The organism is Psychrobacter sp. CMS30, assembly GCF_904846565.1.
Taxonomy (GTDB): domain Bacteria; phylum Pseudomonadota; class Gammaproteobacteria; order Pseudomonadales; family Moraxellaceae; genus Psychrobacter; species Psychrobacter maritimus.
Map to the genome: position 1 here is coordinate 57,672 of NZ_CAJHBF010000004.1, position 115,343 is coordinate 173,014.

Here is a 115,343-nt window from a genome sequence, read left to right on the forward strand (position 1 = left end):
TTCTAAAGGCTGTTTTTCATAGCACATGTACTTTTGAGCATTACTCGTTTAAACCTTACTCGTTAACAAATGCAATCTTACTTAGCCCCGCTTGACTGGCAGCCGCCAATACTTGCGCCACGGTATCATACTTACCTTCTTTATCAGCACGCAGCTGGATAGACGGATCCTTACCGCTCGCCGACTGCGCTTGCAGACGCGCTGCTAACGCTTCCATACTGATTGGCTCATCATCCCAAAATAGACCCGCATCTTTATCAATGCTAATTTGAATGGCTTCTGGCGGCGCTTGGTTTAGCTCAGCACTGGTCTTTGGTAAATCTAAGGGTACGGTTGGGTTTAGCACCGTCGCCGTCAATAAAAAGATAATCATCAATACCAGCATGATATCGATAAGCGGAATAAGGTTCATCTCATTCATGCTTTGAACGTCATCATCACCCAATTGAAATGCCATAATTATTCTCAATATTGTTAATTAGGAATCTTTGCCGCTAGTGCTTCCAACTGATTTTCGCGTTGCTTTTTTTAAACTGCTTTAGCTTAGCGCTTTATTGTTAAACAATCATGACAGCTGCGATGGCGCTGACTTACGATAAGGTTCAGATGACTGAACGGCTTTTTGCTCAGAGCTCATACTTTTGGTTGATGGTGTTTGATTGGCGCTAGACGTACTGTATGCTGTTGATTGCTGAACTGATGGTTGCTGAGAAGCCGCAATGTCGGCAGATTGCGCCAATAAATCATGCGCTCTATCATTGGCATGGTACATCACGCGGCGATTGATACGCACTGCAAGGTTATAAAACACCACCGCTGGAATGGCAACAGCGATACCCAAACCCGTCATAATAAGGGCTTCACCGACTGGCCCTGCTACTTGCCCTAGTCCCGCTTGCCCACTGACGCCAATATTATGCAGCGCATGAAAAATACCCCACACCGTGCCAAACAATCCGATAAATGGCGCAATGGCTGCCGTCGTACCAAGGATAGGCAGTCCGCGCTCACTGGCAAAACGGTAGCGACCGATATGCTTAAGTAAGGTCTGCTCAATCACCAAACGCCGTGTCGCGCCATCCGTATCAATCAAACGTGCCTGCTTGCTATGAATCTGCGCACTCAAATCATCGGCGACACTAGCGGCCAGTTTGCGACTTTGCAGTATGCGAATGATACCGGTCACCCAAGAGACGATAGATAAGGCAAGGAGCAAGAAAAATAAGGTTCTGGTCACCATATCGCTATATTGCCAGTAGGTCGTAAAGTCCATATCAGACTCCTTAAAGTGGGATGTCATTACTTGTTATTTTATAATTATCGATAACAGTTGGCGGCAATAATGTGTGCCACTTAGATACCGCGATGGCTGTTTTTTGGATCTCTATGGAACCGCATAAGCGATAGGCAAGGTCACATTACCAACCACTGGCACACCGTTTTTGCTAAAGGGTTTAAATTTACCGGAGCGTACCTGACGCTGCGCCTCTTTATCGACCAGTGAATTTCCTGATGATTGGGCAATTCGCACGCTATCGATACCGCCTTGTTTATTGACCCTTAGTATTAATATCACATTGAGCGTATCGCCTGAACGGGCTCGCTTAGCGGCACGCTCAGGGAAGCTAAAGTTTGGCGCTGATGCCCAATTGGCATTGCTGGCGGTAAAATTGACAGGCTCATTACTGGCCGCCGCAGCTTTGGCGTCAGCATCTGCTTTTGCTCGAGCAGCGGTCTCTGCTTCTCTTTCAGCCTTTGCCTGTGCTGCTTTTTGAGCGGCCTCTTTTGCAGTCTTTGCATCTGCAGCAGCTTGTGCCTCGCGGGCAGCTTTGGCGTCTGCAACTGCCCTAACGTGAGCGTCTTGAGCGGCTTTTTCCGCTTGTGCCGCTATTATCTTACGTTGCTCATCGGCCATCGATGTATCTATTTTAGGGGATTCTTTTTTAATAACGTCAGGCCTTTTGTTTTCTACTTTAGCAACAGGTTCAATATCAGCCGTTTTGCTCTTTATCTCTGTTGGCTTTGCTGTCACCACTTTAGCCTTCGGTTCTGCTATTGGTTTTTGTTGCGGCTGCGATTTAGGCGGTTCTATTCGCTCAGGCTTTACTTTTGGCTGAGGCTTTTGCTGAGCGGCTGGTTGCCCCGCTTCTACCTCAAGCTCGGTATTTGGAGCAGGCAATGAGACGAACTCTATCTCGATAGGCGGCGTTTCTTTTACTGGCTCAACTTTAGGCTCAGACGGTTTTATCGTCACCAAAGCAACGGCCGTGAGCACATGTAATCCCACCACAACGATAATAGCGATAAGTATGGCTCTCAGTGGTGGCGCGTCTAAATCCGTTGAACTCATAACACCCAAACATTTAACCGTCATAGAATGGCGTCGATAATAATGCAAACGATAATTATTATCAATAGTAAATTTCCAATATCTTTAGTCTAATCTCTCATATTCTAGAAAATTCGGGTCAGCAAAACCCAATCTAAATAATCACTGACACCTGATGACGTAAGCATTTTATAAGATTAGGATAGTAAAAATTGTCAACGTTAATAAAAACCATTATCATTGTTATTGATAATAAGTCTCAATTACTTTATCATGATGGCTGTTTTATGATACTTATATAAGCAATTTATAGAAGCAACTTATCATAAAAAACCAATTATAAAGCAACGATAGAAAACAGCCTTGATAAGTTACCCTTATAAGTTGATTCATTATTTAGCAGTTTTTATTTAAAATTTTTACTATAAGACTGCCCAACCCTTTGATAAACCGAGTTATTTATGCCTACTACTTTATGCTCAAACCACAACGCTAACCCACTTTTTAAGCGTCCTTTATTAGCTGCCATGATGACAGCGCTGATTGCCAGCATTGGCATGGCGGGTTGTAGTTCGCCTGAATCCAATGACTCTGAGCCAGCAGATGCCAAGACTGAGAACCAAACGGCTGACAAATCCTCGAACGTTGCCAATAATGACAATGTTTCTGTGGCGACTATTGCCGTCGATACGACAAAAGGTAAGGTCGCCTTGGCAATGAATCCGTCACCATTGGTCGTCTATGACATGACCTTGATGCAAGATTTAGCCGCGCTTGATGTGGCGGTCGATGGTATGCCAAGTGGTCTACATTTAGACAATTTACACTCAAAAACTCAGCCTGAACCAAAAGCCGTCGGTACGGTATTTGAGCCAGACCTTGAAGCCTTGAACGCTATGCAGCCACAAGCTATCTTGGTCGGCTCACGGATGGCAGAAAAATATGATGCGCTCTCTAGCATCGCGCCAACGCTTGATATGACCATTGATACGGCAAATATTTATGAGTCGAGCAAGCAACGCCTGCATGATTTGGGTGCATTGTTTGGTAAAAGTGCTCAGGCAGCGAAACTACAAGGCAATATTGATGGTCTTATCGCTAACACTAAAACCCTAACCAAAGATAAAGGCAAAGGCTTAGTGGTGATGGTGAATGGCAATAAGCTGTCAGCCTATGGTGATAAATCACGCTATGGTTTTATTCATACGGTATTAGATATTCCGATGGCTGATGAGCAAATTGCCGACGCACGTCACGGTCAGCCAGTATCTTTTGAGTATCTACAAAAAACCAATCCAGACTGGCTATTCGTTGTCGATCGCAGTGCGGCAATTGGTGAAGACGGCGCTGGTGCAAAAGCGGTATTGGACAATCCATTGGTCGCCCAAACCAATGCATGGAGTAAAGGACAAGTGGTTTACCTCAGCCCAGACTCTTACCTAGCATTTGGTGGCTACTATCAATGGATGCAGGACTTGACCACGATTAAAGATGCTTTTGCGAGCGCAAAATAAACGCAATTACTGTTCGAGCAACCGTTACTGATTGCATATTTAATCATTCATTTCTAAGCCAGTAGACGTTATGTCGTTATTTTCCAATCGCGCTCATGCCAGTGTCAAAGCCAGTCCTGCTTTGCCAGCTGCACCATCAAGTTGGCAAAAAAAGAACCGCAGTGACTTGAGTCCTAACCATCAACGTGCCGCCATACCACCGTGGTTAATCAACACGGGTAGCCTCATTATAATGGGGTTTTTGGTGCTGCTAAGTCTATCAATTGGAGTGGCGGATTTTTCGTGGTCAGGTATCTTGCACAGCATTATCAATCATAGCGCCAACTCAGATAGCTCACTGCTATTGGTCAGCCGTATACCGCGTACCATTGCCATTATTTTGACGGGCATCGCTATGGCAGTTGCTGGGATGATTATTCAAGTGGTGCTTAAAAACCGCTTCGTTGAGCCATCGATGGTTGGGGCGACTCAAAGTGCGGCATTGGGATTATTGGTCGTCAGCTTACTGTTTCCTGCGAGTGCGCTGCTTATTAAAATGGGCGTCGCGACCATTACTGCAATGTTTGGCATGATGCTATTTATGCTGCTTATTCACCGTATTCCGCCGACTGATTTTTTAATGATTCCGTTAATTGGTATTGTCTTTGGCGGCATTATTGAGGCGGTGACGACCTTTATCGCTTATCAAACTGAGTCATTGCAAATGCTCAGCGTTTGGCAGTTTGGTGACTTCTCGGCTGTATTAGCGGGGCGTTATGAGCTGTTATGGCTGACAGGTGGACTGTGCGTACTGGCTTATATCATCGCCGACAAGCTGACCATCGTCGGGCTGGGCGATAATATAGCGCTGAACCTAGGAATTAGCAAACGCCAAGTCACGTGGCTTGGCGTCGGTATGGTGGCAATGATGAGCGCTGTAGTCGTCGTAACGGTTGGTATGATTCCCTTTATTGGTTTGGTCGTACCCAATATCGTCAGCCGTCTGATGGGTGATAAATTACGCCGTAGCTTGCCAGCTGTCGCACTACTAGGTGCTTCAGCGGTACTGCTTTGCGATATCATCGGGCGCTCTATTCGTTATCCATTTGAAGTGCCAGTGGCTACTGTGTTTGGTGTGGTCGGTACGGTGCTGTTTTTATGGCTGTTATTACGTGCGCCTGCTGAGCAATAAGTATTTATTGACGAGCACTTATTAACGCTTCTGACTCTTCTTTTAATTTTATCGTCCTGTTGTCTGCTTAGATAAGCTTGGCGTTGTTACTATTAAAGGTAGCATAGTAGGATTTACGTATGTTCTCATCGTCTAAGCATAACTTTATAAATGACAACTCTGCCAAGACTGGCTCGGCAAAAAAGAGTGTTGTAGAAAATGGTACTTTAGAAAATAACAGCTACGCTAATACTTCTATACAGAATCGCTTGGCACAATTTTGGGCATTTATCGCCAACCATCCAAAATCAATTGCCACCATTATCTTATTGATATCAATGACGCTATTCTTGACGCTCAATGTCAATGGCTATTGGGATTTCGCCCTGCCGTTACGTGCTAAGAAATTACTGGCACTTATGGTGGTCGGCTATGCGATTGGCGTGTCGACCTTACTGTTTCAAACCCTAACGCACAACCCTATTCTAACGCCATCACTGTTGGGTTTTGACTCGCTATATGTCTTGCTACAAAGCTTATTGGTGTTCTTTTTGGGCGCGATGAGCTTTACCAGCATCAATCCTATTGCCAAATTCACCCTTGAAATTATCCTGATGTTTGGCGCGTCCCTACTGTTGTTTCAAGTTCTATTCTCAAAAAGCAGTCAGGATTTGACGCGGTTGATACTGGTGGGTGTTATTTTTGGGGTGTTGTTTCGCAGCTTATCGGCGCTGATTGCGCGCCTGATTAATCCTGATGATTTTGTCGTCGTACAGTCTGCCAGTTACGCGCAATTTAATACAGTCAATCCACAGCTACTGGGTATCAGCCTTTTTATTTGTGTCATTAGCGCTGTGTTTATCTGGCGCTGGCGTTATCAGTGCGACGTATTGATGCTTGGCTAATCACAAGCGATTAACTTGGGTATTAACTATCAACGCCTAGCCTTTGGACTGTTAACGGTCATCGCAGTATTGGTCGCCACAGCAACCGCATTGGTCGGTCCGGTAACCTTTTTTGGCTTACTAGTCTGCGCTTTAACCAATCGCATCGCGCGGCACATGTATCATAGCGAACGCCTGATATTGGTCAGTTTAGTAGCGATGATTTGCTTGGTACTCGGTCAGACGGTATTTGAGCAAGTATTGGGCATGGCAGGGGTACTGTCGGTAGTGATTGAATTGGCAGGCGGCTTGGTATTCTTAATACTAATTTTTATGACCCAGCGCCGTTAATTATGGCTCAGTAAGACTGTACGAATCAAAAAAATTTTAGCGACAAGATATATAAATACATACGGATGCTAGTGGAATAAGTTTTTGCAGCCTCTGTCTGCATCGGCACGGCAAGCGAAAAAACTTATTCCAGTAGCGTTATAGCGTTTTTAAATCGGACCAACTGTATGATTAAACTCGATAATATCTCCCACCATATTGGCAAACAACAAATCCTGCATGACATTACCTTGTCTTTACCCCCCTCACAAGTGATTGCTTTAATTGGCCCCAATGGCGCAGGTAAATCGACCTTATTTTCGGTGATGGCACGCTTGCAACCGCTACAGTCAGGACAGGTAAGTTTTGCTGTAGATAATGAGGAACGTGATATTGTCAGCTGCCATGCGCGAACCTTGTCTAAGACAGTAGCCATGCTTGGACAAGACAATCAAGTACAAGGGCGATTGCGCGTGCATGAGCTGCTGATGTTTGGCCGCTATCCCTATCATCAAGGGCAGCCAACGGCGAACGATGAGCAAAAAGTGCAGGATATTATTAAATGCTTTGAGCTAGAACCATTAGCCGAACGCTTCTTATCAACATTGTCTGGTGGTCAGCGGCAGCGCGTACTGATTGCAATGATTGTCTGCCAAGATACGCCGTATTTATTACTTGATGAGCCGCTAAATAATTTAGACATGTACCATGCTGGTCGCCTGATGCGTGAGCTATGCGAGCTGAGTCATAGCCAGCAAAAAACGGTGGTGATTGTCCTACATGATATCAATCAAGCGGCGCAATTCGCCGATACCGTGGTCACGATGAAAGCAGGTCAGGTAATGGCAGTTGGTAAACCTGCCGATGTCATCACCCAAGAGACAATGAAGGATTTATATAATGTTGATGTGACGGTATTAAATCATCAAGGTCGGCCAGTAATTATAGATACGGTTTAAAGGTATAAACATCAGTTTTATCTCAATTTTTGCAAAACCTTCAAACGTTGCTGCCTGCCTTTGGCCCATAAATACACACCCGTACCGGATAATACCGCCACCGCTAATCCAATCAAGGCTAAGAATATTTGATAGGCCAAATGACTGACGCCGTGACTGATATGTCCCATATGCAGCGTCGATAACCATTGATCGGTTTTACTGCCAAATGCGCTTTGATAACCAAAGTTAACGCGCACAACGCTACCGGTTGCTGCATCCACTGTGATAGATGAAGCACCACCGTGAGTGCCGATATCTTTGTCGGTTTTAAAGCGCATCTGCAATTGATTGTCCTCTGCTACCCAGCGTATGCCCAATAATTGCTTTACGATTACTCCATTATTTTGCGCGGCAATATTCGCCCGCTTGCTAACATACTCAATACCATTGGTCTTATTGACAATATCAGCAGTTGCGTTGATAACTGGCATAACATTTGGCAGAACTTGCGCGCCCGATTTATCTGGTTTATATGACTTACCTTTTTCTTTTTCTTTGCCTTCTTTGCCTTTTTTGCCTTCTCTGCTTTCAAGTCCGACCACCACTTGCATCACCGGCTGATAAACTTGCTGCAAATTAAAACCGACACTCGACCACGCAATGACAAATAGCATCAGCCACAACCATAAACCAAAGGCGTAATGCACATCATAATTGAGCTTAAAGGTGTTGGTTTTGCGGCGGATTTTCCATGCCGGTAGCCAGCGTTTTAATACAGAAGCGCGTTTTTTAACTGTTTTTCGATGCGCCGCATGACCCTTCTTCACGGTACGTGGCAAGGTTAAATAAAAGCCAATAAGGCAATTAACCGTCCATAGCAGTGCAATCACGCCTAATAGTAACTTACCGATATCGCCAAGCAATAAATCACGGTGTAGCCAAAACACCTTCCACATAGTATTGCGCCACGCCCATTCATCTTTATCACGCGTCCCTAATATATCGCCATTATAAGGATTTACATAAACCTCTTGAAACGGCGCTTTTGGCTGATTCTTACTGGCCTTATCGCGGACTCTATCTACCGAAAATACCGTAGATTTATCCGCTGCTACTGAAGTTGGCATACTAGAAAAACTGTATTTTGGATAGGCGCTAATTACCTTATCATGCAGTATTGCAATGGGTAATGGCGGCGTATTTTGCTTATCGATGTGAGCCAATTTATGATTAAACGTAGCATCTAGCTCGTCATGGAATGCCAATAGCGCGCCAGTGAAACCCGCCATGATTAAAAACCCTGCCATCACAAGCCCCGTATAACGGTGAATCCAAAGACAAATACGGCGCAGATTAAATGAAAAGGAGGACAATGAAAACGAGGTCATAAGTGCTGACTCTTTATAAATGTAGATAGTTAATCGTGATACAGTCAAAGTCGAAGCTGAGCACAATTTCCAAAAAAAGGGCGATAAAAAAGCCAGCTCTTTTTTATAGAAAGCTGGCTTTTTTGCACATAAAAAATAAATGCAGGCTTAAAACTGATAGGTTAATGAAGCTTTGATATTACGACCCGGCTCAAAGTCGGTGCGTAAAGTACCATCGTCAGGGCGTGGCGCCACGATACGTGAAGCATGACTAGCATAGGTTTCGTCAAATATATTGTAGACCCCAACCGTCGCTTTTAAACCGTCTACTTGTTTTGGCGAATAACTCATAAAAATATCATGGACGTCATAGCTCGGTTTTTCGATATCATCACCACCCGTATTTGGCGTCACTGAGGCAACATAGGTACTGCGCCAGCCAAGCTCGGTGGTATCCGTTGGCTCATAAGCCAAATTGACCATATATTTATCGCCAGAATCAGAGCTGCTACCTGTCACTGAAGAAATACTATGACCACTGTCTTCACCTTTACTACGGGCATGAGCGTAGCTTAAACTCATACTAAAGTTATCCATCTTATAGTCGGCGGCAAGCTCAACACCTTTAATTTTATAGTCTTCGTCTTTATTAATCGCACCTTGGCAGCTACCGCCTAACTGACCTGTCGTACAATCTAAACCAATACGACTACCGCCAGAACGTACAAATTCAATATAGTTTTCGATATTGGTTTCAAAGTATTTCGCACTTAATTGCAGCGCGTCATCAGTAGTGGTCAAACCACGTAAGGTGCTGACAACACCAACCTCTGCGTTATCGCCTTCTTCTGCTTTCAAATCATTGTTAACAAAGGTTCCAGCACCATCTTGGTTAAAAATCGCTTGGCTTAAATCTGGGCCGTTAAATAACTGCGTATAACTGGCAAATAATTGCGTACGCGGGGCAATCTCATAGCTAGCGGCCAAGCCACCGACGACATTATTATAAGTTTTACCACCAGCGACGAACTCTGGAGATTCATAACGGTCATAGCGTACGCCCGGCGTTAGGCTAAACTTGCCCATTTGCCATTGGTCTTCTAGATAAACTGAGGTATTTTTTGCCTCATCGTTACCCGTCTTAGCAGCGTCACGTGCCATTTCAGACTCTTTTTTGTAATGCTCAACGCCAACAATCAGCTTATGCGTCCCTGTGATGCCATCGACGATACTGTTATCAATCACACTGGTATTCTGAATTTTACCGCCTGTTGTTTTAACGCCTGCTTCCCAGTCATAACCAGGATTTACCGTATAGTCGGTATCCCTTGAAATCCGAGTTTTGGTTTGATAAATATTGCTATCGATATCAATCAATTTATTAACGGGATTGTAAGTATAGTCTAGCCCATACGTATCGCGTTTTACTTCCTGCGGTAGTATCTCATTCCAGCTACCCACGCCTGGACTGGCAGGGAAATCGGGGCGTAATGGGAATCTCCCTTCGTTTTCCGTACTGCTAAAGCTGGCGCCTACATGATGGTCATCGCCGATATAGACACCGGCTTTTAATAGAATATTCTCACCCTTGCTGTCTTCAGTTTGAATTTTACGGCCTTCACCGTCTTCACCCGCCTCGGCATCACGCTTCCCATAATAGGCAAGCAAATCCACGTTCTCAGTTGGCGCGGCAAATACTGTCGCTGATGTCAGTAACTCATCATTATTGCTGGCATAACCTGTATGAAGCTTGGCACCTATCTTTTGACCAGATTTGAGTAAATCTGCGGCATCAACGGTTTTAAATGCCACTGCGCCGCCAAGCGCATCATTACCGAGCGTCACGGAGTTGTTACCCACCGAGACGTCTGCTTGTTTTAGCAAGTCAGGGTCAATCGTCAAATCGCCCATATGATAAAACATCTTGCCCTGTTGGCGCGCGCCATCAATCGTGACTTTTAAATTGGTATCATCAAGACCACGGATGCGCACACGCTGATTGACTGATGAGGTGCCGCCGACGGTGACACCGGGTACCACGTTTAATACATCACTTAAATGGTTTGCCTGCGCGGCGGGCGTATAGTCTTCAATATAAACGCCATCCTCTTGTACCCTTTCACGTGCTGAGCTATTAGCAGTCACGGTGATGGTTTGTAAGGTAGTACTAGGCATTTCCTCTGCCGCCATTGCCATCTGTGACCATAAAACGGCTGAAACCGCCATGGATAAGACCGTTAATTGATTAGAAAACGTTGCTGACTTAACTTCACGCATAACACACTCACTTTACTTACTATTAGGATTGAAGGAATTAAGAGCCACTTTTGAGAATTTATTTAAGAATTTTTTTATAAAGCTTATAAGCACTTTGCTCTACAACGACTGCTCTACTACTGCGCTAAAAAAATCTGTATCACCTATAAACTTATAATACTTATTAACATACAACGCGTATTGCGAATCACATCGGTAATGTTAATGATAATGATTAGCATTTAAATTATGACAGGCATAATAACGAAGTATTAACAATTTGGCAATAAATAATGTGAAAAATTCACCTCAGTGATTAGGTTGTAAATGTAAGCAGGCAATAAAGACTTGCTATCCATTCCCTATAAACAATTGATAATCTCAGGGTTTTTAGCCAGAGAGCTTGGACTGTGCGCTTTTAATAAATAATGATTGCGATATAAATAAATCTACGAGTATGAAAAAAAACGTTGCAATAGCAGAGCCTTTCACTATACCCTTAGATAGCTGACCAATTAGTCAGGTTTTTATTACAATGATTGGCAATCTTGATAAATAATGGTTAGGTATGATTATTTATTAGCACAAGGATAAGTGCGATTTTCTGTCGGCGATTGGCTTTTGAATAGATAAGCAATATGAATTGCTCTAGCGATGACATTATTTTTGTCGACTCTAGGTAGTTATGATATTGCTGAGTAAATGCCGCAGAGATTGGACTAAAAGTCACTTCAGGAGGAAGCCAAGATGAGTGAGCACACTCAAGGGAACCGCGATTTATTATATGGTTTGCACGATCGCCCCGCCCCTGCAAAAGCCTTTTTAGGCGCAACCCAACACGTACTCGCGAGCTTTGTCGGTATCATTACGCCATCACTAATTATAGGCGGCGTACTAGGTTTAGGAGAACACATCCCCTACCTCATCAGTATGTCTTTGATGGTATCAGGGGTTGCGACCTTTATTCAGACCCATAAAGTTGGACCCGTAGGCTCTGGATTGATGGCACTACAGGGTACCAGTTTTGGGTTTTTAGCGGCGGTATTGGCAGCAGGTTTTGTGGTAAAAAACAAAGGCGGTAGTCCAGAGGAAATTCTCTCTGTGATTTTTGGGGTCTCGTTTCTCGGAGCATTCGTCGAGATTTTCTTAAGCCAATTTATTACCAAGCTTAAATCCTTGATGAGCCCTATCGTGACGGGTTGCGTGATTGTCACTATCGGACTTTCATTGACTAAAGTAGGTCTGACCGATTTGGCAGGCGGCGTCGGAGCAGAGAACTTTGGAAGTATGCAAAACCTATTGCTCGGTGGTGGTGTACTGGTCAGCGTGGTGTTAATCAGTATTATTGACAATAAAGTTATTCGCTCAAGTGCCATCTTTATTGGGTTAATGCTAGGCTTGATTGCCGCGATGTTTATGGGACGCATTGACTTCTCATTGGTCGCTGAAGCCCCTATCTTTACCCTACCTGTTCCTTTTAAATTCGGCTTTGGCTTTGAGTGGCAAGCGTTTATCCCTATTGCTTTTATGTATATTATTACCAGTATTGAAACCTCAGGGGATTTGACGGCGACCTCGATGATTTCAGGCGAACCCATTAAAGGCCCGTTATATGAGAAACGTATTAAAGGTGGGGTGTTAGGTGACGGGGTTAACTCGCTGATAGCGGCGGTGTCCAATACCTTCCCGGTGACGACCTTTAGCCAAAATAATGGTGTCATTCAGATGACCGGCATTGCTAGCCGATATGTCGGCTTTTATGTAGGTGCTATCTTATTTACCATGGGCATGTTCCCTATCCTCGGCGCAATTTTTACGCAATTGCCAAAGCCAGTCGTTGGCGGTGTAACGCTGCTGATGTTTGCCACCGTTGCCACTGCTGGTATTCGTATCCTATCGACAGTTGAGTTTACCCACCGTAATATTTTAATCATTGCAACGTCACTAGGCTTATCAATGGGTGTGGCCTTTGTGCCGGATGTATTCGCCCAAACGCCCCAGTTATTCCGCAATATCTTTGGTTCTGCGGTGACGATGTCAGGTATCGTTGCTATCGCTCTCGATATGATTTTGCCAAAAAATTACGGTGTCGAGTTTGATGAGCCAGAGCAACATGCTGAAGAAAAGCTAACGCCTGTTCGTGAAATGTCTGAGAGCGCCATTGAAGGTCAGATATTATAGTTGTCATAACAGATGTTCTAGTTGTCATAACAGATATCATAATTGTTATAAAATGCCATTGAGCGCACTGAGAGATTTTTTCTGCTTTTCAATCATTACCTTAACGATAAAGTCATCATAACGCTTTATCGTTAAGGCGATTTTCTGTACGTACTTTTTTATTTTGAATGGACTATATAAGATATTAAAGCCCGCAACCACGCAAAATAAAGGGCACTAAAAAATCAGCAGCACGCGCTTCATCTTGCTTATCGTATTTATCCTTACCCATTAAACCGACGATTTCTGTCTCAAACTCGGCATAGCGTTGCGTCGTGGCCCAAATCAAAATTAATAATTGTAATGGATCACTAACACCAATCTTGCCTTGTTCATACCAAGTTTTCATAACCTGCGCTTTATCAACTGCCCATTCTTGCATCGTCGTTGACATAAAGTCGTGCAAGTGCGGTGCTCCGCCAATGACTTCAAGTGCAAACAGCTTATGTTGGTTTGAGTGCGCAAATGCTTGATGCAGTTTCGTGCGCACAAATTTTTCGATCACTTCTTTAGGGTCACTCTCGACTGTCATGGTCACCAAGCCCTCATTCCACTCTTGGATGATAGAGTGCAGTACCGATAGGTAGAGATTCTTTTTATTTTTAAAATAGTAATGAATATTGGCTTTTGGCAGCTCAGCTCTGTCAGCAATACCTTGCATCGTCGCACCGCGAAAGCCTTGTAACACGAACTCTTCTTCTGCGGCTGCTAAAATGACAGCTTGATTGTGCGCGCGAATGTCTTGCTGATTGCGCTGGACATTTTGCTCTACAAGCACTTCTGAGCTCTCTGGTGTATTAACTTCGTTATTGTGCGCCGTGTCTTTTCCAGTTGTAACACTTTTAGTCGTATCTTTTGTAGTTATAACACTTTTAATTGTATCGCTGGTGGCCATGATTAGTAACGCCTGTAATGATGTTCAATGAGTGGCGATGCGCCAATGTAGGTTTATATTTTAATAAAGCGTAAGGCTTATGGCCTAATTTTTATTAAATATATCTCACTAAAATAAATTATTTGCATAAAGTAGTTGACCAAATGGTCAGGTTTAAGGAGAATGGTTAATATTAAAGCAATTACTGATTGATGCATACCCATTTAGCATGAGATTTTTCATCAATAGATACTAATCAATAGATATTAGCATGCCGCTATGCATCAATATCAGCTTATTCAGCCCTATGGATTGGGGACAAAGGAAAAGGATGCCACTGTGAAATTATCGCTACCACAATTTAACCACCTATCGCCAGCCGACGCGACCTCACTTCTATTGACCTGTTGCACCAGTACAGCGTGGGCAACAGAATTAGTCAGTAATCGTCCTTTCACTGATATAGATAACTTACTTACTCATAGTGACAACGCGTGGCAACAAGCACAATCCAACGAGGCCAATTTACTCGAGGCCTTTGACGGCCACCCGCAAATCGGCAACGTCGACTCACTAAAAGAAAAATACCGCAACACTCAAGACAGTGCCGCGCATGAGCAATCAGGCGCAAATAATGCCGAGGATGAGGTGATTGCCGCCTTGGCGCAAGGCAATCAAGATTATCTGGATAAATTCGGCTTTATCTTTATCGTGTTTGCGACTGGCAAGAGCGCGCAGCAAATGCTGGATTTACTGTTAGCGCGTTTGCCAAACGATCGCGCTACCGAGCTGGTTAATGCCGCTGCTGAGCAAAATAAAATTACCCGTTTACGCTTACAAAAACTGCTGGGCACCGCTTAATGTAAACTCTTTAATTTAAACGTTGCCTTACTGGTTCACTATATAAAAGGAATTATCATGTCAGGTACTCTCTCATCCCATATCTTAGATACCCATCTTGGCAAACCTGCCGCTGACATAGCGGTGACGCTACACCGCGTAAGCGCAAGCGGCAAGGCATCACTATTAGCCAATGGCATCACCAACGCTGATGGACGCGTGACACCAGACAGCTGGTCATTTAACCCAACTATTGATATTGCTGAATATCACTTAGATGTTGGTCGTTATACCTTAACGTTTGATACCCAAGCTTACTTTGATACACAAAACCTCACGGCTTTTTATCCGCAAGTAGTCATCGATTTTATGATAAGTGATAACGGTCACTATCATGTACCGCTGCTACTTAGCGCGCATGGCTATAGCACCTATCGCGGCTCGTAAAGGTATTACGCTATCGTTTAAAAGCACACTGGATGAAAGAACATTGGACAAAAGGACACTTGCCACATGGGCGCATATCTTCTCGATTGGGTAGCTTTATTTTTTCGCTGGTTTCACGTTATCGCTGGGATTGCATGGATTGGCGCGTCTTTCTATTTTGTTTGGTTGGATTTAAGCTTGCGAAAACCGCCACAGTGGAAAGCCGATAAAGGTATTTCGGGCGACTTATGGGCAGTACACGGTGGCGGCTTTTATGAGATTGCCAAATACAAGCTTGAACCTGAAGAGATGCCAAAGACCCTGCACTGGTTTAAATGGGAAGCTTATACCACGTGGCTGACTGGTATGGCGATGCTTGCTATCGTCTATTATGCCAATGCAACAGCTTACTTGATTGATCCCAGTAAAGTCGCTTTTGGTAGCAGTATCGGTGCTATATCAACCAGCTTATTATTCTTATTCGGTAGCTACTTTATTTATGAGGTGATTGTTCGCAGTCACTTAGGTAAAAACTCGTTTATTTTTAGCACCATTATTTTTATCTTACTAGTCATTGCTTGTTGGGGTTCTTATCAGTTATTCAGTGACCGAGCCTCATTCATCCATATCGGTGCCATCTTAGGTACGGTAATGGCCGGTAACGTCTTCTTTGGTATCATGCCAGCTCAGCGTGCGCTTGTAGATTGTGTGCGGCGCGGCGAAAAGCCGGGTAAAGAAGTCGCCGACTTAGCATTACAAGCAAAAAACCGCTCATTGATGAACAACTACTTTACCTTACCGCTCATCTTTACCATGATTAGCAACCACTATCCGATGATGTATTCTCATGCACACGGCTGGTTGGTATTGGTTTACGTCGGCATCATCACGGCGATTGTTCGCCATTACTTTAATCAAAAGCATTTAGACAATCATAAGCCGCGCTATTTGGTTATCCCTGCTGTTTTAACCGTTTTATTGATTATTTGGATGCGCCCAGAACCAATTGAGCCGTTACCTGCTGCTAGTTCCCCAGTAGCTACCGCGCCTGCAGCGAATGACAGCACGCCACCAACGGCTGGCGATGACGTAGCAAGTAACGCTGTTAATTCTGATGGCAGTTCTAATGCCAGCTCTGATGTTAAGTCTAATGAAAACGTTACCGCCGCAGCCGTTCCAGTGACGGCCTCAGCTGACGATGCCATCATGAATGTTGTGCACACGCGCTGTAGTACTTGTCATGCCGCGCAGCCAACTCAGCAAGGATTTGCAGCGCCGCCAGCAGGTATTATTATCCAAACACCGTCAGATATGAAAATCCATAAAGACAAAATCATTACGGCAGTACAAACAGGCTATATGCCACTCGGCAATCTGACTCAATTGACTGATGCAGAACGCCAACAAATCGTTGCTTATACCTCAGGTTTGTAGCTTTAAATGTTAGTAGCTAAGTAGCTATTCAGCAAGGCTCACCCTTGTTTTGCTTTAGTTGCTTTAGTTGCTTTAGTTTATTTAAAATATTTAGGATATATTTACAATGAATAAAAAAATAACCAGTGATTTTAATCACGATACCTATGCACGCGACCTAAAAGGCTATGCAGGCAATCCACCGCAAGCTAATTGGCCGGGTGGTGCAAAAATTGCTGTGCAGTTCGTTCTCAATATCGAAGAAGGTGCTGAGAACAGCGTTATTCATGGAGATGCAGAATCAGAACGTTTTTTGTCCGATATCTTAGGCACACCCTCATTTAATAACCGTCATCAGTCTATCGAATCGGCTTTTGAGTATGGTAGCCGTGTCGGTGTGTGGCGGGTGCTTGATGTGTTTAAAGACTATGACCTGCCTATTACTACCTTTACTTGTGCTGCTGCTGCTGAAAAAACGCCGCATATTATTGAGCGCGTCTTAGAGGACGGTCACGAAGTCGCCAGTCACGGACTGCGCTGGATTACCTATCAATATATGTACCGTGAGACCGAGCGCGAGCATGTGCGCCGCGCTACTGAAATCTTTGAACGTATGCTTGGTGGGCAGCCGCTAGGTTGGTACACAGGTCGTGATAGTCCCAACACCCGTGAGCTGGTCGCCGAGCAAGGTGGCTATATTTATGATTCCGACTCTTACGCTGATGAGCTGCCTTACTGGCTTAATGTTAAGGTAGAAGACGGTAATAAAATCGCTCGTAAGCCGCATCTGGTTATTCCCTATAGCCTTGAAACCAATGACATGCGCTTTTCATCAAGCCCTGGATTCACTCATGCCGAACCCTTTTATCAGTATCTAAAAGACAGCTTTGACACGCTTTATGAAGAAGGTCAGCACACGCCAAAAATGCTGACCATCGGTTTGCATTGTCGTATCATTGGCCGCGCTGGTCGCATCACCGCGCTTAAAAAGTTTCTAAAATATATTACTAGTAAGCCCGATGTTTGGGTCTGTCGCCGCGATGAGATTGCCAAGCACTGGTATGAAAACCATCCCGCCACGGCTGATAATACCGCTGACTGGATGTAATCTTAAATTCAGATGCTAAGTTCAGATACTAAGTTCAGATACTAAGTTCAGATGCTAAGTTCAGATGCTAAGTTCAGATGCTAAGTTCAGATGCTAAGTTCAGATGCTAAGTTCAGATGCTAAGTTCAGATGCTAAGTTCAGATGCTAAGTTCAGATGCTAAGTTCAGATAATAAGTTCAGATAATAAGTTCAGATAATAAGTTCAGATAATAAGTTCAGATAATAAGTTCAGACACCAGTTTATCGCGGCACAAAACCATTAAGGATTATTAACCATGTCAACAAAAAGCACTTATTATGCCCCAACTGGCGGCTTGCCTCCGCAAACACAGTTACTATCCGATCGCGCTATTTTCACCGAAGCGTATGCGATTATCCCCAAACGTGTACTAACCGACATTGTTATTAGCTACCTGCCGTTTTGGGAAGGCATGCGCATGTGGGTGATTGCCCGTCCTTTAAGCGGTTTTGCAGAAACCTTCTCACAATACATCGTTGAAGTCGCACCAAATGGCGGCTCTCAAAAGCCAGAGCTGGATACCACAGCAGAAGCCGTATTATTTGTCGTTGAAGGTGCAATGGATATTACTATTGAAGGCGAAGCGCATCATCTTGAAGCGGGTGGCTATGTATTTTTACCACCGGCATGTAAGTGGACGCTGAAAAACAATAGCGACAAGCACGTTAAGTTCCATTGGATACGCAAAGCTTATCAGTTCGTAGACGGTATTGATGCGCCCGAACCTTTTGTCACCAGCGATCACGATGTTGCAGCGATTGAGATGCCCGGTACTAATGGTGTCTGGGCAACCACCAGATTCACCGAGCAATCAGATATGCGTCACGATATGCATGTGAATATAGTCACTTTCCAACCCGGTGGCGTGATTCCATTTGATGAAACGCATGTTATGGAACATGGTTTGTATGTGCTAGAAGGTAAAGCGGTATATCACTTAAACGGTGAATGGGTAGAAGTCGAGGCGGGTGATTTTATGTGGCTGCGCGCATTTTGCCCACAATCTTGATACGCCGGCGGACCCGGTCCATTTAGATACTTACTATATAAAGACGTGAATAGACATATGCCATTTATTCGCCCAGAACGATAAGCCATCCGGAATAATAAATAGTATAAAAGCATAATCGTTAATGCGAGTACGGGTCTAGGGTAAACTTACTGCTACTGCCAATTAAACGACCCTATCAATTAACTCACGTTACTAACTCAACTAACGTTATTAACCCTTATTAAGGTGAATTCATGAGTACTACAATCATAGCCAAACCTTTGACTAAAGCTGAGTTTGCGCCCTATGGTAAGGTTATTGAGCCGTATGATAAAGACGAAGAAACGCCTGAAAATTGTTATGAGATTAACAATGGCTACGCCAAGCGTCATCATGCTATCGCCGAGTCTAAGCTCGATGGTGGCAGTGTTGGTATGAGTATTTTCTGTGCCAAAAAGCGCGAATTTCCTATTGCCTTATCAGTGATGGAATATCACCCGTTTGGTACTCAGGCTTTCTTTTCGATGAATGGTCAGGATTATATTGTCGTGGTTGCGCCTAAAGGCGAGCCGCCACAGTCTGCTGATGATTTGAAAGTATTTTATGCCAAATCGCATCAAGGTGTGCAATATGACGCCTATGTCTGGCATCATCCGCTGCTTGCACTTGGTTGTGACTCTGACTTTTTAGTGATTGACCGTATCAATGGCGAAGGCAATAACTGCTATGAGCTTGATATCAATGATTGGCAAGTACAAATTGAACTTGCAGAATAGACCAGCCAGCTAATGGCGATTAGTTGGCTTGTTATGCTTAATAGCTCAGATTTAACAAATGATACTTGTGCAATAAAAAACATTATATCGATTACTGTCGAAACATTAAGTCAGATTACTTGTTTTTCTTGTACTACTGTACTAGAATACTGAAACAAGATATTATTTGCCCGACTATTATAAAGATTAAATACTATGAGCACTAACCCATACCACAGTTTATTAACTCATCTCGCAAATTGCAGTGACAGTACCGCTATAGAGCTATTATTCAGTGCACTATTAACCGATAAAGAGCAGCAAGAAATCGCCAATCGTATCCGTATTTTTGACTTGCTTGAGCGCGGTGTGACCCAGCGTGAGATATCTGAGCAACTCGGTGTTGGTATCGCCACTGTTTCGCGCGGCGCTAAAGCCATGCAAGTGCATGATGTGAGCGCTTTATTAAAGACTCATAGAGAAAATACATCTATAGAAAGCACACCTATAAAAGACGCTTAATTCATCAAAAAGCACGATTTCTTTTTGCCTGATTTTTATCTGATAAATCATTGAACTATTTTGGACCTTGTTATGACCTCTGCTACTTCCAAGCCTAATCAACCTGCTGCTATTGATATTCCTAGTAAGCCACAGCGCATTAAACTCACGCAAGATATCGATTTTTTCGCATTATTTAAACGTATTGAGCGCGCTTTTGAGACCTGTTATTTACTCGAATCATTGGGTGAAGACGGTCATATGGCGCGCCATCATGCCATTGGTTTTGACCCGGTTATGACCATTGCCGCTATCGACCGTACAACTTTAGCGATTACTGACAATAAAACCGCTGAAACCAGTCATTATCAAACGGACAATCCTTACGAGCTATTGCGTAAAATTACCCCACAGCACGTTATTGCTCGCGACCAAAGCGGTGGACTGGTCGGTTATTTAGGCTATGACAGTGTCAATTTCTTTGAGCCAAGTCTCAATGCTAAAGCCAGTGACGACTTTGAACCCTTTAAATTTGGTGTCTATTTAGATGGTCTGACGCTTGATAAGATGACCGGTGAGATTTTCTATTTCTACTATCCAACCACGCAGCAAGACAATCGTATCGAGCAAATCAAAGCTTTACTAGATGCGCCCATTCCAAATTATGAGCCGCCCACCGTTGAGTTTTTGGGTGATGGTATGAGCCAAGAAGAGCATGCTAAAGTCGTCATGCAAGTCAAAGAAGACATCATCTCTGGGCGGATCTTTCAGTGTGAGGTTGGCTTTAAGTCCAAATACCGCATTGTAGGCGACAAGATGCCGATTTATGAAAAGCTGCGCGCGGTCAATCCATCACCGCATATGTACTTTATGAAATTTGCTCAGCAATGCATCATTGGCGCCTCCCCTGAGCTACTGTTTCGCTTACGTCAAGGTGAGATGGAAACCTATCCACTGGCAGGCACCGCTAAGCGCGGCGTCGATATCGCAGAAGACCGTAAGCTTGCCCGTGCTTTGCTAAACGATGCCAAAGAGATAGCCGAGCACAATATGCTCGTGGATTTGCACCGTAACGATATCGGGCGCGTTGCGCGTTTTGGTACGGTAAAAGTACGTAGCCTAATGGACATCAAACGCTTCTCCCACGTCCAACATATCTCCTCTGAAATCGTCGGTATTTTGCATCCTGATGAGGATATGTTTAGCGCCCTTGCTAGCAACTTCCCTGCTGGGACATTGTCAGGCGCACCAAAGGTCGAAGCAATCAAAGTCATTAATGAGCTAGAGCCCGATGGTCGCGGTGCTTATGGTGGCGCGCTTGGGTCATTTAACTTTAATGGCGATTGTATCTTTGCTATTCCTATTCGCAGTCTATTTATCAACGGTGAGTCGGCTTATGCGCAAACCTGCGGCGGCAATGTTTACGACTCCAATCCTGCTGATGAATACTTAGAAATTCAGCGTAAGCTTTCTGCCATGAAAGTGGTCTTAGACAGCTTTATGACAGCCTAAACTCCCTATATTTCAGCAAAGAGCTTATGACTTATGAATGTTTTAATTATCGATAACTACGACTCTTTTACCTTTAACCTCTATCAATATATCGGTGAGATTCTGCAAACTATGGACAGTGATAAAGATGGTACTAAAGAAGCAGCCAACGTCATCGTCAAACGTAATAACGAGATTACCTTGGCTGATGTACAAGCGATGAATCTTGACCGTATCATCATCTCACCCGGCCCTGGTGCCCCTGATGACCCCGCTTATTTTGGCATTTGTGCAGAAGTGATTGAAGTCATGGGCAAAACAACGCCGCTTCTTGGCGTCTGCTTGGGTATGCAGGGTATCGCCCATGTATTTGGCGGTGATGTGGTACGAGCCGGCGTACCGATGCATGGCAAGGTTTCAGCCATTCGCCATGACGACGCAGGTGTCTATCAAGGCTTGCCACAAGAGATAGAAATCATGCGCTATCACTCTTTAATGGTGCAGGCAGATACCTTACCTGACTGCTTAACCGTCACCGCCGTCGTTGCTAATGATAAACATCATGATTTAAGTTTGGCTGAATCGGCGCTTGCTGGTGATGAGATTATGGGATTGCAGCATACAGAATATCCGATTCAAGGCGTACAGTTCCACCCAGAGTCCTTTGCCACTGAAGGGGCTAAGCGATTGCTAAGCAATTTTCTACTACAAGTTTAAATCATGCAACTTAAGTAGATTGAATTTTAAGTTTAATAGACTTGTGTTAGTCCTTCATTAACGCTTTAATGATAGACTGAAAACAACAAATAAAAGGCAGCCTTTAACAAGGTTGTCTTTTGTTATTTCAGCATAGCAATGGGCAATGAGCACGAAGTCAGAAAAGTGCTATTAGCTAAAAAGCTTACACAGTTTATTATTTAAATTTGCTAGCAAATAAAATAGAGAGCGATATGGCAAACACCGGTAGCGCAATGTCAGCGCGGCAGTCATGGATAGGCACCATTCAAATTATCACAGCCGCTGTCTGCTGGGGTACCTTGGGGATATTCTCGACCTACCTCAATCAAATCGGCTTTAGTGGCTGGCAGATTACGATTTTGCGTATTGTGACCGCTGCTTTCCTTATTCTCATTATGTTACCAAAGCTATGGCCATACCTCATTAAGCTGCGCCCAAAGCAGTGGCTTGGACTGGCGATACAATCGTTGATTGGCGTACTCGGTATGTCGGTATGCTATTTCTTTGCCGTTATCTATGTTGGTGCAGGTCCTGCCGTTGCTTTGCTTTATACCGCACCCGTTTTTAGCTTATTATTTTCGGCAGTTTTGCTTAATGAATCCATTACTCGGCAGTCGGCATTACTGGCGCTCATGGCAGTATTCGGTGTTGGTCTAACCATGTTAGGCGATGCGGCACAAGTCAACTGGGGCATCGTGCTTGGCCTGCTATCAGGCGTGTGTTATTCCCTCTATGGTGTACTCGGCAAGCGCGCGATGCACTATGCACACCCTGCTCCTTTGGTGTTTTTTACCTCTATTGTTATCAGTGCTGGCGTATTGCTCTTACTACCCGAGACCTATAAAACGTATGGGCAATTATTGACCTTGCCTTTGCACACTTGGGGCTACGCCTTGGGACTGTCGTTGATTGGAACCGTCGTGCCCTTTGCCCTCTATATGAAGGCATTAGAGAAGCTGCCTGCTACTCGTGCATCGGTGTTTACTATCTTTGAGCCTTTAACCGCGATTGCTTTAGCGACGCTATTACTGCATCAGTCATTGTCATGGATTCAATATTTAGGGGTGGTATTAATTCTACTAGCGGCTTTATTTAATGCGGTATTAAATGGTACGACCACTCGTGTACCGCGTTGGTTAAAAAGACGGCAAAAGGTTTAATGCTGCTTTTTAATCTTTAGAAAATAACAATTAAATAAGAAAAGCCCCAACCATAAATTATCGTTGGGGCTTTTGCTTAACAGCTGGTAAAGGTCTTAAAACCTTACTTCACAATAAAGTATTTCCGCTATAAAAATTTGATTAACACCTTAAATCATTTTCACTATTGCACAATACGCTGTAAAAACGCTTGCGTACGTGGATGCTTTGAGTCCTCAAACAACTGCTGCGCGCTGCCCTCTTCGACCACCACACCGTCTTCAATCAAGACCACATGATCAGCGACATCACGGGCAAAGTTAATTTCGTGGGTCACCACAACCATCGTCCAGCCTTCAGAGGCCAGCTGCTTCATGGTTCCAAGGACATCTTGTACCAGCTCTGGATCAAGCGCAGAGGTTGGCTCATCGAACAACAATAACGACGGTTCAATAGCCAGCGCACGCGCAATACCAACTCGCTGCTGCTGACCACCAGATAGCTGAAACGGGTACAAATCCGCTTTATCCGAGAGCCCGACCTTTTCGAGTAATGCTAAAGCCTGCGCGCGTGCTTGCGCTTTGCTTTGCCCTTGTACCACCGTCGGCCCAAGCATTAAGTTTTCAAGCGCGGTCTTATGCGGAAACAAATTATAAGACTGAAATACCATCCCAGCTTTACGTTGCAGTGCCAGCAAGGTTTTCTTTTTAGGCTTAGTAGCAAAGTCGACCGTCAAGCTACCATCATCAAAAGCAATAACCCCTTGATCAGGGATTTCTAGTGCATTTAAGCAGCGCAAAAAGGTGGTTTTACCCGAGCCTGACGGTCCTAATATCACAACTACTTGACCTTTATGAATGGTCAGATCAATGCCCTTGAGCACTTGATTACTACCAAAGGCTTTGTGAATATTGCTGACTTGAATCATAAAAGTTCCTGTTACACGGTTAATGCTACATGCGGATATTGCTAAAACTGTCGTAAAATGAGTAGATGAGCAGATAAACTACTTAGCCACATAGCGGTCGAGTCGGGTTTCAAGCTTACCTTGGATAAAGGTCAAGAACAGACAAATACCCCAATAGATAACCGCCGCTTCAGTATAGACCAGCATAAACTCATAGTTACGCGCGGTGATAATCTGGGCTTCTTTAAACAGCTCAGTGACCAGTACCAATGATGCCAACGACGTATCCTTTACCAAACTAATAAAGGTATTGGATAACGGTGGCACTGAAACGCGTAACGCTTGCGGCAAAATCACATGGCGAAAGGTCTGTAGATACGTCAAGCCGACGGTTGAGCCTGCTTCCCATTGCCCTTTTGGAATAGACAAAATCGAGGCACGTACTGTCTCCGACGCATAAGCACCGATATTTAACGAGAAAGCTATAATCGCAGATGGAAATGGATCAAGCTTTAAGCCAACACTTGGCAGCCCATAAAAAATAATAAACAGCTGCACGAGCATCGGCGTGCCACGAATGGCAGACACGTAAATACGGGCAAGTCTATAAATAATCTCATGGAACCAGCCAGCACGCGGCACGATACGAATCAGCGCCACTGTCAGCGCAATGGCCATCCCAATCGCAAATGAAATCAATGCCAGCGGTATCGAATAATAGATACCGCCTTTGAGCATTGGCCAAAACGAATTGATAACGATTTGCGCCCGCGCAGGGTCCATAAATGGCAATAATGCCAGTAGTTCAGCTAGCATAGACGTGATAGAAGCGAGCATTATTTTTGTTGACTTATATCAGCACCAAAGAATTCTTCGCTAAGTTTGGTTAGCGTCCCATCGGCGATTAGCGCGGCCATGGCTTCGTCTAGTTTTGCAACAACGGCATCATCACCTTTTAGCAATACCAATCCTGAACCGGTCTGCTCACTAACAGGGGCTGTCAGTTTAATCTCAAGCGCACTGTCTGGAAATTTCTTTAGATAATCCAATACAGCAAGATTGTCATTCATGGTAAAGTCAGCGCGGTCTTGTTTGACCAACTGAATCGCTTGCGCCATACCGTCTACAGGGACAACTTCTGCGCCATAACGCTCGGCTAGCTCGCCATAGTTACTGCTAAGCGACTGCGCTGAACGTAGACCTTTTAGGCCTTCCCACGAGCTATAGCGATTGTCATCAGTTGGGGCTAAAACAACAGCACCTGACCAGCTATAAGCGGTCGCTTTATCATATTTTGCTAAACGCTCAGGGGTGGTTAGACTGACTTGATTGGCGACCATATCAAAACGCTTCGAATCAAGTCCTGCCAGCATCGCATCCCACTGGGTTTCTTTAAATTCAACCTCAACGCCTAGTTTGTCAGCAACGGCACGCGTCACTTCGACATCATAACCAGTAAGCTTACCGCTCTCATCATGATACGTGAACGGCGGATAAGTGCCTTCAGTACCGACGTTGATGGTGCCGCCATTATTGATACGCTGGAGCAAATCAGAACCACCTGTTGCGGCACTGTCAGCCGCATTGGTTTCGGCGTCAGTAGTAGGTGACTGATTACAAGCGGCAAGCAGTACGGTGCTGGCGGCAAGGGCTAAAAGAGTACGACGTTTCATAAGACGTCCTTATAAAGTAGGTGAATAATGCAAAAAAATATCAGACCAACAAATAGGGAGAAAACGAGCAAACAGTTTTGACTAAAAATCGCGCCTATTGACTGTCATGCTTGGCTTTGGCTTCCCGATTTGAGGGTGCTAAAGATATTTTTCAATACTGTTTTTATATTATGTTGCATAGGTCACGCTAAGTGACGGTTAACATTAATAATAATTTTAACCGACCATGCTGATTATGCAACACTGACTTACTCCTATACTAACGTAATTGGGTAAGGATAAACGTACAAAAACAGTGAGCATGGGTAAGATTGCTAGCATCTACTGGCTGATAAATATTTATGTCTCAACTTTTACATAAAACCAGCTATAAAAAAACCGCGCCTATCATATAAGATAAGCGCGGCTTTTAAGAGACAGCGTTAGTTTTTAAGAAATGCTTAGTTCAAAATCCCATAAGCACATAGTGCATCAGCCACACGCTTAAAGCCAACGATATTGGCACCGGTCATATAGTCGATATAGCCATTATCAGTCTGACCATAATTTTCTGACGCTTCAGCGGCGCAGTCATGAATGTTTTTCATGATGCACTTTAAGCGCTCATCGACTTCTTCAAAGGTTTTATATTGGCGTACTGAGTTTTGCGACATCTCAAGACCAGAGACGGCAACACCGCCGGCATTAGCCGCTTTACCTGGTGCATAGTGCACACGGTGCAGACGAACGTAGTCAATCGCTTCAGCGGTCAATGGCATGTTAGCGCCTTCGGCAATATATTTGATGCCGTTTTCAACCATTAACTTGGCATCGTCTTCGTTGACTTCGTTTTGGGTCGCTGATGGAATGGCGATATCACCTTTGATATGCCATGGCTTTTGCTTAGCCAACCATTCACCACCATACACATCGACATAGTCACACAATGGCTTGCTTTGGGCTTTTTGCTGTTTTAGCCAATCAATTTTTTCTTGATCCATGCCATTTGCATCATAAAGCGTCCCTTGTGAGTCAGATACGGTCAGTACCGTTGCACCCAGCATATGCGCTTTTTCAGCAGCATGTAGTGACACGTTACCAGCACCTGATATCAGTACCTTTTTACCTTTGATATTGTCGTTTTGCGCAGCAAGCATACTCTCTAGGAAATAAACGGCGCCATAGCCAGTCGCTTCGGTACGCATCAAGCTACCACCAAAACCCACGCCCTTACCAGTCAAGACACCGCCGTGCTCACGCGTCAGGTTCTTATACATCGCAAACATATAGCTGACTTCGCGTCCGCCGACACCGATATCACCAGCCGGCACATCAATATCTTTACTGATGTACGGATGCAGCTCACGCATAAAGGCGTAGCAAAAACGACGGATTTCGCTGTCAGACTTACCCTTAGGATCAAAATCAGCACCACCTTTAGCGCCGCCCATTGGTAAACCTGTTAATGCATTTTTAAAAATCTGCTCAAACCCTAAAAACTTTAGTACCGATTGGTTGACGGTAGGATGGAAGCGCACGCCCCCTTTATAAGGACCCAAGGCATTACTGAACTGCACACGCCAGCCGCGGTTTACCTGTACTTCACCTTTATCGTTTTCCCAGTTGATACGAAAAGCGAAAACACGGTCAGGCTCAACCAGGCGCTCAAATATTTTAAAAGTATCATATTCCGAGTGGGCGTCGTATAGCGGAGCAATGGTGATTGCAACTTCTTTTACCGCCTGAATAAACTCAGGTTGGTGGGGGTAACGTGCTTCGACATTTTCGATTGACCTGACTGATACTCATATAGGTTCCTTAGGGTAAAAATTGTAATCATGCTGATTTACACCGGCGTTTTATCGCTTAACCGCAAACGATGGGATGCAAAATGCGAGCGTGGGATTGAAATCGTGCCTATACGCTGCTGGGTGCTAGGTATAGGAACTGGTGGGATTAGAAGCCAACTGATTGTGTTTCTAAATCATAAACCCAGAAGCACAAACAAGTTTTATCTCATAACTATATATCATTTTTTTGGTGTATAAGTCTAGTAAATATCGCCATCATGAAAAGTTATAATGGACATTTTTCTCATTATAGGCTATCGACGACGTGGTCGTGAAAACTCATCGGTCAAAAAACCTTTACATTTATTTGGCTTTTTTCATGCCAGTGCATAGACAAAACATAGGACGATGACATGGCATTGACTGTTTTATTTAACGGTGTAGATTATTAAGAAAAAATTCAAACTGGTAAAACACACCAATACTAATCAACTTATATTTACTAATAAAAGACTGTCTAAAATAGACGATCAAAAAAGTGCACTCAAAGGTTAAAAATAAGCAACTTTCAGCCTTTAACGAGAGTTTCTCTATATCAATGCTAATAGTAAGGGTTTATAATATTGCCCGCTCATCAAAGACTATTGAAGATTTTATTCCTTCTTATTGTGTCACTTTTTCCATTTAATCACTCGTTACAGAGAAATTGTTATGCGTACAGATTCATTCCAGCAAATCTTAGAAGACCTAAACAGCTCATCAGCCGATGTGGAAGCATCTGCCCTTATCTCTAACGACGGTCTTATGATTGCATCAGCCTTGCCGACAGGCGTTGATGAAGACCGTGTTGGCGCGATGTCTGCCGCTTTACTGTCATTAGGTGACCGCGCAGGTCGTGAATTGGCTCGTGGTAGCATCGACCGTATTATGATCCAAGGCGAAAAAGGCTACGTGATTATGACCTCATCAGGCGATGAAGCGGTATTAACCATTATGGCAAAACCAAATGCCAAACTGGGCTTGATTTTCTTAGACATTAAACGGGCCTCTGAAGCCCTTGCAAAACTGATTTAATTGCTAATTTCAAAGGTTTGTCGATACAGTGTTGTGCCACATTCATACGATAAATCGCTTTAGAAACAATATTTTAATAAACAACACTTTAAATGAAAATTGACGCTCTGTCTTATAAAAATTATTTAAGGTAATGCACACTGTTTATATTGAATGCTTGATTGTTGAATAGGTGGTTGTTGAATAGGTGGTTGTTGAATAGGTGGTTGTTGAATAGCTGATTGTTGATATAGATGATTAAGATTGATACCTGCTTAGTTTCTGGGTGCCTTTGCAAGAGTAATCACTATAAAGCCAGTATCAAGCATATATCGAGACTTACTTAACAGTTTTAGCAGTTAAGTGTTTTATTTGAGTTTAACCATTTAGTTTCAGACAGCGGCTTATGCAATAAGTTTTAAAGATACGTTTAAGACCATAAACTGAAACCAAATCCGCTTTTTAATAATTATCAAAATAATGATAAATAAAGGAGATTACAATGGGTTCTCCACTCCCCGACGCCATGAAGCCTGAGATGCCTGCCGAACAAGTCAGCATGACTTATCACGATGGCACTTCGCGCACTGTTTATGATACCGGTATCGAACGCCCTTACCCTGACGGTAAGCTGATTGTGTCACGTACCGATTTAAACGGTGTTTTGACGCGCGTTAATGATGCTTTTGTCGAGATTAGCGGCTATGACGTCGATGAATTAATCGGCAAGCAGCATTATATTTTACGCCACCCTGACATGCCAAAAGCGGCCTATAAAGACTTATGGGCGACCGCTGCTGCTGGGCAAAAATGGCATGGCTATGTGAAAAACTTATGTAAAGATGGCAGCCATTATTGGGTGTATGCCACTGTGGTGCCAAACGTACGCCGCGGCGAAACCGTTGGCTATACTTCGGTGCGCCGTAAGCCATCACGCAGCAAGATTGATGCGGCAATCGCTCAATATGCCCAAATGAAACAAGACGAGGAAGGCTAAATCATGACGACACATAATATGTTAATCGCCCCTGATTTTTCGCCTGAGCGTTTTGCAGGCTGGCACATGTTTAACACTTTGATTCAAAAGCGTGCCAATCTCAATATGCACCTAAACATACCCGACTCGCAGGCTGAGCAACAAGGCATTATCAATCAAGGTGATATTCAGGTTATTTATGCCAATCCTTTTGATGCTGCGACCCTTATCCGTGAGCAAGGCTACCGTGCGGTTGCGCGCCCTATCGGCAAATCTGATGAGATGGTCATCGCCGCTGCCGCCAATAGCGATATCAATAGCCTAGAGGACATCAAAGCTGGCGCTACCGTGGCGATGGCTGATAATCGCGATGTCAAGCTCATTGGTTTACGCTTGCTTGAAGCGGTCGATATAGCAGAAGCTGACCTTAATTGGACGGTGACTGAGACTTATCAAGCGGCAGCGCGCCAAGTGATTAAAGGTGATGCGCAAATAGCGTTCTTTATGGCGGAGATTTTCCATAGTTTTTCACGTCTAACCAAAGCACAGCTATCAGTGCTAATTGAGAGTGATTTGGCAGATATCAGCCACGTCTTACTGATTAAAGACGGCTTCCCTGATACTGACATCTTGATGGATGCGATTCTTAATCTGCATAACGATGATGATGGTAAAGAAGCGTTGGCTGAGCTTGGTATGCCGCAAGGTTTTGAAGCCATGGATGAAGAAGACGCTGAATTTATGATTGATTTGATGCAAACCTTACTTGATTAGCAGATTCATTGTTCATTGTTCATTGTTCATTGTTCATTGTTCATTGTTCATTGTTCATTGTTCATTGTTCATTGTTCATTGTTCATGATTCATGATTCATGGTTCATGGTTAATTGGCATCTTACTTAAGTCATAGTGGTTGTTTAATAGCGCTAAACAATAACTGTTAAACCGCACTTATTGAATAACAGCTATGACTAACAGGACACGCTTATGTCTGATTTAGATCTCATCAAAGAAAGTGAAATGGCGGCGCGGCGCGTCTATCGTCTTTACTCGCGTAAGATATTTATCGCCCCCAATAATCGTCATTTTCACGAACAACGTATCAATGCCGCGCTACTGCTAAACGAAAAAGAGCCGCTGCAAGGCGCGGTGGCCGATTTCTTTTATGGCTGCTGGTATGACATCCCCTATGATGTCACCAATATGTTTACCCGCTTGCAAGGTCGCATGCTGCCGCATATCGAACAAGGCTTTCGCGATTGTATTGATAAAAAAAGCTATATTCAAAAAAACAGCATGCTAGCAACGCGCTGGAGCGTACTGGTATCGCCATCGTTAAATGAACAAAGCCAGCGGCTGCGCATCAGTAGTGATGACGCCAAAGAAATCGCTAAAGATATCACCAGCGACTTGATGCTCGCGCGCGATAATCAAGACTGGGACACCATAGAGCAAATCGAAAACGAGTTTTTTGCCCATTGTATCGCGCGTCATGACCGTTTGGCGTTCTCCTTGGTGTGGTTTCGCTTGGGTAAAAGCGATTGGCAATTTGATGAGCGCTGGAATCATTGTCAGCAAAAACTTGACCAAACTAAAAATGTACAAGACGCTTAGAGCCTCAATCATTTTTAACCCCATCATAAAAAATCCATCTAACGGGTAGCCGCTATGTCTTCTTATTTAAACGCTGATAAAACCTATCTGACTTTGACCCCAGCCGGCATTTTTGAGGCATTTTCGCAAAGTGAACCAACAGTTGAGCAGTTATCACTACAAGACTTATTGTCTTATAACGAAACTTTGTTAGCCGCTGATTGGCTCGAGCGTTATTCTGACCAATGGCTAGACAGCTTTTTAGAGCATGGCTGGATTGAGAAGCTGTCGCTATTTTTGCCCGCGCCAAACTTACCTTTAGACCAGTTTTTACCCTATGTGGTTTCAAGCTTGTCTGGGAAACGCCGCGCGGCGATTGGCTCTGATGAAGGTTTTTGTCTGGCGCGGATTGGCTATAGCCAAGAAGAAGCCGATATGCTGAGTGTGGCGGCGGCTGACTTTTCAGGTTTTATGCTGCGCCAAAAACAACGCGGCTGGGCAGTAGAAAGCCAAGCTATCTCTTTCTTTCAGCAAGTCGATTTGCTGATTCCTGAAACCAGCTTTGTGTTTTTATGGATTGATGGCTCAGGCTACGTGCTTATCATCGATGGCGAACCTTTGACCAACAATCGCGCTTTTGTTGAGCTGGTATGGGCACTTAAAACCTCTGGGCTTAGATTTACGAATTAGACCCGTTCTTTATTAAAGCCATCATTATTAACACCATCATTCATTAAATCCGTACTAAATCAAGCCAGCTGCTTCATATAAATGCACCTTTTAACCATAAGCGGTGCATTTTTATAGCTATAGCTTAAACATTATAATAATAACTATCTGTCTAAAATCGGCTTCTATTTTTATAAAATCACACAGTAATAATAATACCCTTAGAATTAACAGCAACTTGTCAAATGTTAGGTCATACTAGATGCAACCATTTGGTTATTTTGCATACTGTATAGCTATACAGGTTTTTATAACATTCCTACATTCTTATATTTAAATATTGCTACATTTTCCTATCTCCAAGCGTTAACCTACCCTTTTACTAATTATAATCCCCGAAAGTGGCAGCCTTTGCCAAACCTTGCATTCTTGCTTATTTTTTAGGACAGTTTATGACTTCGCTGACTACCGTGCGCGTGCGTTATCAAACGATTGAAATTGGCAGCACCGACATCCACATTTGTACTTTACGTGACAATCAACAATTTAGTGACCCTGATAATGAGGCATCAGACCTCGGTATTTGCTCGGCGTCATGGCCGATGTTTGGCGTGATTTGGCCATCAAGCTTGGTGCTCGCCAATCATATGCTTGATTATGATATTGCGGGCAAGCGTATCTTGGAAGTTGGCTGCGGTATGGCGCTCTCTAGTCTGCTACTCAACCATAGACATGCTGACATCACAGCGACTGATTATCACCCGACGGTTGAGTATTTCCTTGATAGAAATACCACACTAAATAATAATAAAGAGATTAACTTTGAGCGTTTAGACTGGGCTGAAGACAATAGCCATCTTGGCAAGTTCGATATCATTATCGGTAGCGATTTGCTGTATGAAGACCAGCATATTGATATCTTGGCGGAGTTTATCGAACGTCATGCACTGCCAACTTGTGAAGTTATTGTCGTTGACCCTGGGCGCGGGCGCAAAAACAAGTTGACTAATAAGATGGTTGAATTTGGTTTTAGAAGTAAGCACGTTAAACCTGAGGACACTACTTATCTTGAACTACCATTCAAAGGGCATATTTTGACCTTTTCGCGTTAAAATCTGAAAAACCAATAACTTATATAATAAAAAAAGACGCCATTTCACGGCGTCTTTTTTATACATTTTATAGCGTGATTTATTGCTAGTGTCATTTATAGGTTCACAAGTTTATAAGCGTCTAACCAAAGGTGGTTGCACACGTGAATACATAATTAATGAGATGCCATTAGATATCAGCTCAACGGCTAATAGGACGCCAAGAATATAAGTCGCTGACTGCGGATAGCTGGTAAATATCATGATAGCCAACGCAATCGAGATAAGCCCTGAGATTAATATCGGCACAAAAGCCACTGTTCGGCGTAAACCAAAAGCCACTATCACTCTGACAATACCCGTTGCCATAAATAAGATAGCAATTACCATGGTCAAGGTTAAAATACCTTGTAGCGGGTTTTGTAGCAGCTCAATACCGATAAATATGCCAAGCACACCGCCAATGGCCGCTAGCACTTTACCCGTCGTGGTATAAGCACGGAACAGGGCAATAAACTGTAAGATACCGACAAGAAGAAAGACGAATCCAGCCAGTTGTTCAGCAGCGAAACTGGCGCTAAGAGGATTGAAAAAAGCAAAGATACCGCCAAGAATACTAATGATACCAACCACCAGCCATAATGTACGACTCATAAGACTCTCCTCCTATTTAATAAAAATTAAATTATATCGCAGAGCATTTGCACTCTTGTATGACGGTCGTAATAGATTCAAATAGTCCTGTTACTATCTAAGCGTGAACATTGCATTGTCATCATAAGCCTGCTAATCGCTATTTTACTCACATTCCTATTCCTTATCTTTCAGCTACCTAATGATAAATCATGCCATCGCAAGCACTTGCCAGCCAGCCGTCGCCTGATACTTATCTTGATGAGCAAATAACGGATGGCTTTGCGCTTCTGCAAGCGTGAGTACAGGCGTCACACAAGCATCGACGTCGCTAAATACCATTTGCCAATGCGCTAATGTTTGACTGGCAAACTTTTCTGTCATGGCTTGCTCGGCTTTTTTGCTCTCAGCGGCATTTGGCATAAAGCCGCGCTGCCAATGCGCATCAACGTATTCAGACAAATCCAACGTCTCGCACAACAATCGCCAAAATTTAAATTCTAATGAGCCGACTGCCATATGACGACCATCTTGGGTTTGATACAACCGATAGCAAGGTAACACGCCGCCTAAAAAATCATTCTGAGGCTCTGGGCGTTTTCCATTTATGTTTTCCATCATATCGGCAGTTGCTTTTGGCATTACTAAATGATGATATAAGCTATGCGTCATGCTGACGGCGATATGGCGCCCGCGCCCCGTGTTTTTGGCAGCAAATACCGCTGCTAATAAGGCAATGACCGCAGTATCACTGCCACCAGCCAAGTCGGCAAACTGCATATTGGGCATGGCTTGCTCGCCTGTAGCGGTCTTTAATTGTGCCAAAGTCCCACTCATCGCCATAAAATTGATATCGTGACCCGCTTTGGCCGTCCAAGATTCAGCCGTTTCATCAAGGCCATCAGCAATGCCATCAGCAATCCCGTAACCAGTGATAGATATCATGACGAGCTTTGGATTGATAGCATGTAAAGTGGCAGCATCTAAACCCATACCTAGCAGCACTTCAGGACGAAAGCTATCAAGCATGACATCGGCATCCTTGATATGGGCTTTGATAGTTTCAATCCCTGCTGCACTGCGAAAATCGATTTTTTCGCAGTGCTTCCCATGGTTTAAAGCTTTAAACAATTCACCAAACGCCCGTCCTGGGTCACCGTTTTCTGGTTCGATTTTGACAATCTCTGCCCCCAAATCAGCAAGTAATCTGGTGGCAAATGGACCGGGTAAATTACGCGTCAAATCGACTACCTTTAAGCCGTGTAAGCAATCAGCCATCATATCTGTCATTGAATGATTGTTAATCGAAGAGCTGGGCGTTGAATTACTGGGTACTGAAGAGCTCGGCATTGAATCACTATTCACCATCTGCAAACACCTCGCCTTTATTAGCCATCTCAACCAAAATCTGGGCAGGCTCAAAACGTGCGCCATATTTTGCGGCAAGTTCGCGACTACGCGCAACAAAACGATCTATACCTGTGGCATTGATAAACTGTAAGGTGCCGCCTTGATGCGGGGCAAAACCCCAACCAAAGATAGAGCCTACGTTGCCTTCAGCGACAGAACGTAAAACCCCTTCTTCATAGCAGCGCGCTGACTCATTGGCTTGGATATAAAGCAGGCGATCAATCAGCTCTTGCATATCGGGCTGTTCAGCGAGTGGCGGATATAGCTCAGTCAGCGCGGGCCATAGCTGCTTATCATTTTTACCCTCAGCATTTTGCGCATAATCATAAAAACCTTTGCCAACCTTTTTACCCAAACGTTCATGGTCTTTTACTAGCGTGGTAAGCACCGCTTCTGCAGGGTGGCTAACCCATTCTTTACCCTCAGCAAGGGTATCTTTTTTAGACTGCGCCATAATCAACATCGATAAATCAAGCGAGACTTCGTCTTCCAGCGCCAGTGGCGGCATCGGCATGCCAGCTTTAAGACCTGCGACCTCGATACGGCGCGGATGCACGCCCTCGCCTAACATCGCGATGCCCTCTGACACATAAGCGCCAAACACACGCGAAGTATAAAAACCGCGACTGTCATTGACGACGATAGGCGTCTTGCCAATTTGCAGCACAAAATCAAAGGCTTTGGCTAAAGTGGCATCATCGGTCTGCGCGCCCATGATAATTTCAACCAAGGGCATCTTATCGACGGGTGAGAAAAAGTGCAGCCCGATAAATTGCGTCGGACGTTTGCTTGCTACCGCCAAGCTGGTGATAGGAATGGTTGAGGTATTAGACGCATAGACGACTGATTCAAGGATAATTGCTTCGGCCTGCTCGGTGCATTTGGTCTTGATATCACGATTTTCAAATACCGCTTCGATGACCAAATCACAACCTGCAATATCTTTATAAGATGTCGTGGTTTGGATTTTACTTAATAACGCTGCTTTTTTGGTAGCGTTTGAGCGACCGCGACTAATGGCTTTATCCAATAACTTTTCTGAATACTGTTTGCCTTGATTGGCGTTCTCAATACTGGTATCTAATAGCACCACATCGATGCCCGCTTTGGCAGCAACATAAGCAATCCCCGCGCCCATCATCCCTGCGCCAAGTACTGCAACCTTATTTACTTTTTGACGCTCAAAACCCTTAGGACGTGACTGACCTTTTTTAATTTGATTGAGCTGCGTCCACATCGAGGTAATCATATTTTTCGATTCAGGCGACAGCACACAAGCGACGAAGTAATTGGACTCCACTTCAAGCCCAGCGTCGATATCGAGCAAGCTGCCCTCAAAGATACAGGACATAATATGAATAATCGCTGGATAATTGCCATGTGATTTTTGATAGGCCATGGCTGGGGCAACGGAGAGCATTTGCGCGTTTTTTGGCTGATTGGCATTGCCACCTGGAATTTTAAAACCCTTGATATCCCATGGCTGCTGCGCGTTAGGATTGGCTTTAATCCAAGCTTTAGCTTGGCTGAGCATGTCAGCTTCATCACTCGCGAGGGCATCGATAAAGCCCAGCTCCTTTGCCCGGCTTGCACTGACTATCTGACCTTGGGTCATCATCTCAAGCGACTTTTGCATGCCGATGAGGCGCATCAAGCGCTGAGTCCCACCGCCACCGGGCAATAGACCTAGCTTTACCTCCGGCAAGCCAAACTTGGCGGTAGGCGCATCGATAGCGAGTCGATAATGACAGCCTAACGCCACCTCAAGGCCACCGCCAAGCGCAGTGCCAGTCATCGCAGCAACGACAGGTTTACCGCATTTCTCAAGTTGACGCATGCTTGATTTGAGGTTCTCAACCAGCTCAAAAGCTTGCTCATGAGTTTGAATATTCGCCAGCTGATCGATATCAGCGCCCGCAATAAAACTGTCTTTACCTGAGGTGATAATTAAGCCTTTAGCGGATTCATCATTGATAAAAGCGTCGCTCAAAGCTGCAAACGAGTGATTAAAATTATCATCAATCACATTCATCTTTCGATCAGCTTGATCAATAGTGACGGTCACAATACCTTCATCATCACGTTTAGCAGAAAAGTTTGCCAGCTCATTAATTATTTGGGTGCAGTCCATGCTCATTATTCTTCCTTTCTGATATTAAAATGTCTTATTTAACCACTATTACTAACGATAACTTATACACGCTCAATGATGGTCGCGATGCCCATACCGCCGCCGACACATAAGCTAATCATGGCGGTTTTTAGGTTACGACGCTCAAGCTCTTCAAGGACGGTAGTAAGCAGCATCGCACCTGTTGCACCTAATGGATGACCCATCGCAATCGCGCCGCCATTGACGTTGACTTTATCGAGTGAAACGCCCAAATCTTTTGCTGTTTTCATCGGTATCGCAGCAAAGGCTTCGTTAATCTCCCATAGGTCAATATCAGCGGCCGTCATACCGGCTTTTTTCAGCGCTTTTTGGCAAGCAGGCGTTGGACCAGTCAGCATAATAGACGGCTCAGAGCCGATAACTGAGGCCATAATGACTTTCGCCCGCGGACGCAAACCTGCTTTTTTACCCGCCGCTTCACTACCCAATAAACAAAGCGCGGCGCCATCAACGATACCGGAGGAGTTACCCGCATGATGGACGTGATTGATACGCTCGATACTGGTGTATTTATCCAGCAATACACTATCAAAGCCCAGCGCGCCAAGCTGTGCAAAAGACGGTTTTAATCCTGCTAACGTCTCAACCGTGGTGTTATGGCGAATGGTTTCGTCTTTATCGAGTAATAAGCGACCATTTAAATCATGGACAGGCACTACCGCGTTATCGTAGTAACCAGCAGCCCATGCGTTAGCAGCGCGCTGATGTGATTCGGTGGCAAAAGCATCGACATCCGTACGGCTAAAGCCTTCGAGCGTTGCAATGGTATCAGCACCTACCCCTTGTGGTGCAAAGCCCGTAGCTGCATTCACGCGCGGATCGGTTGCCCACGCACCGCCATCTGAGCCCATCGGTACACGGCTCATCGATTCAACGCCGCCTGCTACCACCATATCCTCCATCCCCGACATGATTTTACTGGCTGCCAAGTTAATGGACTCAAGCCCCGAGGCACAAAAACGCGACAAGGTTACCCCAGCGACGCTTTCATGCCAGCCTGCATCAAGCACCGCAATACGGGCAATGTCTGCGCCTTGTTCGCCTACTGGCGTCACGCAGCCGAGCACCACATCATCAACCAAGCTGGTATCTAAGTTATTGCGCTGCTGCATGGCATTAAGTAAGGTGCGAACCAGCCAAATGGGCGTTACTTGGTTTAAGCTGCCGCCCGCTTTGCCTTTGCCGCGCGGGGTACGAATGGCGTCATAAATATAAGCCGTCTGAATCATGCTATGTCCTTATAGTCTTAAAAATTTATAATCTTAGAAGCCTGTAATCTTAGAAACTTGTAGTTTTAAAGATTGGTTTAAATGAAAAATTACATAAAGCGTGACGCCAGCTCTTTCATAATCTCATTGGTACCACCGTAGATTTTCTGTACGCGCGCATCGGCATATAAGCGCGCAATCGGATACTCCATCATGTAGCCATAACCGCCAAATAACTGTACGCACTCATCCATGACGATACATTGTTTTTCGGTTACCCAATATTTGATTAAAGCAGCATGCTGTACCGTTAGTTTATTCTCTACTAATGCTTCGATAGCGGCATCGCACAGGGCACTAGAGGCAATATAATGGCTATTACATTCGGCCAATTTAAAGCGGGTATTTTGAAAGCTCCAGACAGGCTTGCCAAAAGCGGTGCGCTCTTTGGTGTAGTCAATGGTCAAGTCCAATGCCAGTTTCATCGCCCCAATCGCTGCCAATGCCACAATCAAACGCTCTTGCGGTAACTCTTGCATCAATTGCGCAAAACCTAACCCTTCGACCGTACCTAATAAATTGGCTTGCGGCACGCGCATATTATTAAAAAATAACTCAGAAGTATCTTGTGATGCCATGCCAAGTTTTTTGAGCTTTTTACCGCGCTCAAACCCCGGCGCATTGTCGGTTTCGACCACGATTAAGGAGACGCCTTTAGCGCCAAGAGAGCGGTCCGTTTTGCAGGCAACGATGATTAAATTACCCAGTTGACCATTGGTAATAAAGGTCTTTGAGCCGTTGATAATATAGTCGTCGCCGTCTTTGACTGCATAGGTTTTGATGTTTTGCAAATCTGAGCCTGTGCCCGGCTCAGTCATAGCAATCGCGCCGATTAACTCGCCGGTTGCCATTTTGGGTAACCACGCCTGCTTTTGCGCTTCAGTACCGTGATGTAAAATATAAGGCGCGACAATCCCTGAGTGTAAAAAGCCGCCGAAACCTGCTTGGTTGGCTTCAGATTGTGCATAAATCAGCGCCGCTTCATGGCGAAAATCACCACCGGCGCCGCCGTATTCTTCTGGCATTGAGGCACATAAAAAGCCCATTTCGCCAGCTTCCAGCCAAGCCTCACGATCGAGCATGCCATTTTCACGCCATTTTTCATCATGCGCTTCCCAATCTCTAAAGACTTTAAGCGCACTCTCATGCAGCATCTCAATCTCTTCGTCCATCCATTTTGGCTTAAAGCAGGCAATAGTCATTGATCCATCCTTGGTTTTAATTGGTCATCATTAGTATTCATTAATAGGTATAAGCTTGATATTGCTTTCATTATTTATCAAGCCAGCCGCGGTTTTTAGCGTAAATAAGCTATTCGGGCTTATCAATATCATAACTGAGTTATTGATTGATAACTATCGGCATTTTCTTGGCTAACAATCCTCGGCTGCTTAGCGCTAATGAGTTAGCGATATCAGGTATCTCAGAAACTTTATACTGATAACCAATGTCTCTTATGATGGTTTCGCGCCAAATCCTCGAGTGTATGGGTTGTGTGTTTTAGTCAAACTATCTGACTTCTTTGGGTTAATATAACCTCTACTCGCTATCCACATTTATTAGGTATTAGGACAGGCTACGATAATTTGGCACAGCAGATACTCTCAATTCTTTATCCCAATTATTTATAAACCTCCTTATAAAAACCCTTTATAAACAAATAAAACATCAACAATAAAATAGGCAGAAAGTTATGGAAAATTCAAAACAGACATTATCAAAACAGCCACTACGCATCGATATCGTCTCAGACGTGGTCTGTCCTTGGTGTATTATCGGCTACCGTCAATTGGCTGAGGCGCTTAAGCAAACCAATACCGAGCATGAAATACATTGGCATCCGTTTGAGCTAAACAGCAATATGCCAAGCGAAGGACAAAACTTGCGCGAGCATATCATGGAGAAATATGGCTCAAGCAAGGAAGAGTCGGACGCTAGCCGCATTAGAATGACTGAGGCAGGCTCTGAAGTCGGTTTTGAGTTTAATTTCAATGACGATACCCGCATGCACAATACTTTTAATCTGCATCAGCTGCTGTACTGGGCAGGTCAGCAAGGGCAAAAGCCGATGCATGATTTAAAGCAGGCGTTATTCAGCGCCCACTTTACCAAGGGTCGCAATATTTCTGATAATGCGGTGCTTGCTGATATTGCCGCGGAAGTAGGACTTGATCGTAGCGAGGCGCTCGCGGTATTAGAAGAGCAGCGTTTTGCTAAAGAGGTACGTGCAGAAGAGCAGCATTGGCAACAGCAAGGCATTCAAAGTGTACCGGCGATGATTTTTAACGAGCGACATTTGGTCAGCGGCGCACAAGGCGTGGAAAATTACGTCAATATTTTAGAGCAGTTGGCCACTATGCAAGAGTAGGTAATAAATGAGTACTGCTTAATTTAACGGTTATTTAACATTTAGCTATCATTGAAATTTCAGTAATTATTTAAACATTTAAACATTTAAACATTGGACATCGTCATTGGCATGTCTCTTAGGAATAGTTTTATATGAGCAAAGATAAACTGATTACCTTATCAGATGAAGCAGAAGAAATCGTTTTGGATAAGCTGAGAGATTATATGAACGCAGAGTTTGATGTCGATATTGGTAATCTGCCCGCTAAGTTTTTATTAGACTTTATTATCGAAACCATAGGTCCACATCTATATAGTCAAGTGATTGATGATCTTGAACCTTGGCTATACGATAGGTTTACGGCAGTGCTAGAAGATATGCACAGCTTTAAAAAAGACTAAACGATAAACCAAAAATGCCGCCCTATATAAGTAGGAGCGGCATTTTTATTTTATAACACTGTTATTTTATAAGGCTAAATTTACAATCCCTATAATTAATAATGATGCTTAAAAATGAATAACCGTGCGGATACTCTCGCCTTTATGCATCAAATCAAAGGCTTCATTGATGTCTTCTAATGGCATGGTATGGGTGATGAAATCCTGTAGTGGAATCTCGCCTGCTAAATAACGCTCAACGTAGCCGGGCAGCTCTGAGCGACCTTTTACACCGCCAAATGCTGAGCCGCGCCAGACGCGACCAGTCACTAGCTGGAATGGACGGGTTGAGATTTCTTGCCCAGCACCAGCAACACCGATGATAACCGATTCGCCCCAACCTTTATGGCAGCACTCAAGCGCTGAACGCATGACATCGACATTACCGATACATTCAAACGAATAATCAACGCCCCCATCGGTTAATTCAACAATAACGTCTTGGATTGGTTTGTCATAATCTTTTGGATTAATACAATCTGTTGCGCCCAATTTTTTGGCAAGCTCAAACTTGCTTTCGTTGATATCAATCGCAATAATACGGCTGGCCTTTGCCATTTGTGCACCGATAACCGCTGATAGTCCAATACCGCCTAGACCGAAGATAGCAACCGTTGCACCTTCTTCAACTTTTGCGGTGTTCATCACTGCGCCCATACCAGTTGTGACGCCACAACCAAGTAGGCAGACTTCTTCTAGTGGTGCTTCTTTGTTCACTTTCGCTAAAGAAATCTCAGGCAACACCGTATATTCAGAGAAGGTTGAGCAGCCCATGTAATGATAGATTGGCTCACCATCTTTATAAAAGCGCGTGGTGCCGTCTGGCATTAAGCCTTTGCCTTGGGTTTCGCGTACGGCTGAACACAGGTTGGTTTTACCTGAAGTACACATTTTACAGACGCCGCACTCTGCGGTGTATAAAGGAATGACATGATCGCCCACTTGGACGCTGGTTACGCCTTCACCGATTTGCTCAACGATACCGCCACCTTCATGACCTAAGATAGCTGGGAATACGCCTTCTGGGTCTTCACCAGATAGCGTAAAGGCATCGGTGTGGCAGACGCCACTAGCAACGATTTTTACCAGCACTTCGCCTTTGCGTGGCAGCATCACATCCACTTCTTCGATAGATAGTGGCTCATTTGGCCCCCAAGCAATGGCGGCTTTAGATTTAATAAATTTATCTGACATAATATTCTCTCTTTTAATTAATTTTATCATTGATTACACGCAGACCCATTCATCTTATAGTGCTGACTTAGTAGACACAAGCCACTGTTGTGCGAGCCCGTACAGCTTTAAACTTTTATACTGACCATTATAGTCGTTTCTGAAATGATAACAATGTGCTATATTTGCAAATATCTTTTACACAGTGGTAATAATCATGCGCTGGGATGGTATTAGCGAGTTTGTCTATGTAGCAGAGCACGAGAGCTTTACGCGTGCCGCAAAAGAATTGGGCATTTCTACCGCGCAGGTTAGTCGACAGATAAGCGCTTTAGAAAAACGCCTAAATATTAAATTACTCTATCGTACGACGCGCAAGGTATCACTGACAGAAGAAGGCCGCGTGTTTTATCAGCACTGCCGCGGTGTGCTCGATGGCTTGGATGCTGCTGAGCAAGCAGTGAGTAACTTACAATCAAAGCCGCAAGGCAGGATTAAACTGACCGCCCCTGTCACTTATGGCGAGCAGCAACTGTTGCCACTGGTCAATGATTTCATGGTGCAATATAGTGATATCGAAGTGACGGCTTTTTTGAGCAATCAAAAAATCGATCTAATTGATGGCGGCTACGACTTGGCAATTCGTATTGGCAAATTAAGCGACTCAACCATGATGGCAAAAAAACTCAGCCGTCGTACCAACTTTGTCTGTGCCGCACCTACTTATCTTGAAAAATACGGCACACCTCATGCTCTGTCCGAGCTGAGTCAACATAACTGCTTACTTGGCACGCGTGATTATTGGCATTTTATAGAAAACGGTAAGAACGCTGATAAAGAAAAAAACCTGCGCGTGTCTGGCACGGTGCAATATAACAGCGGTCACAGTCTAGTCGATGCAGCGTTAAAAGGTCTGGGTATCGTGCAGCTGCCTGACTATTATGTGCAACAGTACTTAGCATCAGGTGAGCTAGTCAGCTTATTGGATAACTATAGAGAGCCTGAAGAAAGCATCTGGGCTATTTATCCGCATAACCGTCATTTATCGTCAAAGATTCGATTGCTAGTAGATTATCTAGCGGAGCGTTTGGCTGTGTAATTAGTTTTGGCTTAGTCATTCTTTGAGGTGTTGTAATGCGACCCTTTACTATGCGCAGTTTATTACGCACAATGCTATGAAGCACAATGCTATGAAGCACAGTGTTATAGCTCACAATGAATATTCGATGTTGCTAACCATCAATCGCTGAATAAACAACTACCATAAAAAAGGACTTTTTATGCTTAAAATTATCTCTATTGCGGCGTTAGCTTTGGCTGTATCCTCTTGCGCCAGTGTCGAAAATATTTTAAACGCGCCAGACAAGGTGCAGTCAACGCCAAAAACGATGGCTGCTATCAATGCTGAGAAGGGTTTGGTGACGATGCAAAGTCATCACTCCGTGCAAGATACCACTGATAAACTGGCAGCGATTATCGAAAGTAAAGGTATGAAAGTATTTGCGCGCGTCGATCATCAGAAAAATGCGCAAGGTGTTGATTTAACATTAAGACCGACGCAAGTGATTATGTTTGGTAATCCGAAAGCAGGCACGCCATTGATGAATTGCGAGCAAAGCGTCGCCATTGACTTACCGCAAAAAATCCTCATCAGTGAAGATGCCGATAAAAAAGTATGGTTGTCGTACAACAATCCTGAATATCTCAAAGACCGTCATAATATAAAAGGTTGTGATACTGCTATTGATAACATCGCAAAAGCCCTTGATGGTGTTAGTAAAGCAGCTATTGCAAAATAAGCTATAAATGCAAATCTGAACAAATAAAAAGGTGGGATGCAAAAGCACTCCCACCTTTTTCATGTTTTAGAAAATTAACTTATTAGGAGTTCTCAGATTGTGCGATTTGCTCATGCAACTCTACTTTTAACTTCTTCGCACATTCGATAATCTTTTTTCGACCAGCAGGAATAGCACCATATTCAATCGCTGTCTCTCGCATTTGCACCGTAACATCATAGTGCGGATAACTGGCATGACGGTGGAATAAACGCGAATCTACTTCAATCAGCGCAGCAAAGTCATGCAACTCTTGCAGGGTATCTGCCAGCATATGGCACCACTTATAGCCTTTAAATTCTATCTGCATAAAATCCACATATGTCGCCATAGTGTCGCCTCCTTTATTATCATTAGCTATTTTATCATGTGTTAAACAAAGCTTTCACAAAACAGCCATTAGAACAATTCACGTGCATCTTTCTTCAGCTGTTTCAGTAGGGTTTGGTATTCGCTATCATTGGTTTCAAGGCTGCTTAGACGTCCATAACGCAGTTGACGATAGTCCTGCCTCATCTGCATTATTTTTGCTTGGACAATGTCTGAATTACCGCTATCTGTTAGCTTACTAACTTTACTGCTCTTATTACTACTTTTAGCATTGGTATCAGCGTCGATATCAGTATTTGAATCAATTTCTCGGTCATCAACCGCTATTGCCAAGCGCTCAAGCCAAGCAAGCTGCCCTTCGCTCTCTTGACGAGTCAGTGTTTTATCACTTTTACCAATACGTTTTGATAACTGTGCAAGCGGCTGGTCTGCTGGATGCCAACGCTTACGGCGACGTTGCCAAATGACAAAGACCAAAATCACCATGACGGTAATAGCACTTGCCGCTAGCCAAATAATTTGCTGCGTGATTGAGCGGATGTTAAACCATTTGAGTAGCGAGTCAGCTTGCTTGTCCTGATCGTAACCAACGACGTCTTTTTGCCAATAGTAGCTCGCTTGGTCAGATAGACGGCGTAAGGTTTGTAGCATTTGATACTGCTGATAGCTGATTTGTGCCCCAGCGCCATCACCGAACATTGCTGCCCCTTGTGCCTGAGTCAGCGCATCCATCCCCTGCTCGACACGCTCAGGCGCAACAAAAGCCGTCGGATCGACACGTATCCAACCTTGACCCTCAAGCCAGACCTCCGTCCAAGCGTGCGCATCCTTTTGCCGTACTTCCCAAACATTGCCGCCACGGCTCAGCTCACCACCTTGATAGCCCGCCACGACGCGTGCTGGAATGCCAGCGGCGCGCATCATAAAGGTAAAGCTGGAAGAATAGTGCTCACAAAACCCCGCTTTGGTCTCAAATAAAAACTCATCAATACGGTTATTATTCAGTCGTGGCGGAGACAGTGTATAACGAAATTCCGTTTGGTTAATCCAGCGCTCAAGTGCTTGCATGTAGCGTACTGGGTCTGAGTCTGATTGAACAAACAGCTGCTGCGCCAATGCTCGTGCTTGCGGATTGCCGTCAGCTGGTAGGGCAAGATTTAGACGTCGCGACTCATCAGACAGAATCGGATCGATACGCATCGGTGCAAATTGCAATACCTCGTAGCGCAGCTGCTGGGTAACCGGCTGGTCTTTTAATAAGGTAAAGTCTGAGGTGATACTGACGTCTTGGCGCTGAGCAAAAGGATAATCAAGTCCAAACAGCCAGTTTTGCTGCGTTGGCTCTAGGATAATCTCATAGCTGGTAGGGGCAACTTTTACTTCATCAGGGATAGTTGCAAAGGCATTCTCAATCCAAGCAGGTGTTTGCGGTGCAGGCTGCCATTGTCGTTGCTGAGGGCTAGGACGCCAAGTGACTCCATCAAAGTCGCTAAACACCAAACCACGCCAATAGAGCTGCTGCTGTGGTGGGCGGTTATCTGCAAACTCTACCCGAAACGCCAACTCAGTCGATTGTCCTAAATTGGCAAAATCACCGGGCGACATGCTATCAGAGACACCCGTGGTCGCTTGCTGACCTGAGAGCTGCACGGACCATAGCGGTGGCAAGCGCGGAAAGAACAAAAACAACACGACCAATAACGGCAATGCCCCAAGACCTAATACACCTAAAGTACGCAAGCGACCATCGCCGTTAGTATTGCCATCGTCATTTAAAGCAATAAATGCCAACAACACAATGACCGCCCCGACGATTACTTCTAACGTCGTCACAAGACCTTGATCCATCAAAAATAGCGCGGCAAGGACAAACAGTGAAAGATTCAATACCACATAAGCATCACGGCGCTTATACATCTCCCACAACTTACTAATGAGACATAGCACTAAAAACGCCACGCCCATATCGAGACCGAAAGCGCTATTATAAGTCAGCCACAGACCTGTAAGCCCCAATAAGAAGCCGAGCATTTGCATGCTTTGATAGACGCGTTTTAGATGCGCTAATTTTTTAAATCGCGCTTTCACACGCGGCAGCTGAGCAATGATACTGACCACCGCAAAACCCATTAGCCATAACGGCAAATGCGCTGCATGCGGTAAGATAATGACAACTTGAGCAATTAATACCCAATAATAGGCTGGTAAGGCGAGCAGCTTGCGAGTCCATTTAGCATTGCTGCCCTGCATAGCATGAGCATTGGTATGAGCATTGGTATTTTGACCCAAAGCCAACTGCTCAAAGCTTATAGATTCTATAAAGTCTGATTTGGTAGAGACAATAGAGACATCGATCGCTTTTTTTGAAAAAAATCTTTTAGCATTGGTCATATTAGTCATGGCGCTTTTGCCAACCTTAGCAAACACGCTAGCGCAAAGCTATTACCGTCACCCATTGTTGCAGCAGAAGGCGTGTCGCCAGCTAAACGCATGTTAAATGGCACACCCAGCTCACCTAATGTCACTACGCCATAAGCCAGTTGTGCGAGTTTTTGTTCATGATGCGCCGCTGGCATATCAGCATAATCCAACGTTTGCTCATGACCGACAGGATCGGCAAAATGCTTGGTAAACATTCCCTGACCGCGCGCCACATGACCCCAAGAAACCCTTGCTAGCGACTCGCCTTCGATATAGTTATCTAGCCGCTCAAAATCATCTTGACCTTGCCTAGTCTGTCCACCCGTTGGCAAATCCTCCTGACTGGCAATGGCATACTGGGCCTGCCAATCAAAGACTTCAGGTTTTGGATACACCCAAGCGCTACGGGCAAAATAGACATAAGACCATGCGCGCATAATACCTAACGGATAAACGGTTTTGATAATTAATCTTGGTAATGTCAGCTGCCCACGACTGTACGTTTGTACAGGCAAACGAATCACTTGCTCGCCTTGCAGTCGTGTCACCAATATCGACTCTTGAGTACTAGCGCTATTTTTGATTTTTTTACTGGCTTTTTTATCTGTCTTATTATTAGCCTTGCTATTAACCTTACCGTCAGTCTGCTCAAAGCTAAATAATAGCTGCCGTCTTGGTTGGCGGCTCTCACTAATCAGCTGCAAGGTCACCCAGACAGGCGCACCTGCTTCTGCCATGGTCACTTCTATCAACTGTACTTTAAGACCTGAGATATGGGCAAAGGTCACATGAAAGCTGATAAGCCAAACGCTGACCAGATAAAAACACAGACCCAACACCAAGTTATTGCCATAGTTGATACCAGCAATAAAGGTGATGATTAATAACACCGCATATAGCAGCCCTTCGCGGCTAAAAAAGATATAGACATTACGCAAATTGAGCGTGGCGCTATCGCTTTTTGGGGCCCGCGCGGCAAACCAACGGCGTAATGCGGAACTAGCTGGTACGGTGAAGGCTTTTGGCAAAAGGCTCATGACTACCCTATTCTTAAAATTAATAGTCTTATCGCTAATAAACGAGCAGCTTTGGAAGTGAATCTATTATGAACAAAAATGGTCAAACAATAACAGCCACTTCTGCCAAAATGCGTTGAGCGATGGTCTGAGTCGCTTGCCCACCAGTCACATGCGCGGGTACAAAACGCTGGCCGAGGCGATGATCGGTGACGGCAGCAAACACGGCTTGGATATCTTCAGGCGTGACCTCCATATGCCCCGACACGTAAGCATAAGCCTGTGCAGCACGCTGTAGCGACAGCACGCCACGCGGTGAAAGACCGTGATACTCAGAGCTTGCACGTGTTTTGGCGACCAATCTTTGCAGATAATCTAAAACCACATCCGCGACATACACCTGCTTAACACCTTGTTGGGCTAATAATACAGCCTGCGTATCAAGCACCGCGGGCAGCTCTTTTAATAGCTCGCGGCGGTCTTGACCTTTTAATAGCTCGCGCTCAGCGGCAGGTGATGGATATCCTAGCGACAAGCACAATAAAAACCGATCTAGCTGCGATTCAGGCAGTGGATAAACGCCCGCTTGCTGCAATGGGTTTTGGGTGGCAATCACAAAAAACGGCTGCGGCAAAGCATAAGTCTGCCCATCTTGGGTTACTTGCCGCTCTTCCATCGCTTCTAGTAATGCACTTTGGGTCTTGGGACTAGAGCGATTGATTTCATCAGCCAGCAACAGCTGAGTAAAGATAGGACCGGGACGAAATTCGAACTGCTGTTTGCTTTGGTCATAGATGCTCATACCCAAAATATCAGCCGGCAGCATGTCATTGGTAAACTGCACGCGGCTAAAGCTCAGACCGAGTAATTGCGCTAAGCCTTGCGCCAACGTCGTCTTACCCATGCCCGGCAAATCTTGCAACAATAGATGCCCACCTGCCAGTATGCCGCTCAGCGCCAACTTGATGGCCTGCGGTTTATCTAATACGATTTGATTTAACTGCGTCATTAGCTGAGCAATTTTTTGCTGGTTGCGGGGATAGTCATTGGCGGCAGGGTTCATTATCAATTCTTAGCTCATTTTTTATGGTGATGATTATTTTAAATAGCCATGTGAAATAGCCATGTCAAATAGTCAGGTTAAATCGGGCGTTACTTTATATCGTCAGCGGTTGGCACCGGTGCACGAAGCGTTGATAAATAAGCAATCACATCGGTACGCTCCTGAGCATCTGGCATCGGATCTGATAGCATTTTCGAGTCTGACATGGCTTTTTCTGCATCAGCGATATAAGTATCTAGCGTTTCAGCATCCCATACCCAACCTGATGCCTTAAGCCCTTCGCTATAAGTATAATCTGCAAGCTCAGCCGCTTTGGCACCATATATATTCATCAACTGCGGGCCTTTTTTATTGAGTCCAGGATTTAGCTGATGACATTGACCGCAAGCATCTTGATATATAAGCGCACCATTATCGGCGTCACCCTCGGTATAAAGTGGCAACGTTACAGGATCGCGATAGTCAGGCGGCGTTTTCTCACAAGCGCTGAGCAATAAAACAGCGGCAAACATACCGCTTAATTGATATTTTTTGAGTATAGACATGTTGTAGAAATCTTTAATTGAGGGGCATTTGCTATGTATGCGTCTACCTCGACCATTATACAAGGCAAAGAGTGATGAACCTACATAGCACTGCGTAGGAAATATAGGGGTAACTGCTAAAAATTAATAATTGCTGATTTTGCTAACATAAAAGTTGCTTGGCTCGCCTTTAGTTAAAATCCAATTCGCCTTTTAAAACTTAGTTGCCAGTTAAAGCCCAGTTGTCTGAAATTTTTCACGTATTAGGTTTAGGCTTGGATTTATACTGTGACTTAGGCTTAAATAACACCTTAACTCTCGCTAGCAACTTTGATGCTATTGCTAGGCGCTTCGAGATAAAAGCCCTGCAAATAACGCGCGCCCACGCTCCAAGCAACCGACATGGTCGCAGCATCTTCAATATAGGGCATCAAGACATCGACGCCAATCTCATTGGTGCGGACGATAAGCGATTTGACTGTCTCTAGATTTTCAGGGGTATCTATCCCTTCCACATAACTTCGGGCTAAACGCACCATATCAGGTTGCACGAAATTGGCAACCTCAACAGCCTTAGCAGACGAGCCAAAATTATTGATACATAACTGGCAATTTACTTGATTAAGGGCGGTAAACTGAGATTTAGAGACGGTTAAATGGTCAGCAATATCGTTTTCATTAAACTGTAAGGTTAATGCACCCGCTTTACCGCCCACCGCATTGATTAATTGACTGGCCACACTTGGCAGCTTTTTATCTATCAAAGAGGCGTTGGTCAGTTGTACCAGTAAGCGCGCTTCTGGATGGGATTTACGCACGTCATTGATTTTTTTACAGGCATTGATAAGTATCCAGCGGTCTATTTTTTCAAGCAAATTATGCGCTTTGGCCACTGCCATAAACTGGTCGGGCGTCAATATCGTATTGTCCGCATCCGCCAGTGGCAAGCGCAGATATACTTCAAAGAAATCACTGCGATCATGATTAATGTCATATATCGGCTGAAACAACAGCTCAAAGCGATTATTGGCAATCGCATCGACCAAAGATTCGGCCAGCGCATGATCATCACTATTGGCATGTTCACTGGCGTCATATAGATGGTATCTGCCGCCATGATTGGAGGTTTCAATCAGAATTTGATTGATCGCATCCATCGCCCGCTCAAGTAGCACTCTCGGTTCAGGAGTGTTTTTTTCTATCTTAACGATAGCGATACTTGCTGTGGTATTTGTCGTCCGCTTATCGACTTCGATAAACAGCTCACTGATGGTTGAACCAATTTTCCCAGCCAGTTCTTCAAGATCTGCGGTGCTTTTATTTTCCACCAAGATGGTAAAGACCGTATCACTAAAACGGCTTACATGGCTTTCTTCTAAGAGCTCATCTGTTACCAGCTTATCTAAAGCATAGGCAACTTGCTTAACGGTGGCATCTATCCCTTGCAGACCCAGACTGCTTCTAATTTTGCCCACATTATCGAGCTGAATATAGAATAACCCTGCCGTCGACGCACCCTGTTTTGCTTGTTGATATAATGCCGCCAGCTGCTCTTCAAAGCTGCGGCGATTATGAATACCCGTCAGGCTGTCTTTACGCTCAGCCTCAGCCAAACGCTTCGCAACTTCAGCGCTATTACTGTTGTTTTGCTGAATAATAATTTGGGTAACGGGCTCACCATCTAAAGTTGCCGAGGCCAACTGTAATTTTGCCTCAAAGGTAGAGCCATCTTTACGCTTGCTCTCAAAATTAAACTCAACGTCTTTACGGCTTCCTTTATCAAACTGACGTAAAAACTGTTTAAAGGCTTTAACGTTATCACCGCCTGCAATCAAGTCAATCACAGGTATACCGATAATGTCATTCATCGCCTCAAAGCCAAACAACTGCAGATAAGGGTCATTGGCAAAAATATGAATCCCTTGGTCAATATAAGCGACCGCACTTTTTGAGTTTTTAATCAGGACGTTGGCCCGTTGTTCTGCTTCAGACAAGACATGACGCAAGGTCTTAAGCTGCTGACGACAGCGTAAACTCTCATGCTGCAAACAAATCGCCATGACGACTGCCATCTCTTGCTCTACGCAAATGGCTTTAACCATTGTACTATTCATCACAGCAGGCAAGCCGTCTTCGTTTTGAGCGCTGGCAGCAGCCTCCTTATTCATCAAGCAAATCGTTGGCAAGTCTATACTCTGCTCTTGAACGACACCAACCACGTCAGTAAAGCTCATATCATAAGCCTGACCAAACACCAATACATCCCATGATTGACGTAGCGACTTTAATAGCTCTTCTTTATCATCCAATAAACCTAAGTTCACATTGTCATAATATGACCCTAGCAATGCTACCAGTAGCTCAGCGTAAAGCTGGTCGTCATCGATTACTAATAGGTTTAAGACGGACTGAGTACGCATAGGAAGCCTTTTAAATCATAATAGCGGTTTTGTCATTATAAACAATAATCTAACCGACTGCTGCTTAAGTTACAATCACTAAGTGTTGTTTATCAAATTGTTGTTCATTCAATTACGGTTATTAAGTCGCTCTTATTAAGTCGCTCTTATTAAGCTGCAATCATAATGCCATCTTCTCATGAATTAAATCTGATGAATTAAATACGCTCAGCCTAATGTTAGAGTTTAAGTGTTCAACGTTCAACATTGAGTGTGGCAAAGTTATTTTATGCTTTGATAAGTAGGCAGTTAAAGTTGCGCCACTTCATATTGGCTAAACTCATCTGTCATCATTAAACGCCGCACTAAGCGCAATGTTTTTTGTTTGGTATTGATACGCATCATCACTCTATCCCCCACGTGAAAATGAGACGTCGGCACGATCAGGCTAGAAGGCGTTTGCAGCTGCTCGTCATCACCAACGACAAACGCGGGAACAAAATGCCGACTGCGACTATCTCTATCTTGCAGGCGAATACCACAAGCAATAAGCTGATGCCCCAGCACTTGCCAATCAACTTCCGGCTTTTCTAGATCTAAATTGAGCCAGCGCACCACGCCTATTGACCAAGCAGTCGAAGCTGGACTTTCAGAGCGACACAATAAGAAAAGACTCATCGTTCGCAGTGGCGGCGGTGCAATAGAGTTCAGGGCATCATTTTCTGCAACTTCGACTATAGCCTTTACTTTTTTGCCGCTATATTTTGCTTTAGGGGTATTTTCTCCAGCACTGCTTGCGCTGATAGCTGGCTCCACTGAATCTGGCAGCAAGCGCAAGGTACGAAAATCGGACAAAGCATTGTCACTATCAAACGTTTCTACCCCTAACATTGTATTATTAGAAACGGTATTAGCAGAAACGGCATCAGGAGAAACGGTATTAGCAGACAGCTTTTTTGGCACGGTATCATAGCGAGGTTGCTGATGCTCAGGCAGATATTTTGCCGCAATGAGAGTCGATAAGCTTTGCTCATGACTAACGTGGTAATGAATGTCATTAAACCCTGTAATGATATGTGCCTGTTGTTTGGCGCTTTGTCTAATCGGTAGCGTCAATGGCGGCTGAATATAGCGATAGCTCAAGGTTATGGCAACCGTATTCATTAAGGATGATTCAACCCCTTCTCGACCTTCCTCGATGAGGGTGTCCCTACGGGATTTTAGGTAGGTAACCAGCGGCGCCAACTCTATAAAAACACAGTCATGATGAGCATCATAAGGGTTAATGGCAGAATGGGCGGTCAAATAGGTGGGTGGATTGTCACTGTGCAGATTGACGAACACCTTTGTTTCCGTCTGCGGCTCTATAGATGCGACGAGATGTTCGCTCCACTCTAGGAGCAAACGCTGCACCATTAGCACAGTGGCGCGGCGCATAGCGCGTACGTTCAATAAACTATGCAAGCATAGCTGACCATATAATTGATGAATATTATCGGCGCAGTGGGTCGTAATATAAGAACTCAAATCGATATCAACTGTCTGCTGTTGGCACGCCATATAGTAGAGCTGATTAATATTAGACCATAAATATGGCGCAGGCTTCTGATAACAAAGCGCCTCTTCGAATAACAGCTTTTGATACATCAACAGCGTTTGGTAAGTAGCAATGGCTAACGTGATTGATAAGGATTTCTCATTGGTCAGATAGCGCTGCAAAAGACCGTTTGATGCTTGCAGCTTTTTATCTTTTAAAAAGGTGATTTCTCGCTGTATAACACCGTCATAGACCATAATCATTAAATAATACAGCGACTTCACCTGCGCCACATAGCCGAGCTGATAGTCGTTAAAAGCATTTGCCTCATATATATAGTGTTGGCGCAGCGTCGCAATGAGCTTATTAGCTGCCTCCAGCACAATATTGAGTAATGTCAGACGTTGCCGATCATCTATAGCTGCCACGCGCAACTCTGTAAGGACTTTTTCTAGCTGCTCTGTTTGCTGCGCCTCCGTTTGCATGGGCAACAGCGCCGCCCATTTAAGCAAGTGCTGCTCATCTTTATTAAACGACTTCGTTAAATTAATTGATTTCGTTAACATCCGCGATGAGCGCGCATCAATGCTTAAATACTGTTGAAACGTCGATAAATTTACCATTACTATCCTTAGTAATTACGCAAGTTATCAATAGGTCTATGGAGGTTTAATGCTTTATTTACCTCAGCAACATTAACCTTAGGCATGACTATTACCTGACCTATTAACGATTTTTTAGTACTGTTTTTTAATGATTTTTCTTTATTTGGCGCTGGCCGCTGCGCTTTTATTAATAACTATTTTAATCGTTCTTTGTTTACTAAAACTAAAATACACCATATTGCCCATTTTAAGCATCGTTGTAAATATCAATCGGTACTTTAAAGGGTTTATTTGGCAACTCTCTGACCAATTTTGGCACTAAGTAACCGGGCAATACGGCGAGTAACGACCAATAAAGCGCAATGGCGGCGCGCACATCACTATCAAAATGAGCCGCGCCTGCCACTTTATCCAACACATGCAAATAATATGGCAGCACGCCAGCCGCAAACAAGCGCTGATTGAGTGCCGTTTGCACCGCCACGCTGTCATTGATATCCTTTAATAATACCGCTTGGTTTAATAAGGTCACGCCAGCCGCGCGCGCACGCTGCAAGTACTCAGCGGTCAGCGTATCAATCTCATTGGCATGGTTACAATGAATCACCATGACGATTTGACAGCGGCTTTGCGACAATCTATCCAATAAGGCATCATCTAAGCGCGCTGGAATCACCAATGGCAAACGGGTATGCAGCCTGATGGTGGTTAGTTGCGGAATCGCCTCTAAGGTATCGAGCCAAGCAAATAAGCGCCTGTTGGTGACATTTAATGGGTCACCACCGCTTAAAATCACCTCATTGATTTCAGGATGGGCGCTGATATAGTCGATAATGTGTTGTTTGGCATCGGCGGTTGGCATATTGGCGCTATAGTCAAAATGCTGGCGAAAGCAATAACGACAATGAATCGCACAGGCACCGGTAATCGTTAACAATACTCTTGACTGATACTTATGCAATAGGCCTTTCACCGGATTATGCGTATTTTCACTTAGGGGGTCGGCCACGTAACCGGTGACAGCGATTTGCTCTTTTTTATTGGGCAATACTTGTTTAAGCAGAGGGTCATCACCATCACCGACCGTCATTTTTGCCACAAAAGCGCGCGGTACACGCAGCTGAAAGTGCTCAGGTATATAGACCTCTGAGCGCAGTGATTCCAGCTTTAAAAGCCCAAGCAGCTCATCAATAGAGGTTATCGCTTCGGATAATTGCGTTTGCCAGTTTTTTTGTGTGATTAAATGGTTTATCATGACAACCTTATACCTGTGCCCAAAAGCCGATATTATACGCTCTTAGTGCGTAAGCTATCAAAGCGTACGAATTATTCATAAAACACTGAGCATCATAAGCGATTTTAGCGCAGCAAGGCCCAAACCCCACATCCAATTAGTGATGACAATACTTACAACCCTTAGGAGTCTTCCGTGGCAAGTTTTTCTACTAACGAATTTAAAGCTGGTCTCAAAGTCATGCTCGATGGCAACCCTTGTGCCATTCTTGAAAACGAGTTCGTCAAACCTGGTAAAGGCCAAGCTTTTAACCGCGTTAAGCTGCGCAACCTTCGTAGCGGCAAGGTATTAGAGCAAACGTTTAAATCAGGCGAGAGCTTGGAAGCGGCTGATGTGCTAGACACTGAAATGAACTATCTATACAACGATGGTGAATTTTGGCACTTTATGCACCCTGAAAGTTTTGAGCAGTTACAAGCTGACAAAACCGCGATTGGTGATGCGATAAAATGGCTAAAAGACAACAGTAACGCCCTTTGCACCATTACCTTATTTAATGGTGTACCATTATCTGTAACGCCGCCTAACTTTGTTGAATTGCAAATTACCGAAACTGATCCTGGTCTCCGCGGTGATACGTCAGGCGGCGGCGGTAAGCCTGCTAAGCTAGAGACAGGCGCGGTGGTACGCGTGCCATTATTTGTCCAACAAGGTGAAGTGGTTCGTGTTGATACGCGTACCGGCGATTACCAAACGCGCGTTAGCTAAGCGTTTTTATGCCTGACATGTTTTATTAAATAAAAAAAGCTTAACCGCTCATAAGTGGTTAAGCTTTTTTAGTGCTGAATACTTTAACATCTATTCTTTTTTAGAATGCCCTATCCTTAAATATTATTCTTCCATCGACTGTTTATGCATCAGCCAGTACTGCACTAGAGCATTAAGTTGTTCTTGTTTAAATGGTTTGGTGCAATAGTCCTGCATCCCCACATCGAGATATTTTTTGCGCTCGCCATCCATCGCATTGGCGGTCAAGGCGATGATTGGTGGCAGTACTTGTGGGTCATAAAGCTCATGCAGTTTAATGGTTGCCTGTACGCCATCCATAATGGGCATATGGTGGTCCATCAAAATGACATCATAGAGTTCAGGATTTAAAGCAAAAATCTCAATCGCTTGTTGCCCATCCCCAACATGAGTGACGGTATGACCGCTATTATTAAGTGCTTTTTTGGCAATCATGGCATTAACGCTGTCATCTTCGACTAGCAAGATATGCCCGACAAGCTCATGACTTGGCGCTGCCATCGTAAAGTCATTTTCGTCTTGCCATGTCTCGTAACGGGCCTCATCGATAGTCGGTAACGGCAGTAATACAGTAAAGGTTGTGCCGATACCGACGGCGCTGTCCACTTCAATATAGCCGCCCATCAAGTCTACCAACGACTTGCAAACGGACAAACCAAGTCCCGTACCGCCATACAGGCGATGCGTATATTTATTGGCTTGGTCATAAGCGTCAAATATCGCTTCCAATGATTCAGGTTTAATGCCGACACCCGTATCTGTGACCTCAATACAAAGCGTCATATCTTGATGATTGACCATACCACTATTATCGGTATCATAATGAGAAGCCTGCTCTTCATGGTTTTCTAATACCTGCTTTTCTAATACATGGCTTCCTAAATAATCGTCTTCATGACAGCCAGAGTTATAACCGCCCTGTCTATCATCACAAGGATTGTTTTCCATGTGCTTAACGTCAATCGTCACTCGACCGCCTTCGCGGGTAAATTTGATGGCATTATTGACCAGATTAACCATGATTTGCTTAAGTCGTACGGGGTCGCCTTTGACATACGGCGATAATGACTCGGTGTAATGGTAATCTAAAATCAAGCCACGCTGACGGGCTTTGACCGCAAACAAACTCACCACTTCATTACATAAACTCGATAAGTTCATCGGAACAGAATCGATAGTCATCTTGCCCGATTCAACTTTTGATAAATCCAAAATACCGTTAATAATCGCCAGCAAATGCTCATTTGAGACTTTGATATTATCAATATACTCTTGCTGCTCAGCGCTCAGCTCGGTCTCGCTTAACATCTCAACCATACCGATAATACCATTCATCGGCGTGCGTATTTCATGGCTCATATTGGCCAAAAACTCAGACTTCATCTCATTGGCATGTTTGGCATGACGCTGCTGGTTTTGTAGCTGCAAGGCATCAGCAGCCATCATCGCAAACTGTGCCAATAGCTCGGCGTGCTTGTCCGTAAACTCATGATGCGGCCGTACGTCCATCAAACATAAAGAGCCCAAACGGTATGTTTTACCGTCCTCATTCATGATAATGGGCGCGCCAGCATAAAAGCGCAGATGCGGCGATTCTGTGACTAAAGGGTTTTGATTAAAGCGGCTGTCAGCTGCTAAATCAGGGACGACAAAAACCTCATCTGAGAGTACAGTATAATTGCAAATCGCCACTTCACGCGTTGTCGTACAAACACCACCAAGCCCATGACCCGATTTTAAGTATTGGGTGTCTTCATCCATAAAAGTGATGGTGACTATCGGCATATTAAAGAACAGTTTGGCAAGCTCTGTTAAGCGTGCAAAAGCAGGTTCCTCATTATTATTCATTACCTGATATTTTTTGAGTCGATTGATACGCTCAGCGTCATCTGCTGCGATGGGATAATCGTTCTTTGGCAAGTTGGATGTAGACAAGATGGACTCCATTAATTCATATCAGACGCTTGACTTAACCGCTGCCTGCTTGAGCAATAATTGTAATGCCTCGCTGACCATCAGCATCGCCACTACCGAGGTGACGACTACCGCCGAGCCATAACCGCCGCAGTGCAAGCCACCTGTTTGACAGCTTTTATCAACGCGCGGTTGTTCTGTTGAATAGACACACTTAATACCGAATTTTTCTTTCAGCGCGCTATTGATGCCTTTTTCGTGGCGCAGCTTATTGCGCAGCTTGGCCAATAGCGGGTCTTGATAACTGTCGCGTAAATCACTTACCTTAATCTGGCTTGGGTCTATTTTACCGCCTGCCCCGCCCGCACAAACCAATTTTAACTTATTAAAGCGACAATGTAATGAAATCGCAAGCTTGGCATTCATATCATCAACACAGTCTAAAATCACAATCGGATTTTTTTGCGCCGCCGCTTTCGCTTGTGCGCGACTGGGCAATAACTCAGTAACGTTCTCAGGGGTCAAAAAATCATCTATCAAATGTAGGGTGACTTTTGGATTAATCTCACGGATACGGGTCGCCATCGCTGCAATCTTACTTTGCCCAAAGGTACTGTCTAACGCCGGCAGCTGGCGATTGACGTTAGAAGCCACCAACACATCCAAATCAATCAAAGTAATAGTACCCACTGCTGTGCGCGCCAATGCTTCTGCTGCCCACGAACCTACTCCACCGACACCAATCACATAAACATGCGCTGCGGCAAAGGTATCGACTGCCGATGCGCCATAGAGGGTTTGCGTGCCTTTAAAACGGCGCTCGTATTGCTCATCTGCATCGTCCGCCATATTTGCGCTTGCAGAAGCAAGTTGCTGTTCATGATGATGTTCATTAGTAGTAATGATATCTAGATTAGCTAAAGTAGCTGTTTGGGTTGTCGTTTGCTGCAATTGCGCCTCTTCAGTCATAACAAGTTAAAGCTCTTTTAAAAGGTGATTTATTATTCAATTATTTATTACTAAACTGTCTATTATTAAGCAGTTTTTTGCCATTATCAGGCTAGATAACGCCAATCAGTCTGTAAAGCACTGCAACTGTTGTGCCACAATTGCTCAGCAAGAATGGCTGGCGGCACATCGAGTAGCTTACTTAAACTCAGTAATACCCATGGCAAATTGGCAGGGACATTTCTATTATGAGCGGGCGCATTACCCCATTCATTATCTGGGCTTTGCCCGAGCGCCGACTGACTATTACCCGACTCTTGACACATGATGGGCGTCATATCTGGACAGTCCGTCTCAATCACCAAACACTCAATACCATCACTAGCGACAGCGGCTTGAATAGCGCGGCGTAGCTTTTTGGCGTTTGGATTGGTCACTTGACCGGTTACCCCAAGCTTAAAGCCCAGCTTTACAAATGCTTTCGCCTCTTGCTCACCACCACTAAAACTATGGGCGATACCGCCAAGCTCATGAGCATCATAGTCATGCGCTTTTAATAACGCCAATGCTTCAGCGTGCGCTTTACGAATATGCAGCATCACGGGTAACTTATGGCACACAGCCATATCAAGCTGAGCATTAAAAAAATACTGTTGCTTTGCGAACATCTCAGGCTGTTTCATCTCATCAGTAAAAGTATCGAAACCAATCTCACCGATGGCCAATGGACGCTTTTTATCCAGCATCTGCGCCATACTTTCTAGATGCGCCTCAGTATGCTGCTCAATATAAAATGGATGTAACCCTAGGGCAACATGCGCCTTTAAATGGGGCTGTTGCGGCGCATCTGCTTGACCTGCAATAGAGGATGGATACCGCTCATTGATTAAGCGTTCAGTATCATACAAGCGCTGAAAATGACGCTGCAAATATCCTACCAACACCAGATGGCGTATCCCTTGCTGATACGCTTGCTGTATCTGCTCGTCTCTATCAATATCAAATACCGGTGCATCAAAATGAGTATGGGTATCAATTAAAGGAAGAATAGCAGGTAATTCTGTATTAGCGTTAAATGATGCGCCAATGACCGTCATCAATAAACTCCAAATTTCTTAATGGTTAAAGCAATTTATTTCAATAGCATTTTTTATCGGCAATAAAGCCATTATTATTAATCACAGCTTCTATTTTAGCGCTGATTCATCTTCTTTAGTGAATTTATTAGCAACTTTATTATTCACTTCATTTTCAGCATTAGCCGCTAGTTTGCTATCTGCTTTTAGACTACTACGGCGCGGGAGAAGCAATAGCGCTAGGCCAACTGCCCCTAAACGCAACCACTTCTTTTTACGATTATTGCTATTACTACTACTGTTAAGATTGCGCATCATTTTCACCGAAGTATTTTTACCAAGACATCAAGGCACTTTCACCAAGGCACTTTAACCAAAGTACTTTCACCAAGACATACTATACGTTTGTTAATCGCTGTTTATGCATACTAGATTTATTCAAATATGTCACAATCAAAAGAAAGGCTATAAAAAATTGCTAATGAAAGCAATAAGTTATTATCCTAGGTTGCATTATACGCGCATCATAGAGGCGCTATGTATATCTGTGTTATGAATACGCAAACTAATGTACGGCGTCACTATCGTGCCGTACATTTAAGTATGCTTGTTATTGAGTATGAGCTTAAGAATTGAAGCTATTGAGGCTTAGGACAGTATCTGAAAACTTATCTATTATGAGCGTTTAGCGCTTTAACGGATAAGTTGTGATACCGCTACTGCTAGGGCTATCTACTTTGGTAAAGCCTTGAGAAGTCGTTTTTGGCGTTTGGTCACGTTTAGGTACCAGTGGATTGAGCGGCATCAATTCATAGTCGGCACTGATATTGCCATTCCAACCTTCTGTACCACTAAGCGGTAACTGTTTAATCGTGCCGTTTTTATCGATAACCAGTTGCAGAACGCGCATCTGATTGTATTTACGCTCGGTCACACTGGCTACAGCCCCGCCATCACGTAAGATAGTCGGCTGTAAAAATATGATTAAGTTACTCTTCTGGTTACTGTCGTTATCAGAGCGGAACAGTCGACCAAACAAGGGCATATTACCCAAACCAGGGACTTTTTGTTGGCGCGTAGTAGTGTTATCGCGCATCAAGCCACCCAAGGCGATGGTCTGCTGATCATCGGCTAAAATCGTGGTATTAATCAGGCTTTTATTGGTAATAAGACCGCTGGCATTGCCGGCGCTGCCCGGTACAACTGAGGAGACTTCTTGTGAAACTTCCAAACGTACGGTGCCATTATCACCAATATGAGGAATGACGTTTAGGTTGATACCGATATCTTGCCGGTCGATGGTCTGGAAAGGGTTGGTCGAAGAATCACTACCTGTGGTATAAGAGCCGGTGACAAAAGGCACGTTTTGACCAACTAAAATGCTCGCCTTTTCATTATCCAAGGTCAGAATCGAGGGCATCGACAGCAGATTGGCACTGGTCGATGAGTCAAGAGCTTGTAAGATTGCGCCATAAAACTGAGTATTACCTTGGCTGTCTTTTTTACTATCACCGATTCCAATCAAAGCCCCCGCAATCGAGCCTGCTGCCGCACTGATACCTGCTCCACCTGACAAGGCTGCTGCTGCAAGCGAAACCGCACTCGCGCCAACGTTATTAAAGTTGACGACGCCATAACCACTATTGGCATTACCGAGCGCCCATTGCACGCCAAGTTGGGTAGCATCATCGCCTGAGACCTCCACAATTGCTGCTTGAATCAAGACCTGAGCGCGGCGGCTATCAAGCTGATTGACAGCATCTTCAATCTCAAACATCAGCTCTGGCGCGGCATTAACGATGACAGCATTTTGGGTTTCATCGGCGATAATACTAAAAGGTCGACCACCGATACCAGTACTTGTGCCACCCGAGCTGCTAGTCGATAAAGCGGCCGCACCGCTATTGCCACTAGTATTGTTGCTAGCACCATTACCCACACTTGCATTAGCGCCGCTATTGAGTGTTGAGCCAGTACCACTGGCTCCGTTTAAAGAAGCAGACTCTAAGGTTGACGTCGCACCAGAGCTATTAATAGATTGACTGGCAAGTAAGCCGCGCAGCATCTCTGCAATATGACCGGCGCTAGCATATTTTAAGCGAAAGACCCGTAGCCCACTCAAACGCCTCGTTGGCGTGGTATCAAGCTGATTGACCATTTCTTGTACTTTGGCAATCATCTCAGGACTGCCTTTGACCAATAATCTATCGCTAGACGTATCGGCGATGACTTTTAGCTGATTGTTACCACCTTGAGCCTGCCCGCTACCCGCGCTTGCGACCAAAGCACTGATCAGCTCCATCATACGTTCGGCATCGACATGACGTAGCGGTATCACTTGCAAACTGTCATTAACGTTGCTGTCTAAATCACGGATAAGCGCCGTCAACTGATTAAGACTATCAGCGCGATCAGACAATACCAAAGCATTGACGCCCGGTACCGCTGCTGCATGAGCTGACTGCGGCATCAGTGGTCGAATCACGCCGAGCACTTCTGCTGCTTGGGTATTAGTCAAATAAATCACCCGAGTCGCTAGCGCTTCACCGACGCTATTACCCTGTAAATCTACCGCAACACCTGATTGTTTGGCGACGTTATCAGGCACCAGCTTAATCGTCGTACCCGAGTCGATAGCAGCAATACCATTGACCTGCATGACACTTAAGAACAGCTGATAAATCTCGTCACGCGACAATGCTTTGTTAGAAATGACGGTAACATTACCATTGATACGCGGATCAAGGACAAAGTTTTGATCGGTAATGGTCGCCACTTCATTAATAAAAGCTTTGATATCGGCATCTTGTAGATTGACCTTCCAGCTTTCTGCACTCACTAGCCCCGTACTCGCTGCCCATAGCGGAATAGCTAGGCACAGCGGACGGCACAGACGCATCAAACGCTGCAAAATATGGTGTAAAGGCGTGACCGAGAAATTTTGAGAACTGACCATATTGATAATTACCTACAGTGATGTCGCGGATATACTAAGTTTCATAAGTGCTAAGTTTCGTGTGCTAAATTTCTTGTGTTAAATACAATATGTGCTGAATGTAATATGAACTGAAACTGAATTGGATAGCTAATTAATGCTCTTTAGCGACTTGCCAACTATAAGAACAAGCAAGTCTGTATCTAAAAAATCGGCTTTAAAGTCTAAGCTAGAACTGCTGGCGAATGGTAATCACTTGATCGCCACGCTGCACTTCTATTTGTGCTTCACCGGCTTGCTTTACTTGCTGTAAGACGCTGGCATCTTGCCCAGGATTACTGCCAACGCTTTGACCATTAACGGTCAGTACCTTATCACCAGGCTCCAGCCCTAACCGATTACGCAATTTAGCCGGCATAGCGGCTGTGACCTGATAGCTCTCACCTGACGCCATGACGCCCATTCGACTTAAATAACTGGCGGGATTGGATTGTAATTCGGTAACGGCTTCATCAATTGCTGACTTTGGCTCGCCCTCGCTGCTTGCTTCCCCATTTGGCGCCGTATCAGGATTAACTTGGTCTGGTGATGGTGTATTAGGTGAGTTAGGCAACATAGTATTCTCTGGCAAACGCTGATTACTCACCGTACCTGCCAGCATAGCGCTTTGGTCGAGTGGCATAGCTTCTGCCATTCTGATGACGGTTTCTTTATCATAAGCATCAGCGATAATGACTTCATTCCAATCGACAGCAACCAGCGTATAGTCACTGTCTTTTAAAGTGTCACCGATACGGTAATTTTTCACTTCACCATTGACATCCAATAGGGCCGAAGACAGACTTTCCGGTATCGCAATAAGTACGCCTTTTAGCCCAATATTAGGCGGCGGTTGTACTGCGGCAGCGATAGGATCAGGGTCAGAAAAAATGGCAAACAAACCACTATAGTCGGTATTTGAGTTCGCTGTATTCTGTAAAGGAGCAAGCGGTAACGCGGGCGCTAATGGAGCAGCTAGTAGCAGCCACAGTAACCGCGCTGCTGTCCAACACAACCAAATAATGGCCAATAATAACAACCACGCTGAAAAGCGATTGAGCGTATTGATAATAGGTTTTATTCGCCTAGAAATATCGGTAGCATTCATCATCTAGCGCGCCCCCAAGCCATTGAGCAGCGGCTGCCGCACACTAACTACGGGCGTATCTTGCGGTGCTTGTCCTTTATATTCTGGCATGTTTTCTAGTAGGCGCTGGGTTAAGCTGACGTCTAACATATTATCGCCATCGATATACAGATCACCCAAGCGCTTATCTTGATTGTTTACCAGATTGATATGCAGCAGATTTTTATTGTTCTTTTGCTCGGCACTGAGCTCAGCACGCAGCGCTGGCATGGTGATATAAAAAACCTTACCACCGCTAGGGTAGCCCACTTCACCGCCAACCCAAGTCAGCTGACCACTTGCCTCACTAAAGCCGGACGCCTTGGTAGCTGAGCCACTATTATTCGAACCACCGATAGTCGAACCATTAGCTGAATTACTTGCGGCAGACTGACGTTTTAATGAGACGTTATTGACCTGAATCGGCGCATTAGGCAACTGCCAATCGACCACACTCGCCAAAGTTTCAGGGGCGATTTTACCGCTCATGTTTTGAACTTGCCATGAGCTGGTGCCTACTTTAACCTGACCATTTAAACGGGTTTGCTCTGAGCTGATATCAACTTCAGCCCCTAGTTTGCCTAATAATAAATGCCACGGCTGCCACGACCATTCAGCGGCGCCTGTAAGCGGTGTTGCTGACACGGGCAGCTGCCAAATCGCTGAGCCTTGCCATAAGTTGCCCGACACATGTTGCACATACGGCGTATCTGGGGCGTATTTTTCAAGTAGCCATGCCGCTGGCATTTGCAAGACGGCAAATAGCGCAAATAGGATAAAGCCAAATAGCCACCAGAGCTTGCGGGGACGCTTGTAAGACGATGTGGATACTTGAGGCACAGTTACCTAACTCTTATATAAGACAAAAACGTCATTATCATAGCAAACAATGGCATACAGATGACAGAAAAAAAGCCAGTATCTTTGCACCAAAATACTGGCGCTAAAGATACTGGCTTTTATCTATCCACTTGCTTATTAAGCAATCATTATCAATGACGCATGAAAGCAAAATAAAATCAGACATTCATAAAGGCGTTTAACTGATTAAATAGCAAAATCTTCCAATTTACGACCTGCGGCTAGGGCGTCTACCAACCAAGTTGGTTTGCGACCACGACCGGTCCAGGTTTCTTCGTTATTACTGGTATTGCGATACTTAATGCTGCGTTTTTTCTCAAGTTTCTCGCCCGCTTGTAAAATCTCTTCAATGCTCGCTTCACTTTCTTCAGCAATTTTTTCAAACTGCATATAAGCATCATATAAACGCTGATGTTGTTTTTGGGCAATAAGTTGCTGGGCATTTTCGGTAATGGCGCGTAGCTCATCAACGTTGAGGTTATTTAAATCAATCACGTTATTTTTGCTCATCATAATCTCCACTTTTATATCAAGGTTATAAATCAAATAGCATGATTGCTAATGACTTGTGAATAATAAAAATCGTAAGTAGCAGTAATATAAACAAAAATATAATCCATCACAAGTATTGATTGGTATTCAATGATAAAGGGCTACGCATAAATGCCATTAAAGCAAAAACGGTTTTAAACGTTAGTTGGTTTTATAGTAGTATTTATAATGTTGTTTATATTTTTACTTATCAATATATACAAAAGCCAATAGCATAAAAAAAGAGCCTGTATTCACAGGCTCTTCATTTTTTAATCAACACTTTTTATTTACATATAAGTCTTAGGTACACGTCAGAACGGAATATCATCATCTACAGGGCCATCAGGCATCGCTGACGGCTTCGACTGTGCTGGTGCTTGAGCGGGCTTATTAAATTGATTTTGCGCTGGCGCATTTTGATTGTTAAAGCTGTTTTGATTGCTGTTTTGATTATTGCCTTGTGACATACCTTGAGAAGCTGGAGCGCCGCCTTGGTTATAGCCACTTTGCTGGTTATTGGCTGGTTGACCATAATTATTTTGGTTAGCTTGACCCTGATTTTGATTTGAGCTTTGACCGCCTTGATTGCCATAGCCTTGACCCTGACTTTGACCTGAGTTTTGACCACCAAAACCACCACCGTCACCACTACCACCGGTCGCGCCATCTAGCATTTGCATTTGCTCAGCACGAATCTCAGTAATATAACGGTCTTGGCCATTGGGATCTTGATATTTACGCGTACGCAAGCTGCCTTCGATATAGACCTTGCTGCCTTTACGAAGATACTGTGCCGCGATTTCACCTAAACGATTAAACAATGAAATGCGGTGCCATTCCGTTGCTTCTCTTTTCTCACCACTTTGCTTGTCAGTCCACTGCTCTGAGGTCGCAACCGAAATATTGGTCACGCTACCGCCGTTACTGAATTGACGTGCCTCGGGGTCTGCTCCAAGGTTACCGATGATGATAACTTTATTAACTCCGCGCATAATGTTGTCCTTTTATTGACAAATTGTTTTATGAATATTTTAATAACTATTAAATGAAACTGATTAATAATATCAGTAATATGAATTTACTTTAACCAATTTTTGTTTAAATATCTAGGGGGCTTTGCGCCAAATGCGACAGCTCTTGTCGCGAAGAATCGGTCAGCTGGGTTTTGTCTAATTTTAAATAAGCGACCTGCTCTTTTGCCATCACGACCAACTCATCAACGCCTTCTACCGCCAGCATTTGCCGTGACCAATCTTGGATATTGATATCTTTAGGAATGGTAACGGTGGTACTCGATAAATAAGGCGGCTGCGCAATCGGGATAATCAACAGTAGCGCCGCGGCCATAATGGCGGCCAATATACCCCACGCCAATAGATTAGGCTGGGTCAATAATAAACCGCCCATTGCCCCGCCGACAAAAGCACCGAAAAACTGACTTGATGAATTCAGTCCCATCGCGGTGGCTTTATTGGCGACGGGCGCACGTTTCGATATCCACGATGGAATCGTCGCTTCGAGTAAGTTAAAGCCCATAAAATACAGCAATAAGCCTAGAATAATACCCACGCCGACCTGACTACCAATGGCCAATAACGCTAGGGCAGCGGTCATAAGCGCAATTGCCCCTAAGAATACTTGGCGCATCTTGCGTTTCTTTTCGGCGATGATAATAAAGGGTATCGCCACGGCGAAGCCAATAAATAATAACGGCAAATATACCAAACCCTGCTGACGTACCGACAATCCTAGTACGTCATTGAGCTGATGCGGTAAGATGACAAAGATGGCTGTCATCGTTAAATGTAGGGCAAAAATACCAATATGCAAACGGTTTAAATCGCCAATCTTTAGCACTGTCGCTAACTGCTGACCAATCGATTTATTATCAAGATTATGCTTAAGCACCCGTAGCGGCGTTGGTACAAATAGTAATAACAACATCGCCAAAACAGCGAAACCAGCGGTCAACCAAAATAACCCTGATATACCAAGCGAGCCGACCAATAAAGGCCCAAAGGCAAACGCCAACATAATTGAGGTAGCAATGGTCAAACCCATGGTCGCCATCGCTTTGGTGCGCATCTCCTCGCGCGTAACGTCTGCTAACAGCGCCATCAATACCGCCGAAACCGCGCCACTACCTGCCAGCGCCCGACCGATAATAACCTCGTAAATATCTGTGGCATTGGCAGCGATGATACCGCCAAGCGCAAATAATATCAGACCCAAAAAGATAATCGGCTTACGCGGAAACTTATCAGCGGCAAGGCTCATCGGTATCTGAAAAATAGCCTGCCCTAGCCCATAAATACCGACCGCCAAGCCAATCAGAAACGGTGTCGCATGCGCATAATTATCACCATACACAGAAAATACTGGCACAATCATAAACAAGCCAATCATCCGCAAGGCAAATATACCACCGACCCCGAGGATTGCCCGTTTTTCTACGCTATTCATACTTGCCTCACTGGTTCATCATTGCTGTTTAATCACTGCAGCTCTGCTTGTATTATTACGACGCTTCAAGGCTTTAGCCTACAAATTAAGCCCCCTAGTATAAGACATTCGCCGTCTGGATGCCGAAACTTTTATATAGCTGCCGCAGCGGCAGTGGTAGCACCTACTCACGCTTTTTATGGAGCTGATAATTAGAGCCGATAATTTTGTTACCAAGTGCATCTAATGGGTCATTACACCTTGAATAATCCTGCTGTCATGCCAATAAAGTAAGACGTTGAGAACGTTGTGCTCTGAAAAATGGTCTAAAAAAACTTTATGACAAATCTTTTTATAAAACGACGTTATTTTGCCAAATCTATAACAAACCACTCATATTAGTGACCCTTTATTTAGATTACCTTTATCCATTTCAAGTATTAAAGGTATTGTACAAGAGATAACCATTACTATGGCTTTATGAAAACTACATAATGAAAACCACATACTTTTATAAAGCCATATTAATTTGAATAGCATTTTTAAAATTATCTACGTTTTCAATGCATCATTTCACTCATATTAATTGACCCTTTTAAATTTTTTAAAAATACCATTTTAGCAAATAGGAAACCTATCACCGATGGCACACGAGTATATTAAGGTTCGCGGCGCACGCACTCATAATCTAAAAAATATCGATTTAGACATTCCACGCGATAAATTTGTGGTAATTACCGGTTTATCAGGTTCTGGTAAATCTTCATTGGCGTTTGATACGCTTTATGCTGAAGGGCAACGCCGTTATGTTGAAAGTCTTTCGGCTTATGCGCGTCAGTTCCTCTCGCAAATGGAAAAGCCCGATGTCGATAGTATCGAAGGCTTGTCACCGGCGATTGCCATCGAGCAAAAATCAACCAACCATAACCCGCGCTCAACGGTTGGTACGATTACCGAAATTTATGACTATCTGCGCCTGCTCTATGCGCGTATCGGTACGCCCTTTTGCCCTGAGCATGGCGAGCCAATGGTCGCGCAGTCGGTGACTGAAATGGTCGATCAAGTCATGGCGCTGCCCGATGATACCAAGATCATGATTTTGGCACCCGTCATTCGCGAGCGTAAAGGCGAACATACGGTTTTACTTGAGCAACTGATTGGTCAAGGTTTTGTACGTGTGCGCGTCGATGGCGATGTCTACGATACTGATGAGCTACCGACACTGGATAAGAAGAAAAAGCATACCATCGAAGTCGTCGTTGACCGCTTTAAAGTCCGTGATGATTTAGGTAACCGTGTCGCTGAAAGTTTGGAGACGGCTCTACGTTTAGGCCAAGGTTTGGTGACGCTACACTTTATGGATGGCAATCCAAAAGAAGGCGGCGATGAAAACCAAGTCATGTCAGCCAAGCACTCTTGCCCTGTTTGTGATCGCGCTGTCTCTGAGCTTGAGCCGCGCATGTTCAGTTTTAACAATCCGTATGGTGCTTGCCCAAGCTGTGATGGTCTCGGTAAACGTCAGTATTTCTCAGCCGAAAAGCTGATTACCCATCATGAAAAATCGCTCAATCAAGGCGCGATTAATGGTTGGGATAAGCGTCATGCTTATTATTTCGGTCTGCTTTCAACCGTTTGCAATCACTTCAAAATTGACATGGATGCACCGTGGCAAGAGCTACCAAAAGTGCAGCAAGATATCGTCATGCAGGGCTCAGGTAAAGAGAAGCTGACCTTTAACTTTACTGATGAGCGCGGTCGCAAGACCAATAAGACGGTGCCATTTGTAGGTGTGCTGCCTTATTTAGAGCGCCGTTATGCCAAAACCCAAAGCAACCTTGTGCGTGACGAGTTGGCAAAATATTTAGCCGATACCACTTGTAACGTCTGTGATGGCGCGCGTCTCAATGAGATTTCACGCAATGTCCGCGTTGATGATCAAACCATCGCCCAAATCGTGAAGCTGTCTATCGGTGACGCTGCTGACTATTATAAAACGCTAAAAATTGGCGGTCATAAAGGTGAAGTTGCAGAAAAAATCTTTAAAGAGATTAATGAGCGTCTAAATTTCTTAGTTAGCGTTGGGCTTGATTATCTATCGCTAGCGCGCTCTGCTGAGACGCTATCAGGCGGTGAAGCGCAGCGTATTCGTCTTGCCAGCCAAATTGGCGCAGGTCTGATGGGTGTGATGTATGTCCTTGATGAGCCATCCATTGGTCTGCATCAGCGCGATAATGATCGTCTGCTAAAAACCCTAACGCGCTTGCGTGATTTGGGCAATACGGTACTGGTCGTTGAGCATGATGAAGATGCTATTCGCCAAGCGGATCACGTTATCGATATCGGTGTTGGCGCGGGCGTCCATGGCGGTCATATCATCGCTCAGGGTACGGTCGATGACATCATGGCCAATAAAGAATCGCTGACTGGACAATATATGTCTGGTAAGAAAAAAATCGAGATTCCAAGCATTCGCCATAAAGCCAAAACGATTGATATGGAAGTCAAAGGTAAAGCCAAGCCGAAACAAGTTCCAATGACTATTGAGCTAAAAGGCGCATCCGGCAATAACTTACACGATGTTGATTTGACCTTGCCAATCGGTATCATGACTTGTATCACTGGGGTTTCGGGTTCTGGTAAATCTACCCTCATCAACCGTACTTTGATGCCATTAGCCGCAACGCAATTAAATAATGCATCAACGCTCATCGCCGATAAGCATGACAGCATCACTGGTCTTGAGCATTTAGATAAAATGGTCGATATCGATCAAAGCCCAATCGGTCGTACGCCGCGCTCAAACCCAGCGACCTATACGGGTGTATTTACGCCAGTTCGTGAGATGTTTGCACAAACGCAAGAAGCACGTGCTCGTGGTTATAAAGCCGGTCGCTTTAGCTTTAACGTCAAAGGCGGACGCTGTGAGATGTGTCAGGGTGATGGTCTTATCAAAGTTGAGATGCATTTCTTACCTGACATGTATGTGCCGTGTGATACCTGTGAAGGCAAGCGCTATAACCGCGAGACCTTAGAGATTCACTATAAAGGTAAAAATATCGCCGACGTGCTCGATATGACCGTTGAAGATGCGACTGAGTTCTTCTCAGCCATTCCAGCGATTTATCGTCGCCTACAAGCCTTGATGGATGTTGGTCTTAGTTATATCCGTCTGGGACAGTCGGCACCGACATTATCAGGTGGTGAAGCGCAACGTGTCAAATTGGCGCGTGAGCTTGCCAAACGGGATACCGGACAGACACTCTATATCTTAGATGAGCCAACCACTGGTTTGCATTTCCATGATATCGATAAGCTGCTCAATATCTTGCATACTCTACGCGATAAAGGCAATACCATCGTGGTCATCGAGCACAATTTGGATGTCATCAAAACGGCGGATTGGGTGATTGACCTTGGCCCTGAAGGCGGTAAAGGTGGCGGACTGATCATCGCGGAAGGTACGCCTGAGGAAGTAGCAGAAGTCAAAGGCTCATATACTGGTGAGTTCTTAAAACCGATGCTTAAGCAAGCGATGAAAGAAGTGAGTTAATACAGTTAGTGAATGATTGATAAAAGGCTACTCTTTAGGGAGTGGCCTTTTTTGATGTCTATATTGCCCCTCATATTCACTTCAAAATTAAGCTGTTGCAACTTGCATGTTTTAGCAATATAACCGCTACAATCAGTGATAAATGGCTCCCTAAACTCACATTTTAAATGTAAAATGAAATTTTATACCCCATTCAATCAATACTCCCCAGAAAAAAACTAGGAAAGAATAATGGATATGCAACCTAACGATACAAGTATAAAGCTACTTTTCAATTCTGGGAGTCAGTTCTCGATACCTCGCTTTCAACGAGAGTACTCATGGGATAAAAAGAATTATCAGGAATTCATTGATGATATGTTGAATTGCCTTACTCTTGAGAATAATGAATTAAAGAATACAAGCTACTTCTTAGGAACAATGCTATTTATAGGCGACTTTGTAGATAAAAACAGGGTGGATAAGTACATACACGTGGTGGATGGTCAACAACGTCTTACAACAATTACGATCCTATTCTCAGCTCTGTCTGATAGATTTAAAGAAATTAATGAGAAAGTCTTAAGTAAACAGTTATTCAAGTATATTGTAGATAAAAATGATGATGGAGAGGATTATAAGGTCCTAGATAGTAAGACACATTACCCTTATTTTTCATACTTTATCCAAGATATAGAAAAAAGCATTGCTCAGGAAGTAGCAACCGAAGAGGAGGAGCTTATTAAAAATTCCTTTGATTATCTTTATAGTAGATTGGAAGAAAATAGCCTGAGAACATATCTTAAAAAAAATATTGGTAGTGATAGAGTAGACCAAATCACATATGTAGATATCTTGAAATCTCTTAGAGATCAAGTTTTAGGTACTATTTTTATAGCCATAACAACTCCTGATAAAAAAAATGCAAACATGATATTCGAGATCTTAAATGCTAAAGGAAAGAAACTCTCTCATGTTGACTTGATAAAAAACAAGATATTCGAAGTGCTTGACCAAGAAGTTCCTGCTGACTATGCTGAGATAAAGTGGAATAAGATTAAGGCAACGCTTATATCTAGGACAGAAGCTGTTGGATTAGCTACTTACTATCGACATTTTTGGATATCAAAATATAAAAAATCAACAGGCACTAAGCTATATGACGACTTCTTAACAAAAGTTACTCCAAAAAACGAGACTAGATACAGAAATTTTCTAGAAGAACTTGAGTCCAACGCAATTGATTATATAAAAATACTGAATCCTATGAGAGAGGATTATAATAATAGGAAAGAGTATTTCTGGTTAGTTCAGAGTCTAAATGTATTAATGAATTATTTTAATATCGTACAGGTAAGAGTAGCGTTATTGGCATTATTCCAAATGAAAAATCAAGGTCATATTTCTACTAAGGTATTTAAATCCACAGTACTTTACCTAGAAAACTTTCATTTTTCTTACAATGCTGTTACCTCTGGAAGAGCAAATAAATTTGAAAAAATATATGCTACTTTTGCAATTAGCCTTAGAACAAGTGAGAGCCAAAATGAGGCTCACGATAAAATAGATAACTTATTAAAAAAACCGCTGGACGCTTTATTCCCAGATTTCGAACAGTTTTCAAAGAGCTTTATTTTGTTGAGCTTCACTAAAAAGGCAAAGCACAGTAACTTAAAAACTAAATATGCTATACAGAAGCTAAACGCCTTATTCGACAAGAGCGAAGTATTCTCAGATGTAAGCAGTATTGAGCATATATACCCTGAAAATGATGACGATATTACATTTAATATCGGAAATCTAATAGTATTGGAAGAAAAATTAAACCAAGAAGCAGGTTGCCTGAGTTATCCTGATAAAAAATCTATTTATAAAAAATCTAATTTTGTATGGGTAAATAAATTTGCAGATGATAATGAAGAATGGAAAAAATCTAATATTGAGAATAGGTCCAAAGAACTAGCTAAAACTTATTACACAGAGATTCTCAATAAAAAAATTTAAACTATATCAACAATATTTATTAAGTTCTTAGGTTGGGTAAAGCTTGAGATATCCGTCGTTCCGATCTAATGGGGCGTTGGGTATAGTTTCTTCACACCAACCTAATCATCAGGTTCATCTTCAATTCTAAATAGTCGCCTTGAAGCGCTGTTTAGCCCCGATTGTAGCGGTTATCCTTGGTTGACCACTAGCTTGCGGGGACTTAGCTAGTAGCGGTATTGAGACAACAGGAATGCTACTGGCTATTAGTCACCGCTCTAGTGGGCGACCAAGATATGAGCGGAAAGCGGGATTGGCGCCCAGTAATAAAAGCGCTCTAACTATATAAACTCTCTCTCAACATTCATCACCCTTGCATCTACCGTACGTTCTAGCTTTTCCTCAATTTGGCTACACTGAGACTCGACCTCACGTTTAGACAGTCCAACGATCACAAACGTCCACTCGCTGGCGTCATGTCGATCACGCTCACCACTTTCACATACCGCGACGCTTGGCGTATTGCCAAAACGTGCATGCAAGCCGCCCATGCGTTGGCGTTTTTCTTTTAACGAGCTACAGCCGGGTAGCGCAAAAGTCAGGGTTAAGATAGCGATATGCATTTTATTCTCCTTGCGACAGTGGTTTACGCTTTATAATAGTAGCAAATAAGCACGGCAAGTTATGCTATCGTTACCTTGCTGTCTCGATAGCCTATAACCGCTCACACTGTTTATAGTTATACCATTCACAAATCTCACAATAGCCAATATGCGTATCTAATCAATGACCTCTATCAGCTACGTACAGCAACAGCACATTACTCGATTATGCGTGCGCTGCGGATTACTCCTTATGCAATATGGCGCTGAGTCTGCCGTGGTGGTGGACTTATCCAAACGCTTAGGGCTTGCCTTGGGGATGAACAGCGTAGAATGTTCGCTAAACTTCAATGCCATTACCTTGACCACTATCTGTGATGAGCGCTGTATCACCACCACCAGAGACACGATCAATCAAAGCATTAATGTCAATTTATTGGTACAAATTCAGCAAATTGTCAATAAAACTGAAGCCCTCACAGATAATGATAATGACAAACTGAAGCCTGAGCTAACTGAACGCACGACCCTTGCGTTTGATGAGTTAGATAATAAGTCGGTGTATCCAACATGGCTGGTGGGCATATTTGTTGGGGCGTCTTGTGCTGCGTTTGCTTATCTAAACGGTGGCAGTTGGTCGATTACCGCCGTGACCTTTATCGCGGGTATGGTAGCGATGTTCACTCGCATTTATCTGGCCAAACACCATTTTAATCCCTTTATCACGGTCATTGTGACGGCTTTTATCGCCTCTTTAATTGGGGCGACGACCTACTATTTTGATATTGGTAATAATGCCGATATTGCCGTTGCCTCTAGCGTGCTGTTACTGGTACCAAGCTTTCCTTTGATCAATTCTTTCTCAGATATCCTAAAAGGCTATGTCAATATTGGCGTTGGGCGTGCCGTTTTTACCTATATGTTGACCTTGTCCGCTTGCGTTGGTATCGTCATGGCGCTGGTTTTACTTAGAATACAGCACTGGGGGTTTTAAGATGTGGTTCATTAAAACCGTGGTGTTGTCGTGCATTATTACCCTTGGTTGGACGCTGATGTTTAGCGTGCCCAAACGCTATATTTTGCCGTGTTTGCTGATGACCGCGTTTGGATTTGGGCTAAAAACAGCACTTGTCTATCAGCATATCCATCTGGTGGTTGCTAGCTTTTTTGGGGCGATGCTTGCCAGCTTCTTGGGCGTTTACTTTTCTAAAAAATATACGCTGCCGCCCAAAGCGTTAATTTCACCGAGCGTCATCTGTATGATGCCAGGTATCGCTGCTTATAAGGCGATGGTCAGTATGGTGCAAATTGGTTATTTTGGTTTTTCCGACGAATTATTTAGCCAAATGATGGTGTATTTATTTGAGGCCTTGTTTGTAACCTCGGGATTGGTGCTAGGCTTATCCATTCCCGGACTGTTATTTTATAGGCGGCGTGCCATAGTTTAGGCGGGTATAAGTAGGTGTAGATGGGCTTAGACATCAAGCTATTTTCGCCTAAATGCTTTTATATTCTGATACTAGCTGGCATATCCTTATAAGCAAAACCTTGTAAGATTAATAATGATACCCATTACAATAGAGTTCAAAATAACAGCATTAAAAAATAATAGACTGCAAAATTGCACCAATACGCATTAATACGTACTGAATAAAGAGACTTAACCATGACAAAACATTATGACTATATTTCCATTGGCGGCGGTAGCGGCGGCATTGCCTCAATCAACCGCGCAGCGAGCTATGGCAAAAAATGCGCCATTATCGAAGCCGACAAATTGGGCGGCACTTGCGTAAACTGGGGCTGCGTACCCAAAAAGGTGATGTGGTACGGCGCGCAAGTGGCTGAAGCCATCGAAAAGTATGCGCCAGATTATGGCTTTGATGTTGAATTAAAAGGCTTTGACTTTCAAAAGCTGGTACAAAGTCGCCAACAATATATCGAAAATATTCACCGCTCTTATGATAATAATTTGGCGAAAAATGGCGTTGAGGTGATAAAAGGCTTCGCCAAATTTGTCGATACCAATACGGTAGAGGTCAATGGCGAACTCATTACCGCTGACCATATTTTGATTGCGACGGGCGGTCACCCGATTCAACCCGATATCAAAGGCGCAGAATACGGCATCAATTCTGATGGTTTTTTTGCTTTGAATCATCTGCCAAAACGCGTGGCTATCGTCGGCGCAGGATATATCGCCGTTGAAATTGCAGGGGTAATGAATAGCTTAGGCGCTGAGGTACATCTTTATGTGCGTCAACACTCGCCGCTGCGCTCATTTGACCACACTATCGTGGAAACCTTACTGATAGAGATGGAGCAAGACGGCATTCAATTGCACACTAATACGACGCTAACTGAGGTCAATAAAAATGAAGATGGTAGTCTGACCTTATGCACCAAAGATGGTACCCTCGATACGGTAGATTGCTTGATTTGGGCCGTTGGTCGTGCGCCCTCCACCGACAATATCAATTTGCAAGTGACAGGGGTAGAGACGACCGAGTTTGGCAAAATTAAAGTCGATAAGTTTCAAAATACCACTGTTAAAGGGATTTATGCGGTCGGCGATATTATCGAAAACAGCATTGATTTGACGCCGGTGGCTATTGCCGCCGGTCGTCGCCTATCTGAGCGCTTATTTAATGATAAGACTAATGAGCATCTAAGTTATGATTTGATACCAACGGTCATCTTTACCCACCCTGCTATCGGTACGATTGGCTTGTCTGAAATCGACGCGGTTGAGCAATATGGCAAAGAAAATATCAAATGCTATAAATCGACCTTTACCTCTATGTATAGTGCGGTGACCCAGCACCGTCAAAAATGCGTGATGAAGCTGGTATGCTTGGGTGAGGATGAAAAAGTGATTGGCTTGCATGGTATCGGCTATGGCGTCGATGAGATGATTCAAGGGTTTGCGGTGGCGATAAAGATGGGCGCTACTAAGGCTGATTTTGATGATACGGTCGCCATTCATCCTACGGGTTCAGAAGAGTTTGTGACGATGCGTTAGTTTTTATAGACTGGGCGATATTAATCACAGTCTTAGAAATTATAAAAAGGATGCTTATTAGGCATCCTTTTTTATTGTCCATAATCAGTAGACATGCTGATTTATTAACGCTTATTTATTAAAAAACACCAAACCTTCTAATTACCCAACACCCATTCATCATTGACTTGATAAACTTTAAAACTGGTCTTATTGGTACGGCTATTCCCTGCGATCGTTTGGGTAATATCAGCGGTACACATATAGGTATTGTCACCCTCGACGCTGTCACAGTTGATATTCTCGACGCGCTCAAGTTTTGGCATCATGCCTTCCATCATACCGCTCATGGCTTTTGCCATCTCATCATTGCCTGCATTCGCCATTGCATCATCTATCATGCTATTGGCTTGCGCATACTGCGCTTCGATTAACTCTTCGACCGTGCTTTCAGGAGGCGAGTTTGAACACGCCGCAAATAGAGGCGTCAATAAAGCGATTAGAGCCAATTTTTTAAAATTATTCATACTAGTCTCAATGTATCTGTAATGTTACTTCACTATACAGAATTATGTCTAAAAACCCAACTTAATTTTAGAAAGCCTACTTAACCTTATTATAAATAAATTTCGTAGGGAAATAAGATGAAAATATTAAAGTGCAGCTAATGCTTAATGCTGACAGTACAATCGCGATGCTGCTATGATGCGCTTAATAATGACCGTTGCGAGATGCTTGTGTGGCAGATGTATGTTTCCATATTACCGATTGGTCTGGGCATTATGACCTTGGTCGCAAGCTTGATTTGCTTGTTTGCTTACTTGATGTCTGATGATAATGCCACGCGCTTGCCCGCCTTTAACTGGTTTAAGCGCTTAATTATCGTGGCATTTCTCCTATTGAGTGTCGGGCTATTTATGACCTTTGGACGTTTTTGGGGTTAATTACTTTGGATTCAGTTGAAATGAGGTTAGCTGAATTGAGGTTAATAAGCCTAATTGGCTTATTACTAGCTCACGAGCTTTTCTAATTCTAGTAATTGCAAGTCTTGACGTTTGGGTTCACCATTATTGCCATCGACGGGAAACGGCATACTATTGCCATTTAATTGATAACCGCGGCGCTGATAATAAGCCAAAAGCTCAGGACGATGACTTAAAATAGACATGGTCAGACGCGCAGGATGTTTATCAGGCGTTGGCGTACTTGATTGTAAGTGCCGCTGCGCAAACGTCTCAGCCGCCTGTAATATCTGATGACCGACGCCATGTCCTTGTAGCTCAGGCAGTACAGCAAACATACCGATATAGGCTTTTTTATTGCCAGCGCTCTTACTTATCTCAGCCTCGTCCTTTATATCGACCGCGATACAGCCTAATAACTCACCTGTTTCTTTACCATCACGTTCACCTGTCGTGGTTTTGGGATAAATAAAAACGTAATGTTTGGGGTCAGCGATGACGGCTAACAGCTCGTCTTTGGTGGTGCGAATACCGCCGATTAAATCTGCTTCATTGGTCCAGCCTTCCGCTTGCCGATAACAGCGATTTAGCAATTGTTCAAGCGCATCAATATCACTTGCCTCAGCTTGACGTAAAAATACGGTTTTTTTATTCAATGGTTTTTTATTAAAGGCTTCTTTATTCAGTGTTTCTTTATTAATGTGGTCTGTACTCATAACATCGGTTTTCCTTTTCCGTTTATTTATTATAAAAGCTATCGTATAAAAGGCTGGCCTGAATAACCAAGCCAGCCTTTATAGTAAACCTTATGACCGTCTAAATGCTAGCGCGACAACACCTGTGCCTGCTCGATAATATCAAATCCTGCCTTTATTTGGGCGCGCGTTGGCGCATGACCACGGCGGAGTAGCTCAGAGAAAGCAATCAGCTCTTTGTCACGTCCGAGCGAGCTTGCGGCACTGGCGCGCGTATCCTCCCCATCATCGTCAAAATAATATTCGATATAGTCAAGGTTATCAGGTGAGCCAAATAAAATGCCATTATCAGGCGTGGCCGCATGTCCGCTATAGCGTAGGCTTTTGCCATACTGCCCTGTCCAAAAGAAAGGAATACGCTCCGCTAACGAATCCACATTATCCTCATTTAAGATAGCTGCCGCTGTGACTAAACCATGTTGCAACGCTACGCGCCAATGCTCGATACGCATACGTCCCATTTGATTGGTCGCTTTAGCGATATCACCGAGTGCATAGACGCCGTCACGCAATTGCAAATGCTCATCAACTTGCACACCATCTGGCGCGTTTACCTCATTCAATAGCTCAATACGCGGTGCGACACCCGTTCCTAAAATCACCATATCGGCGGCAAGCGTGCTGCCATCTGATAGGGTAACGCTACTGACTTTAGCCCTTTCATTGCCAGTATTGTTTGCACTGGCATTGATTTCATTAACGCCCGCACCAAAGGCAAAGTTAACGCCTTTATCCTCATGCAGTTTGATTAAAGCATTACTAACGGCTTCAGAAACGATATTCACCATCACACGGCGACTACGCCCAACGACAGTGATAGAGGCCGCCTTCCCTGCCTCCATTAACGCCGACGCCACTTCCATACCGATAAAACCGGTACCTACGATGACGACATGCTTATTATCACTGGCATTTTTAATTTCTTTGGCATCATCCATACTGCGTAGCGTATAAACGCCATCGAGCTCCGCACCTTTAAAAGGTGGTATTTTTGGCTCAGCGCCTGTCGCTACCACTAAGAAGTCCGCCGTTTGTTGCTCGCTTTTACCATCTGCACCTGTGATGACAATGGTGCGCTCATTAGGTAATATTTCGCTCACCGTTTGGTTTAAGCGCAAATCGATATCATTGTTACGTGCCCAGTTAGCACCACCAAGCATTAAATATTTCTCATCCATTTTACCCGCCAAAAACATTTTGGATAATAAAGGACGATTATAAGGGGCTTTATCGTCTTGGCTAATTAAGGTAATCTTGCCGCCATAACCGGTATGGCGCAGCTGATTGGCCGTCATAAAGCCCGCGCCGCCGCCGCCAATAATAATGGTATGGGTATCCGTCATTTTGTCATTGGCCACACGCTTATCTATCTTCGCAGCGGTATTGACAATCAAGCTATCGCCCTCATCGGTCAGCTCATACTGGGTCAAGCCGCGCATGGCGACCGGCTCTAATAGCGTGCCATCGCGACTATCAAAGCTGCCATGATGCCATGGGCAAATAACGCGATTGCCACAGCGTAACCCATCGCCCAAATCTGCGCCAGCATGCGGACATTTACCATCAAAGGCGCTAAATTCGTCCTCATCACGCGTGATTAAAATGATACTATCGTCATCCTGTTTATAGGATTTCATGCCACCATTTGGAATGTCGGCTTTGCTAATGGTGACGGTATGAATCGTTGCATTGCTCATAAGTTATCCTTAACATTTAATATTGATCGTTATTGGTTCATGCTAAAAAATTCCTGCTGAAAACGTATTGATGTCAGCTGATTAAATCAATCAATACCGATAGAAATACGCGATTTAAAAAATCAGATACCTTGATAGTAGCAAGCCCATTTGACAGGCGCTGTTTATTTGTATGCTGCCTGCGTTGCAAAACGTAATTTTGACTTTTAAATCTTTAATGCCTTTTAAACCTTTAATACATATCTCGACCACTTTACGTTAAGACCTATAATCAAAAAAAGATGCCTTTATGACTTCTCAAGACGATAATGCAAACCTGAGCGCAAATTCTCAAGCCGAATTAAATAACGACTTACTTAATAACGAAACGCTTGATGATAAGACATTTGATATCGCAAGCTTCGATATTAGCGCCGCTACTGATACGGCTAAATTGCCACAGCCGATGCAGCCGCCTTTAGCACAAGCGACTTATAAAGCCCATGCCACAGATTTTGTGGTTAATGAGATATTGCCGCTCGACTTTACGGGCGAAGGTGAGCACTTATGGCTGCATATTGAAAAGCTGGGCATGAATACCGCTTATCTGGCTAAACTGCTATCAGAATGGGCAGAGATTCCACTACGCGATGTTGGTTACTCAGGGCTTAAAGACCGTCATGCGCTAACGACACAGTGGTTTAGCCTGCGCATACCTAAGAAGCAATTACCAGAGTCTGAATTTGCCCCAGTAGATATTAGCGCCAATGAATCGCTCACTATCCTTGCGCAGCATTGGCATAATAAAAAGCTCAATCGCGGCACCCATAGAGCCAATCAATTTATCATTACTTTACGAGATATCCAGTTTGCGGACTTAGAAGTTACAGCGTCCGAGCAGGATTTACCGGCTAAAAAAAGTGACAAAAGTGCTGTCGAGCAGCATTTAGCCAATATCAGCACAACGGGCGTGCCCAATTATTTTGGCCCGCAGCGCTTTGGTCGTAATGGCAATAATGTCAGAGAAGCATTGGCATTATTTGCCCGTCCAGCGCCAGAAAGTCGTCCGCAGCCCAAAAAGAGCAAGCGTAAACAAGCGCCGCGCGAGCAAAACAGCATGGAGCTGTCTGCTGCGCGTAGCTTGATATTTAATGAAATATTGGCAGCACGGGTGCGCGATGGTAGCTGGACTACGGGGCTTGCAGGCGAAGTATTTAATTTGGACGGGTCAGGCTCGATATTTGCCAGCGAAGCAATTGATGGGACTTTACAAGCGCGACTTGCCAGCGGCGATATTCATCCGACTGCCGTGTTATGGGGCGTGGGTAATGATAAAGTCAGTGGCGCAGCAGCCGCTATCGAAAATGAGATTGTGCAAAACGACCCATTATTACATCAGCTAGCAGCAGGATTAGAGAAGCGCGATATCAAAGCACAACGACGCGCGCTAAGATTACCGATTGAAGGATTAAGTTGGGAATGGCAGGACATAGATGATGAGCCTATATTGGTGCTGAGCTTTACCTTAACGACGGGTAGCTTTGCGACCAGTGTGCTTTCAAGTTTGGTACAGAACTTAAGCACCTCGTCAGCCACTAGCTAATGATTAGCTAGTCGCATAAAGGACGGCAATCTTATCTTTTTCTGCCGCTAGCACAGCATTAGCGCTGACCACTTGATTGCGACCACGATCTTTTGCCTCATATAAGGCTTTATCAGCAATGCAGATTAAGCGCTGACAAATATCGCTCGGCAGCTGCGCCTTTAATATTTCTGTGGCAGCACGTTTTCTTCTATGAGAGATTCTTTTTTGGGCGCGAGTTTTTTGCGAGCTTTCTTTTTGCGTACTGGTTTTGTCGGTACGGGCTTTATTAATGTCGGCCGCTTGCCTACGAGATTTCTGCGTTTCCGCAAGCGGCTGCGAACTTTCTTCTAATGCCAAGGCCCTATATTCACTCTGAATACGGGCGCGCTCCTCATGGGTCAGGGTATAAACCCCTATACTGGCAGTGATATTAAAATCCGTGCCATCATCGCTCTTGATGACATGTTGCGCAATATCTTGGCGCAGCTGCTTCGCAATGATCATGGCACTATCATGCTGGGTATCGGGTAGCACAATCAAAAACTCTTCGCCGCCATAGCGACTGACAATGCTCTCTTCTGATAGAGATTTTAGTAGCGTCTGAGCAACCTCGGACAGCACTTGGTCGCCGACGTCATGACCATAATTGTCATTGATATTTTTAAACCAATCTAAATCCAATAAAATCACACTGAAATCTTGCTTATCTCCCATTGCGAGCAGCGCTTGCTGCATCTGCGTCAAACCATAACGGCGGCTTTTTAACTGGGTCAATTCATCTTGATTGGCATACTGCATAATCTCAGCTTTACTGTTATCCAATATCAATAGCAGCGTGCGAAACATATAAATGATAAAAATTGCCTTTGGCAGCGCCATATAAATATGGGTGGTGCGCCAAAAAAATGCTGAAGACAAACGCAGTTGATTAAAGGTCTCCCAACTCAGTATCCCATTTTTAAAAATAGACGCAGAAATGGCATTTTCAATTGATGTCATCTCGCTATAAGTAAGATAGCTATAGCCATCTAAAGGAAAAGAGCTCATCGTCATTTGACGTAGATTGGGTATCGTCAAGCCAAAATAGGGAACCAAAGTGACTAGGAAAATCAGGACGATATGACCCAAAAAGGCTTTCCAGACATAGCGGCGACGTATAAGCATCATACCTAACATCGCGCCGCCAACGAGAGATACTCCCGCGACCAAACTACTGTGACCCATGACTAAAATGACCACGGCAATATAAAGGCTATAAAGCGTGACGATTATCGCTTGCCACTTATATAACGAATCCGTGTCTTTTCTAATCGGCGATAAGCGGCTAACCATCCAAGAAAAAAACAGGACCATCAAGGTGAGCCCTATCCACAAGGGATACAGCACATCCATATTTACGTAGGAGCCATAGATATCTTGGCGCCACCAGACAAATAAACACCATAGCCAATGCGATGACACTTCCAGCAAAATAAACAATGCCAGCAGCGATGCCCTATCAGCAGCTTGCCACTCAAAAATCACTCGCGAGAGTTTTCTGTAGCCTAGATGAGATATCGATACAGCCATAATGGGCTACCGCAGATAATGAAAGTTATTGAGCTAAAACCAAATAAGAAAGTAAAAAGGATGATTTATGTTAGATCTAAACTGACGCATTTAGTGTGGCAATTTTTCTTTTAATTATCAATCTGTTTAAGTGATTTATGCGTCAATATCTGACACCTCATTTTGGCCTATGTTTTTTAATAATGATTTTTAATAATGATTTTTAATAATGATTTTTAATAATGATTTTTAATTATATGGTCAATTTACAATGCCGAGTCACAGGATCGACTTATCATTTTAAATAATAGTTTTGGTTTATACTTTTAACTAAGCCAATGTCACAAACGACTGCCAAATGCCCTGCTGTTCAGGGTGAAGGTTCGGTACGTCACCCAAACGTCGCCACGGCATATTACTGCCATGAAAGTCGCTACCGATAGACGCGGTAAGCTGGTGTTCAGCAATGCTGCGATCGACCATTCTGCGGGTACTAACTGGTTCGCTATTCGCTGGTAATTCACAAGCATCACCGCCAAGCCGTGCAAACTCTTCGATCAATTTACGTACACGGGTGGCCGAAAGCTGGTAGCGCGTTGGGTGCGCCAATACCGCCTTGCCGCCGCAAGCATGAATCAGCTCGATACCATGCTGCATTGTTAATGCTTCAATCGCCACATAAGCCGGCTTATTGTCCGCCAAGTATTTATCAAAGGCTTTTTGTACGGTTTTTACGGCGCCGCGCTCAAACAACACTTGCCCAATATGCGCACGCCCTACCGCTTGTGGATTGCCGCCTGCTTTATCGAGTACCGCTTGCCATAACTCGTCGTAATTAATATCTAATAGCTCACTGAGTTTTTCAGTAATACGTTGACCGCGCGTGGCACGGCTGTCTTGCAATTGTTGCAAGGTGGCGTGCATTTTTTCACGATCGGAAAAATCAAGTCCAAGGACATGGATGATTTTATTGGTGGATTTATTTTTACCGTAGCCGCCGCTTAGCGTGTGCTCGCAGCTAATCTCAACCCCATTGATTAACTGTATATCGCAGGCCTCAGCCGCCGCGCGCGCCTCATCGATACCCATTAAGGTATCATGATCAGTCAGCGCCAGTACATTAATACCAGCGTTATGAGCACGCTGTACCACCTCGGTCGGCGCATAGGTGCCATCAGAGCAAGTACTGTGGCAATGTAAGTCGATTTTCATAAAGCTGGCCTTAAGGTTTTGAATGTATTGTTCATTTAAATATACTGGTGATACTAACTATATTATCAGTAAAACGAGCTAAAAACGGCGAAGACATGGTATAGCAACAGCATATCAATAACATATCGAGGGCATATCGGACGATTATCAGGTTGATTGCTTTTTTTTGCGGCAGTAGACGTGTAAACTACCCCATACGTTTTTTGTTGGACATCCTATTTGCTATGAAAGCCTTATTAGACTTCATTCCGTTGATCGCTTTTTTTATTGCCGCGCGTTACAGTGGCATTTTAGCGGCGGCAGGCGCCTTGCTCGTTGCCACTATTATTATTTATGCCATCCATTTTGTGCGGCAAAAAGGCAAATTTGATAAACAGCAGTGGGTCGTTTTATTATTAACCATCGTCTTTTGCGGTGGTACGCTGCTATTGCGTGACGACATCTATTTGCGTTGGAAATCACCTATTATCAATGGTATCTTTGCCTTAACGCTATTGGTCAGTGCGGCGATTAATAAACCACTGATGCAACTGGCCATGAAAGAGGTGTTTTCACTCACACTAAGTGGCTGGAAAAAACTGACCGTCGCTTGGGCATTGTTTTTTGCCTTTATGGGCGTCCTACATTATATCACGGCATTCACTATGTCTGATGAGGCTTGGATTAACTTCAAAACCTACGGCTGGATTCCGATTATGTTGGTATTCGTGGTTGCCCAATTTGCATTGTTGAAAAACCATCTCAATCCAGCGTTAACCGACAAAACCACTAAATAAAAGCTGATTTAATTATAAGACCTAGTTTAATCGTAAAAGCTGGTTTAATCATAATATATGATTTAAAAGTATAATGAGACATATCATCATTATTTTTTGTTCTGGTTATTAGCGCTTTATTCATACTATTTACTTGAGGAAGCCCCATGTCCTTATTTGCCATTATCGGTCACGATGTTGCTGGTAGCAGCGCACAACGTCAGGTGACGCGCGCCGAACACGTTGCCCGCCTGCAAGTATTACAAAGCGAGCAGCGACTCATTATCGCGGGCCCAACGCCTATCGAACACGGTAAAAGCGAGATGTCAGGCAGCCTGATTATTGCTGACTTTGACTCCCTCGATGCCGCGCAAGCATGGGCAAGCGCTGAGCCTTATTTGCGTGATGGTGTCTATAGCCATGTGGATATCAAGCCGTTTGTTCAGACCTTGCCTGCACCTACTGACAGCGCAGCAGATAAACCAGCCAATAAGGTAGCAGCATCGTGATTGAGCAGTTATTATTAAATAGTTCTGTTTCTAATCATGTCGCTCGTAATTTTACTAAGCGCGCTTTTGGTCGTGTTGCTAACGTTAGCATTGCGAGCCTATTGTTGCTTGCCAGTCTATCGGTACAAGCAGCGCCAACTGTGACCAATGCCGATCCTGCGGCAGGAACGGCTACGCTAGCGCCTAACGCTGTATTAGCACCCAATAATGTTAGTCAACTAGCGCTACCAAATAGTGCCTCAAATACGGTGTCTACTATAGCAGCGAACCCAACTGCGAGTGCTCAGCCTGCGACCAATATTAACGATACCTTAGCAGCGCAGCTACAACCGTCTAATAAAGCGCTCTCTGCGGCCAATCAAGAATTGCTTAGCCGTAATGCCCAGCTTCAGCGTCAAGTCAATGACTTACAAACGCAAGTGAACGTTTTGGTTTATGAAAGCAAAGGTCAATTGTTTTTATATGGCGCATTTACGGTGTTAATTAGCTTGTTGGTTGGGATTTTTATTTCGTGGTTGGTGTTTGTGCGCCGTGAACGCTGGTAGTAAATCCTCTATAAATGTGATGCTTTATGTCCAAATTTGTGTCTAAACCTGAGTCTAAATCTGCTATATCTAAGCCTACCTCTTCCGCCGCGCATAAACCTTATAAAGCCACCAAACTCCCTAAAAAACCCGCACCGCCAAACGTGATTACCCCTGCTAAGATTGCATGGCAAACCGATGATGCTGGCAATCAAGTGCCAGTATCAGGGGAGTTTGGCGATGTCTATTTCTCGCACGCTGATGGCTTGGCAGAATCCCGCCATGTATTTTTAGCCCATAACCAATTACCCGAGCGCCTAGCAAACCTTGCCGACAAGCAATGCTTCACTGTTGCTGAATTGGGCTTTGGTACGGGCTTGAATTTTTTGGCGACATGGAAGCTTTGGCGACAGCTTCGTGCTAAAAAGCCGCATTTAACAAGCGCGCGCTTACACTTTATCACCACTGAAAAATACCCCATTCCGCTTAACGACTTAACGCAGATACTCGCTTTATGGACACAGCGCGCCCCCGAACTTGCTAAATTGATTGAGCAACTTTTAGCCAACTACCCGCCGCTTATTGCGGGCTGTCATCGACTAAATTTTATTGACGATAATATCACGCTTGATATTTGGTTAGGCGATGCGGGCGATAGTTTGGCAAGTTTAGATACTGAGACCGCTATCAAGCGCCCTTATATTGATGCTTGGTTTTTAGATGGTTTCGCGCCTTCTTGTAATGAGACCTTATGGGCAGAGTCGATATTTACCCAGATGCAGCGCTTATCTCGTCCTAGCACGACCGCCGCCACTTATAGCTGTGCTGGTATCGTCAAACGTGGGTTGCAAGCGCATGGCTTTAGCATTAAAAAGGTTAAAGGTTTTGGGCGCAAGCGTGAGATGCTGACGGCAGTTATGGCTGACAACGCTAATTCTTTAGCACTAAATGACGATAACAACTTCTCCGTTTTGCCAAACCCTCTCAGCCATATTCCTAGCCATACAGTGATTATTGGCGCAGGCGTTGCGGGACTACTCACCGCTTGGACACTGGCCAATCGCGGTATGACAGTCACCATAATAGATAAAGTCGCGCCACTTGCTGGCGCCTCTGGCAATCCGCGCGCCCTCCTCGCGCCGAACATGACACCCATTCATCATGTCTATGAGCACCTGCACTCTATTGGTTATCTCTATAGCGGCAGGCTGTATCGTTATTTTAATCAGCAAGCAGAGCTGCAGCAAACGCCGCCGATACTTGAGCAAACAGGTACGTTAGATTTGCTGATAAAAACCAATATTGGCACGGCGCAAATTGCCGATTATCCCAATGAGATGGCAACTACGATTACGACTGCAGAAGCACTGCGGTTAAGCGGCTTAAAAGCTAAAGACTTAGCGGACAATTTATATTTACCACAATCTGGTTTGGTCAATCCACAAGCGCTAAAAACCGTCATTCTTAAACACCCAAATATCAATTATCAGCAGCTTAGCGTTACCGATATCAAAGAGACTGCAGATAAAGTTATGGTGACTGGTGATAAAGAAAGTGGCGGTAATAATAATCAAAGCTCTATTACTATCTGCGCTGACAATGTCGTTATTTGCGCCGCCTATGAAAGCCATCAACTAGATAAACGTATCGTTGAATGCCGTACCATTCGCGGGCAGTTATCTTGGTTTACGCCCACTGCTGAGCAGGTCGCTGGTCTGCCTAAATTACCGCTCAAATATAGTGGTTATTGCGCGCCCTTTATTGGCCAAAGTGGTGATGCCGAAGTGAATAATATTAGCGACAATCAGCCGCAGTTTTTACTTGGTGCCAGCTTTTTAGATGCTGACGCCAGTATTGATATCCGTGGTGAAGAAAATCAGCAGAATTATGACAAATTGCTTGAGGATATTCCTGAATTAAGCAATGTCTTGCCAGACGATACCAGCGCATGGCAAGCGCGCGCCGGTGTACGCACGCAAACGATTGACTATCATCCCTTGGTCGGACGACTTGCGCAAAGCCGCCGCATTTGGACGCTCTCCGCGATGGGGGCAAAGGGTTATGCACTAGCACCGATATGCGCCGAAGCATTAGCAGATATGATGTTAGGCTGCTTTGCGCCTTTATCTGCCGTTACCTTAGCGCGATTATCACCCAATCGGGCGCGATTGCATAAAGCGTAAAAGGTAATAATTTAACGTTACGCTAGGGCGTGTCCTCATTTTAAAAATGGTGATAAAAATGAGATAAATTGTAGCCAAACAAGGAAAATAGTGCAGTTAATATCGGGATATTACCCAGCTATTTGACGAAGTTTGGCAAAATTTAGCCATTTTTAGACCATTTAGATGTCCATCGATTGAATTGAGGACACGCCCTAACCTTTATCAATATTTATACAGATGCTATTTTATGCAAATGCTCTCAATGCCAAGGCATGTATTTATAACAGTATAGAAGCCGACTTGAAGAATAATGCTAGACTAACCTTGAAATTTAAAATACTTAAATAACCATTATAAATGGATAGCTGTCTATTATGAAAACCGATATTTTTACCTTGGTAACATCAAAATCATCACTTAAAGCGCTTTCTATTGCGTTCTTAAGCCTATCACTACTCAGTGCTTGCCAAAAGACGCCCGAACCTGAAACCGCCGAAGAGACTGCTGTTGACACAACCACCCAAACGACGCCAGTAAGCTCTAATATTAATGCACCTAAAGTTGCTGATGAAGATACTGCTAAGCCTAATCTCAACTTAGAACAAAATACAAGCTTAACTGAATTAGAAAATGAGCTTGGCGCAGCGGACACTTCAGCAAATAATGCCGCGATAGCGCCCAATCCAGAACAAGCCATCAAAGGCGCGCAAATCACTGATGTTAACTATCGCAGTGCCAGCGGTGAGACGTTATTTGTCATCTTTGAAACCTCAGAAAAAGGCGTGCTTAACGCTATCGTTACCCTGCCGAGCAAACCAAAAATGACCTTGAGTGCGCCAGAAGGCCAAGGCAATAACCCTACTTATCGCTCAAACGATGGCAGTATTCAGCTGGTCAGTCATGGCGGTGGTAGCAGCATTGATCTTATTCAAAACAATAAAACAACGAGCTTTGAGGCCATCAGTGTAGAAGCAGAAGTCATCACCGAATAATGTTATCAATAAAAACTTGGCTTACAATCTGTTAAAGGTAATAAATTCAGCAATAAAAAGGCGGCAAATATCATTAATATTTGCCGCCTTTTTGCTCTGCTTTACCTTTAGCCAAAACCAGTGGTCTTGCTAAACAGACTGACCAGCCAGCTCATCATCGCCCATAAGCCCCAGCCGATAACCACAATAACGATTAATCCCAATAGGTCAGGAATGTGCAGATATAACCAAGCAACGACAGGGTTGCGCCAAAAGAACGCAAAGCGGCTTTGCTGCTGCTTATCTTCCAAAGATTGATGCAAAAACGGTCGATCCATATGCATGGTTTCGGTGATGCCGTATTCATCGTGTAGATGCTCATGCACGATGCTCAATGTCTTGCGACTAGGGCGAATGAAAATATCAAGTACGGTACCGATACCCGGTACGATGCCAACCACCATATCAATCAGCGCCAGCCTAACCGCTGGGGTCATTTTATGCGCAGGTACGCCCAACTGACGACCTAATATAAAGGCATAGCTGGTCAACGCCAATCCTGCCAAATCACCTGCTAGCGGAATGGTCGAAAGCGCCGCATCAGCGCCCATGCCTTGTTTGGTAAAGGGCACCCGTACGAGCGAATCCATGGTATTGGCAAACTTAGCCAGTTTACGCTCGGTCGCGATAACTTGCTCACGCGTTAACCCATGCTCAGCAAGCTTTGCCTGATAATCAATAACAGGCGCATTAATAGCAGCACCCTTTTTCGCTTTTGACTTTGAGAGCTTCTTAAAGTTATCCATTAAAAGTCGTCCATAGGCAAGCGATTGCGATAAGAGCAAAGACGTAACGTCCTACCCATATATTGGCCAAAAACGCCTGAAAACATGCCAAAGCTTGACGACTGACACAAGCGCTATTTTGCTTGGCAAACATCATCGCCACTAACGCCAAACCAAATACTGGTATCACACCTACACTGGTTGGCGCAAAGTAATGCCACATAACCGCACCCATGATAAGTAAAAACGCGGTTTGTAGCAGCGAGATAATAATCACATCATAGCGACCAAATAATATCGCCGTTGATTTGACGCCAATTTTTAAATCATCCTCACGATCCGCCATAGCGTACTGGGTATCATAAGCCACTGTCCAGCACATATAAGCAATAAACAATAGCCAACACCAGATATCAGGCGCGCCTTGTATCGCGACATAGGCCATCGGTATTGCCCACCCAAATGCTGCAGCTAAAAACACTTGTGGCAAATGGGTATAGCGCTTCATAAATGGGTAAATAAAGGCTAATATAACCGCGCCGAGCGACCAGTAGAAAACAGCAATAGGTAAAAAGAACAATAAACTGGCACTAAGTAATACCAGTAATAAAAAAGCAGCAATGGCTTCTTTAGCAGATAAGCGCCCGTCCGCTAATGGACGGCCTTTGGTGCGGCTGACATGACCATCGACCTTGCGGTCAGCAAAGTCATTGATTGCACAGCCTGCCGCGCGCATAAAAATCGCGCCCAGCGCAAAAAGTACAAATACCTTTAGACTCGGCAAACCTGCCGTTGCCCCTTGCTGCTGCGCCTGACCCATCGCCGCCAGCATTACACCCCAAAGCGTCGGCCAGAGTAATAGCTCTATACCTACGGGTTTATCAAAGCGTGTTAGTTGCAGGTAGGCTTGTAATTTATCGTTAAATGTCATGGTTTTTTATTATCATCTATAGAAATTTTATATACTTTTTTGCAGGCTATGGAATCGGGTGAACGAATTAGTGAACTACTGAATTTGTTGCCATAAGTTGTTGGCTTCAATGAGCGACATCTCAGGATATTGCTTACGTAATGCCTTAATGGACGCCATCTTATTATTTTGGCTAAGCTTTGCTTGCTGCCGTAAGTAGTCCATTTGTTCTTTTGGATTCCTAAGCGCTTTTAGGTGAGCTTTGAGCTGTAAAACTTCTGTTCGCAACGCAATATTCATCAGTAATAAGCCTGCACCAATGACCCAAATTATAATCGTTGACATCCTTTTCTCCTGAATCCATTACTATTAAATCCACCACTTCTAAATCTTTGTATTCTAAATACGTAACCTGATTAACCGAGGCCATTCATAACATAGAAAGTATTTATTAAAAGCGCCTATTTAACACAGCCATCAAACAAAATAACCATCAAAACGTACCGCTTCATTATGCCAGCTCTCACTCGGTTGTTGATTTGCAAGTAACGGCGCAAGCTGCGGACGCTTGACGACTACGCGGCCTTGTCCTGCACCTTGACTGACGATTGCTTGCGCACTTTGTAGCAATTGCGACTCTTCTTCTAGCGTTGGCGGGCTAGCCAACTGGTGCAAGGCTTGCATATGCTTGCCCACTTTAGCGCCTTTACCCGTTTTGCTATCTTGATAGCTGTCTTCTGGAAACATAGGATCCAGATATATTACATCAACTACTTTCGCATCATTTTCTTTAATAGCATTGACCGACTCAGCTTGTAGTTTTGCAAAATAACTAAGCGCATCGACATTAATAATCTGTAGTCGGCTCATCAGCTTTTGCCAATTTGGCAGCGTACTCATACGCTGCTGTTCTGCCAGCAACAATAACGCCATCAGGGGCTGCTGCTCAAGCATAGTAACTTGAGCGCCAGTACTGGCTAATATTAGGCTGTCATGCCCAAAGCCTGCGGTCGCATCAATGACCGTACTATCCGATGTAATTTTAGCAGCTTGTAATAATAACTCAGACTTACGCCCTGCACTCACCACCCGCCGTTGTAGCTTATCCCATTCAGGTGCGACACTGAGACCATCACTCAGCCATGAAAGCCTGTCTTTATCATCTAACAAAAGAATAGGTTGAATAGAGGTTTCGCTTAATTGCTGGCGACGTTTTTGATTGAGCTTTTCGGGAAATAGCTCAATATCTAAAATGATGGGTAACGCATGCTCAGCTATAAGCATCTTCAAGTTCTCAACTTGACTTGCCTGCACCTCGCTAACATAAAATAGCTGGCAGTTAATATGAGCGGTCGGTATTTTCTTCGCAGTGGTCATATTAACTGCCATTCCTTCCTAGTAGTGAAAAGTACAAGTATTAGCATCAAAAACTATGCCACTATGAATTTTAGCCTGCCATCTGGTAGCCAAAGCCCCAAGCGGCAACCAATACGATGACGCCCGTGATAATGCGTAGCCATGCAAAGATTTTAAAGTCACGACGGCTAACCCAAGCAACCAATAGACGAATACAAAGTAAGGCCACAATAAACGACACCACGGTGCCGATACCTAACACTAACCAGTCTTCGCTACTGGTCAATACATCACCATGTTTTAGCAAATCTAACAATGCCGCACCGACAATGACTGGAATACCTAAAAAGAAGGAGAACTCCGCCGAAGCCTTGCGTGAGACGCCAAGCCACAGTGCGCCAATAATAGTGGCACCTGAGCGTGATGTTCCTGGTATTAAGGCCAGACACTGCATCAAACCAATCATCAATGCCGTTTTTAGGCTGACGTCTTCAGCCTCTTGCGCGATAATCGTTTTAGGGCGATTTTCTACATAAAATATCAGCAAACCGCCAACAATCAGCATAATTGCCACGACGATAGGGTTAAACAAATACGTCTTAATCTCATCAGCGAAGGTAAAACCAACAATCATCACCGGAATGGTCGCGACAATTAAGCTTAAACCTAACTGTCTTGGATTACTCATACCGTCCGCTTTACCGGTCAGCAGCCCTATGAGCGCTTGCCATAGTCTGCCCCAGTAATCATAAATGACTGCTAAGATAGCGCCAAGCTGGACTACCACCACAAACAAATCAACCTTTTCTTTGGTCCAAAAGCCCATCAAATCCGCGGATAAAATCAAATATCCCGTACTAGAGATGGGTAAAAACTCAGTGATACCTTCAACGATACCCATGATGACCGCTTGGATTAATAACAGTATATCCACAGTTGCTTCCCTAAAAAGACAGCGCTATCGGCTGTCCTATATGATCGTTGCTTTTATAATCGTTTGTATTTTTGTGACTCAAGGTATTTAGTAATTAACGATATTTTATGCTATAAAGCAAAAACTACGCCTTACCTTGCTCTTTCAGTGTTTTCCATGCTTGGTTGCGCAGGTATCTTGGTAACGCATTGGCGGCATCGGTACCACCAACACTCATGAATTGAGCAATGCCCAATTGCCCAATTACCACCGCGTCTGGCCACACATCTTCATGGCATACTTGTCCATCATACGCTTTTAATAGCGGCGCACCATTACCGACGATAGGCAAATTAAGCGCTGTTTGGCTGTCATAATCCAGCAGCTGCTCGGTGCTATCGCTATCAGTAGCCAACACTGGCTGCATGATAGAATTGTCTGCTACATCGCCTAAAATTGAGTACTGGCCAAAATAAACTTGCTGCATACGCGCATCAAGCGCGCTATAAACTTGGGTCAGGCCGTACTTTTTATACGCACATTGGGCAATTGCTTGTAAGCTTGAGAGTCCTACACAAGGAATATCATGTGCGACAGAGAGCGCTTGCACCACTGCCGTATTGATTCGTATACCACTAAATGCACCCGGGCCACGGTTGAATATCAATGCTTTTATATCAGCAAGAGGCAGATTAGCCTCGGACAATGCCGCATCAATCATCGGCAGGATTTGCTGGGTCTGCTGGCGTTTACCCGTTTCAGTATGGCTCGACAGCACTTGCCCATTGGCATCTAAAATCGCGATCGAACACTGATCAAATACGGTATCCATTGCTAAAAACATCATCACCTCGGCTTATTCGCTTGGCATCATAAAACAGCGCCTATCATAGCATTTAGGATAGGGGAATTTTATTAATTTCTATCTTTTTCATACTTTATTAATGAGAAGTTGTCTAAATAAGAGAGACCTAAAAAAACCTCAAAGCCTATATAGATTTGAGGTTTTTGTTAAAAGTGCTTGCTAATAGTGAGTGCTAATTCAGTCAGCCACTATTTAAAAGCGTGTTTTAAATTTCTTTGGGCCTTGATTTTGCAACTCTTGCATCTGTTTTTGCATCTCTTCAGTGCTAGGCATGTTATTTGGATCAAGTCCCATCTGCTTTGCCATTTGCTGTGGGTTCACATCTTTAGCACCACCTTGCTGACCGCCACCACCGAATAATGGACCACCGCCGCCACCCGCTCCAGCGCCGCCGCCCATCAACCCTTGCATCGATTTCATCATTTTACTGATGCCTTCTGGCTTAGAAATCATCTTCATCATTTTTGCCATTTGCTTGTGCTGCTTGAGCAAGCGATTGACGTCTTGAATTTCACGACCAGAACCTGCTGCAATACGGCGCTTACGGCTTGGATTGATTTTATCTGGGTTTTTGCGCTCAAATGGGGTCATTGAATTAATCAAGGCTTCCATTTCACGTACTTTTTCTTCTGGTTTGGCCTCTTCGACGGCTTTTTGCATATCAGAGCCGCCCATACCTGGCATCTTATCTAAAAAGCCTGCCATGCCGCCCATGCTTTTCATTTGCTGGAACTGGGTTAATAGATCTTCAAGGTCGAACTCGCCACCCTTTTGCATCTTTTTCGCCATTTTTTCAGCTTTATCACGGTCGATCTTTTGCTCGACTTCTTCAACTAAACTTAAGACGTCACCCATACCAAGAATGCGCTGAGCAATACGTTCAGGATGGAACAGCTCTAGCGCGTCTAGTTTTTCACCGCGACCTAAGAACTTAATCGGCTTGCCGGTAATCGCACGTACAGACAATGCCGCGCCGCCGCGAGCATCACCGTCAGTCTTGGTTAAAATAACGCCCGTTAATGGCAGCGCATCGTTAAAGGCTTTGGCGGTATTGGCCGCATCTTGACCGGTCATCGCATCAACGACAAATAGCGTCTCAGATGGATTGACCGCCGCAGTTAACGCTTTGATTTCCTCCATCATGGCTTCGTCGATAGCCAAACGACCGGCGGTATCAATAATCAAAATATCTTGATACTGAATTTTCGCTTCTTCGATAGCACGTAGCGCGATATCAATTGGGTTTTCGTCGCTAGTTGAATTGACGAACTTGGCATTTACTTGCCCTGCTACTTGCTCAAGCTGGGCAATCGCTGCTGGGCGGTAAACGTCAGCAGAAACTAGCATCACCTTTTTCTTATGACGTTCTTGTAAGAATTTCGCCAATTTACCAGCCGTGGTGGTTTTACCCGCACCTTGCAAACCCGCTAATAAATAAACAACAGGCGGTTTACCAGTCATTTCAAGCTGCTGATTGGCGCTGCCCATCATTTCGGTCAGCTCATCGTGGACGATTTTAACGAATGCTTGTCCTGGCGCCAATTCTTTCAGCACTTCCGCACCAAGCGCTTGCTCTTTTACCCGCTTCACAAAGTCACGGGTGACCGGTAGCGCGACGTCGGCTTCTAACAGCGCCATACGCACTTCGCGCAAGGTGTCTTTAATATTATCTTCGGTCAACTGCCCAGTGCCGACGATATTACGCAGGCTCGACGATAAGCGTTCTGTTAAGGTATCAAACATAAATGACTCTCAATTAAAATAATTCTTAGTGGAAACAATTCTTGATAAAAACAATTCTTGATAAAAGCAATTCTTGGTAAAAGCAATTCTTGGTAAAAGATACTATGACAACAATACGTCGTTAAACTTGGTTCAGCGTTGCTTGCTGATAACTCTTATTAAGATGTGCTATAGCATATGAGGTGGCGTTTTTATAAAAATCATTATAAAAAGCAGCACAGTATCAATACTATAGCATTAAGGCGCTGCAAAGCTTATAGTCGTTTTGCAAATGACAGTTTTCAAATATAGGGTTAAATAAAGCTGACTATTTAATTTTATAGCTAATAAATACTAAATTTTAGCGCTACTGTCCTACAAGTGCTTATAATCAATCCGTAAGATGGCACTCAATTGCTTGCCATTTTATGATAAATTGGATGATTATTCTAATCATTCTGATAATACCATTTTAGCATTCAATTGAGCGGCGATTTTGCGCTCATCATGAGATGAGGTTTTTTATCTTGCAACTTGCATTTTTACTGGCTGGCATGGTTTATATTTTGGTCAGCATCTACATTGGTTGGGCGCTGATTCAGGACAAACCTATCCACAAAGGCGTGAGCTTAGGTTTATTGGTTGTCGGTATGCTGGCACATGCAGCATTACTTTATCCGCATGTGGTCACGCTATACGGGCTAAATTTCAATCTATTTAACATCATTAGCCTGATCAGTTTATTTTTCTTATTTTTCTATGTTATTTTTAGCTTATACCGCCCTATCGTCAGTCTTGGTATTTTAGCAGCACCAACGGCACTAGTCGGGATGATTGTCGGTTATATCGGCCGCGCGCCTTATCGTCCCATCACGGATATCAGTGTCGGGCTTGAAGCGCATATCCTACTATCGCTTGCCGCCTATTGTGTGCTGCTGATGGCAGCGCTGCAAGCACTATTTTTGCGCCTACAAATACGCGAGCTCAAGCACCAATCGATTCATCGCTTTTGGGTGAATAAACTGCCGTCGCTACAGAGCATGGAAAGTCTATTGTTCGACATGCTATTGGTCGGCTTTGTCTTGCTGAGTATCGCGCTAGGGATTGGTTTTGTTTATGTAGAAGACCTAATGGCGCAGCACCTTGCCCATAAAACGGTATTTAGCGTCCTATCGTGGCTGCTATTTGGCGCGCTATTATTAGGCAATTGGCGTGCAGGATGGCGTGGTAAACGTGCTGCCAACATGACTATTTATGCCTTTATCCTATTAGCAATTGGCTTTGTCGGTAGCAAGTTTGTGTTAGAGATGCTGTTATAAATTCAATTTTGCAGCAGCATTCTAATGAAAAAAGGCCGCCAGTATTAAATACTAATACTGGCGGCCTTTTTTTGCGCTCTTATTTCGGTTTAAAACCGTTTTAACATAAAGCTAATTGAAAACCACGGTCTTATTACCCGCCACAATCACGCGGTTTTGCACATGCCAATTCACCGCGCGCGCCAAGACATTGCGCTCGATATCACGGCCAATAGCACGTAGCTCTGTCACCCCTTGGCGATGAGTCACACGATGCACGTCTTGCTCAATGATAGGGCCTTGGTCAAGCTCGGCTGTAACATAGTGCGCGGTCGCTCCGATAAGCTTGACGCCTTTCTCATAAGCCTGACGATAAGGATCAGCACCGACAAACGCAGGCAGAAATGAATGGTGAATATTGATGACTTGCATCGGCCAACGCTTGACAAAATCAGATGATAAAATCTGCATATAACGCGCTAATACCAACAAATCATTGCCTGCCATCAAGGTATGAATCTGCTCTTCTGCCTCGTTTTTATTATCCTTAGTCACTGGCACATAATGGAAAGTAATGCCAAAGTTTTCTACCGCTTGGCGCAAGTCCTCATGGTTACTAACGACAGACGTAATCTCGCAATCGAGTAATCCGCGCTGATGCCGCCACAGTAAATCTAACAAGGCATGGTCGAACTTTGATACTAAAATGCCAACCTTGGTTTTAATCGCATTGTTATGCAAGCGCCACGCCATATTGTGGCGCTTAGCCACCGTATGACCGAAGCTGGCTTCAAAGTTATCCATAATTTCGCTCAAGCCTGCTAAAGCAAACTCCAAACGCATAAAATATTGCCCGCCTTCGTGAGCGGTTGAATACTGATCAAGCGTAATAATATTGCCGCCATAACGATGAATAAACTCAGATACGGCTTGTACGATGCCCGCTTGATCGCGGCATTTAATCAATAGCGTCGCGGTATCAATAGCATCGCTAGATAGTACATTTTGAGAATTTTTGCTCGACTTTATGCTTGCTATAGCAGTCGTGGTATTGTCTGACATAATGCGCCCAATTAAAAATGAAACGTGCTGCTTACTTTGAATATGCTTAGCAGCATAGGAAACCAACTATTCTAATCGCTTTTGCAAAACTTTGCTGATTGAGTTGCTTGTATTTGGTTATTGAGATTATGAATACAAAAACCCCCAACGCAGGGTTGGGGGTTTTGGCTAAATGATTTACTTTTACTATCAGCTCAATATCTTATTCAACTGTAATAACACGACTGAAGCCGAAGCCGTTATTACTAACATTGACTACAGAGCCTAAAGCAAATGCCTGATTAAAGTCAACGACAAAGCTATTGTAGTTAGCGGTAGATGAAGTACCTGTCTTATCGTTAATAGTCACTGTATAAGGAGGTTGATTCTTGGCAAATGGTGATAATGTCACTCTTGTTTTACCATTTGGATTAGTGATAGTACCACCTGGACCCGTTGTCTCATTTTCATCTATACTGATATTCATGCTATCAACACAGTTTGCTCCGCCTGAACCAAACGGACTGGTATTATAAAGCCAAGGAGTCTGCAAACTAGTACCGCTAATGATAAAGTCGCTTTCTGCTGTTGGCAATTGATAGCTAATACTTTGTGTATTTTCACTACCATTTAAGAACGTCGAGGCATCAAAGCGTACTTTTACCCAGTTAGAGTACCGTACTGGATAACGAATCTCAAAGTCAGCACGACCTTTATCATCAGTGACAAAGCTATAACCATCGTCTGATACGATACCGCCGATGATAGCGACAGGGTTAATCGCCTCTAGCGAACCATTATCGTTTTTATCTTCATTAGAGATATTATCTTTATCAAGTGTATAGTTATAGTCAGCATCTTCGGTTGGGAACCAGCCTGATTGTTGCGAGTATGGTAAGGTTTCAGCAGACACTTTAGGTGCTGGTAACACACCACCTACCTTTTTCTCTTGATAAGTGACCGTACTATTTAATAAACAGTACTTACCTTGCGCATATTCAGTAGCGTAAGACTTAATCGAGACCTCTTTATTAGGCACTGCACGTCCTGAGCCATCCATCACTGAGATAGAACCACGCACCGTATAATAAATATTATCTGTTTCAAGTTTATTACTAAAGGCTAGAGTAGTATAAACCGCCTCTTTAGACACCGTAATCTTAGTAGTTTTAGTACCAATACCAGTCAGATCATTAAGCAGACGTGCGTTAATAACTACACCGCCGATAGGTGAGCTGGCATTAGCAAGATACACCACACGTGCTTCACCTTTGCTATCTGTCACGGCGGTTGCAGCCGATAGACGACCTGCTGATGAGTCTGAGGTACGGCTAAAGACGACGGTTTGCCCTTCTACTGGCACATCGTTTTTGTCTTTGACTGTTGCGACCACCTCGGTGCTACCACCCGGAGTAATAACAGATCTGACTGCTTGGAATAGCATCTTATCAGGTGTAGTAGCTCGGAATCGCGTATCCACTATTGTTTGATACTTCGGCTGACCATTGACGTTTTCACCCAATACTGTGGCTTGTAATACAGCTGTACCTGCCAACTCAGACTTGAGCCATACTTTTACGGTAATAGTACTACCTTGAATATCACTTTTCTGAATCGGCTTAGAAACAATGACTTTATCGGTAAATTTATCTAAATAGTTTGAAATTAAGCTACCAATAGTAGTCTGTACTTCAACCTCTTTACCTACAAGCTCTAAGGCTTTTTCTGGGCTATCAGCACGAATTTGAACGTTAATTAATTGTGGCTTATTGACATCATAAAGATTTTCAATATCAATAAAGCTGATACCAGCACGCGAGACTTTTACCAGCTCAATGCTGTTATTACTGCGCTGCACCACTACGCTGCCTTCACCTATGGCACGGGCAAATACACGTAAGTTACCATTATCATCAAAGATTAAGCTGCCTTCATTGACATCAAAGCTGGCTTCGCCATCAGCATTGGTGGTCGTGGTAGTATTGGCAGTAATAAGCTCATTATCTGCATTTACCAGCTCCATGCCTGCATTGGCAATCGCACGTCCTGAACCATCGACTAGGCGAGTGGTAATGGTCGTTAGACCACCATCTTTAAGCTTAGTTTCAGTCGCGCTAAGCGTAATCTCAGTGCCTATCGCTGATAAGCTTAGTGCTTTCTCTTCACGCACCTCCATAGTCACATCACCATTAGCATCATATCGTGGCGTGACGATTTTGGCGTTGATAACGACACTATGGTTCAGACGCGCATTGATCGAGCCTACCGCTAATAATACGCCAACATCGACTTTACCACTGGCATCAGAGGTGACGACGCTTGGCGTGGTCAAGGCAGCACCACTGGCTACTAAGTTATCAATACTCAGCTGTAGCGGTACACCGACTAAGATACCCCCTCTGCTATCCGTCACACGGAAGGTCGCCGTGGTCTGATCGCCACCTGTTCTCAGCGTAGATTTCTCTGATGAAGCAAGTATCTGATAGCTTTCAATTGTAGACTTGTCTACGGCTACGATATATTGTTGTTCTAGCTTCAGATTATTAGCGGTGGTGGTGGTTGCCGTCAGCTTGATACCCGCTTCCAAAATCGCTTGGTTAACGTTAGCGCCTGCCTCAAGCTTGAGATCAAAGGTGGCTACGCCATCACCATTGGTAGTCACGGTATTATTGGTAATCGTAACCCCTGTTTTTATCGGGTCATCGACGCTTAGACGTACTTCACGATTGGCGATACCAATAAAGATATTATTACCATCTTTGTCTTTACCATTCGGGGCATCGACTCGAACAAACACTTTAAAGGTATCGCCCTTGGTATTAACTACCTTATTGGCACCGATAGTTAAGTTCTCTTTGATACCAGTGGTGGTATCTGGAGTGACAGTAGTAACAGTACTGCTTTGGGTGACTATATTACCACTGGCATCTGCGGCTGAAAATACGACTGCAAAGCTACTACCAATTGCTTTTTTCTGCGCTGTAGTAAGGTTATTAGGCACAGCTAAGGTAAAGGTCACACGACCTGAGTCATCAGTGGTCTGACTGTTACCTGATACGAGTGTCACGCCTTGGCTAGCAATAGCTGCTGGCAATGCCAAAAAGACTTTTTGTCCAGCAACGACGTTGCCTTTATCATCTTCGGCTGTCACTTTAATCTGGGTTTCACCACCATTTAGATTCAATGGATTTGATTGAATATCTATCAAAGAGATATTAGCAACCATCGACTGTACTTTGATATTAACGTCTTTCTGTTGATCCGTTAAGGTCTCTTTCAACGTAGCGGTTAATATCTTATTTCTTAGCGCCTGTTTTTCATCCGGTGTTAAGTTACTCGGTACCACAATCTCAAAGCTGACGATACCATCCTTATCAGTGTTGGCAACGATAGTTGCAGAACCTGCATTACCATTCACTGTCAGTAGTTTCGCTAATGACTTATCTTCAAAGTTCAGCTCAATTGGCTGACCGGCAATTTGGGTATTATCGGTTGTGTTACTGAGCTGACCTTGAATGGTAATGCTATCACCCACCTCGTTTAGCGTATAACCATCACGATTACCGATACTAGTTGGGGCATTTAGAACACTTAAGGCAATAGCAGGCTGGATTAAAGTGACCTGTTGTATTTCAGAATTATAGGTGATGCCTTTTTCAACATAAGACAACTGATAGTTGATACCAATCCGCTTGAGCTCAGCGCGTTGCTTACGCGTTAAACCAGCCGGCACATCAATAATATAAGTCGCCTCACCATTGAAGTCTGTGGTCGCACTCGTTTGACTGAGTGTAACCCCATAATCACGCGCTTTTGCCCCTAAGGCGATATCCACTTTCTGACCGTTCACTGGTGTTTGTGGCGCATCTTTGGTCAGCAGCTTAATAGTGATACTACCACTACCACCAAGCTCACTGATAGTAGGCGTCAAAATAGAGGCAAAATCAATACTGGTTGCCGGTTGTTTTACTGTCACCGTATTAGTAACTTTCGCCTCTGTGTCACCATCTATGACAGTCGCGGTGTAGCTGATACCTGATGCCACTAATGCGTCACGCTGTGTTGGGGTTAAATCTTGGATGATATTCAGCGTAAATACCGCATTACCCGCCGCATTGGTAGTCTGCTCGTTGCCCTCGATACTAACACCAGGCAGTACCTCATTAAGCGCTAGCTTAACCACTTTGCCAGCAGCCGCACTACCGTTAGGGTGTTTGCCTGACACTTGGATATTAAACTGACTATCGCTTGTATTAACTATCTTAGGTGTGCTAGTAGATGTCAGGACGATGTCACTCAACGCAACTTTGTCCTTAACAAGCACAGGTTCGCTCGTAACCTTACTGCTCGCGCCTGACTCTTCAACGATAGTAGCAATCAATGCAAAGCTGCCAGTTTTCTCAAGCGTCTCTTTCTGTTTTTCGCTCAAGCCTGCTGGTACACGAACCGTATAGCTGACCATCCCTTTATCATCAGTGACTTGGGTAGCGGCACTGTCTAAGGTCAATAGTCCTGCACCTATCAACGCTGATGGTAAGACAGCGGTTACGCTTTGACCTGCAATCACGCCGCCTTGTTTATCATTGACACGGAAGCTGATAACGGTGCTACCACCTGAGCTTAGAAGCTGACTATTGCTATTGATACCAAAGTTAATTTGATAGGCAGCAGCAGGCATCGCCGCTTTAGCGGTTCCTTTTTCGGTCGCGATGCCGTCGTCATCCGTTAAAATAGCAGTATAGGCAATACCTGATGCCGTTAACGCTTCACGCTGAGCCAATGTTAGGCTTGGGTCTATATTGACGGTAAAGGTAGCAATACCCGCTGCATCGGTGGTCTGCTCATTTCCTTGGATACTGACACCAGATAGATTATCGATGGTCAATTTGACCACTTTACCAGCGGCAGTACTGCCATTAGAACGTTTGCCCGACACTTGGATTTTAAAGCTATCTTTTAAAACGTTAACCACACTTGGGATAGAAGTTGAGCTTAAGGTAGTTGCACTGACGGCAACTGTATCACTGATAATAACAGGCTTGCTCACTACTGTACTGCTAACCCCTGAGTCTTCAATGATAGCAGCGGTTAATGCAAAGCTGCCCGCAGCTTCAAGCGCATCTTTCTGCGCTTGCGTCAAGCCTGCTGGTACACGGACGGTGTAGCTGACCATCCCTTGAGCATCAGTTGGTTTCGTAGCATCACTATCTAAGGTCAATAGTCCTGCATCTCTCAATGCTTTTGGTAGGACTACGCTTACTCTTTGATTGGCAATCACGCCGCCCGTTGCTTTATCATTGACACGGAAGCTGATAACTGTACTACCACCTGAGCTTGAGAGCTGGCTATTACTACTAGTACCAAAGTTAAGTTGATATTGCGCATCTGGTATCCCTGCTTGCGCAGTTCCTTTTTCGGTCGCGATGCCGTCGTCATCCGTTAGAATAGCAGTATAGGCAATACCTGATGTCGCTAACGCTTCACGCTGCGTTCTCGTTAAACTTGGGTCTATATTAACGGTAAAGGTAGCAATACCCGCCGTATCGGTGGTCTGCTCATTTCCTTGGATACTGACACCAGATATATTATCAATGGTCAATTTAACCACTTTACCAGCGGCAGCACTACCATTAGGACGTTTGCCTGACACTTGGATTTTAAAGCTGTCTTTTAGGACGTTAACCTTACTTGGGATAGAGGTTGAGTTTAACAGAGTTGCACTGACGGCAACTGTATCACTGATAATGACAGGCTTGCTCCCCACTGTACTGCTTGCGCCCGACTCTTCAACGTGAGTAGCCGTAAATACAAAGCTGCCAATAGCTTCAAGCTGATCTTTCTGCGCTTTACTTAATCCTGCAGGTACGCGAACGGTATAGCTGACCATCCCTTTATCATCAGTCAGTTTCGTAGTCGCACTATCTAAGGTGAGTAATCCTGCAGCGACTAAGTCATCTGGTAGGCGAACACGAACGCTTTGATTGGCAACCGCACCACCTTGTTTATCATTGACGCGGAAGCTGATGACCGTGCTGCCACCTGAGCTTGAAAGCTGACTATTACTATTAGTACCAAAGTTAATTAGGTAGTCAGCAATGGGTGTTTCTAGTTGAACTTTGTCAATGTGAGTAGCGATACCATCATCGTCAGTTAAGATAGCAGTATAACCAATGCCTGATGCCCCTAAAGCTTCGCGCTGAGTGAGCGTTAAACTTGGGTCTATATTGACCGTAAAGGTGGCATTACCTGCCGCATTTGTTGTTTGGCTATTACCTTGGATACTGACACCAGCCACTTCATCAAGGACCAGTTTAACCACTTTACCAGCAGCCGCATTACCATTAGGGCGTTTACCTGATACTTGGATTTTAAAGCTGTCTTTTAAGACGTTGACCTTACTCGGGATAGATGTTGAACTTAATGTGGTTGCACTGACAGCAACTTTATCACTGACAATGACAGGCATGCTTACTACCGTACTACTAACACCTGAGTCTTCAATAATAGCAGCAGTTAATGCAAAGCTACCTGCAGCTTTGAGCTTATCCTTCTGGGCTTGCGTTAAGCCGGCTGGTATGCGAACGGTATAGCTGACTAAGCCTTGACCATCAGTCAATTGGGTAGCGGAACTATCCAAAGTCAATAGCCCTGCATCTCTCAATGCTTTTGGTAGGACAGCAGTTACTCTTTGATTGGCAATCACACCGCCCGTGGTTTTATCATTGACACGGAAGCTGATAGTCGTGCTGCCACCTGAGCTCGAAAGCTGGCTATTACTATTCATACCGACGTTGAGTTGGTATTCGGCAATAGGCATTGCCACTTTTGCGGTGCCTTTTTGGGTCGCGATACCATCATCGTCAGTTAACATAGTAGTATAGGAAATACCCGATGCCACTAATACGTCGCGGTCTTCTTTATTTAGAGTTGAGTCTATATTGACGATAAAGGTCGCATTTCCCGCCGCGTCGGTAGTCTGGGTATTACCTTGAACACTAACACCCTTCACATTATCGATAGTCAGTTTAACTAATTTACCAGCAGCGGCATTACCATTCAGGCGTTTGCCCGATACTTGGATTTTAAAGCTGTCTTTTAAGACGTTAACCACACTTGGGATAGAGGTTGTGCTTAAAGTGGTTTCGCTGACTTTAACCTCATCACTGATACGCACAGACGCACTTGTCGCTGTACTGCTCGCACCTGACTCTTCAATCATAGCAGCGGTTAATGCAAAGCTACCAGCAGTTTCAAGCGCCTTTTTCTGCTCTTTGCTCAAACCTATTGGTACACTTACATTGTAGCTGACTATGCCTTTACTATCAGTGACTTGAGTAGCAGCACTATCTAAGGTCAATAGCCCTGAGTCTATTAATACTTTAGGTAGGACCGCCGTTACTCTTTGATTGGTAATCACACCGCCGTTTTTATCATTGACACGGAAGCTGATAGTCGTGCTGCCACCTGAGCTCGAAAGCTGGCTATTACTATTAGTACCAACATTAAGTTGGTACTCAGCAATAGGCATTGCCACTTGGGCTTTATAGGCTTCGGTAGCGATACCATCATCATCAGTTAAGATAACAGTATAGGCAATGCTCTTCAATGCCGCTAATGCTTTACGCTCAGCTCTACTTAGCGTTGGATCTATATTTACGGTAAAGGTAGCATTACCTGCCAAATCGGTGGTTTGCTCGCTACCTTGCACACTGACGCCCTTCACATTGTCAATGATCAGTTTAACCACTTTGCCAGTGGCAGCACTGCCATTAGGTCGTTTGCCCGATACTTGGATTTTAAAACTGTCTTTTAAAACGTTGATAGTACTTGGGATAGAAGTTGAGCTTAATGTGGTTTTACTGACTTTGACCTCATCACTGATACGTATACGTTCACTAGTAACCGCACTGACAGCGCCTGACTCTTCGATGATAGTGGCAGTTAATACAAAGCTGCTAGCGGCTGCTAGCTTATCTTTCTGTATTTTACTTAAGCCTGCTGGCACACGAACGGTATAGCTAACCATTCCTCTATTATCAGTGGCCTGGGTGGCAGGACCATCTAAAATTAAAATGCCTGCTTCTCTCAAGTCTTTTGGTAGTTCTGCCGTTACGCTTTGATTGGCAATCACACCGCCAGTTTTTTTATCATTGACACGGAAGCTGATAGTCGTGCTGCCACCTGAACTTGAGAGCTGCTCATTGCTGCTAGTACCAACGTTAATTCGGTAGTCAGCAATAGGCATCGCCGCTTTAGCAGTGCCTTTTTGGGTAGCAATACCATCATCATCAGTTAAGATAGCAGTATAAGCAATACCCGATGCCGCTAATGCTTCGCGTTCTACTCTACTTAGCGTTGGATCTATATTGATGGTAAAGGTGACATTACCCGCCGCATCGGTAGTCTGCGTATTGCCTTGGACACTGATGCCCGTGACATTACCGATGGTCAGTTTAACTACTTTACCAGCGGCAGCACTGCCATTAGGACGTTTTCCGGATACTTGGATTTTAAAGCTGTCTTTTAGGACGTTAACCACGCTGGGGATAGAAGTCGCTCTTAGCGTCGTTTCACTGACATTAACCTTATCACTAATACGCACAGGTGCACTTGTCACTGTACTACTCGCGCCCGACTCTTCGACAATAATAGCAGTCAGTGCAAAGGTACTAGCTTTTTCAAGCTGTGCTTTACGCTCAGTAGACAACCCTGCAGGTACACTCACATTATAGCTGACCATCCCTTTAGCATCAGTGACTTGGGTAGCAGCACTATCTAAAGTCAAGAGTCCTGCGTCTATCAATGCTAATGGTAGAACTGCAGTTACGCTTTGATTAGCAATCACGCCGCCTTTTTTATCGTTTACGCGGAAGCTAATAGTTGTGCTGCCACCTGAGCTTGAAAGCTGATTTTTGCTACTAGTACCAAAATTAATCCGGTAATCAGCGATAGGCATTGCTGCTCTAGCAATGCTTTTTTGAGTAGCGACCCCATCATCGTCAGTTAAGATGGCAGTATAGGCAATACCTGATACTACTAATGCTTCGCGCGCGGCTCTACTTAGCGTTGGATCTATATTTACGGTAAAGGTAGCATTACCTGCCAAATCGGTGGTTTGCTCGCTACCTTGCACACTGACGCCCTTCACATTGTCAATGATCAGTTTAACCACTTTGCCAGTGGCAGCACTGCCATTAGGTCGTTTGCCCGATACTTGGATTTTAAAACTGTCTTTTAAAACGTTGATAGTACTTGGGATAGAAGTTGAGCTTAATGTGGTTTTACTGACTTTGACCTCATCACTGATACGTATACGTTCACTGGTTGCCGTGCTGCTCGCTCCCGACTCTTCAATGATAGCGGCGGTTAATGCAAAGCCACCAGCCTTTTCAAGCTGTGCTTTACGTTCAGCGGACAATCCTGCAGGCACACTCACCTTATAGCTGACCATGCCTTTAGCGTCAGTGACTTGGGTAGCGGCACTATCTAAGGTCAATAACCCTGCAGCTATTAACTCTTTTGGTAAAACTGCCGTAACTCTTTGACCCGCAATCACACCACCCTTTGTATCATTCACGCGGAAGCTAATAACAGTGCTATCACCTGAGCTTGACAGCTGATCGTTATTACTGGTATTAAAATTAATTCGGTACTCAGCAATAGGCATTGCCACTTGAAGTTTATCATTTTTGGTGACGATACCGTCATCGTCCGTTAATGTGACCGTGTAAGGGATAAACACTTTGGTTAATGCTTCACGCTGCGCTCTCGTTAGACTTGGGTCTATATTAATCGTAAAAGTCGCATTGCCTGCATTATCGGTCGTCTGCGTATTACCTTCTACACTGATGCCGTTAATATTATTAATGTTTAATTTAACTTCTTTACCAGTTGCTGTACTACCATCTGAACGTTTGCCTGATACTTGGATTTGGAACTGATCTTTTAAGACGTTCACAATATTAGGGAGTGTTTTTGAGGTGATAATGGTTTCACTTTCTGCGGTGACTTGAACCTTTGTACTAGCGACACTGCTGATGACCCCTGACGCCTCTTTCATAGCAGCAGTGATAGAAACACCGGCTTGTTCTAAGAGAGCTCTCTTGTCAGCGCTTAAATTTTTGGGAATACTAACCGTATAAGCCACCAGACCTTGCGCATTGGTTTTTTGAGTCGCAGCGCTATCTAAAGTGAGTAGCCCTGCCTCTCTTAATGCTTTAGGTAGAGTAACCGTGACATTTTGATCCGCAATAGAACCACCATTACTTCTATCCGTTACCCGGAAAGTGACAGTAGTGCTGCTGCCATAGCTTGAGATTTTAGTTTTGCTATTACTCTCAAAGCTCACTTGATACTGCGCTTGAGGAATAGCAACTTGGTTAGTAAAAGTTTTTGCAGTCGTAGATCGGTTAGGCTCTGATAGAATGACTGTATAGCTGATACCGTCTTTAGCAAGCTTTTGGCGAGCCGCCTCATCTAGATTTGGCGATACGTTTAGATCTACGGTTGCCTTGCCAGTAGCATCTAATACCAATTGCTCCGTGGCTAAAGTCACACCCGCAGGGGCATTATTAAGCTTAATACTTAATTTAGCGCCCGTAATTTGAGTCGGCACCTTACTATTGATAGGACTTGCCGTAACAGTCAGCTTCTTAGTATCACCATACGCATTAATGGCGTTGGTCACACCGTCGACTTTCAGAGTGTAGTCGGAGATAGGCAGTGCGACAGGTAGTTCTTTAAGCTCCTGTTTGGTCGCGCCATTCTTCTCTTTTATACTAATACTGTATGTAACACCTTGCTGAATAAGAGCATCACGAGCTTCTTTTGAAAGGCCTTCTTCTAATTTGATATCAAAAGTAGCGACACCATTTTTATCGGTCACTTTATTATTACCACCGATGACAGAGACACCATCGGTACTTGCTAGACCTAAACCTACGATCACGCCTTCAACACGTACTTTATTTTTGTCCTCAACAATTACACTAAAGGTAGCCGTATCACCCAACACGTTCAGTTTATTATTAGAAACTGAACGTGTTTTTATATCTGATTTAATGTTCAGGTCACTAATAATAACTTGCGAGCCTCCTCCAGCGCCTTTTTTAGAAACTGAGACAGATCTGATTTGTTCCACAATCGTGCCATCTGCCTTTTTGGATGTGGCAATTAAAGTAAAGCCATTTTTTAGTAGTGCTGCTTCATCTTTGATGGCTTGTGGATTCAGCTTTAGATTGTAGACTGCGTTACCACTCTCATCTGTTGTTTGTATACCTTGACGCTCAATAGTTACTGCCCCTGAGTTCTCAGAGTCGGCAACTTTTAATGTGACTTGTTGATTACTTACACCACTAATACCAGCAACTTGTAGTACTTTTACAGTTGCTGTAAATTCTGTTTGTTCGTCTTGGTTATCCGAAATCTCAATGTTACTTGGATTAATAGTGATTGCTTGTAAAAAGAAGTCAGGTTTCTCGGTTGGGTTAGTTGTACCACCGCCATTATTGTTGCCTCCACCGTTATTGTTACCCCCACCAGTACCTGGCTGTACACCTAAATCAGGTGGAGGAGCGATAGAATCTACCGTGTCACCATCACCGCCACCACAGCCTGCTAATGCTAGTGCGCAGGTTAAAGAAGTAAGCTGAAATAACTTAGAAGTCAGAGGTAGTGAGCTATATGACATTTTTGAACTCCGCGGCGAACGCAATTTGTTTGAGTAAATACACATAATCATTACATGGCTTCATATTTGATGAGTAATGATACATGAACCTACAATAATAACAGTTGTATTAACAGATTGTATTAAATATATAACCGCAACTTTACTGACTTTTGTCATAACTTACAACTAAAAAATGAATCTTTACTATTAAATAATCAATCACATAACGCGCGCAATTCAGGGTATAATAGCTATCGTTTAAAGCGGCGATTATTATAAAAATATTTGAGTATTCTTTACTTTTATGGTATAAATGTCGGCTTTAAAATTTTCTGAATTGGTTTGCCTGTTATTTGCCTTTAGATGACAGTAATATCAGCTCAACCTTCATAATAGTTTTGTTTGGTGCAAAGCTGCCGCTTGCTGTGTCCATGCCGCAAAAACGTGCAACTTGCCCAGACTGGTATGAGAATCCCTCATACCTCATAGATTAGGAGTTCGCCATGTCTAGAGTTTGCCAAGTGACTGGAAAGCGCCCTATGGTGGGTAATAATGTTTCGCACGCAAACAACAAAACCCGTCGTCGCTTTCTACCAAACCTTCATAACCATCGTTTTTGGGTAGAGTCTGAAAATCGTTTTGTACGTCTACGTGTGTCTACCAAAGGTATGCGCACTATCGACAAACTTGGTATCGACAAAGTGTTAGCGGATCTACGCGCACAAGGTCAAAAAGTTTAAGTAAAAACTGGCAGTCTATCTTAGCGATGATTGTCGCTATTTGGACTGCTCTTACGCTAGCGATTGATTGGCTGATAAAGCCAGCATCGTTAGCGGCTTAATCCTTTAGACCCATACCCATCGTTTGAAGACCCCTCATTTACAGGAAAGCTATCATGAGAGATAAAATTAAGTTAGTATCAACTGCTGGTACTGGGTATTACTATACCACTACTAAAAACAAGCGCACTATGCCTGGCAAAATGGAAATCAAAAAGTTTGATCCAAAAGTACGCCAGCATGTGATCTTTAAAGAAGCTAAAATCAAATAATTGCTGTTTTTTATAAAATGTATTTTTTATAAATACCTTTTATAAATAAGTTATTTGAACAAAAAAAGGGTTTATCAAATGATAAACCCTTTTTTATTGCCAATTTTTTGACCATTTATTCGTTTTTACCAGTGATTCATTAACTATAGTGCGTTGGCTCTTTATCATAGACATGGGCATGCCACTGGCTCATCTGCTTTTGCATAATTACTTGAATCGCAGCATGAATCATATGCTGACCAATCGCTTGCGTATCACTGCCAAGTATTTCTTTGAGCTTTTCAGAAAAATCAATGGTCATAAGCGGCGCTTCATCTTGTTCAGCGTCACGTAATAGTAAGCGACCATCATCTGCTTCTACCAGCTCAAGCGTGGTTTCTTTGGCGAATCCTGCAAACTGATCGCTATTATCACTATCTACTTCTATGTCATTATCAATATCGTATGGCATTCATTTATTCCTTATTATCCCGTTTTACACCTGTAAAAATGCGGTCATGTTATTCATTAAAGCGCTCGTCTTACAGTCATGCGGGCAAAACTATCTTACTCATACAATGGACGCTTTACGCCTACAATTCAAGGGCTGACGTCCAAGTCTTTTGCATAAATGCCTTTTATCCGTGCCTTTATCGGTGCTCAGGCGCCAAAAATTGATGCTTAACGCCAATAGCGCAATTTTGCCAAGGTAAATAAGAAGGCGACGAACATACCAAGATAATAGGTCAGCTTAAGCTCAAGCGTAGGGTCACGGTATTTGAACGGTAAAGCAACGGTGGCAGTGGCGGTCGGTATTATCAGCAGCATAAGTAGCCAATTTTCAAAGACGTGTAGCCAACCTTGCAGCCCGGTACCGTGACGCAGGTAAGACAACCCTAATAGCAAACAGGCAATAATCAGCGCAATAAATAAACCGTTTGGAAGGTCTTTTGGGAAAATGATATCGGTGATTTTCTTAGAAGATGTGGCCATACTAGCAAGTGTCCAGTCACGTCATAAAGCGCGACTTATTAATGAGGAGAAATCGATAAATGTGATAAAGGCAAAGTTTTAAATCATAAAAACATCAGTATTATTAGGCGCTTATATTAGCTATAAGTACCCATTAGCCAAAGGATCGATATACAAGAGGTTAAATAACCCAAACTAATGGCATTCCAGCTCGCTATATGTAAGCCTTTAACCTTATTTAAAATGCGCGAACCTACCCAGAAAAACAGCGGAATACCTATCATAAAGGCAGGTACTATCACCGCCGCATGGCGTAACACCTCTCCAACATCCTCACCAATCAGCAAGCGAAAGCCGTAACCGGCAAGACTTAATATCAAGGCAAACGCCGCCATGCCAATGGTAATACCTTTGGGCACTAAGCTAGGTGATGGCAAGCTAGCTGGCTGTGACTCAGGCTCTTTGACAGATTGAGGCGGTACTGGGGCGTTAACGGGCTTTTGCTTATCCATATTTCACCTTTGCATGACTTGTTATTGGTCATGATTCTATGATTTATCACTTTATAGTTATCATTCAATATGATGGCTACAAAGGGTGATTAGTAGCCATTTGCCAAGGCCAACTCTGCGCGCATGGCATCGATAGCCGCTTTATAGTCTTCTTGGTTAAAGATAGCGGAACCGGCGACAAACATATCCGCACCTGCTTCGGCAATCGCACGGATATTACTGGCTTTGATGCCGCCATCTACTTCCAATCTGATGTCGCGACCACTGGTAATGATACGTTGACGAACTTGGCGGACTTTATCTAAAGTGCCCTCAATAAATGACTGACCACCATAACCAGGATTCACACTCATGAGTAAGATTTGATCAACTTTATCCATGACATAATCTAGATAATGTAGCGGCGTCGCGGGATTTAACACCAAGCCACATTCAGCCCCACCATCTTTGATAAGCTGCAAAGAGCGGTCAATATGGGCGCTGGCTTCTGGATGAAAGGTGATAACACTCGCACCCGCCTCTAAAAACTGCTCAATCATACTATCAACTGGCGACACCATCAGGTGGACATCGATGGGCGCCTCAATACCATAGTCACGTAGCGCCTTACATATCATGCTACCAAACGTTAGATTGGGCACATAATGGTTGTCCATTACGTCAAAATGGATGACATCCGCACCTGATTCTAATACACGCTCTACTTCTTCACCCAGTCTGGCAAAGTCAGCAGATAAAATAGAAGGAGCGATTAGATACGGGTTAGAGGGGCTAATCATAGTTGAGCTACCTAATTGAGGTTTGTATAAAAGTTCAATAAAAAAGGTTCTTAATGCATATTGTTAGCATTTAAATAACTGGCTATTAAATAAAGCTAAATAACTAGCGCGGCTTATATTGGGTTTTGCAATAAGCACGACCGACATCAAACGGACGCTTGGCTTGATGCTTAGTTGCACGGTTGGTGACACGCTGACGCCATAAGCGAAAAGATGACGGCTTTAGCTCTTGACGCATCAACTTGATGACCGCTGTCTCATCGAGAGCATAGCTATGTTCTATCGCTTCAAACGGCGTCCTGTCTTCCCACGCCATCTCTATCACCCGTGATAGTTGCACGGCATCAAGTTCTTTAGCGGCAGTTGCAGAAGATGATTTGTCGTTACTGGCAGCTGGCTTTAGATTGCTTTTTTGCGCAATACTATCTTGCTGCTTATTTTCTTGCTGCTTATCTTTTATAGCAGCAGCCATATCAGCTTGCATAACCGTAAGCAATGATTCGGCTTTTTGCGTTGTATTATTTGCACCCGCATTTGCCGACGCTGTCAGACTGTTTATCATAAAACCTTACCTTTAAGCACATTGATTATCCAACCAAGCTCTATTTTATACCAATAACTGCGCTTGGTTAAATAATCAGCGTAACTGTCTGTCAAGTTATATAACGGGCTGGCAGCTTATCTATCAAGCGGTCATTATTTAACCGGCTTAACCCATCTGCGCCATACGCCAGTGATGTTCAATATGATCATCAATCACTGTCTGAATAAAGTAATAGCTGTGGTCGTGGCTAGCAAGATAGCGCAATGTCAGTGGCTGCTGCGCTTTATTACAAGCTTCTTGGAGCTTAGAGGTTTGCAGTTGCCCTTCTGCCAAGAAGTTATCAGCACCCCCTTGATCGACCAAAATATTGGTGTATTGCTGCCCAACTTCCATAATCACCTGTGCAGCATCTGCTTGCGCCCATAATGATTTATCATCACCAAAGTATTCGGTATAAGCGGCCTGCCCCCATGCTGATTCACTGGCAGCGCAAACAGGCGATAAGGCGGAGACGCTGACAAACTTACTTGGGAACTTAAAGCCCAACAATAAAGCGCCATGACCGCCCATCGAGTGCCCAGTGATACCAATACTATCAATCGGAAACTCAGAGCGCAGCAAATCGTATAATTCATCAACGATATAGCTTTGCATATTAAAGTGTTCTGACCACGGGGCTTGCGTCGCATCAACATAGTAGCTTGCGCCCTGCCCGACAAAATAACGCTCATCGTTTGGTACATCGTGACCTTCACTGCTTCTAGGAGACGTATCAGGCGCAATAAAAATCATGCCAAGCTCACTACATTTTTGTTGGAAATGCGCCTTATGAGTGACGTTATCGGCATTACAGGTCAAGCCTGAGAGATATAAAAGCGCGGGACAGCGGCGACCGGCAAGCGCTTCATCTGGCAGATAAATACTAAACGTCATCGGCGTTTTGGTCGACGTCGACTCGTGGCTGTAGTAATGCTGCTCGCCATCGAAACAGCGATTGACACTTTTTTGGGTCAACTGGCTACTGGCTGAAAAACTATGGTTATAAGCATTATTC

95 protein-coding genes and 1 pseudogene (1 of these 96 only partly in view) are annotated in these 115,343 nt (G+C 44.1%); 41 read left to right on the top strand and 55 right to left on the bottom strand.

Annotated elements, in window-relative coordinates; genetic code table 11:
* Window positions 1-55 precede the first annotated feature (55 nt).
* The 3 genes from JMX94_RS03190 to JMX94_RS03200 form a co-directional block, all read right to left on the bottom strand.
* Window positions 56-457 carry a biopolymer transporter ExbD gene (locus tag JMX94_RS03190; protein ID WP_201563135.1) on the bottom strand — a complete coding sequence of 134 codons (402 nt, stop codon included), beginning with the start codon at window positions 455-457 and terminating at the stop codon, window positions 56-58.
* 108 nt (window positions 458-565) lie between these two features.
* A complete protein-coding gene (locus JMX94_RS03195) occupies window positions 566-1,273 on the bottom strand; it encodes a MotA/TolQ/ExbB proton channel family protein (protein WP_201563137.1) in 708 nt (235 codons plus the stop codon).
* Between the two features lie 111 nt (window positions 1,274-1,384).
* Window positions 1,385-2,350: a TonB family protein gene (locus JMX94_RS03200; protein WP_201563139.1), complete on the bottom strand. Its 966-nt coding sequence runs from the start codon at window positions 2,348-2,350 to the stop codon at window positions 1,385-1,387.
* 440 nt (window positions 2,351-2,790) lie between these two features.
* Here JMX94_RS03200 and JMX94_RS03205 point away from each other — a divergent pair, with 440 nt between their 5' ends.
* From JMX94_RS03205 to JMX94_RS03220, 4 genes and pseudogenes are all read left to right on the top strand, one after another.
* On the top strand, window positions 2,791-3,843 hold the full coding sequence (locus JMX94_RS03205) for a siderophore ABC transporter substrate-binding protein (protein ID WP_201563141.1): 1,053 nt from the start codon (window positions 2,791-2,793) through the stop codon (window positions 3,841-3,843).
* Window positions 3,844-3,913: 70 nt separating this feature from the next.
* A complete protein-coding gene (locus JMX94_RS03210; protein ID WP_201563143.1) occupies window positions 3,914-5,014 on the top strand; it encodes an ABC transporter permease in 1,101 nt (366 codons plus the stop codon).
* Between the two features lie 317 nt (window positions 5,015-5,331).
* A pseudogene (locus tag JMX94_RS03215) lies at window positions 5,332-6,228 on the top strand (iron chelate uptake ABC transporter family permease subunit).
* Between the two features lie 167 nt (window positions 6,229-6,395).
* The gene (locus tag JMX94_RS03220) at window positions 6,396-7,166 is read left to right on the top strand and encodes an ABC transporter ATP-binding protein (RefSeq protein ID WP_201563145.1); all 771 of its coding nucleotides are present in this window, start codon (window positions 6,396-6,398) and stop codon (window positions 7,164-7,166) included.
* A gap of 17 nt (window positions 7,167-7,183) precedes the next feature.
* Here the strand turns inward: JMX94_RS03220 and JMX94_RS03225 are convergent, their stop codons facing one another.
* Window positions 7,184-8,536, bottom strand: coding sequence for a PepSY domain-containing protein (locus tag JMX94_RS03225; protein WP_201563147.1), 1,353 nt, complete (start codon window positions 8,534-8,536; stop codon window positions 7,184-7,186).
* A 147-nt stretch (window positions 8,537-8,683) separates the two neighbouring features.
* Window positions 8,684-10,792 (bottom strand): TonB-dependent receptor domain-containing protein, encoded by a 2,109-nt coding sequence (locus tag JMX94_RS03230; RefSeq protein WP_201563149.1) that lies wholly within the window; start codon window positions 10,790-10,792, stop codon window positions 8,684-8,686.
* A gap of 726 nt (window positions 10,793-11,518) precedes the next feature.
* On the opposite strand from JMX94_RS03230, the gene JMX94_RS03235 reads away from it, so the two are divergent.
* Window positions 11,519-12,952: a nucleobase:cation symporter-2 family protein gene (locus JMX94_RS03235; protein ID WP_201563151.1), complete on the top strand. Its 1,434-nt coding sequence runs from the start codon at window positions 11,519-11,521 to the stop codon at window positions 12,950-12,952.
* A gap of 184 nt (window positions 12,953-13,136) precedes the next feature.
* Here the strand turns inward: JMX94_RS03235 and JMX94_RS03240 are convergent, their stop codons facing one another.
* Window positions 13,137-13,886 carry a TetR/AcrR family transcriptional regulator gene (locus tag JMX94_RS03240; protein WP_201563153.1) on the bottom strand — a complete coding sequence of 250 codons (750 nt, stop codon included), beginning with the start codon at window positions 13,884-13,886 and terminating at the stop codon, window positions 13,137-13,139.
* Between the two features lie 318 nt (window positions 13,887-14,204).
* Between JMX94_RS03240 and uraD the strand changes: the two genes are divergently transcribed.
* From uraD to JMX94_RS03290, 10 genes are all read left to right on the top strand, one after another.
* Window positions 14,205-14,726 (top strand): 2-oxo-4-hydroxy-4-carboxy-5-ureidoimidazoline decarboxylase, encoded by a 522-nt coding sequence (gene uraD / locus JMX94_RS03245; RefSeq protein WP_201563155.1) that lies wholly within the window; start codon window positions 14,205-14,207, stop codon window positions 14,724-14,726.
* Window positions 14,727-14,783: 57 nt separating this feature from the next.
* Window positions 14,784-15,152, top strand: coding sequence for a hydroxyisourate hydrolase (gene uraH, locus JMX94_RS03250; protein ID WP_201563157.1), 369 nt, complete (start codon window positions 14,784-14,786; stop codon window positions 15,150-15,152).
* A 66-nt stretch (window positions 15,153-15,218) separates the two neighbouring features.
* Window positions 15,219-16,565: a urate hydroxylase PuuD gene (locus tag JMX94_RS03255; protein ID WP_201563159.1), complete on the top strand. Its 1,347-nt coding sequence runs from the start codon at window positions 15,219-15,221 to the stop codon at window positions 16,563-16,565.
* 106 nt (window positions 16,566-16,671) lie between these two features.
* Window positions 16,672-17,652 (top strand): allantoinase PuuE, encoded by a 981-nt coding sequence (gene puuE, locus JMX94_RS03260; protein WP_201563160.1) that lies wholly within the window; start codon window positions 16,672-16,674, stop codon window positions 17,650-17,652.
* A gap of 276 nt (window positions 17,653-17,928) precedes the next feature.
* Window positions 17,929-18,681 (top strand): bifunctional allantoicase/(S)-ureidoglycine aminohydrolase, encoded by a 753-nt coding sequence (locus JMX94_RS03265; RefSeq protein WP_265088931.1) that lies wholly within the window; start codon window positions 17,929-17,931, stop codon window positions 18,679-18,681.
* A 236-nt stretch (window positions 18,682-18,917) separates the two neighbouring features.
* On the top strand, window positions 18,918-19,439 hold the full coding sequence (locus JMX94_RS03270) for an ureidoglycolate lyase (protein ID WP_201563162.1): 522 nt from the start codon (window positions 18,918-18,920) through the stop codon (window positions 19,437-19,439).
* Window positions 19,440-19,634: 195 nt separating this feature from the next.
* Complete coding sequence (locus JMX94_RS03275; protein ID WP_201563164.1) at window positions 19,635-19,940, top strand: Trp family transcriptional regulator; 306 nt, start codon at window positions 19,635-19,637, stop codon at window positions 19,938-19,940.
* A 72-nt stretch (window positions 19,941-20,012) separates the two neighbouring features.
* Window positions 20,013-21,431, top strand: a complete 1,419-nt coding sequence (locus JMX94_RS03280) for an anthranilate synthase component I family protein (protein ID WP_201563166.1) — start codon at window positions 20,013-20,015, stop codon at window positions 21,429-21,431.
* Between the two features lie 33 nt (window positions 21,432-21,464).
* Window positions 21,465-22,127 (top strand): aminodeoxychorismate/anthranilate synthase component II, encoded by a 663-nt coding sequence (locus tag JMX94_RS03285; RefSeq protein WP_201563168.1) that lies wholly within the window; start codon window positions 21,465-21,467, stop codon window positions 22,125-22,127.
* A 233-nt stretch (window positions 22,128-22,360) separates the two neighbouring features.
* Window positions 22,361-23,308 carry a DMT family transporter gene (locus JMX94_RS03290; protein WP_201563170.1) on the top strand — a complete coding sequence of 316 codons (948 nt, stop codon included), beginning with the start codon at window positions 22,361-22,363 and terminating at the stop codon, window positions 23,306-23,308.
* Window positions 23,309-23,471: 163 nt separating this feature from the next.
* Here the strand turns inward: JMX94_RS03290 and JMX94_RS03295 are convergent, their stop codons facing one another.
* The 4 genes from JMX94_RS03295 to gdhA form a co-directional block, all read right to left on the bottom strand.
* Window positions 23,472-24,215, bottom strand: coding sequence for an amino acid ABC transporter ATP-binding protein (locus JMX94_RS03295; RefSeq protein ID WP_201563172.1), 744 nt, complete (start codon window positions 24,213-24,215; stop codon window positions 23,472-23,474).
* A gap of 78 nt (window positions 24,216-24,293) precedes the next feature.
* Window positions 24,294-24,977: an amino acid ABC transporter permease gene (locus tag JMX94_RS03300; RefSeq protein WP_201563345.1), complete on the bottom strand. Its 684-nt coding sequence runs from the start codon at window positions 24,975-24,977 to the stop codon at window positions 24,294-24,296.
* Window positions 24,978-25,030: 53 nt separating this feature from the next.
* Window positions 25,031-25,867 (bottom strand): amino acid ABC transporter substrate-binding protein, encoded by an 837-nt coding sequence (locus tag JMX94_RS03305; RefSeq protein ID WP_201563174.1) that lies wholly within the window; start codon window positions 25,865-25,867, stop codon window positions 25,031-25,033.
* A gap of 440 nt (window positions 25,868-26,307) precedes the next feature.
* Window positions 26,308-27,636, bottom strand: coding sequence for an NADP-specific glutamate dehydrogenase (gene gdhA / locus JMX94_RS03310; RefSeq protein WP_201563347.1), 1,329 nt, complete (start codon window positions 27,634-27,636; stop codon window positions 26,308-26,310).
* Between the two features lie 711 nt (window positions 27,637-28,347).
* Here gdhA and JMX94_RS03315 point away from each other — a divergent pair.
* From JMX94_RS03315 to JMX94_RS03340, 6 genes are all read left to right on the top strand, one after another.
* On the top strand, window positions 28,348-28,710 hold the full coding sequence (locus JMX94_RS03315) for a roadblock/LC7 domain-containing protein (RefSeq protein WP_010201036.1): 363 nt from the start codon (window positions 28,348-28,350) through the stop codon (window positions 28,708-28,710).
* Between the two features lie 481 nt (window positions 28,711-29,191).
* Entirely contained in the window at window positions 29,192-29,686 is a 495-nt protein-coding gene (locus tag JMX94_RS03320) for a PAS domain-containing protein (RefSeq protein WP_201563176.1), read from the top strand.
* 3 nt (window positions 29,687-29,689) lie between these two features.
* Entirely contained in the window at window positions 29,690-30,439 is a 750-nt protein-coding gene (locus tag JMX94_RS03325) for a PhnD/SsuA/transferrin family substrate-binding protein (protein WP_201563178.1), read from the top strand.
* A gap of 213 nt (window positions 30,440-30,652) precedes the next feature.
* The gene (locus JMX94_RS03330; protein WP_201563180.1) at window positions 30,653-31,279 is read left to right on the top strand and encodes a hypothetical protein; all 627 of its coding nucleotides are present in this window, start codon (window positions 30,653-30,655) and stop codon (window positions 31,277-31,279) included.
* A 54-nt stretch (window positions 31,280-31,333) separates the two neighbouring features.
* Entirely contained in the window at window positions 31,334-31,948 is a 615-nt protein-coding gene (locus tag JMX94_RS03335; protein WP_201563182.1) for a hypothetical protein, read from the top strand.
* A gap of 431 nt (window positions 31,949-32,379) precedes the next feature.
* Entirely contained in the window at window positions 32,380-33,039 is a 660-nt protein-coding gene (locus tag JMX94_RS03340; protein WP_201563184.1) for a methyltransferase, read from the top strand.
* A 111-nt stretch (window positions 33,040-33,150) separates the two neighbouring features.
* Here JMX94_RS03340 and JMX94_RS03345 read toward each other — a convergent pair whose 3' ends face one another.
* The 5 genes from JMX94_RS03345 to JMX94_RS03365 all read right to left on the bottom strand — a co-directional run bounded on the left by JMX94_RS03345 (window position 33,151) and on the right by JMX94_RS03365 (window position 39,704).
* Complete coding sequence (locus JMX94_RS03345; RefSeq protein WP_201563186.1) at window positions 33,151-33,672, bottom strand: HdeD family acid-resistance protein; 522 nt, start codon at window positions 33,670-33,672, stop codon at window positions 33,151-33,153.
* 189 nt (window positions 33,673-33,861) lie between these two features.
* A complete protein-coding gene (locus tag JMX94_RS03350) occupies window positions 33,862-34,941 on the bottom strand; it encodes a CaiB/BaiF CoA-transferase family protein (protein WP_201563349.1) in 1,080 nt (359 codons plus the stop codon).
* Window positions 34,942-35,008: 67 nt separating this feature from the next.
* A complete protein-coding gene (locus JMX94_RS03355) occupies window positions 35,009-37,198 on the bottom strand; it encodes a 3-hydroxyacyl-CoA dehydrogenase NAD-binding domain-containing protein (RefSeq protein ID WP_201563188.1) in 2,190 nt (729 codons plus the stop codon).
* Between the two features lie 56 nt (window positions 37,199-37,254).
* On the bottom strand, window positions 37,255-38,460 hold the full coding sequence (locus tag JMX94_RS03360; protein WP_265088932.1) for an acetyl-CoA C-acetyltransferase: 1,206 nt from the start codon (window positions 38,458-38,460) through the stop codon (window positions 37,255-37,257).
* Window positions 38,461-38,552: 92 nt separating this feature from the next.
* Complete coding sequence (locus JMX94_RS03365; protein ID WP_201563192.1) at window positions 38,553-39,704, bottom strand: acyl-CoA dehydrogenase family protein; 1,152 nt, start codon at window positions 39,702-39,704, stop codon at window positions 38,553-38,555.
* Window positions 39,705-40,195: 491 nt separating this feature from the next.
* On the opposite strand from JMX94_RS03365, the gene JMX94_RS03370 reads away from it, so the two are divergent.
* Complete coding sequence (locus tag JMX94_RS03370) at window positions 40,196-40,870, top strand: DsbA family oxidoreductase (RefSeq protein WP_201563194.1); 675 nt, start codon at window positions 40,196-40,198, stop codon at window positions 40,868-40,870.
* A 134-nt stretch (window positions 40,871-41,004) separates the two neighbouring features.
* Window positions 41,005-41,253: a DUF2164 domain-containing protein gene (locus JMX94_RS03375; protein ID WP_201563196.1), complete on the top strand. Its 249-nt coding sequence runs from the start codon at window positions 41,005-41,007 to the stop codon at window positions 41,251-41,253.
* Between the two features lie 108 nt (window positions 41,254-41,361).
* Here JMX94_RS03375 and JMX94_RS03380 read toward each other — a convergent pair whose 3' ends face one another.
* On the bottom strand, window positions 41,362-42,486 hold the full coding sequence (locus tag JMX94_RS03380; RefSeq protein WP_201563198.1) for an S-(hydroxymethyl)glutathione dehydrogenase/class III alcohol dehydrogenase: 1,125 nt from the start codon (window positions 42,484-42,486) through the stop codon (window positions 41,362-41,364).
* Window positions 42,487-42,682: 196 nt separating this feature from the next.
* On the opposite strand from JMX94_RS03380, the gene JMX94_RS03385 reads away from it, so the two are divergent.
* Both JMX94_RS03385 and JMX94_RS03390 read left to right on the top strand, forming a co-directional pair.
* On the top strand, window positions 42,683-43,564 hold the full coding sequence (locus tag JMX94_RS03385) for a LysR family transcriptional regulator (protein WP_227673491.1): 882 nt from the start codon (window positions 42,683-42,685) through the stop codon (window positions 43,562-43,564).
* 181 nt (window positions 43,565-43,745) lie between these two features.
* Window positions 43,746-44,264: a DUF302 domain-containing protein gene (locus JMX94_RS03390; protein WP_201563200.1), complete on the top strand. Its 519-nt coding sequence runs from the start codon at window positions 43,746-43,748 to the stop codon at window positions 44,262-44,264.
* Between the two features lie 82 nt (window positions 44,265-44,346).
* Here the strand turns inward: JMX94_RS03390 and JMX94_RS03395 are convergent, their stop codons facing one another.
* The 8 genes from JMX94_RS03395 to epmB all read right to left on the bottom strand — a co-directional run bounded on the left by JMX94_RS03395 (window position 44,347) and on the right by epmB (window position 55,453).
* Window positions 44,347-44,634 (bottom strand): DUF4031 domain-containing protein, encoded by a 288-nt coding sequence (locus tag JMX94_RS03395; protein ID WP_201563202.1) that lies wholly within the window; start codon window positions 44,632-44,634, stop codon window positions 44,347-44,349.
* Window positions 44,635-44,702: 68 nt separating this feature from the next.
* Window positions 44,703-47,033: a DUF3488 and transglutaminase-like domain-containing protein gene (locus tag JMX94_RS03400; RefSeq protein WP_227673492.1), complete on the bottom strand. Its 2,331-nt coding sequence runs from the start codon at window positions 47,031-47,033 to the stop codon at window positions 44,703-44,705.
* Window positions 47,030-48,091, bottom strand: coding sequence for a hypothetical protein (locus JMX94_RS03405; protein WP_201563204.1), 1,062 nt, complete (start codon window positions 48,089-48,091; stop codon window positions 47,030-47,032). The genes JMX94_RS03400 and JMX94_RS03405 overlap by 4 nt, the downstream gene beginning before the upstream one ends.
* Window positions 48,092-48,173: 82 nt before the next feature.
* Window positions 48,174-49,133 (bottom strand): MoxR family ATPase, encoded by a 960-nt coding sequence (locus JMX94_RS03410; protein ID WP_201563206.1) that lies wholly within the window; start codon window positions 49,131-49,133, stop codon window positions 48,174-48,176.
* Window positions 49,134-49,222: 89 nt separating this feature from the next.
* Window positions 49,223-49,678, bottom strand: coding sequence for a cytochrome c family protein (locus JMX94_RS03415; RefSeq protein WP_201563208.1), 456 nt, complete (start codon window positions 49,676-49,678; stop codon window positions 49,223-49,225).
* Between the two features lie 290 nt (window positions 49,679-49,968).
* Window positions 49,969-52,077 carry an EAL domain-containing protein gene (locus JMX94_RS03420; protein ID WP_201563210.1) on the bottom strand — a complete coding sequence of 703 codons (2,109 nt, stop codon included), beginning with the start codon at window positions 52,075-52,077 and terminating at the stop codon, window positions 49,969-49,971.
* A 288-nt stretch (window positions 52,078-52,365) separates the two neighbouring features.
* Complete coding sequence (locus JMX94_RS03425) at window positions 52,366-54,216, bottom strand: hypothetical protein (protein WP_201563212.1); 1,851 nt, start codon at window positions 54,214-54,216, stop codon at window positions 52,366-52,368.
* A gap of 229 nt (window positions 54,217-54,445) precedes the next feature.
* A complete protein-coding gene (gene epmB / locus JMX94_RS03430) occupies window positions 54,446-55,453 on the bottom strand; it encodes an EF-P beta-lysylation protein EpmB (protein ID WP_201563214.1) in 1,008 nt (335 codons plus the stop codon).
* Between the two features lie 174 nt (window positions 55,454-55,627).
* On the opposite strand from epmB, the gene efp reads away from it, so the two are divergent.
* Window positions 55,628-56,200 (top strand): elongation factor P, encoded by a 573-nt coding sequence (efp, locus tag JMX94_RS03435; protein ID WP_201563216.1) that lies wholly within the window; start codon window positions 55,628-55,630, stop codon window positions 56,198-56,200.
* Between the two features lie 123 nt (window positions 56,201-56,323).
* Here efp and JMX94_RS03440 read toward each other — a convergent pair whose 3' ends face one another.
* The 10 genes from JMX94_RS03440 to JMX94_RS03485 all read right to left on the bottom strand — a co-directional run bounded on the left by JMX94_RS03440 (window position 56,324) and on the right by JMX94_RS03485 (window position 68,135).
* Window positions 56,324-58,174 carry a GAF domain-containing hybrid sensor histidine kinase/response regulator gene (locus JMX94_RS03440; protein ID WP_227673493.1) on the bottom strand — a complete coding sequence of 617 codons (1,851 nt, stop codon included), beginning with the start codon at window positions 58,172-58,174 and terminating at the stop codon, window positions 56,324-56,326.
* A gap of 21 nt (window positions 58,175-58,195) precedes the next feature.
* Complete coding sequence (locus JMX94_RS03445; protein WP_374220392.1) at window positions 58,196-59,002, bottom strand: ThiF family adenylyltransferase; 807 nt, start codon at window positions 59,000-59,002, stop codon at window positions 58,196-58,198.
* Between the two features lie 206 nt (window positions 59,003-59,208).
* Entirely contained in the window at window positions 59,209-60,198 is a 990-nt protein-coding gene (locus tag JMX94_RS03450) for a TatD family hydrolase (RefSeq protein ID WP_201563222.1), read from the bottom strand.
* A gap of 90 nt (window positions 60,199-60,288) precedes the next feature.
* Window positions 60,289-60,495: a hypothetical protein gene (locus JMX94_RS03455; RefSeq protein ID WP_201563223.1), complete on the bottom strand. Its 207-nt coding sequence runs from the start codon at window positions 60,493-60,495 to the stop codon at window positions 60,289-60,291.
* A gap of 367 nt (window positions 60,496-60,862) precedes the next feature.
* Window positions 60,863-63,133 carry a type II secretion system secretin GspD gene (gene gspD, locus JMX94_RS03460; protein ID WP_201563225.1) on the bottom strand — a complete coding sequence of 757 codons (2,271 nt, stop codon included), beginning with the start codon at window positions 63,131-63,133 and terminating at the stop codon, window positions 60,863-60,865.
* A 208-nt stretch (window positions 63,134-63,341) separates the two neighbouring features.
* Complete coding sequence (locus JMX94_RS03465; protein WP_227673494.1) at window positions 63,342-64,262, bottom strand: type II secretion system protein N; 921 nt, start codon at window positions 64,260-64,262, stop codon at window positions 63,342-63,344.
* The gene (gene gspN, locus JMX94_RS03470; protein WP_201563227.1) at window positions 64,263-65,117 is read right to left on the bottom strand and encodes a type II secretion system protein N; all 855 of its coding nucleotides are present in this window, start codon (window positions 65,115-65,117) and stop codon (window positions 64,263-64,265) included. It abuts the gene before it with no gap.
* A 207-nt stretch (window positions 65,118-65,324) separates the two neighbouring features.
* The gene (locus JMX94_RS03475) at window positions 65,325-65,651 is read right to left on the bottom strand and encodes an H-NS family nucleoid-associated regulatory protein (protein WP_227673495.1); all 327 of its coding nucleotides are present in this window, start codon (window positions 65,649-65,651) and stop codon (window positions 65,325-65,327) included.
* A gap of 332 nt (window positions 65,652-65,983) precedes the next feature.
* A complete protein-coding gene (gene ssb, locus JMX94_RS03480) occupies window positions 65,984-66,664 on the bottom strand; it encodes a single-stranded DNA-binding protein (RefSeq protein ID WP_201563229.1) in 681 nt (226 codons plus the stop codon).
* Window positions 66,665-66,770: 106 nt separating this feature from the next.
* Window positions 66,771-68,135 (bottom strand): MFS transporter, encoded by a 1,365-nt coding sequence (locus tag JMX94_RS03485; RefSeq protein WP_201563231.1) that lies wholly within the window; start codon window positions 68,133-68,135, stop codon window positions 66,771-66,773.
* A gap of 622 nt (window positions 68,136-68,757) precedes the next feature.
* Here JMX94_RS03485 and uvrA point away from each other — a divergent pair.
* Window positions 68,758-71,664: an excinuclease ABC subunit UvrA gene (gene uvrA, locus JMX94_RS03490; protein ID WP_201563233.1), complete on the top strand. Its 2,907-nt coding sequence runs from the start codon at window positions 68,758-68,760 to the stop codon at window positions 71,662-71,664.
* Between the two features lie 231 nt (window positions 71,665-71,895).
* The gene (locus tag JMX94_RS03495; RefSeq protein WP_201563235.1) at window positions 71,896-73,647 is read left to right on the top strand and encodes a DUF262 domain-containing protein; all 1,752 of its coding nucleotides are present in this window, start codon (window positions 71,896-71,898) and stop codon (window positions 73,645-73,647) included.
* Between the two features lie 320 nt (window positions 73,648-73,967).
* Here the strand turns inward: JMX94_RS03495 and JMX94_RS03500 are convergent, their stop codons facing one another.
* Entirely contained in the window at window positions 73,968-74,249 is a 282-nt protein-coding gene (locus tag JMX94_RS03500; protein ID WP_020444135.1) for a DUF503 domain-containing protein, read from the bottom strand.
* Window positions 74,250-74,412: 163 nt separating this feature from the next.
* Between JMX94_RS03500 and JMX94_RS03505 the strand changes: the two genes are divergently transcribed.
* The 3 genes from JMX94_RS03505 (at window position 74,413) to gorA (ending at window position 77,250) form a co-directional block, all read left to right on the top strand.
* A complete protein-coding gene (locus tag JMX94_RS03505) occupies window positions 74,413-75,222 on the top strand; it encodes a threonine/serine exporter ThrE family protein (RefSeq protein WP_201563237.1) in 810 nt (269 codons plus the stop codon).
* A 1-nt stretch (window position 75,223) separates the two neighbouring features.
* On the top strand, window positions 75,224-75,676 hold the full coding sequence (locus tag JMX94_RS03510; protein ID WP_011280954.1) for a threonine/serine exporter family protein: 453 nt from the start codon (window positions 75,224-75,226) through the stop codon (window positions 75,674-75,676).
* Window positions 75,677-75,894: 218 nt separating this feature from the next.
* A complete protein-coding gene (gorA, locus tag JMX94_RS03515; RefSeq protein ID WP_201563239.1) occupies window positions 75,895-77,250 on the top strand; it encodes a glutathione-disulfide reductase in 1,356 nt (451 codons plus the stop codon).
* 137 nt (window positions 77,251-77,387) lie between these two features.
* Here gorA and JMX94_RS03520 read toward each other — a convergent pair whose 3' ends face one another.
* Window positions 77,388-77,756, bottom strand: coding sequence for a hypothetical protein (locus JMX94_RS03520; protein WP_201563241.1), 369 nt, complete (start codon window positions 77,754-77,756; stop codon window positions 77,388-77,390).
* Between the two features lie 204 nt (window positions 77,757-77,960).
* Between JMX94_RS03520 and JMX94_RS03525 the strand changes: the two genes are divergently transcribed.
* Complete coding sequence (locus JMX94_RS03525; protein ID WP_201563243.1) at window positions 77,961-78,173, top strand: hypothetical protein; 213 nt, start codon at window positions 77,961-77,963, stop codon at window positions 78,171-78,173.
* 65 nt (window positions 78,174-78,238) lie between these two features.
* On the opposite strand, the gene JMX94_RS03530 is transcribed toward JMX94_RS03525, so the two are convergent.
* Both JMX94_RS03530 and JMX94_RS03535 read right to left on the bottom strand, forming a co-directional pair.
* Window positions 78,239-78,907, bottom strand: a complete 669-nt coding sequence (locus tag JMX94_RS03530; RefSeq protein ID WP_201563245.1) for a GNAT family N-acetyltransferase — start codon at window positions 78,905-78,907, stop codon at window positions 78,239-78,241.
* Window positions 78,908-79,014: 107 nt separating this feature from the next.
* Window positions 79,015-80,643, bottom strand: coding sequence for an FAD-dependent oxidoreductase (locus JMX94_RS03535; RefSeq protein ID WP_201563247.1), 1,629 nt, complete (start codon window positions 80,641-80,643; stop codon window positions 79,015-79,017).
* Window positions 80,644-81,088: 445 nt separating this feature from the next.
* Between JMX94_RS03535 and truD the strand changes: the two genes are divergently transcribed.
* Window positions 81,089-82,225 (top strand): tRNA pseudouridine(13) synthase TruD, encoded by a 1,137-nt coding sequence (truD, locus tag JMX94_RS03540; protein WP_374220393.1) that lies wholly within the window; start codon window positions 81,089-81,091, stop codon window positions 82,223-82,225.
* Window positions 82,226-82,228: 3 nt separating this feature from the next.
* On the opposite strand, the gene JMX94_RS03545 is transcribed toward truD, so the two are convergent.
* Window positions 82,229-83,776, bottom strand: a complete 1,548-nt coding sequence (locus tag JMX94_RS03545; protein WP_201563251.1) for a diguanylate cyclase — start codon at window positions 83,774-83,776, stop codon at window positions 82,229-82,231.
* Between the two features lie 309 nt (window positions 83,777-84,085).
* On the bottom strand, window positions 84,086-84,967 hold the full coding sequence (locus tag JMX94_RS03550) for a PHP domain-containing protein (RefSeq protein ID WP_201563253.1): 882 nt from the start codon (window positions 84,965-84,967) through the stop codon (window positions 84,086-84,088).
* A gap of 224 nt (window positions 84,968-85,191) precedes the next feature.
* Here JMX94_RS03550 and ispZ point away from each other — a divergent pair, with 224 nt between their 5' ends.
* The 5 genes from ispZ to JMX94_RS03575 all read left to right on the top strand — a co-directional run bounded on the left by ispZ (window position 85,192) and on the right by JMX94_RS03575 (window position 89,912).
* Window positions 85,192-85,743, top strand: coding sequence for a septation protein IspZ (gene ispZ, locus JMX94_RS03555; protein ID WP_201563255.1), 552 nt, complete (start codon window positions 85,192-85,194; stop codon window positions 85,741-85,743).
* A 146-nt stretch (window positions 85,744-85,889) separates the two neighbouring features.
* Entirely contained in the window at window positions 85,890-86,231 is a 342-nt protein-coding gene (locus JMX94_RS03560) for a YciI family protein (protein ID WP_201563257.1), read from the top strand.
* Window positions 86,228-86,776 carry a hypothetical protein gene (locus JMX94_RS03565; protein ID WP_227673496.1) on the top strand — a complete coding sequence of 183 codons (549 nt, stop codon included), beginning with the start codon at window positions 86,228-86,230 and terminating at the stop codon, window positions 86,774-86,776. The genes JMX94_RS03560 and JMX94_RS03565 overlap by 4 nt, the downstream gene beginning before the upstream one ends.
* Before the next feature lie 26 nt (window positions 86,777-86,802).
* The gene (gene mnmD, locus JMX94_RS03570; RefSeq protein WP_201563259.1) at window positions 86,803-88,938 is read left to right on the top strand and encodes a tRNA (5-methylaminomethyl-2-thiouridine)(34)-methyltransferase MnmD; all 2,136 of its coding nucleotides are present in this window, start codon (window positions 86,803-86,805) and stop codon (window positions 88,936-88,938) included.
* 356 nt (window positions 88,939-89,294) lie between these two features.
* Entirely contained in the window at window positions 89,295-89,912 is a 618-nt protein-coding gene (locus JMX94_RS03575; protein ID WP_201563261.1) for a hypothetical protein, read from the top strand.
* A gap of 107 nt (window positions 89,913-90,019) precedes the next feature.
* On the opposite strand, the gene JMX94_RS03580 is transcribed toward JMX94_RS03575, so the two are convergent.
* From JMX94_RS03580 to ffh, 7 genes are all read right to left on the bottom strand, one after another.
* Entirely contained in the window at window positions 90,020-90,697 is a 678-nt protein-coding gene (locus tag JMX94_RS03580; protein WP_201563263.1) for a DUF4112 domain-containing protein, read from the bottom strand.
* On the bottom strand, window positions 90,690-91,607 hold the full coding sequence (gene ubiA / locus JMX94_RS03585; RefSeq protein WP_201563265.1) for a 4-hydroxybenzoate octaprenyltransferase: 918 nt from the start codon (window positions 91,605-91,607) through the stop codon (window positions 90,690-90,692). Before ubiA ends, JMX94_RS03580 begins: the two co-directional genes overlap by 8 nt.
* Before the next feature lie 75 nt (window positions 91,608-91,682).
* Window positions 91,683-91,931, bottom strand: a complete 249-nt coding sequence (locus JMX94_RS03590) for a hypothetical protein (protein ID WP_201563267.1) — start codon at window positions 91,929-91,931, stop codon at window positions 91,683-91,685.
* Window positions 91,932-92,063: 132 nt separating this feature from the next.
* Window positions 92,064-92,963, bottom strand: coding sequence for a class I SAM-dependent methyltransferase (locus JMX94_RS03595; protein ID WP_201563361.1), 900 nt, complete (start codon window positions 92,961-92,963; stop codon window positions 92,064-92,066).
* A gap of 70 nt (window positions 92,964-93,033) precedes the next feature.
* The gene (locus tag JMX94_RS03600) at window positions 93,034-93,876 is read right to left on the bottom strand and encodes an undecaprenyl-diphosphate phosphatase (protein ID WP_201563269.1); all 843 of its coding nucleotides are present in this window, start codon (window positions 93,874-93,876) and stop codon (window positions 93,034-93,036) included.
* 124 nt (window positions 93,877-94,000) lie between these two features.
* On the bottom strand, window positions 94,001-94,699 hold the full coding sequence (gene tsaB / locus JMX94_RS03605; RefSeq protein ID WP_201563363.1) for a tRNA (adenosine(37)-N6)-threonylcarbamoyltransferase complex dimerization subunit type 1 TsaB: 699 nt from the start codon (window positions 94,697-94,699) through the stop codon (window positions 94,001-94,003).
* Window positions 94,700-94,912: 213 nt separating this feature from the next.
* Window positions 94,913-96,463, bottom strand: a complete 1,551-nt coding sequence (gene ffh, locus JMX94_RS03610) for a signal recognition particle protein (RefSeq protein ID WP_201563271.1) — start codon at window positions 96,461-96,463, stop codon at window positions 94,913-94,915.
* A gap of 491 nt (window positions 96,464-96,954) precedes the next feature.
* On the opposite strand from ffh, the gene JMX94_RS03615 reads away from it, so the two are divergent.
* Complete coding sequence (locus JMX94_RS03615) at window positions 96,955-97,761, top strand: inner membrane protein YpjD (RefSeq protein WP_201563273.1); 807 nt, start codon at window positions 96,955-96,957, stop codon at window positions 97,759-97,761.
* Between the two features lie 111 nt (window positions 97,762-97,872).
* Here the strand turns inward: JMX94_RS03615 and purU are convergent, their stop codons facing one another.
* On the bottom strand, window positions 97,873-98,802 hold the full coding sequence (gene purU / locus JMX94_RS03620; RefSeq protein ID WP_227673497.1) for a formyltetrahydrofolate deformylase: 930 nt from the start codon (window positions 98,800-98,802) through the stop codon (window positions 97,873-97,875).
* 202 nt (window positions 98,803-99,004) lie between these two features.
* Window positions 99,005-110,470 (bottom strand): hypothetical protein, encoded by an 11,466-nt coding sequence (locus JMX94_RS03625; protein WP_201563276.1) that lies wholly within the window; start codon window positions 110,468-110,470, stop codon window positions 99,005-99,007.
* Between the two features lie 485 nt (window positions 110,471-110,955).
* Between JMX94_RS03625 and rpmB the strand changes: the two genes are divergently transcribed.
* Entirely contained in the window at window positions 110,956-111,192 is a 237-nt protein-coding gene (rpmB, locus tag JMX94_RS03630) for a 50S ribosomal protein L28 (protein ID WP_149488796.1), read from the top strand.
* A gap of 155 nt (window positions 111,193-111,347) precedes the next feature.
* Window positions 111,348-111,503, top strand: a complete 156-nt coding sequence (gene rpmG / locus JMX94_RS03635) for a 50S ribosomal protein L33 (RefSeq protein ID WP_010201403.1) — start codon at window positions 111,348-111,350, stop codon at window positions 111,501-111,503.
* A gap of 139 nt (window positions 111,504-111,642) precedes the next feature.
* Here rpmG and JMX94_RS03640 read toward each other — a convergent pair whose 3' ends face one another.
* The 6 genes from JMX94_RS03640 to fghA all read right to left on the bottom strand — a co-directional run.
* A complete protein-coding gene (locus tag JMX94_RS03640) occupies window positions 111,643-111,954 on the bottom strand; it encodes a hypothetical protein (RefSeq protein ID WP_201563278.1) in 312 nt (103 codons plus the stop codon).
* A gap of 209 nt (window positions 111,955-112,163) precedes the next feature.
* Window positions 112,164-112,475 carry a hypothetical protein gene (locus tag JMX94_RS03645; protein WP_183620456.1) on the bottom strand — a complete coding sequence of 104 codons (312 nt, stop codon included), beginning with the start codon at window positions 112,473-112,475 and terminating at the stop codon, window positions 112,164-112,166.
* A 116-nt stretch (window positions 112,476-112,591) separates the two neighbouring features.
* A complete protein-coding gene (locus JMX94_RS03650; RefSeq protein WP_227673498.1) occupies window positions 112,592-112,966 on the bottom strand; it encodes a hypothetical protein in 375 nt (124 codons plus the stop codon).
* 89 nt (window positions 112,967-113,055) lie between these two features.
* On the bottom strand, window positions 113,056-113,745 hold the full coding sequence (gene rpe, locus JMX94_RS03655; RefSeq protein ID WP_201563280.1) for a ribulose-phosphate 3-epimerase: 690 nt from the start codon (window positions 113,743-113,745) through the stop codon (window positions 113,056-113,058).
* A gap of 103 nt (window positions 113,746-113,848) precedes the next feature.
* On the bottom strand, window positions 113,849-114,085 hold the full coding sequence (locus JMX94_RS13490) for a TIGR03643 family protein (protein WP_298871282.1): 237 nt from the start codon (window positions 114,083-114,085) through the stop codon (window positions 113,849-113,851).
* 369 nt (window positions 114,086-114,454) lie between these two features.
* Window positions 114,455-115,343, bottom strand: partial view of an S-formylglutathione hydrolase gene (gene fghA, locus JMX94_RS03665; protein ID WP_201563282.1) — the 3' portion only. 2 nt of this gene lie beyond the right edge of the window; only the last 889 of its 891 coding nucleotides appear in the window; its start codon straddles the right edge of the window (only 1 of its three bases is visible, at window position 115,343); it ends in the stop codon at window positions 114,455-114,457.

What these genes read in the sequence shown, in the direction of transcription:
- JMX94_RS03220 (WP_201563145.1), top strand. Translation starts at nt 6,396, where the DNA reads ATGATTAAACTCGATAATATCTCCCACCATATTGGCAAACAACAAATC.
- JMX94_RS03495 (WP_201563235.1), top strand. Translation starts at nt 71,896, where the DNA reads ATGGATATGCAACCTAACGATACAAGTATAAAGCTACTTTTCAATTCT.
- JMX94_RS03545 (WP_201563251.1), bottom strand. Translation starts at nt 83,776, where the DNA reads ATGGCTGTATCGATATCTCATCTAGGCTACAGAAAACTCTCGCGAGTG.
- JMX94_RS03210 (WP_201563143.1), top strand. Translation starts at nt 3,914, where the DNA reads ATGTCGTTATTTTCCAATCGCGCTCATGCCAGTGTCAAAGCCAGTCCT.
- JMX94_RS03650 (WP_227673498.1), bottom strand. Translation starts at nt 112,966, where the DNA reads ATGGATAAGCAAAAGCCCGTTAACGCCCCAGTACCGCCTCAATCTGTC.
- JMX94_RS03580 (WP_201563263.1), bottom strand. Translation starts at nt 90,697, where the DNA reads ATGGATAACTTTAAGAAGCTCTCAAAGTCAAAAGCGAAAAAGGGTGCT.
- JMX94_RS03290 (WP_201563170.1), top strand. Translation starts at nt 22,361, where the DNA reads ATGGCAAACACCGGTAGCGCAATGTCAGCGCGGCAGTCATGGATAGGC.
- JMX94_RS03420 (WP_201563210.1), bottom strand. Translation starts at nt 52,077, where the DNA reads ATGCGTACTCAGTCCGTCTTAAACCTATTAGTAATCGATGACGACCAG.
- truD (WP_374220393.1), top strand. Translation starts at nt 81,089, where the DNA reads ATGCAGCCGCCTTTAGCACAAGCGACTTATAAAGCCCATGCCACAGAT.
- JMX94_RS03320 (WP_201563176.1), top strand. Translation starts at nt 29,192, where the DNA reads ATGGGTTCTCCACTCCCCGACGCCATGAAGCCTGAGATGCCTGCCGAA.
- JMX94_RS03500 (WP_020444135.1), bottom strand. Translation starts at nt 74,249, where the DNA reads ATGCATATCGCTATCTTAACCCTGACTTTTGCGCTACCCGGCTGTAGC.
- JMX94_RS03275 (WP_201563164.1), top strand. Translation starts at nt 19,635, where the DNA reads ATGAGCACTAACCCATACCACAGTTTATTAACTCATCTCGCAAATTGC.
- JMX94_RS03365 (WP_201563192.1), bottom strand. Translation starts at nt 39,704, where the DNA reads ATGACTATTGCCTGCTTTAAGCCAAAATGGATGGACGAAGAGATTGAG.
- JMX94_RS03375 (WP_201563196.1), top strand. Translation starts at nt 41,005, where the DNA reads ATGAGCAAAGATAAACTGATTACCTTATCAGATGAAGCAGAAGAAATC.
- JMX94_RS03385 (WP_227673491.1), top strand. Translation starts at nt 42,683, where the DNA reads ATGCGCTGGGATGGTATTAGCGAGTTTGTCTATGTAGCAGAGCACGAG.
- JMX94_RS03525 (WP_201563243.1), top strand. Translation starts at nt 77,961, where the DNA reads ATGCTTGTGTGGCAGATGTATGTTTCCATATTACCGATTGGTCTGGGC.
- JMX94_RS03390 (WP_201563200.1), top strand. Translation starts at nt 43,746, where the DNA reads ATGCTTAAAATTATCTCTATTGCGGCGTTAGCTTTGGCTGTATCCTCT.
- JMX94_RS03345 (WP_201563186.1), bottom strand. Translation starts at nt 33,672, where the DNA reads ATGAGTCGTACATTATGGCTGGTGGTTGGTATCATTAGTATTCTTGGC.
- JMX94_RS03505 (WP_201563237.1), top strand. Translation starts at nt 74,413, where the DNA reads ATGACCTCTATCAGCTACGTACAGCAACAGCACATTACTCGATTATGC.
- ffh (WP_201563271.1), bottom strand. Translation starts at nt 96,463, where the DNA reads ATGTTTGATACCTTAACAGAACGCTTATCGTCGAGCCTGCGTAATATC.
- JMX94_RS03330 (WP_201563180.1), top strand. Translation starts at nt 30,653, where the DNA reads ATGTCTGATTTAGATCTCATCAAAGAAAGTGAAATGGCGGCGCGGCGC.
- gspD (WP_201563225.1), bottom strand. Translation starts at nt 63,133, where the DNA reads ATGGTCAGTTCTCAAAATTTCTCGGTCACGCCTTTACACCATATTTTG.
- JMX94_RS03225 (WP_201563147.1), bottom strand. Translation starts at nt 8,536, where the DNA reads ATGACCTCGTTTTCATTGTCCTCCTTTTCATTTAATCTGCGCCGTATT.
- JMX94_RS03450 (WP_201563222.1), bottom strand. Translation starts at nt 60,198, where the DNA reads ATGACGGTCATTGGCGCATCATTTAACGCTAATACAGAATTACCTGCT.
- JMX94_RS03550 (WP_201563253.1), bottom strand. Translation starts at nt 84,967, where the DNA reads ATGAAAATCGACTTACATTGCCACAGTACTTGCTCTGATGGCACCTAT.
- JMX94_RS03395 (WP_201563202.1), bottom strand. Translation starts at nt 44,634, where the DNA reads ATGGCGACATATGTGGATTTTATGCAGATAGAATTTAAAGGCTATAAG.
- JMX94_RS03340 (WP_201563184.1), top strand. Translation starts at nt 32,380, where the DNA reads ATGACTTCGCTGACTACCGTGCGCGTGCGTTATCAAACGATTGAAATT.
- JMX94_RS03510 (WP_011280954.1), top strand. Translation starts at nt 75,224, where the DNA reads ATGTGGTTCATTAAAACCGTGGTGTTGTCGTGCATTATTACCCTTGGT.
- JMX94_RS03205 (WP_201563141.1), top strand. Translation starts at nt 2,791, where the DNA reads ATGCCTACTACTTTATGCTCAAACCACAACGCTAACCCACTTTTTAAG.
- JMX94_RS03230 (WP_201563149.1), bottom strand. Translation starts at nt 10,792, where the DNA reads ATGCGTGAAGTTAAGTCAGCAACGTTTTCTAATCAATTAACGGTCTTA.
- uvrA (WP_201563233.1), top strand. Translation starts at nt 68,758, where the DNA reads ATGGCACACGAGTATATTAAGGTTCGCGGCGCACGCACTCATAATCTA.
- JMX94_RS03405 (WP_201563204.1), bottom strand. Translation starts at nt 48,091, where the DNA reads ATGAGCCTTTTGCCAAAAGCCTTCACCGTACCAGCTAGTTCCGCATTA.
- ubiA (WP_201563265.1), bottom strand. Translation starts at nt 91,607, where the DNA reads ATGACATTTAACGATAAATTACAAGCCTACCTGCAACTAACACGCTTT.
- tsaB (WP_201563363.1), bottom strand. Translation starts at nt 94,699, where the DNA reads ATGTTTTTAGCAATGGATACCGTATTTGATCAGTGTTCGATCGCGATT.
- JMX94_RS03350 (WP_201563349.1), bottom strand. Translation starts at nt 34,941, where the DNA reads ATGACAGATATGATGGCTGATTGCTTACACGGCTTAAAGGTAGTCGAT.
- mnmD (WP_201563259.1), top strand. Translation starts at nt 86,803, where the DNA reads ATGTCCAAATTTGTGTCTAAACCTGAGTCTAAATCTGCTATATCTAAG.
- JMX94_RS03280 (WP_201563166.1), top strand. Translation starts at nt 20,013, where the DNA reads ATGACCTCTGCTACTTCCAAGCCTAATCAACCTGCTGCTATTGATATT.
- JMX94_RS03425 (WP_201563212.1), bottom strand. Translation starts at nt 54,216, where the DNA reads ATGGTAAATTTATCGACGTTTCAACAGTATTTAAGCATTGATGCGCGC.
- epmB (WP_201563214.1), bottom strand. Translation starts at nt 55,453, where the DNA reads ATGATAAACCATTTAATCACACAAAAAAACTGGCAAACGCAATTATCC.
- JMX94_RS03445 (WP_374220392.1), bottom strand. Translation starts at nt 59,002, where the DNA reads ATGGCGGACGATGCAGATGAGCAATACGAGCGCCGTTTTAAAGGCACG.
- uraH (WP_201563157.1), top strand. Translation starts at nt 14,784, where the DNA reads ATGTCAGGTACTCTCTCATCCCATATCTTAGATACCCATCTTGGCAAA.
- JMX94_RS03255 (WP_201563159.1), top strand. Translation starts at nt 15,219, where the DNA reads ATGGGCGCATATCTTCTCGATTGGGTAGCTTTATTTTTTCGCTGGTTT.
- rpe (WP_201563280.1), bottom strand. Translation starts at nt 113,745, where the DNA reads ATGATTAGCCCCTCTAACCCGTATCTAATCGCTCCTTCTATTTTATCT.
- JMX94_RS03325 (WP_201563178.1), top strand. Translation starts at nt 29,690, where the DNA reads ATGACGACACATAATATGTTAATCGCCCCTGATTTTTCGCCTGAGCGT.
- JMX94_RS03415 (WP_201563208.1), bottom strand. Translation starts at nt 49,678, where the DNA reads ATGTCTATACTCAAAAAATATCAATTAAGCGGTATGTTTGCCGCTGTT.
- purU (WP_227673497.1), bottom strand. Translation starts at nt 98,802, where the DNA reads ATGTCAGACAATACCACGACTGCTATAGCAAGCATAAAGTCGAGCAAA.
- JMX94_RS03560 (WP_201563257.1), top strand. Translation starts at nt 85,890, where the DNA reads ATGTCCTTATTTGCCATTATCGGTCACGATGTTGCTGGTAGCAGCGCA.
- JMX94_RS03370 (WP_201563194.1), top strand. Translation starts at nt 40,196, where the DNA reads ATGGAAAATTCAAAACAGACATTATCAAAACAGCCACTACGCATCGAT.
- JMX94_RS03615 (WP_201563273.1), top strand. Translation starts at nt 96,955, where the DNA reads ATGAGGTTTTTTATCTTGCAACTTGCATTTTTACTGGCTGGCATGGTT.
- ssb (WP_201563229.1), bottom strand. Translation starts at nt 66,664, where the DNA reads ATGCGCGGAGTTAATAAAGTTATCATCATCGGTAACCTTGGAGCAGAC.
- JMX94_RS03530 (WP_201563245.1), bottom strand. Translation starts at nt 78,907, where the DNA reads ATGAGTACAGACCACATTAATAAAGAAACACTGAATAAAGAAGCCTTT.
- JMX94_RS03235 (WP_201563151.1), top strand. Translation starts at nt 11,519, where the DNA reads ATGAGTGAGCACACTCAAGGGAACCGCGATTTATTATATGGTTTGCAC.
- JMX94_RS03315 (WP_010201036.1), top strand. Translation starts at nt 28,348, where the DNA reads ATGCGTACAGATTCATTCCAGCAAATCTTAGAAGACCTAAACAGCTCA.
- JMX94_RS03265 (WP_265088931.1), top strand. Translation starts at nt 17,929, where the DNA reads ATGTCAACAAAAAGCACTTATTATGCCCCAACTGGCGGCTTGCCTCCG.
- JMX94_RS03485 (WP_201563231.1), bottom strand. Translation starts at nt 68,135, where the DNA reads ATGAATAGCGTAGAAAAACGGGCAATCCTCGGGGTCGGTGGTATATTT.
- JMX94_RS03400 (WP_227673492.1), bottom strand. Translation starts at nt 47,033, where the DNA reads ATGACTAATATGACCAATGCTAAAAGATTTTTTTCAAAAAAAGCGATC.
- JMX94_RS03335 (WP_201563182.1), top strand. Translation starts at nt 31,334, where the DNA reads ATGTCTTCTTATTTAAACGCTGATAAAACCTATCTGACTTTGACCCCA.
- JMX94_RS03625 (WP_201563276.1), bottom strand. Translation starts at nt 110,470, where the DNA reads ATGTCATATAGCTCACTACCTCTGACTTCTAAGTTATTTCAGCTTACT.
- JMX94_RS03200 (WP_201563139.1), bottom strand. Translation starts at nt 2,350, where the DNA reads ATGAGTTCAACGGATTTAGACGCGCCACCACTGAGAGCCATACTTATC.
- JMX94_RS03295 (WP_201563172.1), bottom strand. Translation starts at nt 24,215, where the DNA reads ATGATTCAAGTCAGCAATATTCACAAAGCCTTTGGTAGTAATCAAGTG.
- JMX94_RS03465 (WP_227673494.1), bottom strand. Translation starts at nt 64,262, where the DNA reads ATGATGAATGCTACCGATATTTCTAGGCGAATAAAACCTATTATCAAT.
- JMX94_RS03520 (WP_201563241.1), bottom strand. Translation starts at nt 77,756, where the DNA reads ATGAATAATTTTAAAAAATTGGCTCTAATCGCTTTATTGACGCCTCTA.
- JMX94_RS03645 (WP_183620456.1), bottom strand. Translation starts at nt 112,475, where the DNA reads ATGGCCACATCTTCTAAGAAAATCACCGATATCATTTTCCCAAAAGAC.
- JMX94_RS03590 (WP_201563267.1), bottom strand. Translation starts at nt 91,931, where the DNA reads ATGTCAACGATTATAATTTGGGTCATTGGTGCAGGCTTATTACTGATG.
- JMX94_RS03305 (WP_201563174.1), bottom strand. Translation starts at nt 25,867, where the DNA reads ATGAAACGTCGTACTCTTTTAGCCCTTGCCGCCAGCACCGTACTGCTT.
- rpmB (WP_149488796.1), top strand. Translation starts at nt 110,956, where the DNA reads ATGTCTAGAGTTTGCCAAGTGACTGGAAAGCGCCCTATGGTGGGTAAT.
- JMX94_RS03380 (WP_201563198.1), bottom strand. Translation starts at nt 42,486, where the DNA reads ATGTCAGATAAATTTATTAAATCTAAAGCCGCCATTGCTTGGGGGCCA.
- puuE (WP_201563160.1), top strand. Translation starts at nt 16,672, where the DNA reads ATGAATAAAAAAATAACCAGTGATTTTAATCACGATACCTATGCACGC.
- JMX94_RS03410 (WP_201563206.1), bottom strand. Translation starts at nt 49,133, where the DNA reads ATGAACCCTGCCGCCAATGACTATCCCCGCAACCAGCAAAAAATTGCT.
- JMX94_RS03595 (WP_201563361.1), bottom strand. Translation starts at nt 92,963, where the DNA reads ATGACCACTGCGAAGAAAATACCGACCGCTCATATTAACTGCCAGCTA.
- JMX94_RS03190 (WP_201563135.1), bottom strand. Translation starts at nt 457, where the DNA reads ATGGCATTTCAATTGGGTGATGATGACGTTCAAAGCATGAATGAGATG.
- JMX94_RS03475 (WP_227673495.1), bottom strand. Translation starts at nt 65,651, where the DNA reads ATGATGAGCAAAAATAACGTGATTGATTTAAATAACCTCAACGTTGAT.
- JMX94_RS03575 (WP_201563261.1), top strand. Translation starts at nt 89,295, where the DNA reads ATGAAAACCGATATTTTTACCTTGGTAACATCAAAATCATCACTTAAA.
- JMX94_RS03535 (WP_201563247.1), bottom strand. Translation starts at nt 80,643, where the DNA reads ATGAGCAATGCAACGATTCATACCGTCACCATTAGCAAAGCCGACATT.
- JMX94_RS03355 (WP_201563188.1), bottom strand. Translation starts at nt 37,198, where the DNA reads ATGAGCATGGACTGCACCCAAATAATTAATGAGCTGGCAAACTTTTCT.
- JMX94_RS03195 (WP_201563137.1), bottom strand. Translation starts at nt 1,273, where the DNA reads ATGGACTTTACGACCTACTGGCAATATAGCGATATGGTGACCAGAACC.
- JMX94_RS03300 (WP_201563345.1), bottom strand. Translation starts at nt 24,977, where the DNA reads ATGGACCCTGCGCGGGCGCAAATCGTTATCAATTCGTTTTGGCCAATG.
- ispZ (WP_201563255.1), top strand. Translation starts at nt 85,192, where the DNA reads ATGAAAGCCTTATTAGACTTCATTCCGTTGATCGCTTTTTTTATTGCC.
- JMX94_RS03240 (WP_201563153.1), bottom strand. Translation starts at nt 13,886, where the DNA reads ATGGCCACCAGCGATACAATTAAAAGTGTTATAACTACAAAAGATACG.
- gorA (WP_201563239.1), top strand. Translation starts at nt 75,895, where the DNA reads ATGACAAAACATTATGACTATATTTCCATTGGCGGCGGTAGCGGCGGC.
- JMX94_RS03270 (WP_201563162.1), top strand. Translation starts at nt 18,918, where the DNA reads ATGAGTACTACAATCATAGCCAAACCTTTGACTAAAGCTGAGTTTGCG.
- JMX94_RS03455 (WP_201563223.1), bottom strand. Translation starts at nt 60,495, where the DNA reads ATGATGCGCAATCTTAACAGTAGTAGTAATAGCAATAATCGTAAAAAG.
- JMX94_RS03640 (WP_201563278.1), bottom strand. Translation starts at nt 111,954, where the DNA reads ATGCCATACGATATTGATAATGACATAGAAGTAGATAGTGATAATAGC.
- JMX94_RS03285 (WP_201563168.1), top strand. Translation starts at nt 21,465, where the DNA reads ATGAATGTTTTAATTATCGATAACTACGACTCTTTTACCTTTAACCTC.
- rpmG (WP_010201403.1), top strand. Translation starts at nt 111,348, where the DNA reads ATGAGAGATAAAATTAAGTTAGTATCAACTGCTGGTACTGGGTATTAC.